General features: G+C 32.9%; 103 protein-coding genes and 7 pseudogenes (2 of these 110 running past the window's edge). 45 read left to right on the top strand and 65 right to left on the bottom strand.

Features of this window, described 5'->3' with window-relative positions:
* Window positions 1-164, bottom strand: the start of a protein-coding gene (locus AAGD42_RS06885) for a WH2 domain-containing protein (RefSeq protein ID WP_341752758.1). The gene continues 2,143 nt to the left of window position 1, outside the view; 164 of the gene's 2,307 nt are visible here — the first part of the coding sequence; the start codon lies at window positions 162-164; its stop codon lies off the left edge, out of view.
* Window positions 165-301: 137 nt separating this feature from the next.
* On the opposite strand from AAGD42_RS06885, the gene AAGD42_RS06880 reads away from it, so the two are divergent.
* The 6 genes from AAGD42_RS06880 to AAGD42_RS06855 all read left to right on the top strand — a co-directional run bounded on the left by AAGD42_RS06880 (window position 302) and on the right by AAGD42_RS06855 (window position 4,753).
* On the top strand, window positions 302-913 hold the full coding sequence (locus AAGD42_RS06880; RefSeq protein ID WP_341752757.1) for a 50S ribosomal protein L25/general stress protein Ctc: 612 nt from the start codon (window positions 302-304) through the stop codon (window positions 911-913).
* 317 nt (window positions 914-1,230) lie between these two features.
* Window positions 1,231-1,875 carry an aminoacyl-tRNA hydrolase gene (pth, locus tag AAGD42_RS06875; protein WP_341752756.1) on the top strand — a complete coding sequence of 215 codons (645 nt, stop codon included), beginning with the start codon at window positions 1,231-1,233 and terminating at the stop codon, window positions 1,873-1,875.
* Between the two features lie 3 nt (window positions 1,876-1,878).
* The gene (locus AAGD42_RS06870; RefSeq protein WP_341752755.1) at window positions 1,879-2,313 is read left to right on the top strand and encodes a GNAT family N-acetyltransferase; all 435 of its coding nucleotides are present in this window, start codon (window positions 1,879-1,881) and stop codon (window positions 2,311-2,313) included.
* On the top strand, window positions 2,310-3,407 hold the full coding sequence (gene ychF, locus AAGD42_RS06865) for a redox-regulated ATPase YchF (protein WP_341752754.1): 1,098 nt from the start codon (window positions 2,310-2,312) through the stop codon (window positions 3,405-3,407). Before AAGD42_RS06870 ends, ychF begins: the two co-directional genes overlap by 4 nt.
* A gap of 15 nt (window positions 3,408-3,422) precedes the next feature.
* Window positions 3,423-4,091, top strand: a complete 669-nt coding sequence (locus tag AAGD42_RS06860) for a glutathione S-transferase family protein (RefSeq protein ID WP_341749723.1) — start codon at window positions 3,423-3,425, stop codon at window positions 4,089-4,091.
* An 83-nt stretch (window positions 4,092-4,174) separates the two neighbouring features.
* Entirely contained in the window at window positions 4,175-4,753 is a 579-nt protein-coding gene (locus tag AAGD42_RS06855; protein WP_341752753.1) for a hypothetical protein, read from the top strand.
* A 199-nt stretch (window positions 4,754-4,952) separates the two neighbouring features.
* On the opposite strand, the gene AAGD42_RS06850 is transcribed toward AAGD42_RS06855, so the two are convergent.
* Together AAGD42_RS06850 and AAGD42_RS06845 are read right to left on the bottom strand one after the other, a co-directional pair.
* Entirely contained in the window at window positions 4,953-7,361 is a 2,409-nt protein-coding gene (locus AAGD42_RS06850) for a glycosyltransferase (RefSeq protein ID WP_341752752.1), read from the bottom strand.
* Window positions 7,358-8,272: an NAD-dependent epimerase/dehydratase family protein gene (locus tag AAGD42_RS06845; protein WP_341752751.1), complete on the bottom strand. Its 915-nt coding sequence runs from the start codon at window positions 8,270-8,272 to the stop codon at window positions 7,358-7,360. Before AAGD42_RS06845 ends, AAGD42_RS06850 begins: the two co-directional genes overlap by 4 nt.
* 161 nt (window positions 8,273-8,433) lie before the next feature.
* Between AAGD42_RS06845 and AAGD42_RS06840 the strand changes: the two genes are divergently transcribed.
* On the top strand, window positions 8,434-9,546 hold the full coding sequence (locus tag AAGD42_RS06840) for a glycosyltransferase family 4 protein (protein WP_341752750.1): 1,113 nt from the start codon (window positions 8,434-8,436) through the stop codon (window positions 9,544-9,546).
* Window positions 9,547-9,637: 91 nt separating this feature from the next.
* On the opposite strand, the gene AAGD42_RS06835 is transcribed toward AAGD42_RS06840, so the two are convergent.
* The 4 genes from AAGD42_RS06835 to AAGD42_RS06820 form a co-directional block, all read right to left on the bottom strand.
* Window positions 9,638-10,159 (bottom strand): IS630 family transposase, encoded by a 522-nt coding sequence (locus AAGD42_RS06835; protein ID WP_341749620.1) that lies wholly within the window; start codon window positions 10,157-10,159, stop codon window positions 9,638-9,640.
* The gene (locus AAGD42_RS06830) at window positions 10,123-10,494 is read right to left on the bottom strand and encodes a helix-turn-helix domain-containing protein (protein WP_341749594.1); all 372 of its coding nucleotides are present in this window, start codon (window positions 10,492-10,494) and stop codon (window positions 10,123-10,125) included. The genes AAGD42_RS06835 and AAGD42_RS06830 overlap by 37 nt, the downstream gene beginning before the upstream one ends.
* A gap of 25 nt (window positions 10,495-10,519) precedes the next feature.
* On the bottom strand, window positions 10,520-11,053 hold the full coding sequence (locus AAGD42_RS06825) for a MepB family protein (protein WP_341752749.1): 534 nt from the start codon (window positions 11,051-11,053) through the stop codon (window positions 10,520-10,522).
* Window positions 11,054-11,149: 96 nt separating this feature from the next.
* Window positions 11,150-13,012 (bottom strand): patatin-like phospholipase family protein, encoded by a 1,863-nt coding sequence (locus tag AAGD42_RS06820; RefSeq protein WP_341752748.1) that lies wholly within the window; start codon window positions 13,010-13,012, stop codon window positions 11,150-11,152.
* A 330-nt stretch (window positions 13,013-13,342) separates the two neighbouring features.
* Here AAGD42_RS06820 and AAGD42_RS06815 point away from each other — a divergent pair, with 330 nt between their 5' ends.
* On the top strand, window positions 13,343-13,504 hold the full coding sequence (locus tag AAGD42_RS06815) for a palindromic element RPE2 domain-containing protein (protein ID WP_341752747.1): 162 nt from the start codon (window positions 13,343-13,345) through the stop codon (window positions 13,502-13,504).
* A 134-nt stretch (window positions 13,505-13,638) separates the two neighbouring features.
* Here AAGD42_RS06815 and AAGD42_RS06810 read toward each other — a convergent pair whose 3' ends face one another.
* The 8 genes and pseudogenes from AAGD42_RS06810 to AAGD42_RS06775 form a co-directional block, all read right to left on the bottom strand.
* Complete coding sequence (locus AAGD42_RS06810; protein ID WP_410520934.1) at window positions 13,639-14,085, bottom strand: DUF2335 domain-containing protein; 447 nt, start codon at window positions 14,083-14,085, stop codon at window positions 13,639-13,641.
* Entirely contained in the window at window positions 14,072-14,245 is a 174-nt protein-coding gene (locus AAGD42_RS06805) for a hypothetical protein (RefSeq protein WP_250310584.1), read from the bottom strand. The genes AAGD42_RS06810 and AAGD42_RS06805 overlap by 14 nt, the downstream gene beginning before the upstream one ends.
* Before the next feature lie 78 nt (window positions 14,246-14,323).
* Window positions 14,324-15,100, bottom strand: coding sequence for a DUF2163 domain-containing protein (locus AAGD42_RS06800; RefSeq protein WP_341752746.1), 777 nt, complete (start codon window positions 15,098-15,100; stop codon window positions 14,324-14,326).
* An 80-nt stretch (window positions 15,101-15,180) separates the two neighbouring features.
* Window positions 15,181-15,665: pseudogene (locus AAGD42_RS06795) on the bottom strand (DUF2460 domain-containing protein).
* Between the two features lie 40 nt (window positions 15,666-15,705).
* Window positions 15,706-16,155: a hypothetical protein gene (locus tag AAGD42_RS06790; protein ID WP_341752745.1), complete on the bottom strand. Its 450-nt coding sequence runs from the start codon at window positions 16,153-16,155 to the stop codon at window positions 15,706-15,708.
* Entirely contained in the window at window positions 16,145-16,483 is a 339-nt protein-coding gene (locus AAGD42_RS06785; protein ID WP_341752744.1) for a phage head closure protein, read from the bottom strand. Before AAGD42_RS06785 ends, AAGD42_RS06790 begins: the two co-directional genes overlap by 11 nt.
* A 19-nt stretch (window positions 16,484-16,502) precedes the next feature.
* A complete protein-coding gene (locus AAGD42_RS06780) occupies window positions 16,503-17,039 on the bottom strand; it encodes a head-tail connector protein (protein ID WP_341752743.1) in 537 nt (178 codons plus the stop codon).
* An 18-nt stretch (window positions 17,040-17,057) separates the two neighbouring features.
* Complete coding sequence (locus AAGD42_RS06775) at window positions 17,058-18,728, bottom strand: phage major capsid protein (protein WP_341752742.1); 1,671 nt, start codon at window positions 18,726-18,728, stop codon at window positions 17,058-17,060.
* A 457-nt stretch (window positions 18,729-19,185) separates the two neighbouring features.
* On the opposite strand from AAGD42_RS06775, the gene nuoF reads away from it, so the two are divergent.
* Together nuoF and AAGD42_RS06765 are read left to right on the top strand one after the other, a co-directional pair.
* A complete protein-coding gene (nuoF, locus tag AAGD42_RS06770; protein WP_341752741.1) occupies window positions 19,186-20,460 on the top strand; it encodes an NADH-quinone oxidoreductase subunit NuoF in 1,275 nt (424 codons plus the stop codon).
* A 184-nt stretch (window positions 20,461-20,644) separates the two neighbouring features.
* The gene (locus AAGD42_RS06765) at window positions 20,645-24,421 is read left to right on the top strand and encodes a hypothetical protein (protein WP_341752740.1); all 3,777 of its coding nucleotides are present in this window, start codon (window positions 20,645-20,647) and stop codon (window positions 24,419-24,421) included.
* Between the two features lie 125 nt (window positions 24,422-24,546).
* Here the strand turns inward: AAGD42_RS06765 and AAGD42_RS06760 are convergent, their stop codons facing one another.
* The 5 genes from AAGD42_RS06760 to AAGD42_RS06740 all read right to left on the bottom strand — a co-directional run bounded on the left by AAGD42_RS06760 (window position 24,547) and on the right by AAGD42_RS06740 (window position 29,877).
* Window positions 24,547-26,022 carry a sensor histidine kinase gene (locus AAGD42_RS06760; RefSeq protein ID WP_341752739.1) on the bottom strand — a complete coding sequence of 492 codons (1,476 nt, stop codon included), beginning with the start codon at window positions 26,020-26,022 and terminating at the stop codon, window positions 24,547-24,549.
* Window positions 26,023-26,055: 33 nt separating this feature from the next.
* The gene (locus AAGD42_RS06755) at window positions 26,056-27,027 is read right to left on the bottom strand and encodes an SPFH domain-containing protein (RefSeq protein ID WP_341752738.1); all 972 of its coding nucleotides are present in this window, start codon (window positions 27,025-27,027) and stop codon (window positions 26,056-26,058) included.
* A 315-nt stretch (window positions 27,028-27,342) separates the two neighbouring features.
* On the bottom strand, window positions 27,343-28,344 hold the full coding sequence (locus AAGD42_RS06750; RefSeq protein WP_341752737.1) for an efflux RND transporter periplasmic adaptor subunit: 1,002 nt from the start codon (window positions 28,342-28,344) through the stop codon (window positions 27,343-27,345).
* A 13-nt stretch (window positions 28,345-28,357) separates the two neighbouring features.
* Window positions 28,358-29,119: a DUF2608 domain-containing protein gene (locus AAGD42_RS06745; protein WP_341752736.1), complete on the bottom strand. Its 762-nt coding sequence runs from the start codon at window positions 29,117-29,119 to the stop codon at window positions 28,358-28,360.
* Window positions 29,119-29,877 carry an alpha/beta hydrolase gene (locus tag AAGD42_RS06740; RefSeq protein WP_341752735.1) on the bottom strand — a complete coding sequence of 253 codons (759 nt, stop codon included), beginning with the start codon at window positions 29,875-29,877 and terminating at the stop codon, window positions 29,119-29,121. The genes AAGD42_RS06745 and AAGD42_RS06740 overlap by 1 nt, the downstream gene beginning before the upstream one ends.
* Window positions 29,878-29,893: 16 nt before the next feature.
* Between AAGD42_RS06740 and AAGD42_RS06735 the strand changes: the two genes are divergently transcribed.
* Window positions 29,894-31,060 carry a glycosyltransferase family 4 protein gene (locus AAGD42_RS06735; protein WP_341752734.1) on the top strand — a complete coding sequence of 389 codons (1,167 nt, stop codon included), beginning with the start codon at window positions 29,894-29,896 and terminating at the stop codon, window positions 31,058-31,060.
* 50 nt (window positions 31,061-31,110) lie between these two features.
* Here AAGD42_RS06735 and AAGD42_RS06730 read toward each other — a convergent pair whose 3' ends face one another.
* The 4 genes from AAGD42_RS06730 to AAGD42_RS06715 form a co-directional block, all read right to left on the bottom strand.
* On the bottom strand, window positions 31,111-33,003 hold the full coding sequence (locus tag AAGD42_RS06730; protein ID WP_341752733.1) for a tetratricopeptide repeat protein: 1,893 nt from the start codon (window positions 33,001-33,003) through the stop codon (window positions 31,111-31,113).
* A 35-nt stretch (window positions 33,004-33,038) separates the two neighbouring features.
* The gene (locus tag AAGD42_RS06725; RefSeq protein WP_341752732.1) at window positions 33,039-33,347 is read right to left on the bottom strand and encodes a hypothetical protein; all 309 of its coding nucleotides are present in this window, start codon (window positions 33,345-33,347) and stop codon (window positions 33,039-33,041) included.
* A 196-nt stretch (window positions 33,348-33,543) separates the two neighbouring features.
* On the bottom strand, window positions 33,544-34,896 hold the full coding sequence (gene ffh / locus AAGD42_RS06720) for a signal recognition particle protein (RefSeq protein ID WP_341752731.1): 1,353 nt from the start codon (window positions 34,894-34,896) through the stop codon (window positions 33,544-33,546).
* A gap of 273 nt (window positions 34,897-35,169) precedes the next feature.
* A complete protein-coding gene (locus AAGD42_RS06715; protein ID WP_341752730.1) occupies window positions 35,170-35,877 on the bottom strand; it encodes a hypothetical protein in 708 nt (235 codons plus the stop codon).
* Between the two features lie 221 nt (window positions 35,878-36,098).
* On the opposite strand from AAGD42_RS06715, the gene AAGD42_RS06710 reads away from it, so the two are divergent.
* Entirely contained in the window at window positions 36,099-36,221 is a 123-nt protein-coding gene (locus AAGD42_RS06710; protein WP_341760734.1) for a hypothetical protein, read from the top strand.
* 377 nt (window positions 36,222-36,598) lie between these two features.
* Window positions 36,599-38,113: a peptide MFS transporter gene (locus tag AAGD42_RS06705; protein WP_341752729.1), complete on the top strand. Its 1,515-nt coding sequence runs from the start codon at window positions 36,599-36,601 to the stop codon at window positions 38,111-38,113.
* Between the two features lie 200 nt (window positions 38,114-38,313).
* Here AAGD42_RS06705 and AAGD42_RS06700 read toward each other — a convergent pair whose 3' ends face one another.
* On the bottom strand, window positions 38,314-38,994 hold the full coding sequence (locus tag AAGD42_RS06700; RefSeq protein ID WP_341752728.1) for a hypothetical protein: 681 nt from the start codon (window positions 38,992-38,994) through the stop codon (window positions 38,314-38,316).
* Between the two features lie 247 nt (window positions 38,995-39,241).
* Between AAGD42_RS06700 and AAGD42_RS06695 the strand changes: the two genes are divergently transcribed.
* From AAGD42_RS06695 to AAGD42_RS06685, 3 genes are all read left to right on the top strand, one after another.
* Window positions 39,242-39,613 (top strand): helix-turn-helix domain-containing protein, encoded by a 372-nt coding sequence (locus tag AAGD42_RS06695; protein ID WP_341749594.1) that lies wholly within the window; start codon window positions 39,242-39,244, stop codon window positions 39,611-39,613.
* Entirely contained in the window at window positions 39,577-40,098 is a 522-nt protein-coding gene (locus tag AAGD42_RS06690) for an IS630 family transposase (protein WP_341749620.1), read from the top strand. The genes AAGD42_RS06695 and AAGD42_RS06690 overlap by 37 nt, the downstream gene beginning before the upstream one ends.
* A gap of 66 nt (window positions 40,099-40,164) precedes the next feature.
* Window positions 40,165-40,899 carry a hypothetical protein gene (locus AAGD42_RS06685; protein ID WP_341760733.1) on the top strand — a complete coding sequence of 245 codons (735 nt, stop codon included), beginning with the start codon at window positions 40,165-40,167 and terminating at the stop codon, window positions 40,897-40,899.
* 97 nt (window positions 40,900-40,996) lie between these two features.
* Here AAGD42_RS06685 and murG read toward each other — a convergent pair whose 3' ends face one another.
* The 9 genes from murG to AAGD42_RS06640 all read right to left on the bottom strand — a co-directional run bounded on the left by murG (window position 40,997) and on the right by AAGD42_RS06640 (window position 49,017).
* Window positions 40,997-42,073, bottom strand: a complete 1,077-nt coding sequence (murG, locus tag AAGD42_RS06680) for an undecaprenyldiphospho-muramoylpentapeptide beta-N-acetylglucosaminyltransferase (RefSeq protein ID WP_341752726.1) — start codon at window positions 42,071-42,073, stop codon at window positions 40,997-40,999.
* The gene (gene ftsW / locus AAGD42_RS06675) at window positions 42,070-43,218 is read right to left on the bottom strand and encodes a putative lipid II flippase FtsW (protein ID WP_341752725.1); all 1,149 of its coding nucleotides are present in this window, start codon (window positions 43,216-43,218) and stop codon (window positions 42,070-42,072) included. Before ftsW ends, murG begins: the two co-directional genes overlap by 4 nt.
* Complete coding sequence (gene murD / locus AAGD42_RS06670; RefSeq protein WP_341752724.1) at window positions 43,205-44,602, bottom strand: UDP-N-acetylmuramoyl-L-alanine--D-glutamate ligase; 1,398 nt, start codon at window positions 44,600-44,602, stop codon at window positions 43,205-43,207. The genes ftsW and murD overlap by 14 nt, the downstream gene beginning before the upstream one ends.
* 90 nt (window positions 44,603-44,692) lie before the next feature.
* On the bottom strand, window positions 44,693-45,655 hold the full coding sequence (locus tag AAGD42_RS06665) for an Rpn family recombination-promoting nuclease/putative transposase (RefSeq protein WP_341752723.1): 963 nt from the start codon (window positions 45,653-45,655) through the stop codon (window positions 44,693-44,695).
* 12 nt (window positions 45,656-45,667) lie between these two features.
* Window positions 45,668-46,282 (bottom strand): NADH-quinone oxidoreductase subunit C, encoded by a 615-nt coding sequence (locus AAGD42_RS06660; protein ID WP_410520933.1) that lies wholly within the window; start codon window positions 46,280-46,282, stop codon window positions 45,668-45,670.
* A 1-nt stretch (window position 46,283) separates the two neighbouring features.
* Window positions 46,284-46,805, bottom strand: coding sequence for a NuoB/complex I 20 kDa subunit family protein (locus tag AAGD42_RS06655; protein WP_410520932.1), 522 nt, complete (start codon window positions 46,803-46,805; stop codon window positions 46,284-46,286).
* A gap of 3 nt (window positions 46,806-46,808) precedes the next feature.
* Window positions 46,809-47,183 carry an NADH-quinone oxidoreductase subunit A gene (locus tag AAGD42_RS06650; RefSeq protein WP_341752722.1) on the bottom strand — a complete coding sequence of 125 codons (375 nt, stop codon included), beginning with the start codon at window positions 47,181-47,183 and terminating at the stop codon, window positions 46,809-46,811.
* Window positions 47,184-47,202: 19 nt separating this feature from the next.
* A complete protein-coding gene (locus AAGD42_RS06645; RefSeq protein ID WP_341752721.1) occupies window positions 47,203-48,495 on the bottom strand; it encodes an O-antigen ligase family protein in 1,293 nt (430 codons plus the stop codon).
* A 12-nt stretch (window positions 48,496-48,507) separates the two neighbouring features.
* Window positions 48,508-49,017 (bottom strand): DUF2155 domain-containing protein, encoded by a 510-nt coding sequence (locus AAGD42_RS06640; RefSeq protein WP_341760732.1) that lies wholly within the window; start codon window positions 49,015-49,017, stop codon window positions 48,508-48,510.
* Window positions 49,018-49,325: 308 nt separating this feature from the next.
* Between AAGD42_RS06640 and AAGD42_RS06635 the strand changes: the two genes are divergently transcribed.
* The 9 genes from AAGD42_RS06635 (at window position 49,326) to nuoE (ending at window position 57,000) form a co-directional block, all read left to right on the top strand.
* Entirely contained in the window at window positions 49,326-50,690 is a 1,365-nt protein-coding gene (locus AAGD42_RS06635; protein ID WP_341752719.1) for a M23 family metallopeptidase, read from the top strand.
* Window positions 50,691-50,725: 35 nt separating this feature from the next.
* Window positions 50,726-51,727, top strand: coding sequence for an Rpn family recombination-promoting nuclease/putative transposase (locus AAGD42_RS06630; RefSeq protein WP_341752718.1), 1,002 nt, complete (start codon window positions 50,726-50,728; stop codon window positions 51,725-51,727).
* A 43-nt stretch (window positions 51,728-51,770) separates the two neighbouring features.
* Window positions 51,771-52,751, top strand: coding sequence for an Rpn family recombination-promoting nuclease/putative transposase (locus tag AAGD42_RS06625; RefSeq protein ID WP_341752717.1), 981 nt, complete (start codon window positions 51,771-51,773; stop codon window positions 52,749-52,751).
* A gap of 40 nt (window positions 52,752-52,791) precedes the next feature.
* Window positions 52,792-53,712, top strand: a complete 921-nt coding sequence (locus AAGD42_RS06620; protein WP_341752716.1) for an Rpn family recombination-promoting nuclease/putative transposase — start codon at window positions 52,792-52,794, stop codon at window positions 53,710-53,712.
* Between the two features lie 195 nt (window positions 53,713-53,907).
* Window positions 53,908-54,387 carry a hypothetical protein gene (locus tag AAGD42_RS06615; RefSeq protein ID WP_341752715.1) on the top strand — a complete coding sequence of 160 codons (480 nt, stop codon included), beginning with the start codon at window positions 53,908-53,910 and terminating at the stop codon, window positions 54,385-54,387.
* Window positions 54,378-54,977 carry a signal peptidase II gene (gene lspA, locus AAGD42_RS06610; protein WP_341751068.1) on the top strand — a complete coding sequence of 200 codons (600 nt, stop codon included), beginning with the start codon at window positions 54,378-54,380 and terminating at the stop codon, window positions 54,975-54,977. The genes AAGD42_RS06615 and lspA overlap by 10 nt, the downstream gene beginning before the upstream one ends.
* Entirely contained in the window at window positions 54,978-55,229 is a 252-nt protein-coding gene (locus AAGD42_RS06605) for a DUF3035 domain-containing protein (protein ID WP_341752714.1), read from the top strand.
* 101 nt (window positions 55,230-55,330) lie between these two features.
* Window positions 55,331-56,506 (top strand): NADH dehydrogenase (quinone) subunit D, encoded by a 1,176-nt coding sequence (nuoD, locus tag AAGD42_RS06600; protein WP_341752713.1) that lies wholly within the window; start codon window positions 55,331-55,333, stop codon window positions 56,504-56,506.
* Complete coding sequence (gene nuoE / locus AAGD42_RS06595) at window positions 56,503-57,000, top strand: NADH-quinone oxidoreductase subunit NuoE (RefSeq protein WP_341749785.1); 498 nt, start codon at window positions 56,503-56,505, stop codon at window positions 56,998-57,000. Before nuoD ends, nuoE begins: the two co-directional genes overlap by 4 nt.
* Before the next feature lie 108 nt (window positions 57,001-57,108).
* Here nuoE and AAGD42_RS06590 read toward each other — a convergent pair.
* From AAGD42_RS06590 to AAGD42_RS06575, 4 genes and pseudogenes are all read right to left on the bottom strand, one after another.
* Window positions 57,109-57,489: pseudogene (locus tag AAGD42_RS06590) on the bottom strand (integrase core domain-containing protein); the annotation flags it as partial.
* A gap of 16 nt (window positions 57,490-57,505) precedes the next feature.
* Window positions 57,506-58,027 (bottom strand): IS630 family transposase, encoded by a 522-nt coding sequence (locus AAGD42_RS06585; protein ID WP_341749620.1) that lies wholly within the window; start codon window positions 58,025-58,027, stop codon window positions 57,506-57,508.
* Window positions 57,991-58,362 (bottom strand): helix-turn-helix domain-containing protein, encoded by a 372-nt coding sequence (locus tag AAGD42_RS06580; protein WP_341749594.1) that lies wholly within the window; start codon window positions 58,360-58,362, stop codon window positions 57,991-57,993. The genes AAGD42_RS06585 and AAGD42_RS06580 overlap by 37 nt, the downstream gene beginning before the upstream one ends.
* Window positions 58,363-58,413: 51 nt before the next feature.
* Window positions 58,414-59,106 (bottom strand): annotated as a pseudogene (locus AAGD42_RS06575) (helix-turn-helix domain-containing protein); the annotation flags it as partial.
* Window positions 59,107-59,852: 746 nt separating this feature from the next.
* Between AAGD42_RS06575 and AAGD42_RS06570 the strand changes: the two are divergent.
* From AAGD42_RS06570 to AAGD42_RS06555, 4 genes and pseudogenes are all read left to right on the top strand, one after another.
* Window positions 59,853-60,596: pseudogene (locus AAGD42_RS06570) on the top strand (MFS transporter); the annotation flags it as partial.
* A 550-nt stretch (window positions 60,597-61,146) separates the two neighbouring features.
* Window positions 61,147-61,590, top strand: a complete 444-nt coding sequence (locus AAGD42_RS06565) for a hypothetical protein (protein ID WP_341760731.1) — start codon at window positions 61,147-61,149, stop codon at window positions 61,588-61,590.
* A 225-nt stretch (window positions 61,591-61,815) separates the two neighbouring features.
* Window positions 61,816-62,172 (top strand): hypothetical protein, encoded by a 357-nt coding sequence (locus AAGD42_RS06560; RefSeq protein WP_341752711.1) that lies wholly within the window; start codon window positions 61,816-61,818, stop codon window positions 62,170-62,172.
* A gap of 1,349 nt (window positions 62,173-63,521) precedes the next feature.
* A pseudogene (locus AAGD42_RS06555) lies at window positions 63,522-65,000 on the top strand (tyrosine-type recombinase/integrase).
* A gap of 57 nt (window positions 65,001-65,057) precedes the next feature.
* Here the strand turns inward: AAGD42_RS06555 and AAGD42_RS06550 are convergent.
* A complete protein-coding gene (locus AAGD42_RS06550) occupies window positions 65,058-65,855 on the bottom strand; it encodes a Dam family site-specific DNA-(adenine-N6)-methyltransferase (protein WP_341760792.1) in 798 nt (265 codons plus the stop codon).
* 551 nt (window positions 65,856-66,406) lie between these two features.
* On the opposite strand from AAGD42_RS06550, the gene AAGD42_RS06545 reads away from it, so the two are divergent.
* The 3 genes from AAGD42_RS06545 to AAGD42_RS06535 all read left to right on the top strand — a co-directional run bounded on the left by AAGD42_RS06545 (window position 66,407) and on the right by AAGD42_RS06535 (window position 69,177).
* A complete protein-coding gene (locus AAGD42_RS06545) occupies window positions 66,407-67,330 on the top strand; it encodes a HAMP domain-containing sensor histidine kinase (RefSeq protein ID WP_341752709.1) in 924 nt (307 codons plus the stop codon).
* A 510-nt stretch (window positions 67,331-67,840) separates the two neighbouring features.
* A complete protein-coding gene (locus tag AAGD42_RS06540; protein WP_341752708.1) occupies window positions 67,841-68,437 on the top strand; it encodes a bifunctional (p)ppGpp synthetase/guanosine-3',5'-bis(diphosphate) 3'-pyrophosphohydrolase in 597 nt (198 codons plus the stop codon).
* Between the two features lie 71 nt (window positions 68,438-68,508).
* Window positions 68,509-69,177, top strand: a complete 669-nt coding sequence (locus tag AAGD42_RS06535) for an HD domain-containing protein (protein ID WP_341752707.1) — start codon at window positions 68,509-68,511, stop codon at window positions 69,175-69,177.
* Here AAGD42_RS06535 and AAGD42_RS06530 read toward each other — a convergent pair.
* The 6 genes and pseudogenes from AAGD42_RS06530 to AAGD42_RS06500 form a co-directional block, all read right to left on the bottom strand.
* The gene (locus tag AAGD42_RS06530; RefSeq protein WP_341752706.1) at window positions 69,130-70,047 is read right to left on the bottom strand and encodes an MFS transporter; all 918 of its coding nucleotides are present in this window, start codon (window positions 70,045-70,047) and stop codon (window positions 69,130-69,132) included. The two genes, AAGD42_RS06535 and AAGD42_RS06530, sit on opposite strands and share 48 nt — an antisense overlap.
* Before the next feature lie 21 nt (window positions 70,048-70,068).
* On the bottom strand, window positions 70,069-70,485 hold the full coding sequence (locus AAGD42_RS06525) for an MFS transporter (protein WP_341752705.1): 417 nt from the start codon (window positions 70,483-70,485) through the stop codon (window positions 70,069-70,071).
* A gap of 96 nt (window positions 70,486-70,581) precedes the next feature.
* Window positions 70,582-71,091 carry a hypothetical protein gene (locus AAGD42_RS06520; RefSeq protein WP_341752704.1) on the bottom strand — a complete coding sequence of 170 codons (510 nt, stop codon included), beginning with the start codon at window positions 71,089-71,091 and terminating at the stop codon, window positions 70,582-70,584.
* Between the two features lie 104 nt (window positions 71,092-71,195).
* Window positions 71,196-71,642: pseudogene (locus AAGD42_RS07190) on the bottom strand (lysozyme).
* A complete protein-coding gene (locus AAGD42_RS06505; RefSeq protein ID WP_341752702.1) occupies window positions 71,626-72,168 on the bottom strand; it encodes a hypothetical protein in 543 nt (180 codons plus the stop codon). Before AAGD42_RS06505 ends, AAGD42_RS07190 begins: the two are co-directional and overlap by 17 nt.
* A gap of 40 nt (window positions 72,169-72,208) precedes the next feature.
* Window positions 72,209-73,042 carry a hypothetical protein gene (locus AAGD42_RS06500; RefSeq protein ID WP_341752701.1) on the bottom strand — a complete coding sequence of 278 codons (834 nt, stop codon included), beginning with the start codon at window positions 73,040-73,042 and terminating at the stop codon, window positions 72,209-72,211.
* A 400-nt stretch (window positions 73,043-73,442) separates the two neighbouring features.
* Here AAGD42_RS06500 and AAGD42_RS06495 point away from each other — a divergent pair, with 400 nt between their 5' ends.
* Together AAGD42_RS06495 and AAGD42_RS06490 are read left to right on the top strand one after the other, a co-directional pair.
* Complete coding sequence (locus AAGD42_RS06495) at window positions 73,443-74,087, top strand: Panacea domain-containing protein (RefSeq protein WP_341752700.1); 645 nt, start codon at window positions 73,443-73,445, stop codon at window positions 74,085-74,087.
* Window positions 74,059-74,337, top strand: a complete 279-nt coding sequence (locus tag AAGD42_RS06490) for a Txe/YoeB family addiction module toxin (RefSeq protein ID WP_341752699.1) — start codon at window positions 74,059-74,061, stop codon at window positions 74,335-74,337. The genes AAGD42_RS06495 and AAGD42_RS06490 overlap by 29 nt, the downstream gene beginning before the upstream one ends.
* Before the next feature lie 61 nt (window positions 74,338-74,398).
* Here AAGD42_RS06490 and AAGD42_RS06485 read toward each other — a convergent pair whose 3' ends face one another.
* The 18 genes from AAGD42_RS06485 to AAGD42_RS06400 form a co-directional block, all read right to left on the bottom strand.
* Entirely contained in the window at window positions 74,399-76,378 is a 1,980-nt protein-coding gene (locus tag AAGD42_RS06485) for a hypothetical protein (RefSeq protein WP_341752698.1), read from the bottom strand.
* Window positions 76,379-76,552: 174 nt separating this feature from the next.
* Window positions 76,553-77,986, bottom strand: coding sequence for a hypothetical protein (locus tag AAGD42_RS06480; RefSeq protein WP_341752697.1), 1,434 nt, complete (start codon window positions 77,984-77,986; stop codon window positions 76,553-76,555).
* Window positions 77,987-78,361: 375 nt separating this feature from the next.
* Window positions 78,362-78,514, bottom strand: coding sequence for a hypothetical protein (locus AAGD42_RS06475; RefSeq protein ID WP_341752696.1), 153 nt, complete (start codon window positions 78,512-78,514; stop codon window positions 78,362-78,364).
* 4 nt (window positions 78,515-78,518) lie between these two features.
* Complete coding sequence (locus AAGD42_RS06470) at window positions 78,519-80,657, bottom strand: hypothetical protein (protein WP_341752695.1); 2,139 nt, start codon at window positions 80,655-80,657, stop codon at window positions 78,519-78,521.
* 106 nt (window positions 80,658-80,763) lie between these two features.
* Window positions 80,764-81,330 (bottom strand): hypothetical protein, encoded by a 567-nt coding sequence (locus tag AAGD42_RS06465; RefSeq protein WP_341752694.1) that lies wholly within the window; start codon window positions 81,328-81,330, stop codon window positions 80,764-80,766.
* Between the two features lie 224 nt (window positions 81,331-81,554).
* Window positions 81,555-83,873 (bottom strand): hypothetical protein, encoded by a 2,319-nt coding sequence (locus tag AAGD42_RS06460; protein WP_341752693.1) that lies wholly within the window; start codon window positions 83,871-83,873, stop codon window positions 81,555-81,557.
* Window positions 83,874-83,930: 57 nt separating this feature from the next.
* On the bottom strand, window positions 83,931-84,731 hold the full coding sequence (locus tag AAGD42_RS06455; protein ID WP_341752692.1) for a hypothetical protein: 801 nt from the start codon (window positions 84,729-84,731) through the stop codon (window positions 83,931-83,933).
* A gap of 148 nt (window positions 84,732-84,879) precedes the next feature.
* Window positions 84,880-85,416, bottom strand: coding sequence for a hypothetical protein (locus tag AAGD42_RS06450; RefSeq protein ID WP_341752691.1), 537 nt, complete (start codon window positions 85,414-85,416; stop codon window positions 84,880-84,882).
* Window positions 85,417-85,529: 113 nt separating this feature from the next.
* Entirely contained in the window at window positions 85,530-86,090 is a 561-nt protein-coding gene (locus tag AAGD42_RS06445) for a hypothetical protein (RefSeq protein ID WP_341752690.1), read from the bottom strand.
* Between the two features lie 39 nt (window positions 86,091-86,129).
* Entirely contained in the window at window positions 86,130-87,473 is a 1,344-nt protein-coding gene (locus tag AAGD42_RS06440; RefSeq protein ID WP_341752689.1) for a phage capsid protein, read from the bottom strand.
* A 425-nt stretch (window positions 87,474-87,898) separates the two neighbouring features.
* Window positions 87,899-88,690 (bottom strand): hypothetical protein, encoded by a 792-nt coding sequence (locus AAGD42_RS06435; protein WP_341752688.1) that lies wholly within the window; start codon window positions 88,688-88,690, stop codon window positions 87,899-87,901.
* Between the two features lie 4 nt (window positions 88,691-88,694).
* A complete protein-coding gene (locus tag AAGD42_RS06430; RefSeq protein WP_341752687.1) occupies window positions 88,695-89,654 on the bottom strand; it encodes an Rpn family recombination-promoting nuclease/putative transposase in 960 nt (319 codons plus the stop codon).
* A 23-nt stretch (window positions 89,655-89,677) separates the two neighbouring features.
* Window positions 89,678-89,971, bottom strand: coding sequence for a hypothetical protein (locus tag AAGD42_RS06425; RefSeq protein ID WP_341749863.1), 294 nt, complete (start codon window positions 89,969-89,971; stop codon window positions 89,678-89,680).
* Window positions 89,972-89,975: 4 nt separating this feature from the next.
* On the bottom strand, window positions 89,976-91,526 hold the full coding sequence (locus AAGD42_RS06420) for a portal protein (RefSeq protein ID WP_341752686.1): 1,551 nt from the start codon (window positions 91,524-91,526) through the stop codon (window positions 89,976-89,978).
* Window positions 91,519-93,054 carry a hypothetical protein gene (locus AAGD42_RS06415; protein ID WP_341752685.1) on the bottom strand — a complete coding sequence of 512 codons (1,536 nt, stop codon included), beginning with the start codon at window positions 93,052-93,054 and terminating at the stop codon, window positions 91,519-91,521. Before AAGD42_RS06415 ends, AAGD42_RS06420 begins: the two co-directional genes overlap by 8 nt.
* A 58-nt stretch (window positions 93,055-93,112) precedes the next feature.
* Window positions 93,113-94,498, bottom strand: a complete 1,386-nt coding sequence (locus AAGD42_RS06410) for a hypothetical protein (protein ID WP_341752684.1) — start codon at window positions 94,496-94,498, stop codon at window positions 93,113-93,115.
* Window positions 94,499-94,502: 4 nt separating this feature from the next.
* On the bottom strand, window positions 94,503-95,024 hold the full coding sequence (locus tag AAGD42_RS06405) for a hypothetical protein (RefSeq protein ID WP_341752683.1): 522 nt from the start codon (window positions 95,022-95,024) through the stop codon (window positions 94,503-94,505).
* Between the two features lie 535 nt (window positions 95,025-95,559).
* Window positions 95,560-97,365, bottom strand: a complete 1,806-nt coding sequence (locus tag AAGD42_RS06400; protein WP_341760730.1) for a DnaA N-terminal domain-containing protein — start codon at window positions 97,363-97,365, stop codon at window positions 95,560-95,562.
* 254 nt (window positions 97,366-97,619) lie between these two features.
* Here AAGD42_RS06400 and AAGD42_RS06395 point away from each other — a divergent pair, with 254 nt between their 5' ends.
* From AAGD42_RS06395 to AAGD42_RS06375, 5 genes are all read left to right on the top strand, one after another.
* Window positions 97,620-97,940: a transposase gene (locus AAGD42_RS06395; RefSeq protein WP_341753413.1), complete on the top strand. Its 321-nt coding sequence runs from the start codon at window positions 97,620-97,622 to the stop codon at window positions 97,938-97,940.
* Between the two features lie 201 nt (window positions 97,941-98,141).
* Window positions 98,142-99,251 (top strand): efflux RND transporter periplasmic adaptor subunit, encoded by a 1,110-nt coding sequence (locus tag AAGD42_RS06390; protein ID WP_341752681.1) that lies wholly within the window; start codon window positions 98,142-98,144, stop codon window positions 99,249-99,251.
* Complete coding sequence (locus AAGD42_RS06385; protein WP_341752680.1) at window positions 99,251-100,477, top strand: ABC transporter permease; 1,227 nt, start codon at window positions 99,251-99,253, stop codon at window positions 100,475-100,477. The genes AAGD42_RS06390 and AAGD42_RS06385 overlap by 1 nt, the downstream gene beginning before the upstream one ends.
* Window positions 100,474-101,145 carry an ABC transporter ATP-binding protein gene (locus tag AAGD42_RS06380; RefSeq protein WP_341750104.1) on the top strand — a complete coding sequence of 224 codons (672 nt, stop codon included), beginning with the start codon at window positions 100,474-100,476 and terminating at the stop codon, window positions 101,143-101,145. Before AAGD42_RS06385 ends, AAGD42_RS06380 begins: the two co-directional genes overlap by 4 nt.
* Window positions 101,146-101,288: 143 nt before the next feature.
* Window positions 101,289-102,074 (top strand): 4'-phosphopantetheinyl transferase family protein, encoded by a 786-nt coding sequence (locus tag AAGD42_RS06375; protein WP_341752679.1) that lies wholly within the window; start codon window positions 101,289-101,291, stop codon window positions 102,072-102,074.
* Here the strand turns inward: AAGD42_RS06375 and AAGD42_RS06370 are convergent.
* Window positions 102,012-102,209: a hypothetical protein gene (locus tag AAGD42_RS06370; RefSeq protein ID WP_341752678.1), complete on the bottom strand. Its 198-nt coding sequence runs from the start codon at window positions 102,207-102,209 to the stop codon at window positions 102,012-102,014. The two genes, AAGD42_RS06375 and AAGD42_RS06370, sit on opposite strands and share 63 nt — an antisense overlap.
* An 89-nt stretch (window positions 102,210-102,298) precedes the next feature.
* On the opposite strand from AAGD42_RS06370, the gene AAGD42_RS06365 reads away from it, so the two are divergent.
* Window positions 102,299-103,369: an IS481 family transposase gene (locus AAGD42_RS06365; RefSeq protein WP_341752677.1), complete on the top strand. Its 1,071-nt coding sequence runs from the start codon at window positions 102,299-102,301 to the stop codon at window positions 103,367-103,369.
* 18 nt (window positions 103,370-103,387) lie between these two features.
* Here AAGD42_RS06365 and AAGD42_RS06360 read toward each other — a convergent pair whose 3' ends face one another.
* Complete coding sequence (locus tag AAGD42_RS06360) at window positions 103,388-103,735, bottom strand: transposase (protein ID WP_341752676.1); 348 nt, start codon at window positions 103,733-103,735, stop codon at window positions 103,388-103,390.
* Between the two features lie 16 nt (window positions 103,736-103,751).
* On the opposite strand from AAGD42_RS06360, the gene AAGD42_RS06355 reads away from it, so the two are divergent.
* From AAGD42_RS06355 to AAGD42_RS06335, 5 genes and pseudogenes are all read left to right on the top strand, one after another.
* A protein-coding gene (locus tag AAGD42_RS06355) for an IS3 family transposase (RefSeq protein ID WP_410520931.1) occupies window positions 103,752-104,862 on the top strand; the annotation gives its coding sequence in 2 pieces (ribosomal slippage) (window positions 103,752-104,009 and window positions 104,011-104,862; 1,110 coding nt in all).
* Window positions 104,863-105,221: 359 nt separating this feature from the next.
* Window positions 105,222-105,515, top strand: a pseudogene (locus tag AAGD42_RS06350) (inorganic diphosphatase).
* 98 nt (window positions 105,516-105,613) lie between these two features.
* Complete coding sequence (locus AAGD42_RS06345) at window positions 105,614-105,967, top strand: hypothetical protein (RefSeq protein ID WP_341752675.1); 354 nt, start codon at window positions 105,614-105,616, stop codon at window positions 105,965-105,967.
* 31 nt (window positions 105,968-105,998) lie between these two features.
* Window positions 105,999-106,211 carry an MbtH family protein gene (locus AAGD42_RS06340; protein ID WP_341750096.1) on the top strand — a complete coding sequence of 71 codons (213 nt, stop codon included), beginning with the start codon at window positions 105,999-106,001 and terminating at the stop codon, window positions 106,209-106,211.
* A 556-nt stretch (window positions 106,212-106,767) separates the two neighbouring features.
* Window positions 106,768-115,343 carry the start of a non-ribosomal peptide synthase/polyketide synthase gene (locus tag AAGD42_RS06335; protein WP_341752674.1) on the top strand. Its footprint extends 31,249 nt past the window's final position, so only the first 8,576 of its 39,825 coding nucleotides appear in the window; it begins with the start codon at window positions 106,768-106,770; its stop codon lies beyond the right edge, outside the window.

The following is a 115,343-nucleotide window of genomic DNA, read 5'->3' as shown; positions in this document are numbered from 1 at the left end:
GCTTCCTTCTTTAACGCATCTACTTTCTGTTTTAGTTCTATGCTACCTTTTAATTGTTGATTAGCATCTAGGAGTTCACCTATAGCATTCTGCATCTTTGTTAATGAATTTGCTTCACTTGATAATACAGCGTCTATGTTTTTTTGATCTTGAACTTTCGACATATGATAACCTCTTAATAACTTTACTATGAACGTCTATAGTAAACAATAGTCAAACGTCTTGTCAAATTAATACTTGAATTTTTTAGCATTTAGTACTATCATTACCCAATATTATTAAAAGCTCTTGGGAGAAAAAGATGAGTGAACTATTAGAACTTGCAGCGGAAATGCGGGAGAAATTTGGGACAGGAGCTGCAAGAGACCTACGCAGAAGAGGTATGGTTCCTGCTGTGGTTTATGGAGCAAATAAACAGCCACTTGCCGTTTCTATTGAAGAAAAAGAAATAACTAAACACTATAGAAAGCCTGGTTTTATATCATCCATTGTTCAAATTAAAGTGGGGAACAAAACTCATAAAGTATTACCAAAAGCTGTAGAATTGCACCCTATTACTGACATAGTTAGGCATGTTGATTTTGTCCATTTAGAAGAAAAAACCCAAACAATGGAAGTTCCAGTAGTTTACGAAGGTAAAGAAAGAGCTTTAGGAGTTAAAAGGGGTGGATTCTTTAATATCATCAAAAGAACTATGACTCTTTTATGTGATGTCAATAATATACCTAAAAATGTTAATATTGATGTTAGCAATATGCTAATAGGTCAGTCTTTAAAAGCTAAAGGCATTAAATTACCTGAAGGAACTCAGCTAGCTAGTAAAAGTGATTTTATTATTGCTACTATCATTGGGCGTAAGGGTAGTAAGGCAGAAAGTGAAGAAACTGCAACTGACGAAGTGAAAGCAAAATAATTATATAACCGTCATTGCGAGGAGTGTGTAAGCTTTAGCCGTCATTGCGAGGAAGACCGTAGGTCGACGAAGCAATCCATATGACAATTTATGGATTGCCACGCTCACATACGTTCGCTCGCAATGACGTGTATGCATCTCAAACGTCGTTGCGAGGAGTCGTTTTATGACGACGAAGCAATCCATTTTTGTGTCATACCTGCTTCGGTGCGGGGTCTAGATTCCCGCCTACGCGGGAATAACAAATTCACTCGTCCATATATGACAATAGTGGGTGGAAATGATGAAGTGGTGTGAAATGACAAAAGGTCGTAATAATGACATTATCAAAAACGCGTGAATATCCCTCAATTATTGGCGAAGCCAATTCTTCAAAGCCTTCAAATATATACTCAAATCAGAAGAGTGTACTCGTTGTAGGTTTGGGGAATATAGGCAAGGAGTATCAAAATACTCGTCATAACGTTGGCTTCATAGCTGTCGATTATTTATCAGAATACTATAAAATTTCTTGGAATACAAAATCCAAACTTCATGCAGAACTGGCACAAGGGATAGTGGACGGACAGAAATTACTATTGGCAAAACCTGTAACTTATATGAATCTGTCCGGTAAAGCAGTACAAGCCATATGTTCTTACTATAATATCAACCCACCAAATATTTTCGTTTTACATGATGATATAGATTTAGAAATTGGTCGAATAAAATATAAATTAGCTGGTGGTAGCGGAGGGCATAATGGTTTAAAATCATTGGATCAGTGTGTAGGGAATGATTATCACCGTATCAGAATTGGGGTAGGAAGACCAGCGGCATATGATGATGTATCGGATTACGTCTTAGCTTCTTTTTCTAAAGAAGAATATAAAATTATTATCAGTTCCATTGAAGTAATAACCAATAATTTCCATTTATTACTTTCAGGTAAAGTAGAAGAATTTAGCAGGAGTATAATTTAAATTATGGAGAAACCATTAAATTTACAGATAATCTATGCAGATAATAGCATAGATGCACAATATATGAAGATAATGGAAGATGGTTTAAATGAGCAGGCTAAAGTCAAGAAGGGGCTTGATGTTATAAAATCATTTTCCTTCACCTGTTTTGATAATGATAAAAATTTTGTTGCTGGTGTAGATGGCAAGATCTTCTATGGTTGTTTATATGTTGACATGTTATGGGTTTCCGAAAATTTTCGTGGTCAGAATTATGGCACTTTACTGATGGCAAAGGTGGAAGATGTAGCACGAGAGCGTAATTGTAAATTTATGACTGTATGCACTACCGATTGGCAGACCAAACCATTTTATGAAAAATTAGGCTTTAAATTAGAGTTTGTAAGAAGTGGCTATGATAAAGATTCGGAAGTATATTATTTAAGGAAAGATTTATGACATTAAGATGTGGTATTGTTGGTTTGCCAAATGTAGGAAAATCAACTTTGTTTAATGCTTTAACTTCCAGTATTGCAGCAGAAGCGGCTAATTATCCTTTCTGCACTATAGAGCCAAATTCGGCTATAGTATCAGTACCGGATATTAGGCTAAATGAGTTGGCAGTTGTTGCTAATTCTACTAAAATTATTCCTACTTATATAGAAGTCGTCGATATTGCTGGCTTGGTACAAGGGGCTAGTAAAGGTGAGGGGCTTGGTAATAAGTTTTTATCTCATATACGAGAGGTCGATGCTATTTTGCACGTATTACGTTGTTTTGAGGATATAGATATTACTCATGTACATAATAAAATTGATCCAATATATGATGCTGAAATAATAGAAACAGAATTAATTTTAGCCGATCTTGAATCGGTAGAAAAACGTTTAACGAATGCTGAGAAACGTTTAAAAACAGGTGATAAAGCTTTAAAAGATCAAGTAGAGTTATTAAAAGAAATTCAAGCAACTCTAGCGATAGATAAGCCAGTACGCAGCATCAGCAAGGCTTATAGCAAAGAAATGTTAGATCAATTGCAATTATTGACTTCTAAGCCAGTTTTATATGCTTGCAATGTCTTGGAAAATGAGGCGATTACTGGTAATAAATTTACCGAGCTTGTAGCAAAAAAAGCTGAAGAAGAAGGGGCAAAACATGTCCTCATTTCATCGAAAATTGAAGCGGATATTGCAGTTTTGGAAAGTAAAGAGGAAAAAATTGAGTTCTTAAATAGTATAGGGCTTGCGGAAACAGGTCTGAGTAAAATTATAAGAGAAATGTATAATTTATTAGATCTAAAAAGCTTTTTTACTGTTGGGCCTAAAGAAACACATGCCTGGACTTTTAGTAATGGTACACTGGCTCCTAAAGCAGCTGGTATTATTCATACTGATTTCGAGAAAGGTTTTATTCGGGCTGAAGTCATTAGCTATCAGGATTATATAAAGTTTAATGGGGAAGTAAAAGCCAAAGAAATGGGTAAAATGCGTTTAGAAGGTAAAGAGTATAAAATGCAAGATGGAGATGTAGTGCATTTTAGGTTTAATGTTTAAATCAAGGGTAGTTAATTGAGAAAATTATACCATCATCCTATTTGTCCATTATCACGTCAGGTTCGGGTGTTGCTAAAAGAACTAGATGCTCAATTTACTATGGTTAAAGAGGATTATTGGCAGAGGAATCAGGAATTTTTGTCTTTAAATCAGGCGGGTACTTTACCGGTCTTACAAGAGGCATCCAATTTAATTATAGCAGGAATTTATCCGATCACTGAGTATTTTCATGAAAAATATCCAAATTTTAATTTTATGGACGAAGATTTTGATATTAGATGCGAAATCCGTCGATTACTCAGTTGGTTTAATGAAAAATTTTACCGCGAAGTAACAAAAATTATTATCGATGAAAAAGTAGTAAGACCATCCTGCCAATTAGGGGGACCTAGAACCGATTTTCTTAGAGCAGCAAAGACTAATTTGTCACATCACTTGAACTATATGTCCAATTTATTGGAGTTACGTAGCTTTATTGCATCAAATTCCTTAAGCTGTGCAGATATAGCTGCCGCCTGTCATATCTCCGTTCTAGATTATTTCGGTGAAGTTAACTGGGATAAATGGTCATCTATTCGTCATTGGTATGCAATAGTCAAATCCAGACCTAGCTTTCGCTCCCTACTACAAGACAAAATACCAGGTTTTACTCCACCCACATGCTACGCCGATTTAGATTTTTAATGGTTGAGATAATGGGAATTTTCTGCTACAATTTCTAGTGAAGTCCATGGATAAAAAATTTAATTAAATAATCAGAGGAAATTATGGGTAAAAAACTAGATGAAGTTCAAGAGAGTTTGCCTGCAAAAGAACTAAAGAGTCATATAGGAGAAATGCCTGGTACTTTTCTAGCCTTGCAACAACTAGAAGAAGTAAAAAAGAATCTGGAGGAAGCACGGAAATGTTTTTCTGGTACTGCTAGTAAGGCTTTTTCTGGGGTAAAGAAATTAGAATTTGAGAAAGCAGGAAAGGTGTTTGAGGAATTTATGAGTTCATTTGAAAAACTCAAGGAATTCGCTGATAATGTAGATCATAAAAAACCTCTAGATAAATTAAGCTCTTCACTAACTCTTACAGGTCGCTTAAAAGATTTTGCTACAGAACAATTAAAAAAAGTTGAAAAAATATTTGAGGCACCCATTAATGCCATCAAAGATAATAAGATTTTAAATGCGGTGGTGAATGTAATAAAATGTTCATGTAAGGCAGTTAGCGCTATAGTTAAAAGTAGTTTAAACAATGCTATAGCCATGGGAGACGTTGCCAAGAGTGTTGTTAATCTAGGTTCGGCAATAAAAGAGGCTGCTATGGGTAAAGGGACACAAGCATCAATGAGTAAGTAACTATAGCTAACCCGATTAGCTTAGCATTTATCAATGTAAACTAACGTCATTGCGAGGAGCCGCTTTACGGCGACACGGCAATCCGAAAATGGATTGCTTCGTCGGCTTACGCCTCCTCGCAATGACAAGCGAGCTATATGCCTACGTCATTGCGAGCGAACGCACGTGAGCGTGGCAATCCATAAGCCTATCACTCCCCTCACCTATTATGATCATTATTTATGACTGTTAGCAAATAGTTTTTTAAAGCAAGAGCATTTTTATTATATTTTATAATAAACTCCGGTAGTTTAGAACGTATTATATCAATATTTTGTTGAACCTTTTCTATTGCTTTAAATATGGTCAGCGGACAATCAACGCGATTAACAGTTAACATATCACGTAAAAATTGATCATCATAAATATCTGCTGTAGGACCAACTAAGCAAGGCACTCCTAAACTTAGACTCTCTAAAACTATCATAGGTGAACATTCTGAATTAGTAACGTATAAAGTTAAATTAGTATTGGCAATAAGTTTTATTAGTTCTTGATGTGGTAATTGCTCAGGAAAAACTTTAAGCTCTACATCCTGCATCATCCAACAAGCATGTTTATTGTCATTAAAATGGCAATTAGTATAACAAGAAACCTTATCTTTCAACATACTTATTGCGGCAAATTGAGGATAGAGATTTTTTATCCATATGCTAGAAGCACTCCATATACCAATTGTAAATTTACTATTCTCTATAGCTATCACCTTTTTTTCAGGCATTGATGGTATGAAGTTTTGTAATAAATAAGATTGAATACCATTAGCTATCAAAAATTGTTCTAGACCTTTCTTCAGGGTGATAATAGCCTTAATCTTATTTTGTTTATATAAATTTAACCATTTATAAAAATCTTGGCAATGATGAGAATCTACCCATTGGGCAGGAGAACCATGCCATAAAAAGTAAATATCTAAATAATTATCAGCCTTAAGCTGATGCAACTTTTCTACTAATTGAGCATGAACATCAAGCCCACCCGATATAACTAATTTTTTAATGCCTGTTTTGATAATTAACTGAGCTATTTTAGTGATAATTTTGTTAGGTAAATATGCATTAATATAACTTAGCAAAATAATTCCTTTGCCTATAGGAAAAGGAATTATTTGGTCAAATAATTCTTTAGTGGAGTTAGCGACTCCAGGAAAAGTACTAGAATATATTACGTAAATATCGTTATAGTCAATTGATGGGAAGTTGGTGACGTTGTCGCTCAATGCTCGCCTATTACTTATAGGCGTCGCTCCATCGTTCCTGCTACCTAATTCCCCTGAATTGACTATATCCTTTTGCTGTCCTTGGTATTTGATTATAAAATTTTTAAAATTATCATAATCATTTTCTGAAGAACAAGAATAAAGCATTGTAATTATTCGTCTAGCAAGCAATCTAACCCAATAATATCTTAGAAGAGGTTGTGCTATCTTTTTTAACAAACGAATAGAACGGATTTTATCAATTATCGATGGAGCTTCGCCCTTACTAACAAGATTAATATCTCTTAAAATTTGTTGCTTTATTTGTAAATTTTGTTTTTTGTTATGATTTTTTACTGAAATATCTATAAACGAAAGCCATAAATTTTGCAAATTGGTTTTATCGGCAAAGATTTTTTGATAAGCAAGAAAATTTTGCTGTTTAATTTTTGTTAGTAAATCTCGGTCAACATCTAATTTTTTTATTACCTCCGTAAGATACAGATGATTCCTGTTGATTATAAACTGATGTTGTATATCAGGTAGCACCTCCCGGACAATCCCCACGTCAGTAGTAATAATTGCACAACCAAATGCCATCGCTTCAATAAGCGTCAACGGTGTTCCTTCTTGCACGGAGGCTATTAGCAAAATGTCTGTTTCTTTTAGAGTATCCCAAACTTCTTGTTTTGAGTGTAATCGCTTATTTTTATCTATTATACATTTTTTGATATAAATTTTCTCATGCTCAAGATGTTCTAGGGCTGGTATAATTACTGTTTTTAGACCTTTGTAATCGTCAATAGTACTATACCAACTTTCCCAAGCACTATTACCGATCCATGTGATAACTAGCTGACTAGAGGCTAAACCAATTTTAGGATCAGGGGGAATTTGTGAATCTGGAATTAATACATTATCATAAATTACTTGCCACGGTTTTGGATATTCTGGGATATTTGCATAAATATCATACAATCTTTTAGAGCTAGTGTAGTAGTTGTCAATAAATCGGAAAGTTGGTAGATTTTTTAGTATGTCAGATTCATTTTCAATAAATAAATGATCAGGTATGCTAATGGTAATGGCAATATTTAATAATTTTTCAATATTACTATTAGTGTTAATACTGTTATCTGCTATAATTTGCAGTAAGTGCGTTAAATACCCGCGATGAAAAAAATGTATTAATTTAATAGAATTATATTGGTTTAAATTAATTAAAAACTCCTCCGATGTTTTATAATCACCGCTATAAATTATATGACAATCATATTGATCATTTAACAAAGATTGAACAAACGAAGCAACGCTATCAAAAGCCCACCCCCTAATATCTGCTACTAAAATCAGGGTTTCTTTGGAATTCATAAATTTACGCTAAATAACTCTAATAATCCAGTTGCTAACTCATATGTTGCTTTATAATTTAAAATCTGCTGAGCCAATTCTGGGCTGCCAACAGAAGTATTTATACTACCAACTTGAGGTGGTAGATATTTCATTCCTTTGATAACAGCGATTTTATCAATTAATTGAATAAGTTCATTTATAGAATAGGCACGTCCTGTGCAAACATTTAGTACTGGTGCCGATGATGCCGCCATAGATAAGGCTCTAACACACATATTTGTTACATCTGAAACATGTATAAAGTCCCGACTTTGATTTCCATCACCAAAAATCACCAACTCTTTACCATCTTTCACTTGTTCTCTAAATATTGATATTACACCAGAATAATCAGAATTTTTAGGTTGTCCTGTACCATAAACATTAAAAAAGCGTAAACCACAGCTTTTAAGAGATTTAACCTCGCCAAAAGCCTTAGCTTGTAGCTCGCAGGCATATTTATCCGCCGCATAAGGAGAAAGTGGACTCACTTTGCCATTTTCTTGTAGAGGAAAATCACTGATCTTCCCGTAAACAGCAGCAGATGACGCATATACCACAGGAATATTTTGTTTACTTGCCTGAAGGAAGATATTAATGGTTCCTGTTAAATTTACTTGATGGCTATAGTGCCAATTATTAATTGATTCCTGCACGCTTGCCACTGCTGCAAGATGAAAACAACCCTCGATATTTCTAAATACTTTCTTCACAATATCTTGATCTAAAATATTTCCTTGAATAAATTCAATATTTTTATCAGGTGAATTATTAAAGGTACCAGTTGAAAGATCATCCAATATGACAACTTGATGCCCTTCTTTTGTTAATAATTTAACAAGGTGCGAACCAATGAAACCAGCCCCACCAGTGACTAAATATCTTGACATATACTATATAATAAGTTTAATTCAATTATACTCAAATGATTTGAAGAGTTTGCTCCGCAAGACTGTAGGTAATTCGCGTGTTCACCCTTTGCTTATTGTCCCCATTTCCCAAATCATTTGAGTATGATTTTATGTTATAGAGTTATTATAAAGAAAAATAAATGAAAAAAATCATTATTTTTACAAATACAGATGGGCACTTTTATAACCATCTTCTGCCAATCGCTTTGACTGGTAAAATGAAAGGATATGAAGTTAAAGTACTAACAGATATTGGTGAATTTAAAGATAAAATAGAACAGCATAATTTACCAATAATTCCAATTTCAATAAAGCGTGGGAGTATTAACCTTTTTGCTGATTTACTATTATTATTCAAGTTAATCAGAATATTAAATAAGGAAAAACCTGATATATTACATAATTTCACTATAAAACCAATTTTTTATGGAAGTATCAGTGCTTTTCTGTGCAATATACCACAAATCATTAACACTTTTGTTGGTATGGGCTTATTGTTTATCAGCAATAAATTTTTACTAAAATGCCTTAGGAAGATCATAGTTAAAATATTATCCCTAATAAGCTATTATAAAAGCATGTTATTTGTTGTACAAAATGATGATGATTTAGCTTTAGTAGTGAAATTAGGTATTGCTCCACCAAATTTAGTCATTAAACAATGTAGTGTTGGTATAGAAACCAAGAAATTCCCTCTCCTACCAGAACCGTTAGGTAATAAAATAGTAGTTGCCTTAGTAGCTAGAATGCTTATTGATAAAGGTGTATATGAATTTATATATGCCGCAAAAATATTAAAACAGAAAAATATCGATGCTGAATTCTGGTTAGTTGGTCAGCCTGAGCAAAATAATAAACAATCAATAGCACAATCCATATTGAAAGACTACCAAAATCTAGGATATATCAAATATCTTGGATATCAGAAAGATATAGAAGAAATATGGAAAAAAGCCCACATCGCCGTATTGCCCTCCTATCGTGAAGGACTAAGCCGCTCCCTTTTAGAGGCTGGGGCATATGGTAGAGCGATTATTACTACTGACGCTCCAGGTGGCAGAGAATTAATACAAGACAAAATAAATGGGTTATTAGTCAAACCTCAAAATATAGAAGATTTAGCAATAGCTATGGAGCTGCTAATCACTATGCCTTCGTTACGAAAACATCTTGGTGCGCAAATTCGACAAGATATTTTAGAAAAATATGACAACCAATTAATCTCTGAGAAGATGGTTAACTTTTACGATTAGTGGTATTGATGCAATCCAAAATTTATTTAACTTGATTATAAAGCATTTGTACTCTCTCGTAGTTAATTGGTTTATAGTAAAAGCAGTTAAGTTATGTTACAGCAAAGAATGCACAAATGGTGTTATACAATTCTTGTGAAAGCCCGATTTTTTGTTTAATCCACCTTTTCATATTAGCCCAAAATTTCTCTATTGGATTTAGGTCAGGAGAGTAAGGTGGTAAAAATATTACCCTACATCCTACTGATTCTATTAAATCTTTAGTCTTCTTAGACTTATGAAAAGCAGCATTGTCTAAAATCACAACTTGACCAGCTATAAGCTCTTTTATCAAAAATTGCTCTACCCAATTATTAAATAGTTCGGTATTACAGGTGCCATTGAATACAAAAGGGGCTATAGATTTATTACCTACCAAACCTGCTATAATATTCGTCCTTTGGTAATACTTCCCACTCTTCTTTGCTTGTAGTGTTTGACCTTTCTTTCCCCAACCTCTATCTTGGGTAATGTTCATCTCTATTCCGCTCTCATCTATATACACAAGCGCATCTGTAGCTAGATCTTTGATATCTTCTAAATACTTACATCGCTTTTCAGCATTAGCTTCCACATAGGTAAAGGCTTTTTTTTATAACTAAATCCCAATTGTCTTAGCCAATATCTTGCCCCACTAGCGCTTATCCCAAATTTCTTACCAATATCTTCCGTTTTGCTATTAGGATTTTCTTCTACATACTTGATAAAATCATCCATTTCTATACTAGGCTTTGCTCCTTTATACTTCCTTGCTTGATAATGACCTTCTTTCTTATACCTTACATGCCATGTATTTACTGTTGTAGGGCTCAATTGAAAAACTCTAGATGCTGACCTTTGACTATTTCCTGCTTCTAGATATTTTATTACTTTTTCTCTTAAATCTATACTGTATGGGCTAGTTGACATTTTTCATTTTATATTATCACAATCACTAACATAACTCAACTGCCTTTACTATATTTCCTGGAATCTCTAAAAAATATTCTAATTGCCATGCTTGAGTTTTTTTAGCCTGCTTGTTTATAACAATATCCCAAGGTGGGTATACCCTTATCGCTCTCTTACCACCTTGGTTATTGTGCGAGACTATATCATATTTATACAAAACAGATTGTGGAAATATAAATTGACCAAAATTATCTCCTTTACGTGTTGTCACAATAAAAAGATCAATTGAATCTGCAGTATCATATGGCTGAATTGCTCCATTCCCAATTCTCTTCCATAGTGTTACAAATTGACCAATCTTTGTAGGAGTAATCTTAGCAACACGAAATATAACATTCATAGAATTTAGTTTGAATATGTAGGCTCCATATTCAGCACTTTCCTTTTCTATTACTGGTTCAGAGCATATAAACTGACATGGATTATATATTAAATCTCTCGATGCAATAAGTTCTGAGTGAATTAAATCATTAGTACTCCAAGAATTGTTGGTACGGTTACAAATAAGATTATTCACAAATACCCCACAGATTTGTTATAGTCAATTAAGGAGAATTGGGTAGTAGCAGGAGCAATAGAACAACACCTATAATAAGTAATTCTATGTTTAGCGTCATCCACCCTTAGCAGCTCCTACTCCTTTCCCTTGACTACTAATACGAAAAGCTTCACTTTTGTTTTTGCTTAAAAAGCCACTAAAATCTTCTTTTGTAAATTTAAACTCCGCAATATTCTTTGCTGGACTTTTTTCTGTATCCAATCTTTTATCTTGTTTTTTATCAATAGATAGTAATTGTATAAAATCTTCTTTAATTTTACTTGATGTTGTTGGATAGTTTAAAGTCTTAATCAGCGATTCTAATGCCTTGGTATCATTTCTGACTTCTTTATTTCGGTTAGTTGCTGCAAGTATTACATACTCTTTTAAGGTACTCTTATTATCTTTACCTTCCCAACGTTCTGCCGTACAAAAAGATAAAAGTGTATCAGCTTTTTCTTCATGATTTCGCATATTATCACGATCTTGCCAACTTCTCTCAGTTTTAGGTTTTGACGGAATTATATGACCTAACAATTTCTGAGAAAATGTTTTATTCAAATTTTCATTATCATAAGCCTCATAGACACTTAGAAGGAATTTTTGCCGTTCAAAGTTTTTATCTACATTTTCACCTAGGTCGTAATTATCTAAATATTCCAACGTCTGAAAACGTCCTTTAATATGCAAGTAACCTGCATATTTCTGAGCATCATCAAAATCAAGAGTGGATATACCTTGAGTATCTAGCGTCACCGTGTTTAATGCATTCTCACGTAAATTAGTAAGAGCAGCTTTATCAGTTTCCGTATATTTAAAATGTCCCCCAACTTGAGCCAGAGTTTTATATATTACATCCATTAAAAATTTTATTATAGCACCTGGACTGTCAAAAAGCTTGGCACTATATATTGCCACATTTGTTGAAGCATCCATACCACTACCAAAAGCAAGAGCCAGTACCCTACCCTGTTTTTTTGCTAGAGCAACATTCTCAAAACCCTCTAACTCTTCGACAGAATCCACTTTGTTCTCATTGTCAGGAAAATATCCAATAGGTACATTGTCCCTATATCCCCCATCAACATATTCAACCCCATCAATTGTTACCGGTTGAAAAACTATAGGAATTGAAGCAGAGGCACGGCAAGCTAAAGCAATTTCAACATCAGGGCTATTTTCCGCACTAAAAATTTGCAACGTACCATTATCTCGCCTTACTGCAGTAATTAATAAATCTTTAAATTGCTCTGAATCAACAAGTCTTAAAAGAGCTAAATCCTTAAAAAGGATTTTCCCACCAACTTGGCATTTTTCCATTAATTCACTGAACTCTTTACCATTAGAGTCTATGATAGTTTGAATTTTGTCAAATTGCTTATTTAACTGTTGTTTTTGAAAATCCAACCCTTGAATATTTTCATTTATATCACTAATCTGTTGACTATTATCACCATCTTGTTGTTTTAATTGTTCAATCGAGTTTAAAAGCTCTTGCTTTTTTCGCTCTAACTTTTCTTGCTGTTGTACAATCCTATCACGACCTGACTGACAAAGCTCTCCAAAATTCTTGTCCTCCAAAAAATTTAATACCCCTTTTCTGATTGTAGTATCTAAAAGACCATATAATGGGGTACCATCCTTGCCAATCTGCACCGGACCAGCTGAAAATCCTTGCGTACCAAGTAAACCTTTAAGATTAGTCTCTTTTGAAATTTTCTCAAATTCTTCAGGTGGAATACCACAGGCAACCATCGCCGCACTTATCGCCCCAGCAGATGAACCTGCAACCGCCTTGACCATTCCAACTGCTCCAGATTCTGCCAAGGCTGAATAAACGCCGGAATATATTGCCCCCTTGGCTCCTCCCCCACTAAATACCAAATACTCAAAAGGAGTTTCCTGCCTTTCCTGCATTTCTTTTTGTAATTTACTCATAAATTTTACTCAACATTTAAATTTTACCACCTTACGCATGGCATTTACAGGTCATCGTTATTGCGAAGAAGCCTTATGGCAACAAAACAACCCATTTTTGATTACTTTTATGGATTGCCACGACCTACTTGCGTGGTCTCGCTAATGAACCTATGCGTCGTCACTCATAAACGTCAGTTTAAGAAAATAAAGTAGAAAAGTCGTCTATTAGCGAGGCACCGTAGGTGGCGTGGCAATCCATTTCTAATCACTTTTCTGGATTGCTTCGTCGACCTTACGGTCTCCTCGCAATGACGATTTCTCAATTATTGTTTTCTTAAACTGACGCTTATGCGTCGTCACTCGCCTATTACTTATAGGCATCGCTTCATCATTCCTGCTATAGTCAATTCAGGGGAATTTGGGGCTAGGAACGATGGAGCGACGCCTATAAGTAATAGGCGAGCGACGAGTGACGACGTCACCAACTTCCCATCAATTGACTATACCTAATTCCCCTGAATTGACTATAACAATAGGCTTTAAACCTGAATTCTAGGATTTATGCCCACTTTAAACCTTGTGTCAAAATTTTATCCAAAAATGACAAACATTATCCGGTTAAATATTTTTCAGGGTAGCTATTGTCATCTTCTATGATAATCTTTCTGCCTGGTAAATTTAGTAGAAGATAGGAATAATCCGGCTCCTATAACTAAAAATACTGAAACAGTAAAAATACTAGCTATCATAAAATGCCCGAACATTGCTAAAATTAGCGTAGTAATACAGACCATTATCATAAATATAACCGCACTAACTCTCCCTTTTTTTGTTATGTTTTCATAAACCTCAATACTTTTAATATCCATTTGCTGTCTATGCGTTTGTTCTTTCTCTGCCATAGCAATTAATTTTGCCAAGGTTCCAGGATGAAGATTTTCATATTCTTCCATTAAATCTATAGGCGGCATAACATGCTCAAACTTCTTACGATAGAAGCTATTATCTTTTTCTCTAGGATTATTGTTAATTTTTGAATATCCTTTATTCAATCTATTATTACTAGCAAAGAAGCTTTTACTCTCTTTCATATTCTTTTTTTATTTCTTGAAATGTTGAATTAATATATTTTTCTATTTTAACAAAATACTCAGACAAATCTGTCTCCGGCTTCTTTCTTATTGTTGTTTTAGATATTTTAAATATACTAAAAAAGCCAGTTAGGAAATGTCTTACAAAATCTTTACTCATTTAGTTTTCATATTTTATTTTTCATATTTATTATCGATTACCACGACCACTACGTGACCTAAGAGGTTGCCATACATTCTAAATCACTTTTATAAAATTATCATCAGGAATCAATGGCTCTCCTCTGAAATTTACTGCATTGTTGAATTTATTGCAACAAGTTATAAAGTTTTTATCACAACCTATAGTAAGATCAACCGTTTTATTACACTTCATACTATCAGGAATTAATTGATCCAATATAATTACATTTCCAGAATGACTAATTATCTTACTATAAAATTGACCATTAGCTAAAATAGCATCCCCATAATTAAAATAACCACTTTCTTTATCAATATCTGAAATGACTATAGTTCTGCCAAATATTTCCTGAATATTATATATCTGACTATAAACTGTTTTATCTATTTTGCATTTCAAATCTCCAAAACTAGCACGACATTTCTTACTAAAAGATTGCAGTAACGACTGATTATATAGCTCTATATTTGGCTCTAAACGTAAAGTAAAATCTAAATCCCTTTTAGTATAAGTACTGCAGCGATAAGTAACAAAATGCCTACAAGAATTAGTAAAACAAGCATATATTTTGACCATAGCTTGTGTTAAATCGTAATGTTGCTCTACTCCATTATTCTCAAAAATTCCTTCTAAGATAATGTAATTCTGTGCAGAATCATTAAAAACTCCTTCCTTTAAAGTTATTCCAGAATTTGGCATAAATCTTATACCATCAATTGATAAAGATTTATCAGATTCAGTAAGATACAACTCAAAACCGTCTTGTAACGTGATATGGAAACAATAAGTAAAATTATGTACCGCTATGGAATTATCCATATATTCTGTCATATAACCTCCAATAATTCTATTTGCGATAATTCTATTGACCCATCAGGAGAATAAGAATATTCAAAGCTATCATTAGTAAATCATACAGCTACATCAAAAATAAAATTACCTGTCAAAATTTGCTCTTTATCTAATGGTCTTGGTAAGGTTAGAACTCCAGTATTATAATCAAGCTGAACATCCAAATTTACACCATTAACATAGAATTCTTCACTACCAGCTACCGGTTTATTAATTGTTCTAGCATAGGGTAAAATTGGGTCATCATATAATTTAATCAGTTGACATTGGGTTAATTTTCCATCGCCTTCAGCAATGAATTGCCCTGATACTTGATGATCAACATTATCTCTGAAGCGAAAAGAAAAACTCCCCCCCTTCTTGCTCTGAAGAAAGAGCTAAATTGCTCAAATTCAAAACTACTCAGACGACAATTTTTAATCAAATATCTTTGTCTAGCATATTCTCTATCTAAATTTCTTACTTCCCTACCTGATAATGTCATAGCACAAGAAGTAGCAAATTCCGGTTTACCAACAGCAAAAGTTTCAATAAATTCCGGCATACGTATATCATGAAAATTCATAATCACTCCTATTAAACTGTTAATCAATATCTTTACCCCCCTTTACTGCAGACTTTTTGCTAATTCTGTTCTCCTTTAATAAGGCTTTGTAATCTATAGTAAGCTTAGTAGTAATAAGGTCAGAACTACGCTGAAAATTTATATTACAGGCTTTCATACCAGCAACAATGTAATCTTGAAGAATACACGAATTAGCTGTTAATTTATTAGTAATTTTCTCCGCCAGTAAAGTTAAAAGCCCCTGATTTTTATCCCTAGCAAAAGCACTTATCTCAAATTCCACTTGGTAAATATCCTGCCCTAATCTTGAAATATTTTCAACTTTCAAAATATTTACTAGTAAGAACGGATATTTTGCATCCTGGACTACCGATATGTAAATCCGGTCAACACTAAGCCTAATATCTGGCTCCCTAGATAATAAGTTATATATGGTCATGTGAAAATCATGAATAAAATTAACAGACATATATTTCTAACCCTATAATATTCAAGAATTTACTTCTTTCTTCAACGTTAATAATCCGCTTAATTTCAAATTGCCTATCTCTAAATGATATACGCATTTTGGTGGTAATACCGGTGATAAATCTCATTTTAAACACATAAAACCCTTCGGTCATAATATGACCAAAATTCAAATGTTCTATCGAGGTAAATCGATTATCAGAAATAGGTTTTATTTCAGCATAAGTAGAAAATCTTTCTTGCCATTTTTCTTGCTCTATCTCACTTGTAGAAAAATTCTCTAGAATTTTCACCTGATGTTGTAGAGTACGTGCTATTGATTTCTTCATTTTTACCTTTCCAAAAGCCTTATATTCTTAATTGTCTATATGGTAGATATAGATTCTTAATTTCTGTCGACAGAGAAGTGGCATTTTGCCTTTCTCTGTCATACATTTCTGCTATATGCATTAATATGCCATGCTTTATTGAAGCTGGAATATTAATTTTATCATAACCCACAATATATTCAACTATTAATTGACAATTTTCTAACTTTTTATTCAAACATAACAATGATCGATCGTGATCTAGGTGATATTGATCAGATCGCAGCTCAATAGATTGACTGTTATTTGTTAGAGTAATCTTCACCAATTCCTTTATCGGCTGGTATTTTAACTGAAAATTTTGTTGATTTTTAATATTACAAACAAACTCTACCCGCCTTGTTATTATTGCAAGTTTAGTAAAATTCTCAGCAGCCATAATTGCAGCATCTATCAAGCTGTTAATTAAATCATCATCATAATTTCCTTCTATCCTCATATAATTTTTGACTTCTACTAGAGTCCAAATAGTCTGAGGTATTAATTCAATAATCCTAAAAGTATTTTTTTTATGCATATAGCTACTTCACATAGGTTAACTAAACATAGCCAGCTTAATAGCACTATGATTCACTACGTCACCCCCTACCCTTTTAACTGCGTAAAATTTGACAAATGGCTTATCAGTATAAGGATCTCTCATTATACTAATACCACCACGATCTATGATTTTATAGGCTGATTTAAAATCACCTATAGCAATTGCCATATTACCTTCCTTGATAGGTGGCATCTCAGAACAGCACAGCACCGATATACCAAATATTGTTTGCTTTAAAGAATCAGAGAGCGATTGTTGCCAAATAAATCGACCATTATTATCTTGAAGTTTTTGAACTTCTGATAAAGTGGTACGGTTCATCAAAAAACTAGCATTTGCCAAATATTCTTCATCAAGTAAATTAATGAAATCTAATAATTTTTCGGCAGTAACTTGTCCCCCCATCTCAAATAGCTCTATTTTATCACGAGCTCTTGATAAGATACCCCTTGGCTTTTTCTTACCGTCACCATTAATAAACGCATCATTTTCTGCTTTAACAAAACTATCTCTTAAACGTTCTATCAACCAATTCTCTATCCGAATGGCTGAGTCATCTATCAAAGTTTGGCTGGCTTTTGGCTGAGCATAAAGCTCATGTACAAAAATTCTCTGTTGCTTTAGTTTAGAAGTAGCTGTTTCTTCTCTTGCCTGTAAATCACCAACCCAGCCACTAGCAAAATTCCCCTCTTCAATTACTATATCAAGGGCATTACTAGAAATTGTTTCGATTGATGCTAATTGCCGCATAGGTGATCTAGCGTTAATCTCAGTGATGATACTATTATACAGAGCTGGTACTAATAACACCCCTCCTTCCTCAGACCCGCTATTTAAAGATTTTTCGATTAATTCACTTTGGTTACCTTTACGAATATAATTATTAAAGGCAGTTTTATGCTCAATATCTTGCATCCCCCCTATTTCTGGACGAGATAGAAAATTTTCTAAATTATAAACTTTTTCTTGTAACTCATTGATTTTTACTTCATTGTTATTTTGTTTTGTTATTAGTTCTGTATGCATTTTATTCTCCATTAAAATTGAATGTTTTACATTTTTTTGTTTTAAAGAAAAGCTATCGCAAATCTGCTGATTACTAGCCCGTTGCTTATTGCCTAAATTATAAATTGATGAAAAATCGCTCCTGCTACCCAATTCCCCTGAATTGACTATATTCAAATCATTTAAGTATCTTTGTTTAGTGATATGCGAAATTTTGGCATGGTAATTGGTCGGGAAAGTTACGATACTCACCTCAATTAATTCCGCTTCAGTGATAATTCTTTGGTTTAAGTTATTGTAATTTGCTAATTTTATATTAAAACCAATGGAAAGACCATCAACGGCTCCTTGGCGAACAAGCTCTATAGCTTCTTTACCTTTGTCGATTTTATTATTAATTATAGCTTCAACTTTTAAGCCGTAATCATCTTCCTCCAAAGACTTAATCACCCCTATTGGCTGTTGCCAATCATGCTGCCAAAGAAATTTGATGCACGAATGATCTGCTGAAGCAAAAGCCCCTTTAGCAATCAGGTCATTATGCTGATCAGAAATATTATAAACACTAGCATAACCTGAAATGACTACACTATTATCTGTAACAGATTTTATGATTAAATTTTGAATCGCTTGATTTTGATATAAGCTTTTAGTACACATATTACCTCATAATTGCAATAATTATAGGTAATATATACTAAAAATCTCTAGCACTAAGTAGTTTAGGAAAAAAATATTGATTTTTATCAAATATTTTTAGGTTCTGTGAATAAAATTTTAATTGCCTAGATTTTGAGTATTTTTAAGTATACCATATACTAGATATGACTTTTAAACTCACCTTACGCATGGTATTTAAAAGTCATATAGAAAATAGCTTGGCGTCATTGCGAGAAGCTACTTTAGTAGCGACGAAGCAATCTAATGAATGTGGATTGCTTCGAGCACGTAGTGGTCTCGCTAATAGCGTTTTGTACTTTTCCGGAATTTTTAAATTGTCATGGGGTTTATGCGTAAGGTGAGTTTTAAACCATCCTGATAAAAACCCCTAAATTTATTCTTCACAATTATTTACCTTCATCTATACTCTCATTTGTAGATATTCTAAGAGTAAATTATGTTACAAACTAGCAATAAAATTTTTTCTAATCTTAGTGGGCAGAAAAAATATGATATAATAAGTAGCAAGCAACGTGGAGATTGGGATAATACAAAAGATTTTATTATTAGAGGTAGAGAATGGATAATTGATGAAATAAAAAAATCAGGTTTGCGAGGACGGAGCGGTGCTGGATTTCCAACTGGTCTCAAATGGTCGTTTATGCCTAAAGAACACCCGAAACCTAGCTATTTAGTGGTTAATGCTGATGAATCAGAGCCTGGTACATGCAAGGATCGTGATATTCTAAGACATGAGCCGCACAAATTGCTTGAAGGCTGTTTGCTTGCCAGTTTTGCTATTAACGCACATACTTGCTATATATATATTCGTGGTGAATTTTATAACGAAGCATCCAATGTGCAACGGGCTATAGATGAAGCTTATGATGCTGGTTTTATAGGTGATAATGCTTGTGGTACTGGGTATAAACTTGACATTCATTTGCATAGAGGGGCTGGGGCATATATTTGCGGTGAGGAAACAGCTCTGCTCGAAAGTTTAGAGGGGAATAAAGGATTTCCTAGACTGAAGCCACCATTTCCAGCTAATTTCGGCTTATATGGTTGTCCAACAACTATTAATAATGTTGAGTCAATTGCCGTTGTACCTACTATACTTAGACGTGGGGGGGATTGGTTTGCTTCAATCGGGAAGCCTAACAGTACCGGCACGAAAATTTTCTGTATTTCTGGTCACGTAAATAGACCATGTAATGTTGAAGAATCTATGGGCATACCTTTAAAGGAATTGATAGAAAAATATGCTGGAGGTGTACGTGGTGGTTGGGATAATCTGAAAGCTATTATTCCAGGTGGTTCGTCAGTACCATTGTTACCAAAATCACTATGTGAAGATTTGGCAATGGATTTTGATAGTGTGAAATTAGCTGGCTCGGCTCTTGGGACTGGTGGAATTATTGTTATGGATAATTCTACGGATATTATTTACGCTATTGCCAGGCTTAGTAAATTCTACATGCATGAATCTTGTGGTCAGTGTAGCCCATGCAGAGAAGGTACAGGGTGGATGTGGCGAGTTATGATGAGATTAGTACGAGGTCAGGCAAAAATAGAAGAAATAGATCAATTGTTAGACGTGACTAAAATGATCGAGGGGCATACTATTTGCGGTCTTGGAGATGCCTCTGCTTGGCCTATTCAAGGTTTAATTCGTCATTTTCGTCACGAGATTGAAGAGAGGATTTATTCAAAAAACTGTGAAAGTTTTTAGATTTAGATGGGTTATATTCTAAAAAAAATAAGCAATACCGCAAAAATAATGAAAACAGCTATTAGTGGAGCAAAAAAATCTGTTATATTTATAGATATAACAGATTTTTGAATAGCTTGTTATATCGAATTCAGGTTAATATATTAGCTGATAAGAAAAACAATTTGAAAGAAGGGTAAAGGTTATGGGTAAGGATAAAGAGCAATCTCGGCTTAGCAAATTACGAGCAAAAATTCAAAAGGTAGTAAAGCCGGACGATTCTACTTTGGGAGAACTGCAAAAAGATATTTATAAGAAAGAGAAAGATATATTAAAATTACAACAAAAAACAACTACCTTAGAAAACGAAAATCAAATTGCAGAAAAAAGAAAAGAGATAGCACAATATCAAAATCTATTAAATGGTAGGTTAGGAGAATTATTGAAAAAAAATCAAGATTATTCTGAACTTATTAACCAAGGAAATCAGAATCATAAAGACAAAGCTGCTAAAAAGCAATTAGACTCATGGAACCAAGAGTTACAGAAAATTAAGAATGAATTAAGTAATCATAAAAAGTTGGTTGATAGATATAAGAAAAAAGAACAGAAACAAATTGAGAAATTAATGATTGAAGAGAAGAAAGCTGAAGAGAAAACGGAAAGTTCATATCAAGAAGAAAAGGATAAAGCTTTTAGAATAGCTAAGGATATCTTAAAGGATAGAGATGGTATGGAGAAAATCCTGACTCCTTTACTATCGTCAAAAAAGCAGGAGGACACTATTAGTGCAGGTCAAAAGCTTCAAGCTGATATGAAAGGTATTGGGTTTGCAGCAAGTCATATATCTCAGGGTATTGCCATTGCTACCTCGGTATCATTTTACGCAGAAGAACTAGCCAAAATACAGAAAATATTCAATGGTGAAACGCCATATGATCCATCTCATCCTCCTTTCTTCATAAGATTATTAAAAGATCCTGACACTTCTCAATTTCTTACTGACAATACTGTAATTCTTAACTATTTAGTTCAGCATCTTGCCCCAATGCTAATTACTGTAATGCTAAAAGAGTTAGGAGAAATAAATAATATAAAAAAAGAATTTGATGATCACAAAAAGGATATAGATAGTCTGCCGACGTTGGAAAAAGAATTACAGATTCTAAAAGACAAGAAAGATGTATCTAAAATGCCCAAATTAGAAGAGAAAGTTAATTATCTAAAATCTCTACAAAAAAATTATGATCGAGCAATTTTATTCAACAACTTAAAAGAAGCTGGTCTTGATAAAGATTATATCAATAGTAAGTTACTGCCCATTGTCCAGGACATTACTATTTCGATGTTAGAAAAACCAGAAGATTTATTAAAAATAATTAACCTATCTGTAGATATGTTAATTATTAAAGATCCTGAAATCAAAAAAGACTATCAGAGTAAAATATTAGATACAATAGATATTAGTTCATTATTAAAAAGTGGTAAACTATCTAAATTTCTAATTGAGGAGAAAAAATATGTAGAAGCCGCAGCAGAAGTAATTATTTCATCAAATATGGCATTAGATAAAAGACTAGAAGATTCTGGTATAGGGAAAGAATTATTGCATGATGTAGTACCTATAGTTTCAGAATTTGCTGGTATAGCTTTGCAAGACCCTAAAAAGGTGGGTGCTTTATATGAAACATTAAAATCTGTTATATTAGATGATACTGATAGTAAAATACGAGAAGCTAACAGTTTGCAGGAAGTCACAGCTTTAGATAAAGCAGGAGGCATTAAAAAACTTGCCGTAGTACAACAACTACCAAAGATTCTGCTACAAAATGAAATGCTAGAATTACTACACGATCAATTACCGGCAACTCTGACAAAACATAAAGGGGAAATTGCAAAAATTGCTTCTACAACTATACCAAAATTGCTAGAAATGCTAGATAATAATGCCCGCACTTTAGCGAAAGAATGTAATAAGACTTTCCAAGAAGAAGATGTACACAAAATAATAGTATCTCCAATTGTACCAATGCTTAACGGAGTGGATCACAAATTTTATGAGTCAATTATACCTATATCTATTGATTTACTAAAAAATACTATGACTGTTTTAAATGTGGAGGATATAAAAGAGATATATAGTGATATGCAAACCTTAGCTAAAACCGAGGATGTAGAACAGAAAGACCAAGCGACAGAGCGATTAAACAAGCATGTTATCACATTACTTAAAAACGAAGATTTACAACAAAATATTGCTGTAAATCTACCTCAAATCATTAAGGATAATGAAGCGGCACTAGCAGTAATAGCAAATAATATAGTTAGTAATAACCAGGATTTTAAGAAATATGATTTATCAGCAGAGTTAATAAATGCTACAACATCATTAGCAATTAAAGTAGTTGATACTGGTCTAAGTAGGGTGCCAACGCTTATGAAAATTAATGATAATTGGCAAGAATACCAAAGAGCCGATATAGACGCTAATGCAAAAGAGAAGGTTTTAACTAAAATAATCGATGATGTTGGAGAAATAGTCCAGAGCCTTTCTCCTATATTAGAACACTCTGTGCCAGAATATCTGCAAACAAATAAGGATAGTCTTTTGGCCTTGACAGAAAATATGATTAAGCAGGAAGAACTTAAGAGGCAATTAGATAGTGCAGGAGTTTCCTCTGAGCTAGCTTTCAGAATGGTCGATACTGCTATCAATATCACCCCACATCTCCTACCTATAATTACCAAATTTGCTAATGCATCTTTAAAGGATAAAGATGGAGTTATTGTTATTGCGAACAAACTTCAGGAGCTTCTCAATACATCCGAGCAAGAAAAAGACTCTAAAGGTAGAGAACTGGCAGATTCTGTTGTACAATTTATAGAAAGAAATTCAGCAGTAAAAGACGTTATCATAAAAGATATTCCAAAACTCCTTAACGAAAATTCTGCGATCCTGGGACCTATAGTAGATGAATTCCTGAATAGCACTTTCATAGGGAGAAATTTGAAAATCAAAGGTCAAGAAATTATTGAAAAAATTAGCGAAAAAGTGCCTGCATTAACAGAGATAGCGATGCAGTATAATAAGGGTAATTATCTATCCGTAATTACTGGTACATTTAAGTTATTATCATCTGATCCAGTAGCAAGAGGAATGGTAACAAAATTATTAGTTGAAGGAGTTAGATATAAGGTACAAACAAGCTTTACCTCTTACAAGAAACGTAGACAAAGGTGGCATGAATATGCAGGTGAAATTATAGATAAAGTGCGTAAGCGCATTCCTACCATCAATGGGCAGAAAGCAGATTTAGGAGAGTTACTACAACAACAAACCGATAACACGCATGTTGCTAATAAGTCAAAAACATTGGAATATTCTTTAATTAGCAGGGATTTTAGCGGTCTTATCTTTAATAATGAAACGAACATGCCTCTTGAGAATGTCAAAATTAATGGTTTTAATTTCAATGATGCGACGTTTATGGACAATTCTTTTCAAAATAGTGAAATTAGTAATTGTTCATTTAAGGGGACAGATTTCAAAGAGAAAATAAGTTTTACTGGAGCTACTATTGATGCAAAATCCTTAGAAACTCTTTTACCAGCAATTAAGCAATATAATAAAAACCATAAAAAAGATCCTATTACTTTAGATAATGTACAACTCACCGGTGATATAAGTAAATTATCTTTCAAAGGTGTATCAGTGAACAATAGAGCAGATATAACAGTAGCTAAGTTGGCAATGGAAAGTAAGCTAAACCATACGGATCATGCAAAAAAAATAGGTAAAGATATAGCACATCATATGTCAAGAAGTGTGCAAGATGATAAAAATACTCCTCCAAACGTAGAAGCAATAAAAGAGAGTATATCGAAGCATATTAGCACAGACGTAGCTGGACAAACGAAGAGTCAGATGAAAAAAACAGACCCACACAACCCGAATTCTGGATTAACAAAGATAAGCAGGTAGGGGTATAATGGACTAATGGAATGTATCTACCCTATATACAAAATGAAGAGCAGATACTAATCTTCTATAGGAAATGAATCCTAAACAACAATAAGGAGATTCATTCTATTACTCCATTTATAATACTAATCAGAAGAAAAAGTTAATGTTACAGTAGTGCCTATGCCTATTTTACTTTGTAAATCAAATTTACCTTTCATTAATTCAACCAACTTGCGAGTAAGTGGTAAACCAAGACCGGTTCCTTGGTATTTTCTGCCAACAGTACTATCAATCTGCCCAAAGGTTGACAGTACTTTGGGAATATCTCTCTCATCAATTCCTATACCAGTATCTATAACCTGTATATAAACTAGCCCTTTAGAGTCATCTTTCTCAGCATAAATTGTTATAGTACCTGATGCTTTGGTGAACTTTATAGAATTAGATAAAAGGTTAAAAAATACTTGTTTAAGTCTTTTGGGATCTGCTTTTATAACAATATGATCTTTTGGTAATTTTTCAATTAATTGCACTGATGCCTGATCAGCTCTTGGGTTCATTATCCTTACAGTAGAAGTAATTAATTTATTTAGGTCTAACTCGACAAAATCAACTAATAGCTTGTCAGCCGATGCTTTTGATAAGTCTAATATATCAGTTATTATACTGAGCAAATGCTTGCCTGCGTCATTAATATCTTTTATATAATTACCATGCTCTTTATTGTAAGGCGTGGACATCATAATTTCTGAAAAACCTATAATAGCATTCAGAGGAGTACGCAGCTCATGGCTAACATTGGCAAAAAATTTAGTATGAGCAGAACTTTCATTTCTAACCTTAATTACCGCTTCCTCTAATGCTTTATTAGCATCAAATTGTTGGTCTATAATTTTCTGTGCATAATTTGTATTACTCGTAACTATAACTAAGAATATTACCAAAATAATAAAAAAGGTCAGTAATACTTTTTCTTCCAGCTCTATAACACTTGACCATAAACTAGTAATATTGGTATTAATCTCTAACACACCATCAACAGGATAGTCAGATAGGTCGCTGTTTATTATTGGAATGTAACTTGTTATACAAGATGCCTTCTCTACTTTCCCTGACATATGGAATATGGCTTTAGGAATTAATGCATGAGTTGTTACCCCTTTAAAGGCTTTGTTAAAGGCTTGTTCTACAACCAGTTCTTTTAGAAAATATTTATCAATTCTGCTAAGAATTTTTTGATACAGATTATCTTCAGGAGAGTTTTCTTGACTTGTTACTTGAATTGGAGAGCTGGTTATAATTTTATGACCTTGTAGATCATATAAAGAAATATAGGCATTGAGATTAACAAAAATATCAACTGAAGTAGTTGCGAACCTAATGAAATCCGCATCTCGCAATAAATTTATATAACCAAATTCATGTAACTTATTTACAACAATTTTATTCCTATTCCAAACATTTTTTGTATAAACATCAGCTATTTTAATATTTGCTTCTCCAACTTGCTTTAAAATCATTTCTTCAATAATGAAGTAACGATAGTAAATCATGTTGACAATGATATTTATAAATAACCCAAAGAATGCCAGTCTAACAATATACTTATTTTGAATCATTAGATTTGCACATATTATTTAGAGTATAGCAGATTATTCACTAGCACTAAGTTTTTTCTTTGTAGATGATTCCTTAGGCAATTTTTTATCGTTCACTGATTTCAGCTGATCAAAAATACTTAAAGCTTGAGTTATAAAGCTTCCTGGTTCAGAAAGATTTGCCGGTAGAATTACGGTATTACTATCCTTGGCTAACTCACCAAAAGCAGATATATATTGTTCAGCAATTTTTAAAGATACTGCATCGTTTCCTCCAGATTTCTGAATAGAGGCTGCTATAAGCTCAATACTTTTAGCAGTAGCCATGGCTACTAATCCTATTGCTTCAGCTTCACCCTTAGCCCTATTTACTTGATCAATATAGGAAGCTTCAGAATTTAATACAACTTGAGCCTTCTCGCCTTCCGCATGGTTTATTTTTGCTTGTCTATTGCCTTCTGAGTCTAAAATTTGAGCTCGTTTTTGACGTTCTGCTGCAACTTGTAACTCCATCGCTTTAAGTATTGTTTGTGGTGGCTGAATGTCTTTAATTTCATAACGCATACATTGTATCCCCCAATTGACTGCCGCTTGGTTAATAGCAGAAACAATAGCGATATTCAAGGTTTCTCGTTCTTCAAAAGTTCTGTCTAATGGTAACTTACCTATTTCTGAACGCATGGTGGTTTGTGCAAGCTGGGTGATAGCATAATATGGACTATTAACCCCATAAGATGCAGCAACTGGATCGACAATTTTTACATATAACACACCATCTATTAGTAACGTAACATTATCATTGGAAATGGCTGTTTGAGCAGTCACATCAATCGCTTCTTCCTTTAAAGTATGTTTGTAGGCTACTTTCTGAATCACTGGTATCAAAATACTCAAGCCAGGCTGCAAGATGCTATCAAATTTCCCAAATTTTTCAACAATCCATGCTTGTTGTTGTGGTACAACCTTAACCATCTGTATAATAATAAGGATCGCCACGATACTACAAACTAATAATATATATTCCATATTTTCTCCTTTTTAAATCTATAACTAACCCGATTAGTATTTACCCATACAAACCGTCATTGCGAGGAAGCCCGTAGGTCAACGAAGCAATCCAGGAAAGTGAATAGAAATGGATTGCTTCGACTACTACGTAGTCTCGCAATGACGTTTAAGATGCATACACGTCATTGCGAACGAACGTATGTGAGTGTGGCAATCCATTATTCTTGGATTGCTTCGTAGACCTACGACCTTCCTCGCAATGACGGCTGAAGCTTACGCAGTCCTCACGTGACGTCAGTTCACATGGCTAAAACCTTGTTTGGGTAGCTGTAGCTATAATAATTTCACTATGCTACCGTCATTAATCTTAGTAATTCCTTCCACTACTACCATATCTCCCTCTTTGATTTCGTCTGAAATAATCTCTGTTAGACCATTTAGACTAGTACCTAGCTTAACATAAAGTTGCTGCACTTTGTTATCATTAAGTTTATATACAAAATACTGACCTTTACTATTACTCTGCACTGATTGACTAGCTACTGCTAAATTCTGATGTTTGTTAAGAATTAAATCTATAGGTACATAGCTTCTATGTATCATATTACTATTAGAATCAACAATAACTTTAGCACTTATAGTACCATTATCTGAAACATATTGTGAGATTTCAGCAATTTTTCCATTAATCTTATCACCATTATTATCGGTTATCACTAAATCAGTAGATACTGACACCTGATTATAAAGCCCCTCAGGTAACTCCATTAGAATATTTTTAGTGGTAGAATTTTGAGCAATAATGCTAAAAAGATAATTTTTTTGTTCTACCTTATCCCCTTTTTTTAGCTTTATTATACCAATATTTCCATCAAATGGTGCTACGATAACCATATCGTTGTAACTATTCATTGCTTTGGAAAAAGCAAGCTTAGCTGTTTCTAAATCACTATTTGATTTTTCTAGTACATCACTACTAATATATTTTTTGGCAAATAATGCCTTATCACGTTCATAAGCAGTCATCGCAGTTTTTAAAGAGATTTCTGCTTGTGACTTAATTGACATAGCCAAATCTTGGTCAATAATAAGCAGGACATCCCCTTTGTCAACCTTGCCCCCTTGAGAAGTAGATACTACATCAACCGTACCAGAAACATTTGCATAATAATCCCGACTCGTATCATTTTTACATTGTCCGACAACGCTGAAAACATTATGCAAATCAGCCATTTGTACTTTACTGGCTTTTACCGTAATGCCCTCTTGTTTTTCAGCGATAGCACAGCAAGAAATAATGCATATACTTACAAAAACAATTAATTTATTCAACATTTCAAATACCATATTAAAGTTTTAAATCTGTTAGCCAACGATGTTCTTTCTCTAAAATCTCAAAACGAATTTTTTCACTTTTTTTATCAAGCTCTGGCTCCGGCACTAGTGAAGCTCCATTAAATTCAAAACCATGATAGTTAATCTGTAATTTAGCACATATTTTTTCCACTGACTCAATATTTTCTAAAACATCATCAACGAATATTATGGTTTTAGGGTAGTAACTTTTCTTGTGTAAAATATTCTCTAATACTATCCCTTTATCAATATCGGCAGTAAGAATCACCCCTTCTTCCATCATCGGCATACCATTCTCACTATGTAATTCATCAATTAATATTTCCTCTTTTATTGGAGTAGATTTCATAAAATCTATATTTATTCCTTTAAGCTCTTTTAAACGCCAATTGGTAAAATCTTCAATAACCCCGAATCTACCTGTATATAGCTTGGTTAAAGCAACAGTTGGAATTTGCCTCTCCCATAATTTACTCAATATATCATTTATATTGGGGTTCACTAAGCGAATAGTACGATTTTTTAGAATAATACTAAAAAAAAGTTGCCTTTCTTTTCTAGTAAAGCGTTTTTTGCTTTCAACACACCATTCAAGTCTATAAGGATGAGTTAAGCGATATTCATCTTGAGCCATGATCAGTACGTCATCCACATCAAAAAGTACCAAACTATCTTGATCTAGCTTATCTATCATTTCTGAAATTTTTAAAAAATCAGAAATTTTAGTTGTTTTAGTAAATTTATGGTTATTCATTAGTTTTTATATTTTATTATTTCTTCCAAAGAATTAGCAATTATAGCCAAATCTGATTCTCTTGAGAGATTGTGATGCCCATCTTTTATTAATTTCATTACTACTATATCACTAGTAATTTTTTCTACCAACTTACTTGAGATGGTATAAGGCACATCAGTATCTAGTATCCCATGAATTAAATGAACAAGTTTCTTAAGATTAATACTATTTGAGTTTAGTAACAAGTGATTTTTAGCTTCAAATATTAATTGATAACTTATTGGGTATTTACCATTACAATCACGCCCATTAAACTCAAGCCATTTTTGTTGTTGCATTTGTATTTTTTGAATTTCAGTTAAATTATTCCAAATAGTTTCTGTAAAATCTAGTGCTGGAGCAAGAGCAATAAGACCACAAATTTTACTAGGAAACTTTATAGCAGCAAGAATGGCAAGCCAGGCACCCATGCTGGAACCTATTATAATAGTTGGTTGTATGATAAGTTTATTTAACACCAGCTCAACCCCCGTAAGCCAAGAGCCAATAGTTTCATCTAGAAAATTACCTGACGACTTTCCATGACCAAAATTATCAAATGTGATAAAATTATAATCATGTTTTTTACAGTAATTTTCAAGAAATACAGCCTTTGTACCATTCATATTTGACATCAAGCCATGTAAGAACATTACGTGAGGCATATTTTTTTTGTTGCTTTTATAATGATTATAAGTGATAAATTTTTTCTTTTCTGTATTATATATTTTTTCCATTTAAATTATTTAATTAATGATTTCATCAGATTCACCCAAACGATACCATAAACCAACCATTTTGCAAGTAGTTCCAGCTTTATTCTCTGGTGGAGTAGAGAGAGGGACAGTTGAAGTGGCAAAAATGTTAAAAAAAGCTGATTATAATGTTATTGTAGTCTCATCTGGTGGTTCGTTAGTTGAAGAGTTAGCAGTTGCAGATATACCACATATTTCTATGAATAGTGCTACTAAGAATCCCTTTTCAATATGGAAAAATGCAAGGATTTTATCAGAAATAATTAAGGAATATGGCGTAGATATAGTACATGCAAGATCAAGAGCTCCAGCTTGGAGCTGTTATATGGCAGCAAAGGCTACTAATACTAAATTTTTAACAACGTTTCATGGCATTTACAACATCTCGAATTTGTTCAAACATTTCTATAATAGTGTGATGATTAAAGGCGAGAAAGTCATAGCTGTGTCTAATTTTGTAAAGCAGCATATATTAACTAATTATAAAATTCTAGAAAATCAAATTACTGTAATACGTCGAGGAGTAGATTATCGTTATTTTGATCCCAAAAATGTCACAGAAGAAAAATTAATAAAATATAAAAAGAAATATGGTATATCTGACAGCACTCCTATAATATTGTTACCATCAAGATTTTCTAGTTGGAAGGGACACATTAGTCTTGTTGAAGCACTTGGCAAATTAAAACATCTAGATTTTTACTGTCTCATGGTTGGGGATTTATCTAAACACCCAAATTTTACAGATCGAGTAAAATCTCTTATAAACGTATTGAAACTACAAAGTAAAATTCAAATTTTTGGTAATGAAATTGATATGCTCAGTCTTTATGGTGTTTCAGATATAGTATTATCTACTTCAATTGAGCCAGAAGCATTTGGTCGTACTATAACTGAAGGACAATCAATGGAAAAGCTAGTAATTGCTACAAATATTGGTGAAGCTATTGAAACAATATCAGATACAAAAACTGGATTTCATGTTAAACCAAACGATCCTATCGATTTGGCAGAAAAAATTGAACATTGCTTATCTATACTCAAAACCAATGAAGGTAAAAAAATACAACAAGCAGCAAGAAAAGCAGTAATCGATAATTCCTCCCTTGACTTAATGCTCAGTAAAACCTTAAATTTATATAAGGAAATGCTCAAAAAAACATAATATTTTCACAGAACCTAGATTCTTATATCTTGAAAATCTGATATAAAAGCCTAATCTATTTTTTTTTCCCATAAATTCATATTATGTTGTTTGCAATACTCGAACATAGATACAGTATTAGTGTGATTTACTCCAAACTCTTTTACTTGCTGTTTACCAAAAAACTTATAACTATGTAAGTCTCTTGCTTTACAGGCAGCTTTAGCTCCTTGACTATACAACTCACTAACTTGTGCCACATTTTTACGATTATCTCTATATAAATAATAATATATGGTATAAGCTTTATTATAGGATTTTATTGCTTCTTTTATGTTATCTTGAGCAAACAAAACATCACCTTGTACTACATAACTTGCTGCTAAGTTTATATCTTCGGAATAATCTGCACCTTTAGGATTCCTATGCTCATCGGCTAAAAATATGGTGATAGCCCTATTAACATACTCTAAGGCATGGTCTAACTTACCAAGCCCTAACTCACTTCTTGCCATTTGGGCAAAAATGCGACCAAATATTTCATGCTCTTCTTTTTTAGAGGATTTATGCATATCATATAATTGCTTGACTACAGCATGTGCTTCTTGGTATTTTTTAAGATAATTTAATATTTCTGCTTTAAGCATATAACGACTTGTAAGAAAAAAATCATCCGGTTTTAATCCCTGTTTTATACTTTCTGCTATGTCTTGATTAATTTGATCCAATGCCTTAGGATATTTTCCTTGTATAAAAAATAACTGTGATTTAACACAATATAGAAACCCTATATCACTGTTATCTACCAAGTTACTAGTAAACATTTGCTTCATAATTTGTATATTTTTTTTTGCTTCTTGAATTTGACCTAATGCAATATTAGATGTTGCCAACGCATAAAATACGTTACACTTAAAAGTTTCGTAATCTTTTACTTTGTCAAAAGCTTCTTTTGCTCTAATGTAATATTCAATTGCCACTTGATTGTTAGAACAGTTCTTATAATACCTTCCTATAAACTTTATATATCTTGCATATATATGTTTTTCATCATTATTCATTAACCATAATTTAAATTGCCCTTCTTGATCATTTTTATTAAACCAATCAACTAATTTCTTTGCATTATAGTTATCCCAAGAATTAAGATATTGTAGTATTACATATAACTTTAATCCCAGAATCTTATATATATTAACTTTATATTTTTCCGAGTTTTTTAAAATTATTTCAAGATTTTCAGACATAGTCTTAGCAGTTCTAAAAATACGACCTTTTATTCCACTTTTTGGGGTAGCATCAATTAATTTAACAACAATATCCTCTAAGTAAGGTTTATTAATTTTTACTCCATTCATTTCTATTATTTTCTGAACAATAACATCATGCATTTCAAAGACAGGGTTAGTGTCATGCGAGTCAATGTTAGATATTAAAGCAAATTTAGATAATTGATAGAGATCATCATCAAGAGTATTTTGATTATCCGTAATAATTTTTAAAAGTTCTTTCGAGAAACCTTGATTATTTATTAAGGCTATTTTATTTAAAAGTTTCTTAGCACTTGGCTTTAACTCATTGATAACTAATGTAATGTTTAATTGAATTTTATCTGTTGATTGCTGGATTTTATCCTTATATTCTTTTCTATCTAAATCTTTTACATTATTTAATAATTGTGCACCTTGTACTATCAGGATAGGATAACCAGCAAACTTTTCGCTCAAGAATTCTGCTAATTTAGCGTCATTATTTTCTATAATATTATTAGCCAGAGTAATCGCATTACTTTTTTCAAAGGCAGTCATTTTGACTATATTAGGTAATATTTCGCTATCTTGGGAGCAGAATATAACGCGCCCATTATGTTCCCAATCAACGAACTCTTGAACTTTTTTATTTTCACTTATCTTCAGATTATCGAATATCAGCAACCATTTATCTTGATTCGATAAATAGCTCATTAGTTCTTTTCGTACCAATCTCATATCTTCTGATATTAGATTAGATTTAGCGGTGCTATTAATAGCTTTAGCAACTCTTGATTAATATCTAAATTACAATCAATAAACCAAATAAGTTTATAATTATTTTGATTCTCATAACAATACATTCTAGCAAGCTGTGTTTTCACCATGCCACTAGTGCCTACTATGCTTATTTGTCTGTATTTAGTTAAGTTATTCTTGAGTAGATTTAGTTGTTTGACAAAATAAGTAACTGGTGTAACAAAATTAGATATTTGTTGTTGAGCAAATGAATTATGCGGCATTATCAATAATATTATTAATGTTAAATATTTATCCATTTTTGCTCCTAATAAACGGTTTCAGGAAAGTTACATTACTCTTTCTGTTTAATTCTAGTTTTATCTACTAATACGAATTTAAGACATTTTTTTAGCAGTTAGTACACTATTCTGTTTTATTAAAATATCAATTTGCTAAGCTATAGATTCTATTTATTCAAATATGACTTTTGATAGTTATCTTTAAAACGGAAAGTTATGGTTTGAATAAATTGCCTAGACCGCTACGCATTAGGCTTTTGGGATTCATATTGCTTGCCTTTTTCATAAAACCACTTATTTGCTTAAATTGTTTCAATAGATTATTGACTTTCTGAACTGATGTTCCCGAGCCTTCAGCAATACGCTTTCGACGTGAAGCATTTAGCAAATCTGGTTTTTTTCGTTCTTTTTTGGTCATTGACAAAATTATTGCTTCTTGGTGGTCTATTAATTTACCGCTTAATTTCGATTGATCAACTTTATCGATAATTTTATTAATGCCAGGTAACATATTTATCATACTAGCAAATCCACCTAATTTTTTTATACTCCTCATTTGCGTTAGGTAATCTTCCAAGTCAAATTTACCTTTTTTTAGTCTAGCAGCTGCTTTTTCCGCCTCTTCCTGATCTATTAGGCTACTTGCTTTTTCAACAAAGGAAATAATATCTCCCATATCTAATATTCTCGAGGCGATACGTTCTGGATCAAATAACTCTAAATCTGCCAATTTTTCACCAGTACTTAGGAACTTAATAGGCTTATTGGTAACATGCTTAATACTCAAAGCCGCTCCACCTTTAGCATCACCATCAATACGAGATAAAATCACCCCGGTAATTCCTAGTTGTTGGTCAAAATTGCTAGCTATAAGTACTGAATCTTGCCCTGTCATTGCATCAACCACCAGAATTATTTCCTTTGGCTCTACTAAATTTTTTATATTTACCGCTTCTTGCATCATTTGATCATCGATTTGCAACCTACCTGCCGTATCATAAATAACGACATCATAGGCGGCTAATTTTGATTCGTACAAGGCTCTTTTAGTAATATCGACAGGAGTATGGTTGGGGATAATAGTTAAACTATCTACCTCTATCGATTTACCAAGGATAGTTAATTGCTCCTGAGCAGCAGGACGATAAGTATCAAGAGAAACTAAAAGTACCTTTTTATTTTGGTTTTTTAGCCTAAGTGCTAATTTGGCACTAGCGCTAGTCTTACCACTACCTTGCAGCCCAACCATTAAAATATTTACCGGAGGGGCAGATTTAAGTTGTAATACACTCTCCTCTGGAGAAGAGGATAATATATTAATTAACTCATTATGGATAATTTTTACTATCATCTGCCCTGGAGAGACTGATTTTATCACCTCCTGCCCCATAGCTTTTAACTTTACTTCAGCAATAAAGTCCTTAACTACCGGTAGTGCCACATCTGCCTCAAGAAGGGCAATCCTAATATCACGCATAGTATCGTTTATTTGAGCTTCCGATAAAGTGCCGCTTCTTTTGATACGATCAAAGATTTTAGTCAGATTTTGAGTTAATGTTTGGAACATAAAAATGCAAATTTAATAAGTTATTTAATTTTATTATTCTAGCATATTTACTAAGAAGCACTAAGCATATTAGCAAAAAAATAACTAATTAATTCACCTTAAGCATAAAAAATAGCCTGGCATCTATTAGAATGAATGTGGATTACCGCGACCTACTTGCGTGGTTCTCGCAATAATAGACCTCTTCGGAAACTCTACTTCTGCTGGTAATTTGTGCGTCGAGCCGGTACTCAAATCCTCATAGTAGAACATTCTCAATATACCCGACAATAGCTATTCTACAGAATCAGGGTTTGTTGACGACAGCTCTAATCCGCCCATAACATCTATAGTATCTTCTACGAGACTATGACTATTACTACTTTCGTTAGTGTTATCTTCAACTACTTCTTGTTCAACTAGAGAAGACTCCTCAGAAGAATTATAATGCTTAGCTAATAATTCTAGACTATCTCCTGTCTCTTTATGATGCCATACAATATCTAAATCTTGATAAATGCTTTTAGCTACTTCTCTTAACTCTTCCCTATCTAAAGTATGTTCTTCAAAAGAAAGTGTATAGGTTATTTTTGGTGTCTTTTCTAGTAATGCAATTCGTTCACTAATATACTTATGCTGTAACTCATTAGTATCCCCTATAATATGTATCTTATAGCCCTCATGCTCTAACTGAAACTGATACAACTTACTCAATTTTTCTGAATTTACCGTACACATAGCATTCCAACAATCATCAAAAGCATTATCTGCTAATTGGATACCACCCTTATTTTTTATAAGTTCATTTAATTTAGTACGAAATTCAATAGTATCAATACCACCAGATTTGTATTGTGAAATTAATCCTCCTTTTTCTTCTTCTTTTGATGCTATACCCGCTATATCTCCTTCTGATAATCCAGTTGCTGTAGCAAATGCCTTTATTGTACGCATCCTATCTGTATCAATTAGTTGAGAATATCTAAAAATATGTATTGTCATAATATCCCTTATGTTTAATTAGTTAATTAGTTAAGATTTACTGACTCGTTGATAAGGTTCATTGCTCTTCCCTATACATCGTTTTACAGCACGACTTTTTCAGGCTACCATGATACCACAAAACTATAATTAATTCTAGACTATCTTATGAATTTATGCTACAATTTAAGACTCAGTATAATTATTATGTTGTTAACACTCAAAATTATAAAGGAGTTATTATGTTAAAAGACTTAAGATTATCGTTAGAACGACAATTACCGGCAATTTCCAAAAATTTAAATTTTTCTTATCCGACATCCTCATTTTATCATACCACCATGTTTTGGTGTCTTAGCCATTAATCCATATTTTTCTACTTTTTAAAATTTTTATTACTATTTGCTTTTAGCAAGCATTTGTTTGTTTTTTTTAATTGTTTTACCCTCTCGTCATTGCGGAAGTTTAACCATCCAACGTCATTGCGAGGAGCTACTTAGTAGCGACGAAGCAATCCATATAACAAGCTTCATGGATTGCCATGCTCACGTATGTTCGCTCGCAATGACGCCAAGGTATTGCCTACGCGTGGTCTCCGCTAATAGACACTTGGGGAAGATTGTAATCCTCATTTAAAAATAATAAATCTTAACTGTTCTGCTAAGAGTGACTTTTTTAAACTTAATATATCAGATTAAATCATTAACAATTGGTTTGATATAAAAATACATTGAGGTTCACGATGAGTAATTGTGTTGATTTACTAGATATAGATAATCTAGATATTGATAATATTAAAGAAACTAAAATATTTCCTAAACACCTAAAACTTCTATTTTTCGTTGAAATGTGGGAGCGTTTTAGCTATTATGGAATGAGAGCTTTGCTGGTGCTATTTCTTACATCACATTTAGGATTTAGTGATGCTAATGCTTATGCCACCTATTCTTTATTTGCCGCTATTGGCTATGCCGGTCCGGTACTCGGAGGCTTTTTAGCTGATAAATTAATGGGATTTCGTAATATGGTACTAATTGGCGGTATAATTATAACAATTGGTCATATTTGTATGACCTTAGTAGGATCAGAAACAAATTTTGTATATTTAGGCTTATCACTATTAGCATTAGGAACAGGTTTATTTAAAGGTAATATTACAAATTTGCTAAGTTGCTGTTATAAAGAAAATGATCCAGATAGAGAAAGAGGTTTTACCTTATTCTATGTTGGGGTAAATTTAGGATCATTCTTAGCTTCTATTTCCTGTGGTTATGTGGCAAGTACTATTGGTTGGGACTACGGATTTGGTTTAGCTGGTCTAGGTATGTTAATTGGACTTATTATATTTGTTAAATTTCAGAATTTACTAGGTAATAATGGTCTATCACCTTACCCACATCTCATGAAAAAAAGATTTTTCTTGAGGTTGAATCCTTTTACTATAATAATAGTAAGCACTATATTTCTAACATTTCTTGTGTCTGAAATGTTAATATTTGCTGAATTTTTTGCTAACATGCTTAGCATTATAGGTTTAGGGGTATTTGGGATATTTGGCTATATTATATTTAAGTCTCCAACAATTCAAAGACAAAATCTAATTGCCTTATCGATGATGATCTTTTTATTAATGTGCTTTTTTGCGTTGGAAATGCAACTTGGGTCTCTTATTAACCTATTTACCGAAAGAAATGTGGTCAAGGAAGTATTTGGTACAATAGTTCCTGCCTCAGTATCACAAGCAATAAATCCTTTCTCTATAATAATATTTGGTTCTTTATTAGGCACTTACATGAAGTTTAATAAGAAATATGCAACTTTAATGTTAATTTTAGGTCTTTTGACCTTAGTTGTGTGTTTCTTTATTCTTTATATCGGTTGCGTAAATGCTGATAGTAATGGTAAAGTAGGATATTTATATTTAGTAATTGCTATTTCTTTTATGAGTTTAGGAGAGCTTTGCATAGCACCATTAGTACAGTCTCAAACGACTTTACTTGCTCCAAAACACTTACGTGGATTTATAATGGGTATATTAATGCTATCACTAGCATTTTCAAATTTACTAGGCACTGTAATAGCAAAATTTATGTCGGTACCTTCTATTGGAGGAGAAGTAGATTTTATGGAGTCACTATCTATATATAAAGAAGGTTTTTTATATATAGCCTTCTTTAATTTAGGCATAGTTGTTATATTCACCATATTTTGCTCTATTTTCTTACATAGAGTTTTAACTAGACAAAGTTATAGCTAACCCGCCGTCATTGCGGGGAACTACTTTACTAGTAACGCGGCAATCTATAAGAATATGGATTGCCACGACCTACTTGCGTGGTCTCGCAATGACGTGTTTTAAATTTACCTACAGTGTAATTGCAAGGAGGCATAGCCGACGAAGCAATCCATTTTTTCTGCAATTTTTAAATTGCCACGAGGCTTATGCATAAAGACGAATTAATTAGTACCAGTTGCCTTTATATCATCATCTTCACTGAGAAATTTTTTCTGCATCTCTGACTTGCCAAGTGGCTTGTTAGTTTTATTATTCTTGCTGGCTTCGACTTCCTTAATTTTTTTACTACTACCTGTTTTAGCTTTATTTGGTAAAACTTTATCAACAGTTTGTTGGTTAGTAGTTTGTCGTGCAGGGCATTTATATTTTTCTAAATCTTTTTTAGTTTCACGTAACATAGCTTTAATCTGCTCTAGCTCTTTGTGCAAATCACTGTTTGCCTTATTGTTTTTATCACTATTTTGTCTCTTCAGCTTATCATTTGCCGAATTCAATGAAGGATATTCTTTTTCTTGATTTTGCTTGCGTTTTTCATTACGTTCCGCATCTTGTTTTACCATCTTAAGATACATTTGACGATTTCTTAAAGTTGGATTGATTGTTTCGGTATCATACTCACTAAGCAAATCGCCCTCCTCATCATCAAAATTTTCTTCCATAACGTTTCTCTTTGCCGTCGCTATATATTTTTTATTATAAAGCGGCGGACGTTTACCACCAGCAAAGCCTTTTCTATCTATAATTTTATTATTAGCAGATCTTTTGAAATACCCTCTAAAACCATCAGTACAACCTGAAAGTAAGGATAATCCCAAAAATGTAATAATAATTCTTTTAAACATAAACTAATCCGATAATTTTATAGTAACATAATTAATGACATAAAATCACCAAAGTTGCAAGAATCAATTAACCAGGAAGTAGTTGTAGGGAAAAAACAAGCTGATTGACCAAAATTTATCTTGTACTTTTTAATAAATATTATATAAAGCCTATTCATAAGTAAATAAAGGACTTTATGTATGCCAGAATCTACTATAGTAAAGGCAGTTGAGTTATGTTAGTGATTGTGATAATATAAAATGAAAAATGTCAACTAGCCCATACAGTATAGATTTAAGAGAAAAAGTAATAAAATATCTAGAAGCAGGAAATAGTCAAAGGTCAGCATCTAGAGTTTTTCAATTGAGCCCTACAACAGTAAATACATGGCATGTAAGGTATAAGAAAGAAGGTCATTATCAAGCAAGGAAGTATAAAGGAGCAAAGCCTAGTATAGAAATGGATGATTTTATCAAGTATGTAGAAGAAAATCCTAATAGCAAAACGGAAGATATTGGTAAGAAATTTGGGATAAGCGCTAGTGGGGCAAGATATTGGCTAAGACAATTGGGATTTAGTTATAAAAAAAAGCCTTTACCTATGTGGAAGCTAATGCTGAAAAGCGATGTAAGTATTTAGAAGATATCAAAGATCTAGCTACAGATGCGCTTGTGTATATAGATGAGAGCGGAATAGAGATGAACATTACCCAAGATAGAGGTTGGGGAAAGAAAGGTCAAACACTACAAGCAAAGAAGAGTGGGAAGTATTACCAAAGGACGAATATTATAGCAGGTTTGGTAGGTAATAAATCTATAGCCCCTTTTGTATTCAATGGCACCTGTAATACCGAACTATTTAATAATTGGGTAGAGCAATTTTTGATAAAAGAGCTTATAGCTGGTCAAGTTGTGATTTTAGACAATGCTGCTTTTCATAAGTCTAAGAAGACTAAAGATTTAATAGAATCAGTAGGATGTAGGGTAATATTTTTACCACCTTACTCTCCTGACCTAAATCCAATAGAGAAATTTTGGGCTAATATGAAAAGGTGGATTAAACAAAAAATCGGGCTTTCACAAGAATTGTATAACACCATTTGTGCATTCTTTGCTGTAACATAACTTAACTGCTTTTACTATAAAGATCACTTAGTTATTACCGAAAACAGAACCTTTTTTTGCAATAAAATGCCATATATTAGCAGACCTGAACGCTATTACTTCAAAGTACTCAAAAATATAACGCTAACTGTAAAATATCCAATTGATATAAAAGTTGTCGTGCATCCCACAGATACAGTTAAGTTACCTTTAGAGAAAAATTATTGTAGCTTTCAAAATCAAAGTACCCGTCAGTCTGTAGATATATTAAATAAAGATTCTATTACCTCACTTCTACTCCCTATAGACACTAAAATCAGCTTTACTAAAAACAATATTAGCTATCATTTTGAAAACACAACTTCAAAAGAACTAGTCGTAGTGAATCTAAATTTAATTATCAATATTTACGAATACCTAACTGGCAAATTACCAGGCACTCCTTCCATTTTTGAAATTAATAAAATAACTAAAATGGCACTTGAGTCTCATGATATAAGGTATCTAATATTTTATAAGATGAATCAAGAATTAATAGCTTTATTTGCTAAACAAAATAATGGGAATTTAGATTGCCAAAAAATAGATGCATTTATACAAGAGCATTTTTTAGAATTACCTGATATTATTCTTACAATATTACATGATTATCTTGGTTCAAAAAATCCCTATTACTTAAGTTCTCTCCCTCCAAAAATATTAAATGAAGATTTTTTGTACTTAAAGTCCTCCGATGTAAACTTTAGTAAGCATGTTGATATTAATGATAATCACACCATCCCCCCTCTAGGAACCGTAGAAATTCCTGGAGAAACACAATAAAATCCCGCTAGAAGGCAACTTCCTAGACGTCTTCTCCTCCCGCTAATAAGACGATTAGCTTGCGTTTTTCCTTAAGTTGACTATCAACCCAAAGAAATCAGTTTACTATTTGTTCTACTGTATCAGCTAAAACCATACTACCGTCATTTTTCCTTTTTAATAATTCACAAGATGCCCGCTCCAGTATATCACGATTTTTTATTAGCACTAAGAGTTTATCGGCTAATTTTTCTGCAGTAATTTTATTTTGTTCAAAACACCACCCTGCCCCACTATCTTCCAGAGCCTTAGCATTATAGAATTGATGGTTTTCAGTAGCAAAAGGTAGCGGAATAAAAATTGCCGGCAAGCCAATATAGCTAAGCTCAGAAATAGTTGATGCCCCAGCCCTTGATATTACTAGTTCTTGATTGGCATATTGCTGATCCATATCATAAAAAAAATCGGCTACTTTATGTGGGATGTTTAACGCACTATAAATTTTAGCAATATTGTCTAAATCTTCTGGAGGAGCTTGTTGGGTAATATGTAGTTTAATATCAGGATTTGATTGCACTAATATCTTAATCGCTTCCGGTATTAAAGTAGAAAAAACCTTTGCTCCCTGACTTCCACCAAAAATCAATATTCGAAAAATATCATTGCTAAAATTATCCTTAACTTTCAGCTTTTTAACATTATCCCGTACTATATTTCCTATAACTAATTTCTTATTATAGTCAACAATATTATAATTTTTAGTTTCCTCATAGGTAAGAGCAACCCTTCTGGCCCATTTTAAGAATAATCTATTGACCTTACCAATAAAGCAGTTTTGTTCATAAATTACAATAGGGATACGTAACAATACAGCTGCTATCAAAGGAGGGGCTGTTGGATAGCCACCAAACCCAATTATAACATAAGGTTTGACCTGCACTAATAGCAATAACATCTTAAAAGTCACAAATAATAAACAAATCAATAATTTAAACTTATTAAACAACCCTTTAGCTGGTAATCTAAAATTTATTATATGTGGAATGAGCGGTAAATCTTCAGTTAAATATTTTTGACATCTAACATCCGTAATAAGATGTAATTTATACCCGCGTTTCACCAATTCTTCAGCCAAAGCAATAGCGGGAAATAGATGACCTGCCGTACCACCACCAACAACAATTATATTCTTCATAGGTCAATATCTTGGATTTTATAGTTAGTAAGGGATGTTTTATGTTTGGTAAAACCAAGCACCATCCCTGTAGCAATAGCTATGGCAAAAGTTGAAGAACCACCATAGCTAATAAACGGTAAGGTCATCCCTTTGGTTGGTAATAAATTCAAGGTAACACCTATATTAATTAAAGCTTGTAAACCTATCTGTGCAACAATACCACTTGCTGCCAATTGAATAAATTTATCATCTTCATTAATCAGTTTTAGTAAACTACGAATCACTATAAAAGCAAATATCCCTACAATTATCAAGCAGATAATTGCTCCAAATTCTTCACCAGCAACGGCAAAAATAAAATCAGTATGAGAATCCGGCAATACTTGTTTTACTGCTCCCTCACCAGGACCACAACCATACAAACCACCATGCTCAAATGCTCTGATTGACTTACTAACTTGATAATTACTAATACTCTCCGGATCAAAAAAACTATTAATCCTTTGTGCTACATGAGGCAGCCAAAAATAAGCTGCTGTAACGCCAAATAGTAGCATAAAAGCAGCAAGCACAATCCAAAATATCGGCATACCAGCAATAAAAAGTTGAATACCAAAAACTGCAGTAACCATCACTAACATACCAAAATCTGGCTGGATAATTAATAATAAAGCAATGATACTATACAAAGCTATACAGATAGAAAAACTTGGAAATTCCCCTTCAAATTTCAGTGACAATATCCAACCAGCCACTACCGCAAAAAATGGTTTTATAAATTCTGAAGGCTGCATAGAAAAACCTAGAATATTAATCCAACGAATAGCCCCCTTAACTTCATAACCATAGAATTTAACTAAAATTAATAACAATATGCTGACAATAAATCCTAAAATTGACAATCTCTTTAACCATTTTTTGGAAAAAAAGGAAAAAAGAATAATCAATAGCGATGCACTAGCAAGATAAAATAATTGTCTAGAGGCAAAATAATGCTCATTGAGTCCTATTCTATTTGCTATTACTGGTCCGGCTGTAGTAACCAACATCATACTAAAAACAAACAGGATTACTAAAGCAATAATCATTTGCTGGTCGATACTACGCCACCACCATTTTAGGTAATTGTTAGATAATTCATTATTATGATTATCTTTGATCATGGTTAGCTATAATATTATATAATTCTATAAATAGATTTCCGCGTTCTTCAAAATTTTTAAATTGATCATAAGAGGCACAAGCCGGAGCTAATAAAATATTTTTTAGATAGCTTGTATCCTCCATTGCATCACTAACGGCAGCATTAAAAGCCTCCTGCAAATCTTGACAAATTTGGAAATCTACCCTGCCCTTAAGTGACGATGTAAAAAGCTCTTTATCTTGACCAAAAAGATAAGCCTTACGAATTTTATCAAACCATGGTTCTAAATTTGTTATTCCCCCTTCTTTTGCCACCCCTCCAGCTAACCAATATATATTATCAAGTGCTGTAATGGATTTAGAAGCAGCAATGCCATTGGTAGCTTTGCTATCGTTATAAAATTTTATCATATTCGAATGATCTGAGTATATTGTACCAACATATTGCATTCTGTGTGGTAACCCCTTAAATAACTCGATAGCAGCAATTATTTGTTCTGGTCTTACCCCTATAATCCGACAAGCCGCATAACTGACAGCAGCATTTTCTTGATTATGTATGCCTTGTAAAGAGCTATTATTTGGCAGATTAATAGTAATCGGTTCAAAAATATTATCATAAACAACATTATTATAAATTGACACTCCTTTATCAAGAATTTTACCAACAGAGATTGGTATTAAATTTGTGGTATTCTCCTTTTGTAACTCTAAGAAAATATTGTTGGTAATTTCATTATCAACACTAATTATGGCAAATGAATCTTTATCCATTCGATCAAAGATTTTCTTTTTAGCGACAATATAGCCTTGCATATTATTATGCCGATCTAAATGATCCTCGGTAATATTAAGTAGCACAGCAATTTTAGCTTTAAAACTGCTTAATAAATCTAACTGAAAGGAAGATAGCTCTAATACATACCCTTGACAATCTAATCCCATACTTAAGGCAGGAAAACCAATATTTCCGCCAACTGGATAATCAAAACCACAAAATTGTAAAATATGACCAGTTAGAGCAGTGGTAGTACTCTTACCATTAGTACCAGTTATACCGATAAAATTAGCTGTCTTACCCCTTCTGAACTTAACTTCCTCAAATAATAGATCTATATCTGAGGTTATTGGTATATTATGGGAATTAGCCATTGTAACAATGTCATGCGACAAGGGAACGCCTGGACTCAACAATATCTTATCAAGATCATGCCACCGCTGATCAGACAAGCTAACCAAATTATCGTTTCCATAAATTTTACTGAAACTATCCCGACTGCTATTTACTTGATCATAACAAATTATTCTAGCTACTTTATTTAGTGATTGATAAGCAGCCGTACCAGTCTTACCCAAACCAACTATACCTATATTCTTATGTTGTTGTGAAAGAAATGATGACATAATTTTTAGTTTTCTTTATTTTATATTCCTATTAAAACCCAGTATTGCTAGGCTCTGTGGAGCTAAAACTTGATATCTTAGTAGACTTACCTAGGTCAGTAATTCATTGATTTTAGTAATAGATAGTCTAGTAATTCTTGCTATTTCCTCAATAGAGGTACCATTTTTTATCATCATTTTTATTAATTTAGCTTCACCTCTAGCTTCACCTCTAGCTTCTCCGATTTTGATGCCATCTTGTACCCCGATTTTAATACCATCCTGTAGCCCGATTTGAATACCTTCTTCCTTAGATACTTGAATTATACTAGGCATAAGTTCTTCTCCCTTTTCTTTAGTTAAACTATTTTTTAATATTTTTTCTAACTCTATTTTATCACTTTGCTCAATAAAGGTCAAAGTATACTGTAATAGATTTCTTATGTGGTCATAGCCTATTGTTACTTTACTCAATTCAGGCAAGAGATGAGAGATTTCTTGCCATCTTTTTAGCAATTGACGCTCGTGGATGTGTTTGAGAAAAAATAACAAAATCCCAGACCATACTTTTTTCTTGAGTTCTTCATCGGAAATATCATGTACGTTAATAAGTTGACAATCATTTGTCCAAAAGCCTCTGGCTAAATCTGGATGGGTAAATAGCTCCCATATATTAAGCGGTGCGTCATATTTCTTTTTTCCATTGTATAGCACTAGGGGATAAATTAATGGAAGACATTTAGATTTAGGATTAGTAGTTAAATATCGATCACAAATATTCACCATATATTTAAATAGCCTAAATGCCATTAGCTGATCAACAGTACTTTGATGCTCCAATAATAAAAAAATATAGCCATCTGTATCATTAAATTTAACAGAAAATAATACATCCGAAATAGTTTCAGAAAGGTCTGGCTCAATAAAACTATCTTTTTCTAATTTTAGAGTTGTGCTATCGATTAAAGCCAGCACATCCTTAGGTAAGTAAGTTGCCAAAAACTCTTTAGCAACTATTGGATTCTCCATAGATTTGCGAAAGATTTTGTCGTGCTTAGGTTTGTCTGAAGTCATAGTAAAATTTACTTATATAGTATGTTTATTCACTTTCTCATCTCCAGGTAATACATAACTCGGTTCCTTCCAACTTGAGGAAAAATCAAATTCTCTATATGGTTGATCAAGTTTAACTGGCTCGTATACTACTTTCGCCAGAGTCTCATCATATTTAACTTGCACATAACCAGTTAATGGAAAATCCTTTCTAAGGGGGTGACCAACAAAATCATAATCTGTTAGAATACGACGAGTATCATGACTCCCAACAAAATTCACCCCAAACATATCATATGCTTCACGCTCATACCAACAAGCAGCACTAAAGATTTTGGTAATTGAAGGGATTACGTCACTTTCTCCAGCCTCAACTTTGACTAATATACGCTTATTTAATTTAAGACTTAGTAAATTATATACCACCTCAAACCGCTTAGAACGGTCTAAAAAATCGGCAGCAAACAAATCTGTCAGCACAGTAAAACGTAAATCCTCAGATTGCTTAATTGCAGATAAAAATGGTAACAAACTTTCTATAGTAGATTTATAGGCAGCAAAATATACATTTGAACCATTTGAGTATACAGGCAAAGCAGTTAGACTAAGCCCTTGATTCTTTATTAAGTTATCAATAATCTCTTCCATATTATACACTAGCACTCTTAAATCTAGTAGTTCTTTTAATTTTCTTTTGTAACTGCATTAAACCATAAATCAAAGCCTCAGCAGTCGGAGGACAACCTGGTACATATACGTCTACCGGAACGATTTGATCACAGCCACGTACTACCGAATAGGAATAGTGGTAATAGCCACCACCATTGGCACAGCTTCCCATTGACAGAACCCACTTAGGTTCAGTCATTTGGTCATAAACTTTTCTAAGAGCCGGAGCCATCTTATTGGTCAAGGTCCCTGCAACTATCATTAAATCAGATTGACGTGGACTCGGTCTAAATAACATACCGAAACGATCCATATCGTAACGGCTAGAAGCAGCTTGCATCATTTCTACTGCACAGCAGGCAAGACCAAAGCTCATCGGCCAAAGTGAATTAGATCTAGCCCAGCCTAGCAAATCATCGAGTTTAGTTATCAGGAACCCTCGATTTGAGATTTCCTCTGCAAGTAACTTATCTTGATCATACATATCTATCTTTGCTTTCATGCATCACTCCCAATCTAAAGCTCCTTTTTTCCATTCATATATAAAACCAACAGTAAGTACAAATAAGAAAAACATCATTGAAAAAAAACCAAATTTACCAATTTTCCCAAGCGTAATAGCCCATGGTATCAAAAAAGTTACTTCTAAATCAAAAATAATAAATAAAATAGCTACTAGATAAAAACGTACATCAAATTTGCTTCTAGCATCACTAAAAGGCTCAAATCCACATTCATAACTATCTAGTTTAGCCTTATTATATTTCCGAGGACTCAAAATCCTTGGTAATGTAACTATTATCAACGACAAAACTGATGCTATAGCAAAAAATACTGCTATAGGCAAATATTCCTGTAATATGTGCGATGTTTCCAACATTAGTAATTACCTTGAAAATTTAGTTAGAAATAGTCACTGATCGACGTAATAGTAATTTAAGCAAAATAATCGCCCCAAAGGCACTGCAAACCCACCATACTTGCCAAATATTAAATGAGATCATACCTATTATATAATAATTTATAAAGCAAGCATAGGCAACAGACTTATAATTTAACATATCTATATCTATTTCCTTACTTGCTAAATTCATCTTATCATATTTAGAGGGCTGCACTAAGCTTATATTACTAATTTTTTGAATATATTTATAAATTAAAGATAAAAATAGTATCAAACCTATTAAGCCCGTTTCAAATAAAATTTGCATTATATTATTATGTGGGTGTAGAGGGAATGGGGACCAAGTCCATTGATGATAGCTAACCATTTGTTCTTTATCAACTTTAAAATTTCTTGACGAAGCAAATCCATAGCCCAAAATTGGTTTCTTGATAATTTGTTCGGCAACAAAGTGCCAAATAAACACCCGATGCTTAGCAGTATCCGGTAGAAACTTAGCATAGTTCTCTAATGCATAATATGGTTGTATTTTATAGCTAATTATCGGCATCATTATTGAACCGGTAAGCATAGCCAAGGTAAATAATTTCAAAAAAATAGATTGCAGTGCTTTGGTTGCTAACAGCCTATTTGTTAAAAATACTAACCCACCTACGGTAAATGCTAAAAAGCTTGCCAAACTATCTGAGATAAATAATAAATAAAAAATTAACAGATAATATATTAGTGCCAATAGATATTTATGATATAGTATCAGTATAGCAATGAGTAACCAGGAAAGAACTGACAATAAAGAACAGCCCCGATCAAGAAGGAATAAAAAGAACTGACCGGAAGAATTTGGCTGAAAAATAGTACGGAAGGTTCTTGTTATAATACCATGAGATAGATATTCTATAAAGAATAGAGCAATTGCCAGCACTATTCCTATAATAAAATATATCTTTATTTTGGTTGCATTGATCGGTAATTTGTCAATATTGCTATTTACGATAAACCCTATTAGAACAATTAAAAAAACTTGTAGATAATTAACTAAAGAGGAAGGATAGTTATGTGAATAAAAATTTGTTACAAGACACCAAAGACAAAATAGTAATTCCAATTTCCAAGTGGATAGCAAAGTTTTTTTAACAGTAGCATATTGCAAATTAATAAAAATTTTACCTCTTAAAGCGGTTAATATAGTTAATAACCAAATAGGAACTATTACTGCTGCAGAGAAACCGGAAATTAATCCAATTGCTGGAAATAACATTACTAACACGTAAATCATGGATTGTATCATTCTTAAATATCCTTATAAACAATCTTTAGCAAAAATTTCATAAATTGGATGCTCAAAGGTGGAAACTGAAATGCTTGATGAGATAAGCCATCCTTGGAAAATTAACATAGGGTCTTCATCAATCTTATGTTCTGTAATGGTTAATAGCACGTAATGATCTCCATTGTAAGGATCAAGGTTTTTTATGCATTTATGCAATTTAATTTGAATATTACCAAAATATTGTGGCTCATTAGGCTTTAATAACATTTCCTTTGATGTTGCGGTAATTTTATTTAAAGCAATAATTTTGCCCTGCTGGCAAATTTTTAATTCTGAATTTTCAGCATTATTTGGTATATTGGATAAGTTATTGTCATTAACTTGGTAGCCTTTAATTTCTAAGGCTTTAATTTCTAACTCGTTACTATCTTCATCGGTAGTATCGAAGAATTCTATATCTTGAACGACGTCTTCGGCTTGTCCATAAGGAGAGAGAACGCATAAAAAACCGATTATACTAGTAAATATAAGACGTTTCATCAATTTTTGTAGCATTCGAAAATAATAATTCTTTGAGTTATATTGGAGTGGTAGTTATACTACCTTGTAATAAAATTGTATATGTAAAAATTTACATTTTTTTATTGTAATTTATTTTTCTATACTCCATATTGGTAGAGTAACTAATATATAATTTAGAGTCAATTGATGAGAAGTTGGCTATATCAAGACTTCTTTTAGAAGTCACTTATGTTGAGGAATTTGAAGGAAACTATCCATCCTAAGCTAGATTATGGATAAATTTTTCCTGAACCACCTAAGAATCTAATACATTTGAGTAAGACTTAATGCAAGCTATTATCCAACTTATATTAACCAATCCACAAATTAAATCTAAATTTAGGACTGGTTTTTCGTACTTGTCTATATTTATTTTTATGGGCTTTGCTACTTTTGTATCTTCATCGATCAATAAATTCGTTAATGATACTATGTCAATTACCATAGCGGAACCAGAAATAGTTGACCCCTTAAAAGAACTATCGGATGAAATATCCCAAATTGTTACAGTCAAAAAAGGCGATACATTAAAAGCAATACTTTTGCATCAACAAATTCCAAGTAAAGAAATAACCCAAATTATAAAAATAGCAAAAGACAAAAATATTGAATCATCTTTAAAGATAGGGCAACAACTGGTTTTTGATTATGAAATAAAATTTATCGAACAAGATGATCAAGACCTTGCTTCCGAGTCACGTACATTGAAAAAACTAACTATAGCGTATGATAAAGTCAAATCTTTAGAAATTATTAGAGAAGGTGAAGACCTTCTTGCGAAAGACGTAACCAAAGTTTTCAATAAGCTCTTAACCAAATCGTCGGTAGTTATTAATTCAAACTTTATGTCAGCTTTAAAATCTTTAGGATTATCAAGTAATAGTATAATTGAAATGATCAATTCGTATAATTATCAAATTGATTTTCAACGTCAAATTAAAAATGGTGACACTGTAACTGTGCTCACTGAAAAATTTGTTACCAAGGATGGTAAATTTTCCCATCATGGTAAGGTTATATATGTATCACTTAATTTATCCGGTAAGGAGTATAATATTTTTCGATATTCTCCAAATAATACAGAAAATAATCATGATTTCTTTTCCGAAGATGGTAAAAGTGTTAAAAGAAGTTTGCTTAGAACCCCTATCAAATTAGTTAGAGTTTCCTCACATTATGGTAATAGACATCATCCTACTTTAGGTTATACCAAAATGCATAAAGGAGTTGATTTTGCAGCTCCAACTGGTACGCCAATTTATGCGGCAGGTAATGGAGTGATAACTGAGATAGGCTGGAAATCTGGTTACGGAAAATTCATACAAATTAAACATAGTCAGAATTTATCAACTGCTTATGCTCACGCTTCTAATTTTGCTAAAAATCTTAAACCAGGAAGTATAGTGAAACAAGGGCAAGTAATTGCATATGTCGGTAGTACTGGTAGGACTACTGGAGCACATTTACATTATGAAGTTAAAATAAGTGGTAAGAACGTAAACCCTATGTATGTTAAATCTACCCCTGGTATAGAACTTAGCGGCAAGCAATTGGCACAATTTAAACAATTTAAAAATAATATAAGGTCTTTAAGTAGTGAACTTGATAGTAAATCAGAAATTACTGAAAATTCAGCAACGAAATTTCTTTAAAATTTTATCAAAGAAGCTCTATAATTTAAGTTATTATGACTTCAGATAAGCCAAAACATGACGAAATTTTTCGCAAATCTATGGAGAATCCAATAGTTGCTAAAGAGTTTTTGGCAACTCATTTGCCGAAGGATGTGCTGGCTTTAATCGATAGCACAACTATAAAATTAGAAAAAGATAGTTTTATTGAGCCAGACCTTTCTGAAACTATTTCTGATGTATTATTTTCTGTTAAGTTTAATGATCAGGATGGCTATATTTTTTTGCTATTGGAACATCAAAGTACTATTGATAAAATGATGGCATTTAGGTTATTTAAATATATGATTAATATTTGTGATCTATATTTAACTACTAATCCTAAAACTAAAAGCCTTCCATTAATTTATCCCCTAATAATTTATAATGGCAAGAAGAAATATAACGCATCGCTCAATATATGGAATTTATTTAGCCATCCAGATTTAGCCAGAGGCTTTTGGACAAATGATTGTCAGCTTATTAACGTACATGATATCCCCGATGAAGAACTCAAGGAAAAAGTATGGTCTGGGATTTTGTTATTTTTCCTCAAACACATCCACGAACGTCAATTACTGAAAAGATGGCAAGAAATCTCTCATCTCTTGCCTAAATTGAGTAAAATAACAATAGGCTATGACCATATAAGAAATCTATTACAGTATACTTTGATCTTTATTGAGCAAAATGATAAAATAGAGTTAGAAAAAATATTAAAAAATAGTTTAACTAAAGAAAAAGGAGAAGAACTTATGCCTAGTATAGCTCAAGTATGGAAAGAAGAAGGGATTCAAATCGGGCTACAGGATGGTATTAAAATCGGAGAAGCTAGAGGTGAAGCTAGAGGTGAAGCTAGAGGAGAAGTTAGAGGAGAAGCTAAAGGTAGAGCCGAGGGTAGAACCGAGGGCGAAGCTAAATTAATAAAAATGATGATAAACAATGGTAGCTCTATTGAAGAAGTAGCGAGAATTACTGGACTATCTATTACTAAAATCAATGAATTACTGAAAGTATAGTAAATAATGAATTATTAGATTAGCTATATAAGCAAATTTTATTATGACTCTAGACAAGCCAAAACATGACGAAATCTTTCGCAAATCTATGGAGAATCCAATAGTTGCTAAAGAGTTTTTGGCAACTCATTTGCCGAAGGATGTGCTGGCTTTAATCGATAGCACAACTGTAAAATTAGAAAAAGATAGTTTTATTGAGTCAGACCTTTCTGAAACTATTTCAGATGTATTATTTTCTGTTAAGTTTAATGATCAGGATGGCTATATTTTTTTGCTATTGGAACATCAAAGTACTATTGATAAAATGATGGCATTTAGGTTATTTAAATATATGATTAATATTTGTGATCTATATTTAACTACTAATCCTAAAACTAAAAGCCTTCCATTAATTTATCCCCTAATAATTTATAATGGCAAGAAGAAATATAACGCATCGCTCAATATATGGAATTTATTTAGCCATCCAGATTTAGCCAGAGGCTTTTGGACAAATGATTGTCAGCTTATTAACGTACATGATATCCCCGATGAAGAACTTAAGGAAAAAGTATGGTCTGGGATTTTGTTATTTTTCCTCAAACACATCCACGAGCGTCAATTACTGAAAAGATGGCAAGAAATCTCTCATCTCTTGCCTAAATTGAGTAAAATAACAATAGGCTATGACCATATAAGAAATCTATTACAGTATACTTTGATCTTTATTGAGCAAAATGATAAAATAGAGTTAGAAAAAATATTAAAAAATAGTTTAACTAAAGAAAAAGGAGAAGAACTTATGCCTAGTATAGCTCAAGTATGGAAAGAAGAAGGGATAGAGATAGGGCTACAAGATGGTATCAAAATCGGAGAGGCTAGAGGAGAGGCTAGGGGAGAAGCTAGAGGTGAAGCTAGAGGTGAAGCTAAAGGTGAAGCTAAATTAATAAAAATGATGATAAACAATGGTAGCTCTATTGAAGAAGTAGCGAGAATTACTGGACTATCTATTACTAAAATCAATGAATTACTGAAAGTACAGTAAGTAATGAATTATTAGATTAGTTATATAAGTAAATTTTATTATGACTCTAGACAAGCCAAAACATGACGAAATCTTTCGCAAATCTATGGAGAATCCAATAGTTGCTCAAGAATTCTTGGCAACTCATTTGCCGAAGGATGTGTTGGCTTTAATCGATAGCACATCTTTAAAATTAGAAAAAGATAGTTTTATTGAGTCAGACCTTTCTGAAACTATTTCAGATGTATTATTTTCTGTTAAGTTTAATGATCAGGATGGCTATATTTTTTTGCTATTGGAACATCAAAGTACTGTTGATAAAATGATGGCATTTAGGTTGTTTAAATATATGATTAATATTTGTGATCTATATTTAACTACTAATCCTAAAGCTAAAAGCCTTCCATTAATTTATCCCCTAATAATTTATAATGGCAAGAAGAAATATAACGCATCGCTCAATATATGGAATTTATTTAGCCATCCAGATTTAGCTAGAGGTTTCTGGATCAACGATTGTCAGCTTATTAACGTACATGATATCCCCGATGAAGAACTCAAGGAAAAAGTATGGTCTGGGATTTTGTTATTTTTCCTCAAACATATCCACGAGCGTCAATTACTGAAGAGATGGCAAGAAATCTCTCATCTCTTGCCTAAATTGAGTACAATAACAATAGGCTATGACCACATAAGAAATCTATTACAGTATACTTTGATCTTTATTGAGCAAAATGATAAAATAGAGTTAGAAAAAATATTAAAAAATAGTTTAACTAAAGAAAAAGGAGAAGAACTTATGCCTAGTATAGCTCAAGTATGGAAAGAAGAAGGGATTCAAATCGGAGAAGCTAGAGGTGAAGCTAGAGGTGAAGCTAAATTAATTAAAATGATGATAAAAAATGGTAACTCTATTGAGGAAGTAGCGAGAATGACTAGATTATCTATTGCAAGAATCAATGAATTATTGAAAGTACAGTAAACTGGCACTTATTAGCAAGGCGTTACTTTAGTAGCGACGAAGCAATTTAATGAATGTGGATTGCCACGACCTACTTGCGTGGTCTCGCTAATAGACCTCTTGTACTTTTCTGCAATTTTTAAATTGCCACGGGGTTTAATGCTAATCAAGTTAGCTATAATTTACAAACAACTAAGAATTCGAGGTATCAAAATTATGTTTAAGCAATTAACTAAATTAATCGTAGTAGTTTTATGGATTAATACAACAACAGCGTATGCAGAAGATAATCCAACTAAAGTTAATGAAGACGAAATGAACAAAACAATAAGAATACCTGCAAATCCTATTAAATTTCCTTTATTTAAGGAAGATAAAAAAGATATAGACAGACTTATAAAGAAGTTTAATAACAAGAAAAAACGAGAAATTGTTTTTTCAATATCTAGTAGGGAACCGTTAAAGAAATGGCGTCCAGATTTAACTCAAACTATTCGTGACACTCCGCGTGTTAACTGTTTTAGTCAAATTCCTAACACCCCATGTATTAACCCAGATTATATACCTATTGGCATTAGAATGCCTGAAGATGATGAATATTTTTATGTAAGAAAAAATGAAACTAGTCCGGTGAGACGTTATAAGAAAACCTTAAGGCAAAAGATGGAATCAAAAATTAAATGCATATACTATTAACATTAAAAAGAATATTACTAATTATTCGTCAGAATAGTCGTATAGTTATTAAATTGGTAATTATAGATCAATTAGTAAAATGGTGGTTTATAAATTATCTAAGGGGCAAGATTGGTCTAACCATGAAGGTAACAAGCTTTTTAGATATAGTTTATAGCTGGAACCATGGTATTAGTTTTGGAATGTTCCGAAATTATTATCAGTATAGCAATATGTTGTTTATAGTTATTAACTCTGTTGTTATAATATATTTATGGTATATCTTATTAAAATGTAAGACAATGACAGGCTTTGTTGGTTATAGCTTTGTCATTGGTGGGGCTATCGGTAATTTGATCGATCGTTTTGTTAATGGAGCGGTATTTGATTTTATTTATTTTCATTATCAAGATTTTGGTTTTCCAATATTTAATCTAGCTGATAGCTTTATTTCATTAGGTGTAATGTTCTTATTGCATGATTATTATAAGACTAAGAAAATTGTTGAACAACAACAAGATATTAAATATAATCATACTATGATACAAGCTGAAGCAGATAGGATCCGTGAGCTTGCTTTTAAGGAAAATATAAATTTAAAAGGAGATTGAGTGCGTATAATTCTTTGGTTATTTGCTACTGTAATAATGCTGTCTGCGTGCAGTAAAAAAGTAAAAGAAACAATAGGGATAGTAACGCCTGGTCCCAATGAGTACAGGGTTGAGCGTAATAAGACTTTAGAAATGCCCCCTCACTATGACTTACCTGCTATTGAAGGAAAGGATAAAGAAAGCCATAAAGCCTCTTCTCCAAAAACTCTTAACGATGGTGAACAAGCCCTCATAGAGGAAATAGATAGGTAAAACTAATTATATAATTTTTTTACTTTTTCACTTAGTGGACGAAAATTTTGGTATATACTCAAAGATATAGAGAAACAATAATTGCCGGGGTTTAAAACAAGGTGAGTGATAATAATAAAAGCGTTGTACTGAATTTCGGTCCACAACATCCAGCTACCCATGGGGTTTTAAGATTAATCTTAGAAATGGATGGTGAGGTAATCAATAAGGCAGACCCGCATATTGGTTTACTGCATCGTGGTACTGAAAAATTAATTGAGTATAAAACATATCTACAAGCTATACCATATTTTGATCGATTAGATTACGTATCGCCAATGTGTCAAGAACATGCCTTTGCTTTAACAGTTGAAGGATTGCTTGGCTGCGAAGTTCCAAGACGAGCTCAATTTATTCGAGTGATGTTTTCTGAACTTACCCGTATCCTTAATCACATACTTAATATCACAACCCAAGCTCTAGATGTTGGTGCTACTACACCTCTATTATGGTTATTTGAGGAACGTGAAAAAATTATGGAATTCTATGAGCGTGTATCTGGTTCTAGGATGCATGCAAATTATTTTAGACCTGGTGGCGTTGCCCAAGACTTACCAGATGGTATATTAGAAGATATTCATATTTTTATTCAACAATTTCCTAAAAAATTACAAGATGTTGAAACCTTGTTAAATGACAATAGGATTTGGAAACAACGCCTAGTAGATATCGGAGTAGTAAGCCAAAAAGAAGCTATGGATTGGGGGTTTTCTGGCCCAATACTGCGAGGCTCAGGTATCGCATGGGATCTTAGAAAAACCAATCCGTACGATGTGTATGATGAACTAGATTTTGACATACCAATTGGCAAAAATGGTGATTGTTATGATAGGTATTTGGTTCGCATTGAAGAAATGTACCAATCACTTAAAATTATACAACAATGTCTTGAAAAAATACCGAAAGGTAGTATTAAAACTGATGACCCCAAAATCGCCCCCCCATCAAGAAATAAAATGAAAGAATCGATGGAAGCAATGATTAATCATTTTAAACTTTATACTGAAGGATATAACGTACCACAAGGCGAGATATATCGGTTTGTTGAAGCCCCAAAAGGCGAGTTTGGGGTATATTTATACTCTGATGGAAGCAACAAACCTTATAGATGCCGTATTAAAGCCCCTGGATTTGCTCATCTGCAAGGTTTAGACTTTATGTCAAGAGGACATTTGATGGCAGATGTGGTAACTATTATTGCCAGTCTTGACATTGTTTTTGGAGAAATTGATCGATGAATGATGAACCACTAAATTTCAGTTTTAATGATGAAAATCTAAAAAAAGCTCAAGATATTATTAAGAAATATCCTGAAAATAGACAGAAAAGTGCGATCCTACCGTTACTTGACCTTGCCCAACGGCAAATGAATGGTTGGTTACCTAAAGCATCGATAGAGTATGTAGCAAATTTTCTAAATATACCTTTCATCAGAGCTTATGAAGTTGCAACATTCTATACCATGTTTAATTTACAACCAGTAGGACGATATCACATACAAATTTGTGGTACTACCCCCTGTTGGCTAAGGGGTAGCGATAAAATTGCTACTATCTGTAAGAATAAACTTGCTATTAATTTCGGTGAGCTAACCAGCGATAAAAAGTTTAGCCTTACAGAAGTTGAATGTTTGGGTGCTTGTGTTAATGCACCAGTTGTCCAAATCAACGATGATTTTTTTGAAGAGTTAGATGAAGAAGGCATGGCTAAGTTAATTGATAGCCTTGCTTAATATTTATTTTATATCTAACCCGTTCGTCATTGCGAGCTGATGTATCCCCACGAAATTAAGCACGACAAAGCTGTAGAAGTCAAGATTTGATCTTACAGACCCCATAAATTAACTTATTAGATTGTCAGATAAGTGTTCAAGATACAAGATCTCATTATTTTTTTCAAACGCTAATTTTTTACTATCTTTAAAGGTTTGCATTGGAGTTTTACCATAGCAATACTTGCCGGAATGAGGACGTTCGTTATTATAATAATGTAACCAGGTATCAAGATCTTTTTGCAATTCAAAAAGTGAATTGTAAATCTTTTTACTCATTGCAGTATCATAAAACTCATTTTTCATGGTTTTATGAAACCTCTCACATATCCCGTTAGTTTGAGGGGAATATGCTTTTGTAACGGTGGGTTCTATTCCTTCAATACTTAAAAACAATTCAAAGGCATGATGTTCTATATTTCCTTTATATTCAGTACCACGATCAGTTATAGTAAAAGCAGTTAAGTTATGTTACAGCAAAGAATGCACAAATGGTGTTATACAATTCTTGTGAAAGCCCGATTTTTTGTTTAATCCACCTTTTCATATTAGCCCAAAATTTCTCTATTGGATTTAGGTCAGGAGAGTAAGGTGGTAAAAATATTACCCTACATCCTACTGATTCTATTAAATCTTTAGTCTTCTTAGACTTATGAAAAGCAGCATTGTCTAAAATCACAACTTGACCAGCTATAAGCTCTTTTATCAAAAATTGCTCTACCCAATTATTAAATAGTTCGGTATTACAGGTGCCATTGAATACAAAAGGGGCTATAGATTTATTACCTACCAAACCTGCTATAATATTCGTCCTTTGGTAATACTTCCCACTCTTCTTTGCTTGTAGTGTTTGACCTTTCTTTCCCCAACCTCTATCTTGGGTAATGTTCATCTCTATTCCGCTCTCATCTATATACACAAGCGCATCTGTAGCTAGATCTTTGATATCTTCTAAATACTTACATCGCTTTTCAGCATTAGCTTCCACATAGGTAAAGGCTTTTTTTTATAACTAAATCCCAATTGTCTTAGCCAATATCTTGCCCCACTAGCGCTTATCCCAAATTTCTTACCAATATCTTCCGTTTTGCTATTAGGATTTTCTTCTACATACTTGATAAAATCATCCATTTCTATACTAGGCTTTGCTCCTTTATACTTCCTTGCTTGATAATGACCTTCTTTCTTATACCTTACATGCCATGTATTTACTGTTGTAGGGCTCAATTGAAAAACTCTAGATGCTGACCTTTGACTATTTCCTGCTTCTAGATATTTTATTACTTTTTCTCTTAAATCTATACTGTATGGGCTAGTTGACATTTTTCATTTTATATTATCACAATCACTAACATAACTCAACTGCCTTTACTATAATATACGTAGTATAGGAATACCTTGTTCTTCGTACCAAGGTAGAACTCTATCATTTAACATATCAGCAGAGGTTATAGCTGTTTTGTCTGTGTATAATTTGGCATCCGTCACCCTGGAATAGCTATCGATAAAAGTTTGACCATAAACCTTACCTATTCCTTTAAAGTTGCCAACATAGTAAACATCTTGACAACCAAGATAGCCTGGATGTTCTGTCTCTATTTCCCCATGTGCCTCTTTAAGATTCTTACGATTCTCCAAGACACGTAATTGAGCTTCCGTAAGTATAATGCCATCCTGAGCCATTTTAGTTTCTAAAGCTACTAGCCGTTTCTTAAGATTATTGAGATCGTTCCTAAGCCAGATAGATCTAATGCCACCGGGAGATACTAAAATCCCATCTTTTTTTAATTCGTTTGATACACGAAGTTGACCATAAACGGGGTACTCTATTGCCATGTCTAATACCGCTTTCTCTACAATAGGATCAACTCTATTAGCCAATATGGGTTTCTTACGGCTTATTTCATACAAGGCTTCATCGCCACCATTCTCATATAATTCCTTGAATCTATAATAACTATCTCTGCTATACCCCATTGTCTTACATGCACTAGATACATTTCCTAAGCTTTTTGCTAGTTCAAGTAATCCTATTTTTGGTCTTATTATTTTCTGATTTAAATTCATTTTAATCTCCATTTAATAATTTGTTTATTTTACTAAATGGTGGAGTAGACGTAATAGTCACCTATTACGCCCCTCGTTAGAACCGCATCGTGCCCTATTAAGGCAATGGGCTCAAGATATCATCATTTACACAGTATGTTCACTTAAAATAAATGCAAGAGATTATTAAATCTCTTGCCCTTATCCTGTGAAGATAACCATGCTATTCTTTTTAGTTTCGTTTCTGTATTTATTTGATACTCTGTTGTTATCATAACATTTCCCTAAAAAGACCGATTCTACCCAGGATCCTTCGCTCCACAGACTTTCCTCTGCTTCAACACTACTATGATCCATCCGACTTCCTATATCCCATCTCAGCTCCCTTGGGTTTTACTCTTGTCGGCTGATACTTCAAAAAAAACAATGGAAAGAGAATATAGGATATCCCACGTTCATAGATAAACTTTTATTACATGCCATGCTCTCCGACCCCGAAGACCTAAACCTATATCTGCCTAATTTACGATATAGATAATATTGCATTCCTTTATCTTAACAAAGTCTGCGATCTCGTATAACATTTTTAACGTGGCTCAATCACTACGGCCTGTAATATCTCTGCCTACGCTTAGCATAATTGTTACCAATTTTTGCCCAAGGCTCGATACTTAGTGTGCTAGGTCAACACTTCTAAGACTGTTCTTTCAACAGCTAGTTTATCTACGCTTCGTGGCGCACTAAGATTAAATCTCAACTACTTCAACACAGCTCATGCAATTGGTAGTTCTTTTATAGCTATTATATCTGGAACCTTACTTACTACGTTTGGTGTCCCATCCTTATTCTATTTTCCAGCTATAATTTCTATTGTAATTCTTATGAATTTAATATACCATCTTGATGAATATCCAGAAGAAACAATGATAAATAAAACTATTGATGGAAATTCAATTACACAACATGTTGATTTTACTGCTTATAGCAGAACAATTTTAGAACATCTATTTAAAAACTCTGTAGCTTGGAATATGGCACTTGGCACTATGTTTTTATACGTTATCAGAATAGGTTTGCTCAATTGATTGCCTACTTTTCTTGTAGAACAAAACAATAATGTAAATTCTATAGGTTGGCAATTTTCAAGCTTGGAATTTTTAGGCATATTTGGTGGCATTGTTGCTGGATATTTTTCGGACAAAGTTGGTTATGCACATCGCTCAAAAATTGCCATGATACTAATATTAGGCCTTATAATATGTATTGCGGCTTTTATATTTCTGCCTCTTAACTACTCTGTCTTAAAAAGCGTAGCAATTATACTTTGTGGTTTTTTTATTTATGGTCCTCAAGTATTAGCAGGTGTTATTGCTAATGATTCTGCTGCAAAATCTATATCCGCTACAGTTAGTGGTCTTGTTGGGACTTTTGGTTACATAGGTGCAACATTTTCTGGACTTGGTTTAGGAATCATTGTTGATAAATTTGAGGATAGAATTAATAAAATTTAATGACCTAATTTTGGAAATTTACACAGTTTTTTGGACAGAGCCTTTTTTATTGCAAATAATACAGCTAAAATAGAACAACTATAAAATGGAAAATTTAGTAACATTTATAATATTAACTTTTTTTGGTAAGTTAATTAATTATATAGGGTTAAGTATATCATTTTTATCTGGAATTTTATATTATGTACTTATCCCTCTGCTTTTGTTTGTTAAATTAACTCAGTTTGATTACGCAATTGACATAAATTACAATTACATATTCATTTATATCATTTCAGTAATCATTATATCACTATGCAGCATCTGCTTAACTAAATTCAATCAACTCTCTTCGTTTGCCATACTTCCTCTTATAAGCACTTTTATGAATACTTCTTTCCTAGGTCTACCTATTATCGAAGCATTATTTCAAAATCCTATTTCTGCAATTACTGTAAACATTATTCAAGTCACTATTGTATGTCCTATTTTTTTAGTCCTATTAGATTTTTTTTCTAGAAAAGATAAAAATTTTAGTATCTTATTTATCATCAAAATGATATTTAATCCAATGACGGTAGTTCCAATATTGACTATCATGTTAAATCATACCTATCTAAAAATTATTGTCCCTGCATGGCTAACAGAATTGGTATTTTTTATACCTTATATTGCTATTATATATTTCGGTTCTGAGCTACAATTCACATATATAAATATTAAAACTATTACATACAACTCACTTATTCTAATTTTGTTAAAACATATTCTATTCCCATTAGTAATATTGGTGTTAGAAAAAACACTCTTTCCTCTAGAGAAATATTGGTTATACTCTCTGTTGATACTTTCAGTTACTCCACCAGCCAATATAGTTGCCATAATTGCTAGGAATAGCAAGTCACACTTTATTGAAGCACAACAAGTGACAATTGTCTCTTCTGCAATACTTGTAATGGGCATGATAATATTGTTTATCAGTATAAGCTATCACTTAACAAACTATATTATGTGAATGAGACATATTAAATTGCATATTAGCTGTACCATTGGTTATAAACGGTTTACCATATTTATTATAAATAAATTCTAAATTTTGCGGTAGTAATCTAATATTATCAACCTTTTTCCTCACTCTTAGCAGTTGCCTAGCAGTAAAGCTAATAAAAATAACGATAGTGATAATATTACTAAATTATTGATACCAATAAATTTGTACAACAAGCACAGGGTTGGTCTAGTGATAGAACATAGCTTGGATCAAATTATAGCGTACTACATGGACTCCGAAGGAAAGTACATACCTGAAGTTTTAAAGAATAGCCTTGAAAATGAACTAGTTAAACTATATCCAGATTTACATATTGAGATTACTGAGCAACCGGTGGCAAGTCAGAAATATAATAATTGTGGTTCAGAAGTAATAGAGAACCTTGTTACTAGTTGTGGTATACCACGAATAACGGAAGATGATGTACTGGCTATCCATTCTTTGTTAGTGGAAGATAAGCAACTAAATGTTGATGACACTATTCGTGATACATTCAAAATTTTTGAACAATCTCTACTTGGTGAAAATTGGGAAGCTATTAATTAATATGTATTAGTTGGAATTTAATATTAAAATATACTCATAAAATTAAAGTCAAAAAGACATAATGAACTATGTAAATATAGGCTGCGATCAAAAAATTTTTATTGAGGTTTAGCCTGGATATTGTATGATGAATTATCAGTAAATCTTTCTATCCCTTGAGTAATAAAGGTTACGAGATTAAATTTGATAAAACTCAAAAATACAATTTGTATTTTTGTATAATTCCTCTGAACCCCTTATATTACAAGGGGTTCAGAGGTGAATTTTGCTACCTTCATGCAATATCCGGGTTAGACTCAAAATAAACCAATAAAAATTTTTTGATCGCAGCATAATATGTTGTCACTATGTTTCAGTTTGTTTTTTTTATAAAAAAAACAAAAAATTATAAAAATTTTGCTAATTACCTCTTAGTGGATAATAAAATAAGGAGTATAATGATATTATGGTTAGAAGGAACACGTGAAAACAATGATAGAAGAAAAAAATAAAAATAATGTTGATGATCAACCAACTATGTTAGTTGGCACTGATGACTTCAAGTCTTATGGCTAGAAATTTGAATTTTCTCGGACTCGCCATTTCCTCTAGTCTTTTTTGCCCTTGAATCCCTAGTACTCATAGGCTTTCCTCCTATAATTTGAATTGATATTTTAATACTATTTGAACCTAATATATTGGTCAATTTATGATAATAATTGTGGCAATTTCTTAAAAAAACAGCCATAGAAACTACATGAAAAACAATAGTTTTTAAACGCATTTTTAGTTGAATTGTTATTATAATATCCAACAAAAATAGGTTAATTTTTTTAAAAACACTCAGTTCTTATAAGTTAGTTTTTATTAAAGATAATTAATCTAAAATTACATCAATATTAAATCAAATATCTAATCAACTTTTATATATTTATTATAATTATGTAATAAATCTAGTTTAGCTAGATATATGGCACCAGGTCATTTCATCTTCCTAAAAATACAACAACCACAGCTCAGATTAGTAAAAATGTTAACCCTCAAAAAACTATAATAACAATTTTAGCGACTGTTACTAGATTAACACTATTCTAAAAAACTTAAAAAATCCCCTTTACTCTGGGGAAAAATGATAGTATTTGTAAAAGACGATACTACGTGGTGTAGTGTCAAGCACCGAGGTTAGAAGACAATCTACCAAATTACAATCTAACCTCAGTGTCCATTTTCCGAAAAACAAAAAACAGGACTTCACTTTATGCCCTCCTCTATTAAAAATCAATGAAAAACCACTTAATCTAAATAAAAAATACCAATAACATCATCAGTGACAACATTGCTGAAACTAACAATATAATTGAGGTAGATATATGCCAACTTTTAAGTCACATTTTACTCAAGAAGCTATTAGTAAAATTATTCTTCCTGAAACTAAACAAGATTTTTATAATGATACCAAAGAAAAGGGGCTGTTTCTTATTGCAAGAAAAAGCAAGACTTTTTACTTACGTAAAACAGTGGAGAAGAACGGTCGTAGTCGTACAATTAAATTAGGTGCATTCCCTTGTATGTCGGTAGTAGAAGCAAGGAATAAAGCTGCTGAGCTAAAAAATCAGATTAGCAAAGGTATTCCTCTTGAAAAATTAGCTATTGCAAATAATCAAATAGATAATAAACTAACCACACTAACAAATAATCCAATAGATGATAAACTAACCAAGTTAACCGTTAAAGAGTTCTTTTATAAGTATATTGAAGAACACAGTAAACGTAAAAATAAGGGCTGGAAGACTGATATTGCTAAAATGAAGCGATATGGTAAAGATTATTATGACATGAAAATATCTACTGTAACAAGGGATGATATTCAGAAAACGTTTAATAATCTTACCAATAATAATGGTCCTTATAGTGCTAACAACTTTCTTAAGTTATTTAGGGCAATGTTCAATAGGGGTATTAAATGGCAAATGTTAGAGAAAAATCCAGCAAAGGATATTGAAAAAAATCCGGAAAAGGTCAGAGAACGATATATTGCAACCCTAGAGGAAATGTCAAGGTTCATTGAGGCAGTTATTGCAACATCTACTAGGATAATTGCGGATTTTATCTTAATGCTATTACTTACTGGAGCAAGGAAAAGTAATGTTTTATCTATGAAATGGCAGGATATTAATTTTGAAAACACGACATGGACTATACCAGCTACCTCTGCTAAAAATAAAAAAACACAAAGAGTTCATTTAGTAAACTCTGCCCTAAGCATATTGACAAGAAGGAAAAATGAGAGCAATCCTGAAGCAATGTGGGTATTTTCTAGCGATCAGAGTTAAAGTGGTCACATATCCTCTCCTAGTGAAACTTGGAAGAAAATTTGTACATTGGCTGATATTAAAGATATGAGGATTCATGATTTGAGAAGAACACACGGTAGTTGGATGCGTAAAGTTGGAGCAGATAGAGAGATAATAGGGGCGGCTTTAGGTCATAAGGATCAAAGGTCAACAGAAGTATATGATATTATAGCGAAGGAACAAGTTAAAGAGTTTCAGGACAAAGCTGTGGTTCCGTTAGACAAAATTTTAAAAAACTTAGATTTTTTTATAGCAAGTGAGGTAACTATACCAAAGGAAACAAAAGAAATTGCTAATAATATTGAAAATAATACTATAATCAATCCAGGAGAATTGGGTAGCAGGAGCGATGGAGCGACGCCTATATATAATGGGCAAGCATTGAGCGATGACGTCACCAACTTCTCATCAATTGACTATATTGAAGCCCTGCAAAGTCAGATTAAAGCACAGCAAATAATGATTGAAGAATTGATGCAACAGATAAGACACTAAATATACTTAAACGCAAGAATAATGCTGAGTATGTTGAGTAATCAGCATATACTCAGCTTATTTATAATTAGTAATGATAAGCTCTTTAGTGATTTCTTTCTGTACGGCTACTTTCTGTCCGGTTATGGTGTATTTAATGTCAACGGTATTTATGGTAAAATCTTGGTATATTTCCCTGATAAAGTTGGTATTGCTATTGGATATCATTAATTTTACCCCTTTGCTAGTGAGTTCTTTGGCAAAATCTCTTAGCCTGATTTGTTCTTGTTCATTAAAAGGCAAGCGAGTATAAAACTTCTCTCCAGCCTTATGATAAGGTGGGTCAAAATAGACAAAATCATTTTCTTTAGGTTCGATAAACGAGAAATCAGTAACGTAAATTGAGGTGTCACTTAGAAAGCTACTACATTGTTGTAATTTCTTATCAATATTAGCACTATCATATTTCTTTGACGAAAAGGACAAACAAAGCTTGCCACTCTTATTAACTCGATACATACCCATGAAAGAATATTTGTTTAAATAGAGAAACCTAGCCGTAATACTAGTTGGGTCATTGCTATCATTACGTTTTTGTACGCGGTAATAATATTTTCTCGAGTGATGTTCTTTATGGGTGGCAAATAAATCGCTCACTGCTGTTGGATTCTTTTTTACAGCATTGTAGCTGGTAATTAACTCCAGGTTAATATCAGATAGAAAACATTTTTGACACCTATCTTTTATTTTGAAGAATAATGCCCCACCGCCAAGAAAAGGCTCATAATAATTATTAAAGGTAACAGGAACATATTGTATCAATTGATCGGTGAGTTTTCTTTTACCACCAACCCAGTTAAAAAATGGTAACGGTATTTTTAGTAGTAGTCATGATGATAAGTGTTCATTATTCAAGTACATAAATATCTCACTTATTGTATCATAAATATCACAAAGATTCTATAAGAATTATCGGTATATTGGTAAAAATGGCGTTTTAAAAGTCACAGTCAATGAAAGTACACCCTTGCTTTTGCTAAGTAATGGGTTTTGTTTGGTGCAAAAAAACCTGATACAATTTTAGGCTCATATTTGCCTTAAAATACAAGTAGCTAATTAGCTATTTATTCAATTAACCGCATTAGGCAGCTTGTTTAAATAGCTAATTTACGGCTTACTTGTCAGCTATTTAGCCGCCGACTATAAGAATAATCTTACTCACTGTCTCTGGTTTAACACTATTCTAAAAAATTTTATAAAAAAATTTACTAATAGTGAAAAACCGCTTTACTATGGGGAAAAACTAGGATATTTGTTAGTAGACGTTACGTAGTGTAAATGTCAAGCACTAAGGTTAGATACGAATCACCAAATTTTTCTCTAACCTCAGTGTCTATTTATCAATCACGAAAATAGGAGTTAATTCTATGCCTACCGATATTAAAAATCAACAACAAAATAAATCTACCTGTGAAAAAAATAATATCAGTAGTGATATTATTGTTGAGTTACAACAAGCTAGGAGGAATCTAGAACTAGCTAATTTTATCCACCAAGATTTTATAAGGACTGTATCCATTAGCATAAACAAACCTTGTAATGACATTTTTGCCCTTTCTACAATTCTACATGTAGGAGAGGAAGAGCCTAACAAAAGGAGTACTATAGCGGAGATTGTCACTTCTGCTGAAGACTTAATGTATTACTCTAGAAATATAGTAAATTTTGCCACCACAAGCGTAGTACCAGTACCCACAATCTCTGGAAAATTTAATCCTAAAACGTTAGTAAACAACGTTATTAATAAACTAATACCAAGCTCTAAGTGTAAAGGCATAGGGTTTGCAAATAATTTCACCAATGGTATTGCAGATATCATCATTGGTGATAGTTATCGACTTGAAGCGATATTAACTCAGTTAATTACTAATGCCATTAATTTCACTGAAAAAGGCAGTGTTATGGTAACCACCAATTTTTTTCCAGCAAGCCCCATACTCTCACAAGTTGATAAAGATTGTGGTGATGGAAAAAGTACAAGGGGCAAAGATATTTTACAATTCATCGTGCATGATACAGGTATTGGTATGTCTGAAGAGCAACAACAATATATCTATAAGCAATTAAATGCTCCTGATAGTTCTGCCTTTACTAGTGGCTCGACTAGCAAAGCTACAGGTGAGGAATTGGCTACGGACTCAAACTCAGAATCAACTTTAGAATTAGGGCTAGGTTTAAGTCTAGTCAAACAATTTATTAGCAATCTAAATGGTAAAGTTAATATTGCTAGCCAGCAAGGTAAAAGTACAACCTTTACTTTGCAAGTGCCAGTAGAATTACATTGTGATTAACAATAGACTTCCTGCATAAGTCAAAAAAGCCCTCGGGATTTTTAGGAGAAACGAAGCCTGGTACCTTCGCGTACATAGACGATTGTTACGGAGCGGAGGCAAGTTTCGACGACAAAATCACCAACTAGATTGACTTATGCAGGAAGTCTAATAATTGGCAATAGGAAGCTACGTAGTGTGGGGTCAAGCACCGAGGTTAGAAGACAATCGAGCAAATTTCACTCTAACCTCAGTGTCTATTTTTATGATAAAATAGGAGTTAATTGTATGTCTAGTAATGTTAAAATTTTTAAATAATACAAAAAATATTAGTATTTCTACTTTTAGTGTAGTATGATTTATATTTAAAGTATTTCTGTTCTCCAAATTATCTAATGGAAAGGCAGAATGATAGTTTATGAGTCTTTTATGACAAGTTTATATTGATTTTTTAACTAATTAATTTCTGATAATTGACAAACTAATTACTACTTGTTAACATTAAAGATTCCTTTTCGTGTAATATTAATTATGCAGTATACTACTAACGATTTACGTAACATTATATATAATATTAGTACTAACCTGCGTAACAATGGTGTAGCAGCTGCTATACACTACAGATTAAAAGACCCTTACTCTGCTTTAAAGAAGATGCTAAGAAAGAATATATCTGTGAAAGAATTAACTGACCTAATTGCTTTTAGAATTATAGTTAATAAACAATATGATTGTTATAAGGTTTTGGTTATTCTTTACAATATATATCCTGTTAATATAGCGAAGACTAAAAACTATATTGATAATCCCAAGAATAATGGTTACAGCTCCTTACATATCGTAATTATAGATTATATCTATGACTGTAACATAGAAATACAAATACGAACTAGAAAGATGCATGATATAGCAGAATCTGGTACCGCCAACCATGAGGAATATAAAAAGACGCAGGAAGAAAAACTAAAAAAATTATTCTCTGAGGAAAAACTTAACACAGTTGCTATTAATACTGAGATAAATAATGCCCATGATATTTTTAACCAATTTAATTGGACTATACTCGACCTCGTTGCTTATGAGCAGGCGATTGAAAATCTTTGGCATAAATTCCAAAAGAATTTTTAAAAGATATCCAAAATTATTGGCAGTATTTTTATTTAATCTAATGTACAATTAAACTAATGGAGAGGTATTTTATGGAAGATATTGGCAATTGGCAGGCAAAGTTTGAGTGTTGTGAATATTCTGCTAAGTTACTTAATAAATTGATTTTACTAAACAAACAAGTAGCTGATTCAGTAGATATCAACGAAATTACCAAAGCTATCTATTATGCTAAGAAATATCATGGTAGTCAAATGCGACAGTCTGGTGAACCATATTACTCTCATCCAATAGAAGTAGCTTACATGGTTGCTCAGTACACAGCCCAAGAAATTCACCAATTGTTTAAAACTGAGATGATCGTTACCAGTTTACTGCATGATACGATCGAAGATACAACACTTACCGAAGAGATGATAGCTCGAATTTTTGGCAGTAATGTTGCTAGCCAAGTGGAATCTCTAACAAGAATCAAGCCTTACGGTAAGATTAGCTCCAAAGAAACTTTGAATTTATTATATCAACAAAAAAGATTTGACGTGATATTGATTAAATTATTTGACCGCATTCATAACCTACAAACGCTAGGAGCTAAATCACCAGAAAAGGCACTGAAAATAGTTAAGGAGACTATAGGCTATTTTATAAAGCTTTGTTTCTACTTGGAAATACCAACAGCCGAGCAACAATTAATAGAGCTATGTTACAAAAATTTACCTATTGCCCCTAACCCACTTGTTATAGACTATAGATTTTTTTGAGTAAATGATTTCAGATGGTTTTACTAGATTTTCAAAATGAGATAACCCGTAGGCAAAACCGATAATTGTCGGAATCATAATAAACCATATTCCCCAATTGCCAAAACACTCAATAAGGTAGACAAAACCAAAAGCAGTAATAACATACATCAAAGCACGAGATACCGCAAATGTCATGCTAGCACAGGTAAAACGTTTAAATATAGGAAAGCGTTTTAAACAAATGGGAGTAGCGGGGTCTAAACATTTTTTCCATAGAACTATAAAGAATTGAATCAGAAATAACTGATCAGGACAATTAACATTATTCAATAAATACGGACAAAATATCATAAAAATAGAAAATATTAGCAGTATAATTTTCATGATTACTAATGGATACACTTCTAAACTTAAATAACATAATATTAATGTAATTAACACCTCCATTAGACAAACAATAAAATTATGATAAATAACTTCGGACAATGTATAACCAAAGCTAGTTTTTAAAATATTACCACAATATATATAAATAAAATAAACACATACCGGTAAGGCACATTGTAATAAAAAGAAAGCTATTGCTGTTTTTTTATTAACTTTTTCTTGCAAAAGAGGATAGTCTTGTAAAATATTTATATCGGTATTAGTTTTTCTTAAAACTTTTTTTATTCGACGCTTTGCATCAGCAAATTCTGGTGTCTCTCTTAATTTTGTACGAGCTACTGAACCAATTAAGGCAACTATTGCACCCGTCCAAAATGCCATACGCCAGTTAAAGATATGAGAAGCAACAAGTGAGGCAACCCCTAAAGCCCCTAATTTTCCTAAGGTAGCAAAAGCCCCTATCAATCCAACACTTGCATATTGTATTGGCGGATGAAGCATTTCAGTTAAATAAAGCTCTGTTCATACTATTTCGCCTAGAGAAGATAGACCTTGAATAGCCCGGCAGATGGTCACTATCCAAGCCGCTATGATTCCTATTTGTTCGTAAGTAGGCAGATTAGCCGTAACAACGCAAGCAGATGCCATCATGAAAGTTGTGATGATAACTGTTGCCTTACGCCCTATATTATCACCTATCCATCCAAATATTAAAGCTCCTAATGGTCTAAGTAAGTAAGTTGAGCAAAAAGTAGCTGCATAACACAAAGCAGTAGTGTGTGGATCAGTTTTGGGAAAAAATGCTCCATTAAGAAATACCGCCATGTGTACATAGATCATTAAATCAAAATATTCAAGGAAGGTTCCTATTGACAGTAACCCTATAGTTTCTTTTTGTGCTGTTGTTAAACTTATTTGTTCTTGAGGATACCCTATCATTTTTTTACCATCAATAGACCAACTATTAATGATAGCAAAAAGAAAATAATATTAAAAGTGGAAATAATAAAGTTTATTTAATAATATCCACAAAGATTAATAAAGCCTAAACAGTCTGGGGGAAATCTCTTTGACATATTCACTATATAGTTCAGGATAATCACCTTTAAACTTTGGTAGGTCAAATGTTCTGCGGGTGCAGTTTTTCCATGAGACAAGAACATTATCCCCCATTTTTAGGTAAATGTGGAACTGCATATAGTTCATTACTTCTAGCTTTATACTATCTTCCTTGCAGAGTAGATGTTGTTGCATCTCTTCCAACTGATGCAGTTCTTTCACTTTTTCAGCTATTGACTCATTTGCTTCAATGATATTTCGGCTATCAATATTATTACTAGAAATAGCATAATGTTTTCTTGCCTGCTCAACAGTTTGCGGCATAGTTTGGGACGTAGTTTGTGGCATCACCTCAGGGGCAAGGGGAGTCTGTTGTATAGTATCATTTACTATAACTTCTTGAGGCTTATTTTTCTTCTTGCTTAAATTGACAATATTTTGATACTGTTCTTGATTTTTTTCTATTTTTATCCTTGCGGCTTTCATTTCTTCATCCTCGTTGCATGATGCTGTTTGTTTATAAAATTCTTACATAAATAGCAGAACTAGATATGACAGAGGAATTTTAACGACAAAATTACCTGTCATATCTAGTTCTGTAAAAATATTTCTCTCTCTAATAATCGCCTTCTCACCAAGCCCTTAAGCTTAATACCGCGGGCATAAACCCATTTAGGAAATTCATCGGCAGCTGATAAATATTCACCTCTGAGCAGTTTTTGTCGTAAACTGGAAGCTTGAAAGGCACCAGCTCCACAGTTGAAAACGAATGATATCAAAGCTCCCTCTTGAGAGTAGTTTAATGGTATGCGGCAATGTCGATAAATGGCATATTTAGCTTGCTCTATGTCCTGCTCTAATAAATAATCAGCGTGTTCTCACGATATACCATTAGACATTTGTTGTTGCTCATACTCTTTGATCACATGCCCCCAACCTATAGTTTTTAAACCAGCTGGGCAGTAATATGGTTGTAATCTTAGTCCTTCAAAGCTCTTAATTATATATTCTGCTTTACTATTAATATTTGTAACCATTAATTTTACCATTACCACTACCATTGACATAGGGGTAACCACTACCATTCCCATAGAGATAACCTTTATTGTTATCGTAACCATTAATTCGGTGTCTGCCAAAAGCTCGATGACCAAACCAAAAACCAATAACCGCACAAAATATACCTTGATCCTCACTGCTCCATATGGTGTCGACTGATGCACCAAATTTTATGAAAATGGCTAATTTTAATGCTACATAGAGCAGAAAAAATATATAAGTGATCATTGGTCTAACGCTGGTAGCTAAAAAATCAAACCAATTATTATTGCTATTATTGGCTGTTTGCATACTCGCATATTGATACAAATACTTACTTTCATCATTATCAACCTTAATTTGGATTTCCTCAAGCCTAGCACTATGACCAGTTTTTAAAGCTTTTAATTGCAAATCAATTAATTTCAGCTCGTGTTCTTTGTCCTTCTTATCCTTAAGAAAATGCAAAATTTCTGGTAAAAAACTACTGAAGAACCCCATAAAGGCACTTAATATCGCTATCATACTAAATCTCAAAAATTATTAAATATTAGACCTATTGAGCTTAATAAACATTAATGCCACCACAACTACTGCCACCAATAGTTAGTTTTCTATTAACGACATCAAGAATGACATTACCGGCAACATTGTTAATGCTAGCATAAGAGTTCCACTCTAATAGATTTGTTGAAATACCACTTATTATCTGTAAATGTGAGTCTGCAAAATCGATACGACCATTTATGTTATTTGGTAAGATTAAAGTCCAATTTGGACTAGAACTGTTTCTTGTATAAGTTTGCAACTGAGTCTGCTGAGTTTGTGCCTGGGTTTGTAAATTTTTCAGCTGTTTTTCTAAATCATCTATTTTATTAAGCAAACCTTCAGTTTCATCTTCTGCCGCAATATCTGATAGGTGCAAACTAGCTAGTGAGGTTAGGCTTTGGCTTAAGTCTTTACTACTCTCAAGGCTAAGGTTGCTTAGGTTGTCATCACTCTTAACATAGATGATATATTTTAGTTCTCTAATATTGCTAGGAATCCGGTTTATTAGGTTTTTCAGATTATCTCTACCAACTCGACTATCTAAGTTCCAGGGTAGGACAATATAATTACCTTCATCCTCAGAGGTCATAGCTACTTTAGTGAAAGGATGTTGCGAGCCAAGATAAAAGCTTAGTGCAGCGTTAGAAAATGTTATAATTTCAGTGCCGTTGGCAGTTATTATGTGCAACTCTGCTTTATCCACCTGACTCGGTATAAAAATCTTTCCACCCAAATGAAATTTAGCAATATCTGGTAAATGATCGCTATTACTCGCGTAAACATTTTTCATGATTTTTTTAAGATTTTCGATCTCTTTTAATTTGTTAAATTTGACAGTAATTATTCTCATATAAATCCCCTGTAGTATCTGTATTTCAAGGGAATTATTATACCATAAAAAATCACAATTTGCATCAAGTTTTGTGATATTTTTACATCACAAATTGCCAAAGTAAATCAAGCCATACAAAAGCAGAATAGAAACAATAAAAAATGTTTCAGAGGAATATAAGCTACTTGGCAAGTAATCAATATCTGTTAAATTGAAACTAGAAAATTCAATTAGTAATTATACTAGTTCCCGAAATAAAATGCGTTAATAGATTCTTTAAAATTATAATATAAGCACATTACTTTTTCCTGGTCTATAATAAATTTCTTGCTAATAATTTATTGATAATAATAAAATTGTGTTATAACAATAAAGAAAGATGTTTTAAAAACACTGATTAACATTAGATAACAAAACTATGCAAACAAAAACAGAAAAAAGGATATTAAGTTGTTTTGATATAGCTAATTACTTTCTGGTCTTAGTAGATAGAGAGGCTGGAGATACCATAACTCAACTAAAATTGCAGAAGTTGATTTATTTTGCTCAAGGGATCAGCCTAGCCTTATTAGATAAACCCCTATTTAATGAAGAAATTGAAGCTTGGGAACATGGACCTGTAGCTAGGGAGTTACGTAGAACATTTGGTAATTTCAAAGATAGTGCTATCCCAGCCCCTGGTGAAATTGATTTTGACTTATATGACAGAGAAGAAAAAGCATTGATCTATAAAGTGTATGCTGTTTATGGAGAACACACAGCCTCTTACTTACGCCAGCTAACTCATGAACATTCAGTTTGGCGTGATGCTATGGCTATGGATAACAAGATTATTAGTAAACAAAAGATGAGTGAATTTTTTAAAAGATTAATTAACACTGACTTTTTATTAATGTCACAAGAAGACGAGTTAATAATTGAAACTGCAGAAGATCAATGGTGGATGAACTATGATAGTGGAGTTCCAGCGGAAGACGTGACTAATGAAATCTTACAATCAATAGAGGAGATTAAAGCAGGAAAAGGGATTAGGCATGGAAAAATTAACCATTATTTGGTCTAGTAACGCTTGGTCTCAGCTGCAATTTTGGAAACAACATAACCTTAAAATAACGAAACGAATTCAGGTATTAATTAACAATATTGAACAAACCCCTTATTATGGTATAGGGAAGCCTGAGGCATTAAAACATAAACTTAACGGTTCTTGGTCAAGAAGAATCGACCAAGAACACCGTTTAATCTATTCGTTCAATCAAGACATCAATACCATAGAAATAAAAAGTTGCAAAGGACATTATAAAAAAGAATAGTATTATTAATTACTAAAGCCTCAAAAAGCCTAATAAGTTTATCATCACCTATATCGTATTGCTAATAGTTTAGTGGGATCATACACAAAGCCGGTTGCAGGTAAAATAAGTTTCTGCCTGGGATGTTTCTTTGAAGGGATTTTTTAAGCAATTCTTCTGCTTTATCCAACTCACCATTTTTGATTAAAGTAACTATTGTGCCAAAATCGATAATGTCACTACCCATAGTGCCTGCTAAAGCTTTCAGCAAATTATTATAACTATCATACTCATTAAAGAAAAAATCCCCAAATAATCCAAGACCACCACCCTGTAACAAGGATGCCATAAATACTCCTTCTTCGTGTGGATCAAGCCGCTCTTCCCCTTGCACCAGCCTTTTTGCATTGATCGATAAGTAACCAAGTCCTATGGAACCTGCTAATAATTGAAACAACATTTTAATACTAGTTGGGTTTCTCATTGTTTTAGCAATATCTTGCCATGTCCCTAAATCAAACAAATTGCCACTACCCATTTGTTGATGAAGTGGTATTTGGTCGATAGTTACTGATTTTAAGGGTCTAGTAATGTAAGTATAAGCAAAAGTTTTGAACTGCATGATACACTGAATCACCGCAGCAGCTGGCGAACCTGGCTTAATGCCTAAATTGCCAAATAATATGGCATTTCTCTCGGCAGTATGGGGAGTGGCAATAGCTGTATCAACCCGGTCAAGCAAATATCTTCGTAAATTATTGGTCAAATCTTGTTTAAGTCTAGTCCTATTGAGAATACTTTGTTGTTGTAAATGTTGGTCTAGTAAATGATCAGGTAATAGTGCCATATCGGGTATTAAATATGGCTTATTGTCTATTTGCTGGACTAAATGCTGATAAAGATGCCAATTACTTTCATTAATCCCATATCTATTAAGCAAGGTCTGTAAATTATGATATAGCAAGTTAAAGGGCTGATTGACTTGTAACGCTAAATTATGCGATAACAAATTACCCATTGTCGATTTCCAACTATTATCCCACCATTCCATAAAATTTAATTTAAAAAATGCATTGGTAAGTTTAAATATGCTTCCAGATACTGGGTATTCTCCTGCAAAACGAGAATGACTATGACCAAGCAGTGAATCTACCGCCACACCAAGCAAATTAGCAAGTTCTTTTTTCTTTTCGCCATTAAAGCTTGTCGCCGCCACTTGTAAGATATTCTCATAAGATTGCAGTAGTGGTATGCCATTATTCTGTAACTCACTGACAAAACTTATCATATCAGGAATTGAAGAAAGTACCACTTTGCCAAGATTTGCCATACATTTCCAAGAGCGATAAGCTCCAAGGATGCGGTCAACTGACGGTATTTGTGGTTTAACTCCTAGCATTAGCTCTAACTGATTGATAAAACTATTTGGCTTACTAAGCACCGCCAATTGCTTTAAAATAGCTGGGTCTTTAGTCGATAACTCTTGTAGCTCCCTGGTAAAAGTACCTTTGATCGATTGTAACATTAACTCAGGATTACAACCCATATTCTCCATTACCCCAATGCTTCGACCTAGTATATTAAGGTTACTAACTATCGAATCAGCAATAAAAGAACGACTTTTTATTAGAGGGCTAATGATTTTGTCAACAAAGTCATTTTGTCTGTAATTACCAAACTGCTTCTGATATGCTAACCAAGCTTCTGACGATTTAAAATGTAGTTTCCTACTAGCCGATGCCACGTCAGCTAGGTTACTACCTCTAACGTGAGTGAATGCTATATTTAAATATTGGTCAGTATCTTTTAAATGAATGTTACTGGCAAGATTATTAAATATTGCCTTATAATCTATTTTATCATTTAGTTTAGCAATTTTTTGGTGATCAAGTAGTGGATAGATAAATTTCAGCCATTCATCATAACCAGCTTCTCGGATTTTAAAACTATCGTGACTTTGGTGAGTAATATAGCCTTCTAGCGGTATTATATAACCACCTGCTAGATTAGCTCTATTGATGGCAATTATTTGCCATTTATTGATTATTTGAGCGACTAACATTGCCCTTTCGCTACCAGTTGGCTTTTTATCGGGATGGCTAATATTCCATAATTCTTGTATTATGTCCTTTTCATAGGCAATATCTCCGAACTCGTGTACTACACCAGCTTTCTCTAAATCTCTTGTAAGACCATATAATAACTCTTTGGCAATAGTGTCTTGCCGTAAATCAGTTTATCGTAAATATTCTTTTATCGCAGCAACCTTATTCAGATGATTTCTAATAAATCTCTCTATGGCAGCCATCTTGATTAAATTTAGGGCGTTATTTCTTTTTTTTATAAAACATTCCTTCTTAAAATCATCAATGAACCTATCTATTTGTTTATCTCTTTCTAACAAATCTAATCTTTCCTGTCCGGCAAACTCTTTATGGATAGTTTTTAGCTCATCTACTAATTGTTGATCAACAACATCTAGAGTTTTAAATAACTCTTCTAATTCTGAAGGGGCTGCCCCTTGCTTAACTTTACGTAAAATTTCTTCGGTTCGTTGGTAAATAACATCTTGTTTGATGGCTTCTGCTTGATAAGTAACCTTTTGTTGTTCAGGTAGGTAGGCTATGTCAGCTTCTAAAGAAGCTAGATGTTCCTGCAGATTGGGGCTGGCATTATTAGTATCAAATTTCTCATCATCACCATGGTAAAAAGATTCAGCCTCTTGTGGATTCTCAAGATTTATATGTTTGCCTTCCTCTAGCTGCTTTCTTGCTATATATGAGTCCTCTGGCGATAAATCATAGCCTTTAGTTTCCCATTGTTGACGTTGTAAATTATTGATAATTTGCTGATCTAGTTGTTTTCCTGCTACCAAATATTCCTGAAACTCTGGATTATTAATATGTTGCTGATGTAATTGTTGTAATTTGCCTTTTTCTTCTAGCAGAATATCCAAGAACCATTTTGGTATATTCAAATGCTTTGAAGAATTGGCTTCGCAAAACTGCGGGGTATTCGCGTACTCACGTACTAGTTGTACGCTCCGTTCGCTCACCCCTTGTTTTACGTTCCAATTCTCCAGATCATTCGAATATATTTGCTCAATCTTGCCATTAGTACCAAACTGGTCTTGCATATGTTGTTGTAATTCTGCTATTTTCCGCAGTTGAGCAAAATATAAAGGATATTGTTGCTCGGCTGCCGTAATTAATTGTAACTTCTTTGCTTGTAACTCAGCTAAACTTAATAAAGAACTTTCAATATTGGTACTGTTACTTGTTGGTACCTGACTATCAACTTGCCCAGTTTCCATTGTCCTATCCATTGCTTGAGGAGATGACTCTGTTAGTACAGCATCAATATTCTCTTTTAACTGACCATCAACTATCGGGTGTAAAGTCTCAACTTCCGGACGTAACTTATTGGAATACACGTATAATCTGTCTCGCAAATATTTAGCCGAATAACCAACACCGTGCAAAGTTGCACCAAATAAACCACTTTCTATAATATTAACCAAACTATCTGACAAGTCATAAGGTCTTTGTTCAGTATGTCGTTCATTATAAAGAAATGGTTCGATAGCTGCCTGACCTACCGCACCACCGACCAAGCCCTTAGCTAAGGTTGTTGGAAGTTTGCCATATTTTAAAGCAGCTGCCGCCCACATTGCAGGTTTACCAATAGGCACGAAGCTAGCCGCAATATTAATTAGTGATAAATTACCAAATACTATCTCAGATCCAAATTTGCCAATAGCCTCAACTAATCCGCCTTTACCTGCCGCAATAATATAGTCATTAATTTCTCGCTGCTTTTTCCTCTCTAAAATATCTTCTACTAGTTGATTGGTAAAATTAGGGTCATACTTTAAACCTGAGTCAGCATATTTTTGCTCAAACTCTTCCCTGGTTAGTTTGTTATTATAATTTTTAAAATATTCAGCAATATCTTGTAACTCAGGATCAATAATATCTTGTGGGTTAAAAGCTCGCCCTAAAGTTGATAGGCTTGGACTATCTGCATAAGCTTGGCTACTAACTGCCTACCAAACATCCATTTTGCTGCTACCTAACAAATCAAAGACACTATTATAAGATATACGCTCCGGTAATAAGGTAGAATAGTAACGTTGGTGAATTGGTTTGCTATTTGCCTGATAATCTAAGTAATTATTTAAGCTGTCATTATTTTTCATCGTACTAATCTATTGAATATGATTCAGAGATACCTTGTAATAATCTTTGCTTTTGTCGCTCTAAAGCTTGAGGCTTGTTGAGTTCTATCAAATCAAATTTTAATATTTTACCATCTTCTGTCATAACTGGCATATACTGACCGTCTTTCGTCAGGAAAGTATAATAGACACTCTTTTTATCAGGCGTTAGTTTCCATCTGCCTTGTTGTAAAGATTCTCGTATTTTTACAGCAGCATATTGTCCTGTTGGGTCGTTGATATTATCGATAATATGGCTACCACTACCCTTAGCTACAATAGTACCATAATCACAAGCTATATTACCGCTAATAATAGCAAGTTGCAGCTCTGCTAGACTACTCTCTATGTAATCAGCATTCAAATCAATAATCATACGTTGTGCTACCACCTGACGGGGTATTATTATATTCTTACTATCTAGTCGCATATAGACCTTACTAATCAATTCTTGGGTTGCTTTTTTTACTGCTTTGTCAATTGGTAAATCTTCCGTACGTTGGTAGTATTTAGCTAAATATTTTATGGCTTGCCGTGTTTGGTTAATCTCTGTTTCATTTTGAATATCAGTTTTAGCTAAATTCTTACCCCATTGCTTTAATATATCATTTTTGTCAATTTCTTTGTTAAATTCTGTCATTTCATGATTGATAAATAATGGCTGACTTTTTAATGATAGCTCATTAACTAATGCGATCATCTGTATAAAGGCTGATGCAGTCTTACGGTCGTAAAGTCTACTTTCAGCATAGAATTGAGTCAAACACTCTAAATCTCCCTTACCCCTTAAGATTTCGTCCATTATCTCCAAGCCAAATTGTTCCCCGCCTTCTGTATCATCATCTCGCAGACTAATTATACTATCGGTGACTTGTTTAATTTGGTTAACATCTTTAGTATCAATCTTTTTTGAATACTCATCACATTCTTTGTTCATTAAATATCTCTGATCGTAACTAGGGATGCCTTTTTGTTCTTGCAATTGTTTCCTAAGCAAGAAACGTTGTGACCATGGTATGTTGTTAGGTATTTCACCGTTTTCCTCAACCAATCTAGCTGGGTCTGTTTGAGCCAATTTAAGCTGTTTGTTAAACTGCTCTAGTAAAATATGATATATTTGCTCTTTTTTGTCATAATCAACATCTCCGCTCTTTGGAGCAATTTGTTGTAATATTTCCTGACATTGGTTGAATGGTAGGTATTTTAATTGTTGCGAGACAATAAAAGCCTGCTTATACAAAGCTTCTTGGGTTCTGAATTGCAATAATCGTGGATCATCAATATTAAAGCTGGCTTGTAGTAGATTCTCAACACCATTAACACCTTTGCCAGTATTTAGGATACTGTGCAAATGGGCATTGGTAAGCGAACTAAGTTGATGTTGTCTCATTAATTGCTGATGATGTATTAGATTATTTGCTTGTCCCTCTAGCTTAACCCTTTGTTCAAGCGACAAATCTTCTTTCCATTCAGCAACTATATTGGGATTTAATATAGCATCCGGCGAATGCTTTAAAGTACCTTGTGCTGCAGCAAATGCTAAAGCATGTCTGACATTGACTAGCATTTGTTCTTTTTCTTGCGGCAATAATGATAAAGAGCTAATAGCTATTATGCTATCTTGTAAATTACTAGCATAAAGTTCAGGATTATCATAAGTAGCAATCTTAAACTTTTCGATAGCTTCAATTGCTAAATGGTTACGTTTACCATCAATCAGCTTGGCTTCTGTATGGCTTATATGTCCAGCTAAAGATATTTTATATTCATTAATCCTAGCTTGCAACATACGCTTAGTCAGTGGGTTCTTGGCTTGTTGCAGATAATCTACAGCCCGCTTATCATACTTGCCTAAAAAATACTCGATGAACGGTTTGTTATTTTCTAAAAAATCCGGATGAAATTCATCAAATTGCGTCAAGCAACCAAAACCACCAGTTTTGTTATCGCTAACTACCTCAATATTACTCTGTGATTGATGCAAATGCGTAGTGGTCTCTTTAATAAAATCTGCCCATAAATTTGGCATTTCTACGCTGGCATCTTTCTCCAGTTTACGTATCAAATAGCCTTTAGCTTCCTCATTAATTTTCTGACTTATTCCTGCTATAACTTGCCATTTCATCTTATTTAGTCACTTTTTTATTAAACTTTAGTTATATCTATAAATATAACAGATTTTTATAATCCACTAATAGCTATTGCCATTATTTTTGCGGTATTCTTATTTTTTACTTGTCTATTATACCTTCGTTAATTCTTGATATCCTAGCCAGATCAGATACTCCGCTTAAAACCGTACCAAGATTCTGCCAAGGTGAAGCTGACCTGATCGAAGCAATATTACGGTTAATTGCCTCCTTGTTTAAATCAATCATTGCCGTATTTAAGTTTGATCTTGGTCTTTGGTGAAAATGTTCAGCTTCTACACTTCTTGCCTTCATCTCATCCATATAAGCCATATGTCGTAGTAATAAACCAGCTGAATCAGTGCCAGTTATACCAATACCAGTTTTCAGGATATTATAGCCCAATTGTTGGCGATTATATAACTGCTCCTGCCTCAGCATATCGACATGATAACTTGATATTGCTCCATATTCCGCCGTTCTTTCGATTAGTTGTTGACGGTCAAACCTGACATTCTCCTGTTGCTGCCTCAACAAATGCTGCTGCTCATATAAGGCTTGCTTGGTTTTCTCTTTGTTACTCCTGAGTTGAGCATAAGTATTAAACAAAGAGGCTCCTGTAGCAAATATACTCTCTTTACTCGAGAAAAAATTTAGGAGATCAAACATTGCTATTTTTTACCGTTTAAAGATTTTTAGCTATTTAATTTATTGCAAAAATATGTTATACTATAACTAGTATTAGTTGTGTAATGTGCTGAAAAATCTGCCTAACGGGAGGTATTTTTAGCAGTCGATTCTTTCGAAGAATAGGGCATTATCCGATTGGTACTTGGACTGGGGAACTCGGTCGGCGTTATGACCCTTGTGGTTAGTGGGGGTCTCTCGCTTATTCATCCACTACCCTTATAATTTGGCAAGATTTTTGCCTTAGCATAGATTTTTAATATACTAACCGGATAAGGTTTATCGACCTTAAAAGTAACATCAATATCAGTTTTAATTTCCCCGTGCATAATGAAATTTATCCAACCTGATTGATAGGGAGTGGTAAATAAGTCACATGCTTGTTTAGTAGCTGTTGATGTTGTTAAATATTTCTTATCATTAACCAATCTAATCAATGCATCACTATCTACATATCTACTATTAATATGTTGCCTATCTATTTGCCCATTATCAAGCCTTTCTTCAATATAACCACCTTTACTATTAAAGACCTTCAAGCCAAGTTCCGCATCTTTTTTCGGAGTATGTTCTACTTCATCTGGGAATATCAGGGGAAAAGTCTGTAATATCGAAGAATAAGGAAAGCCTACCGACAAATGTCTTACTGGATGTTTTAGCTTAATCAGCTCATTATCGATAATTCGTAAATCATGTAATTCTTCATCACCAATAATAGACACGGCTATTTTCTGAAAGATTGGTAATATAGTGGCAATATTTATTTGCTGGAATGATGGCAGACAGTTGCGAGCTATACTACTTAATTCATAACCACCAATATCAGGAAATAGTTTTTTAAAAACAGGAAAATATCTTTTTGATAAAAGTAAATATTTCTCTAATTTTATGCTCTTCTCATCTTCAAGAATATCTTTCAGTAAAGCTGGATGAAAGCTCGGCATAATTAACTGACAATACTCAATAATGTTCCGCTGCAAATAAGCTAGCCCTTCTTTGAGTTCTTGCATTTGCTCAAATATTTTATCCGCTAGTGGTTCAGTATAATCTTCTTCACTATATACCGACGCTCTAGAGGACGATAATAGACTTCCTGGATAACTCAATCTAGTTGGTGATTTTGTCGTCGAAACTCGCCTTCGTTCCTCACGTACGTCTATGTACGCTGCGGTACTCGGCTTCGTTTTTCCTAAAAATCCCTCAACTATCTCTGACTTATCCAGGAAGTCTAATGAGGAGCCGCACTCTCTTACCATTGTTGTGGCAATTCTGTTAGCTACTTCATCTACAACATTATCGATAGTTTGACTAAAACTATCAGACAAAATATATTCTCGAACATCTTTACTTAATGGTTTATCGAGTATGATACTTCTTAGACAAACAACTATTTCTTCTCGCCTCTTAAAATTGGTTAGCTCATTAATCTTGTTGTCATTATGTATTTGTTGTAATTTATCGATTAATTGATTGGTAATAGTTGATAATTTATCATTTATTTGTTGCCTGTTAGTATGTTGGTCAAATTCAGTAATTTGCTGGCTAATTAATTGTTTGCTTTGCTCACCAAATATATATTTAGTAAGTTCTGGATGAGCGATATTTAGCAATTCTGGGTAAAAATCCACTCCAGTTTTGGCAAAAAACTTTTTTAAATTAACTAGCAGTCCACATTTTTTATCGCTATCATGCTGGGCATAATATAGCAATATTCTCTTATTGATATGGCTAACCGCTGATCGCATCTCTTGTATTTCTTTACTTATTTCAAATTGTGAATCGATATTTGACTTAGCATTTTTTAGAATATCTTGCACCGTACCAGCAATTAACCTAATTAGATCGGTATTTAGCTTTTTTATTTGCAAACAAATAGTTGGACGGAAAGAAAAAGCACTATTAGGCAGATATTCCATTAAGCCACCATCTCTTAAAATAGCTGGTACATCATCTTCATTTAGTCCTTCTACCGCTTCAATAATATCCCCACCAAGCCGCTCACCATCATATAATAATTGCTCGATTGTCACAAAGCTTTCAGGATTATTTAAAAATATATTGTCTAATTCCGCATAAATACGCGAAAATATTCGATGATAGGCAAAAGATATCGCCAAAATATTCATAATCTTAGGCAAATAATTTTGATAATATTTTTGTAAAAAACTCTCTATTTCGGGTCTATATTCATCATAATTAGCAATTAGCTTGTTTTTGTATTTAAAAGAATTACCAACATTATCTAACTTAAGTTTTAGGATAGTTTCTGCTTGAGCTTGTACAATATGCTCTAATTTGGTTATATCACCTCTAAACTCATAAGCACTATCGTCCTTTAATGCTTGTATCATTGACCGATAAGCGGCATTCTCTCCGGGCTGTTGGATATTAACGTGACAGTCAGCATAAACGGCTTTATCGGTAACGAAATGCTTAGCAGAAAAATAGCGAGTTTGCAGTACTTCTAGATATTCCTTACTGCTTATGCCAGTATCATCACTTCTCCTAACATGCAAATATAACATATCGGCACTTTCAGCATAGATTGGCGTAATGCCTAATACTTGACCATTACCACCTAGCTAATGTTGCAACCAACCCATAATTTTTAAATCATGTGAATAGATAAAACTAGCAAAAGAGCCATTTTTTAACACTGCCACTATCATTGAAAAGGGACTATTACAGCCGACAATTTGTCTAATGCCACCAGCAAATATATGCTCAGCATAGGCAGTGATGTCTGATATCTGAAAACCACCTTTTTCTTGTGAATAATACAAACTATTAATTTTACAACCATTACCTTCAACAAAAAAGATGGTCTTACCGATTATTACTGGTTTCAGTGGTGATATTGGTAGCTCAATCTCCTTATGGATTTTGACAAATTCTCCCTTAGCTCGATCTCCTTCTTTCACTAAATAAATACCATCACTAGTGCCTAATAATAATTCATCGGCAAAAGGCACTGACCATAGGACATTATCAAAAGTTGAAGAGGAGAAAGTTGCCGAAAAAGCACTTAAAGGATTACGAGCCTCTAGCAGGGTTCTATATGCCATCCTAAAATCACTAAAATCTCCCTTATAGCTTGCCCAAATTGAATGAATATTTTTATTAACTCCAAAGCACCATAATCGGTTTTCAAAAGTAACCACTGAAGTACAATATAATTTCTCTTGCTTGGCTTGGTAGATGGGAGATTCTTTAGTATATGATAAACTTGCTGCTTGCTGGTAAAGGGTTTTTAGTGTATCGTTAATTTTATCTACTTCTGCCCCATAGATTACCTCATTAAAAGGTTTTTGTATGGTATTATATCCGGTTTGCCCTACAGTAAAATAATTAACTTGGCATTTCAGTGGTTCGATAATAAACATCTTCTCTTTACCAGGAAAATTGCTGGCTAGCTCATAGCTACTACTAGAGGCTATCTCGGCTCTTTCACCATATTCTACCTATCTCTTTCTTGCCTGCTCTTCAATATGTTGGTAAAATTGCTCAACAACTTGTGGGTCAATGGAGAATTTAAAAGATTGGTCTCTTATCACCAAAGGAGATATAAGCAATTCCTTGAAATACTACATAAGAGAAATCCTTAGGACAAAAATGAAAATCTTGCCCATCATCTTTAATAATTTTATTGGTTAGCAATAACTCACCGCCAACAAAAAATAAGCAGTTAGTATGTAAATTATGGGATTCAAAAACTAGCAAGTAGGACAATTTCCTTGAAAACATCACGGCTGCCATCTTCTTTGGTACATTATTATCGAATAAATGAACAAATTGTGTACCATGTCTACGCATAATGCCACCTGACGGCAGTAGCATAAAGTTAATCAGCTTCTTAACGCCATTCTGATACAATGCCAGCTCAGTTCTACCTTCAATGGTCGGAGTTAGCTCACCACCTGAAAAGTTGTTTTTTTGCGAATAAACAAATTGTTCTTGTTGCATAATTTCTCCCACTCTTTTAAAAATTGTTAGCACAATTCTTAAAAGAGTGCATAAATAATGAACTGACAAAAATTCAAGGCGGCTTTCATTTTTGTCAGCAAACATTATGGTTCCTATTAATTATTAGTTATATTAATATTATATATTCTACCTATAGTTGCCTGTCAATCAATTATTTTCTATTTTTATGCAATATTATTAAAAAAGTTATGTTCTAATCATACTTCGCCGGAATTAATTAGGTTATAATCAGCTGAATAAATTCTTCTTGTTTCTTCTAATTTGATTAAATATTGTTTCTTTAGTCCATCAGCAAACACACTATCTGAATACATAGCAAATGATACTTGTGAGGCTAACGATAAAGCTGCTAATAACTTAAAGCTCTCAGGCACTTGTTGCCAAATAGTCGTATCGTTATTTAGTAAATTATCAACAATATTTCTGCTGTAGTAAAACAGCGAGGTAAGTTTACCTCCCTTAAAGTAAATCCTACCTGCTTCCGTATAAAATTGTAGATTAGATGGTACTATTACTGCACATTTAATACAATCATCAATATTCGGTATTTTAGTGAAGTTTTGTCTATTACCTTCAATATTATCAACTCTCCGTAAGGCAAACGACCATTTAACCATTAATATAGTATCTTCAATAGCAGGGTTAACAAATTCCTCACATAATTCCTCGGCTTTTGATACTCTACCGCCACCAATGCTACTAATACCAACATTTGACCCAAGTAGTACTACTGCCTTCTTGATAATTTCATATTTCACGGTAGTTACACCAGGAAGTTTATTGAATAAATTTTGTAGTTACCCATCTTCATGCTCACTCTCAACAACACCACCAACAAAGTCATCATCCTCAACAATATCAGCATCAATACCAACATCAACAGCAGCAACACCGGCTGCCGCTCTTCTCATGCCAAGCCCTCGTACCCTAGTAGCTAAATTGTCGTTGGCAATTACTGCTAGAGCATTATTATCAATATCCTCTGTATTATCTATATTCCGACATTGATTGCCAAACATCTGCCATGGCATTGTTATACTATGCACACCTCTCTTGTGATTTTCATTGGCTACTGCTTGCCACAATATACCATGATGGCTGCTACGATCGTAATTCTCTAAACATTTTATTACTACTACTGCTTGTTCATTATCGCGGCTAGCTCCAAAAGCTTCACTGTAATATAATACCTTGGCATAGTGGTATTGTACTAGCTCTTCAATACCCTTCTTATTAGAACCACTGACCGTGTTGAATCTTATAGCTCCTTCATTAAAGGCATAGCAATCTTTAACAGCATATCTAGATTGATTCGCATCCCCAGTATTATCAAATATACCACCCAACATCTCACTAGTAATAAAGGTAAATCCTAAGAAACTATTAACTTCACCGCTTACTAAAGCTCTAACGTTATTATAGTCATAATTGGTAATTTGCGGGTCACGTAGTAAGTCTGAGATTTGATTGCTTGAGCATAGTAAGTATAATTTTTCATACATGCCAAAAGAGCGTTTTTTTAAGATATGATGAGCTTTGATTAATTTATCAACTGTTAGCCCGGCTCTTTTCGAGTTAATGACAGCTCTGTTGGCAGCAACTGCAGCTTGAGCATTTAAGGTTAAATTGCTATCCGTAACCCTAATTCCTACTGGTACCACATTATTAGCTACGTCAAAGTTAATCACATTGTTGCCTGTCCGTCCTGCTCTGACAGGACTGGCAAAAGCACTAATAATTACCCGGTCTTGTTGCCTACCCATTGCCCAACCTGCCATTTTAGGAAAATGTGAGGTGGGATCGGTTAATAGGTTTAGCTTATCGTTCCTATCCATAGTAGCGTTCCAATGATAGGCGGAAGCTGTCAAAAACCGTCTTGAAATAGTTGGTATTTTAAATTCTATTTGTTCTAGTCTGTCACGGTCTCCATCATTAGCATAATGCCCATGCAAATCGTTATGATCAACGGGGTGTCTAGTTCTACTCTCCACCTCGTGGGTAGTCATTGACTCAAAGCTAATTACCTCAGTATCCTGCGTACCATTAGTAATGCATTTTCGTAGTTTAGAACCTTCTTGTTGAATAACTAGGTTGATATTTTTGGCAAATTGTTCTTTAAGACCATCTGTTATTTGTTCCATATTTCCTCCTCAAATAATCTATCAATATTTAAAGCACGATACAACTATACTCAAATGATTTGGAGAATTGGAGTGTAAAACAAGGGGTGAGCGAGCGGAGCGTACATTTAGTACGTGAGTACGCGAATTACCCGTAGTTTTACGAAGCCAATTCTTCAAAGCAGAAGAGTATTATGCTATTAGTGGCTCTTTTATGATTAGGTTATTGCGAAGTTGCAGCCTTAAATGAGTTGTCACCTACATCATAACTTTAATGATTGGTTGGTTACGTTATTTTTTATTAGACTTCCCTGCATAAGTCAAAGATAGTTGAGGGATTTTTAGGAGAAACGAAGCCGAGTACCGCAGCGTACATAAACGTACGTGAGGAACGGAGGCGAGTTTCGACGACAAAATCACCAACTAGATTGACTTATGCAGGAAGTCTATTGTTTTTTATCATAAGCGATTTTATATAATTGTTCCCTACGTTTAACAGCTTGCTCATGTCCCGTATGGTCTTTACTCCTTAATTTTACCACAAACTCAGGATCAGATTCAAGTTTTTCTATCTCTGCTAATGCCCCGTCTCGATTATTAATTGTTGGCAGCTCTTTACCAGTTACTAACGAGTCGGATTTTAAAGTTTCACCGACTCGTACTAATAAATCTACTAGAGCTGGTGCATAATGCGAATCTTCAATTAATCCAGCCAATTCCTTAGTACCAAACTTAGATAAGGCTGCCTGCATCACTGTCATTTTATTATCAAAGGCATTACCATAAGTATTTTTCAGCCAATCAATGTGAGAGTGACGTGTTTGCTCAATAGCATTTTGTTGCTGTTTCTGCAAATCCTGCGAAAAACCATACAGTGAATTAAGCAGCTTTGCCCCTTGCCTTTTAGATAATCCGCTTTGGTAAAACATGTCCTCATAACGAGTTAAATACTCCTCATCTTCCTTGGATCGTTTATCAGTATATTTCTTATCTTCAGGCAATCCAAGCCGACAGTAAAATTTATGCCACTCCTCATCAGAGCTGTCATCTTTTGGCACAGCAACTCGCTGATTCAAACTTTTCTCTGCTTCCAAATAGCTCTGAGCTAAAGATGATACATCCTTGAATTTACCCAATGACTCAGCTTTACGTATTTCCTCAGGCATATTAGCTAACCAGTCATTACCAGAGGAAGTAGGGCTAGTTTCATAGTTATTGGCAATTAGTTCTTTGCTCATCTGCTTATTCTTCTTTTAACGTTTCTATCTCTTCTTTTAACTTCTTTATTTTTTCAAGAGTTAGTTTTGTATACTTAACTATTCTCTCCATTGGTTCATTATCAATTAACATTTCTTTTGCCGTGGCTATTTTTTCTTCAGCTTTGCCTTCAGTTTTGCCTTCAGCTTTGCCTCTAGCTTCCCCTCTAGCTTCCCCTCTAACTTCAGCATCTTCAATTTTTTGCTGCTCTACCGCTAAATTATCAAGACGAGTTTTGGTTATTTTCTCATAGGTACGCAATTCTTCTTCACTCCAGCTAGCTTGGTCTACAGCCTCAAAGGCTCTCCTAATAATTTCATCCTTACCTATTAAATGCTCTATTTCTGTTAATGTTAATGCACTATCTCCTGCATGCTTAAAAAAATACATCCACTTTTCTTCAATAGTTTTTAGATTTTCTATACTTTTATTAAATTTCGTCAACTCAAAAAAAACAAAGTAAAAATCTTTTAAATCATTGGCATAGGTCTTTGTATCTAAAAGACGATGCTCTGATTTCCAATGTTTTTTATCGTCAAACATCATAAAATCCGCTATTGCTAAAAATATTACTCCTTTTAATTTGGCATATACTGCCATTTTCTTGTATTCCTCATCTTCCTCAAGTATTTGCTGAGAATATGCTTTAGCTGCATAATATTGGGCTCTTTTTTCAAATCCTTTATGTTTACTTACTTGCATCTCTACGATTATTTGATTACCGTTTTGATCTTGACATAGCACATCAACAATAGATTGCCTATATGCAGCAATATCTGGGTCTTGGTTAGTTGGTAAAAACGTTACATTAATTATTTTCTCATTTTCTTCAAGGCTGAGAACATCATTTAAAAAATGAACAAGTATATCTTTATTCTTTTCAGTACCAAATATTTGGCGAAAACAAAAATCATTTTTAGGATCAAGAAATTTTGATAAAAACATATAATATAACCTCTTAATTATTACTAAATGTTGCCTTTATTTATCTGGTTCATTTTAGCACCATCAATATTATTAACTCCATCATCTTCTGAAGCCTGTGAGCATATATATAGGAACAAAGCCCGGTGTCCTTCAAGAAAGGCAGTGTAATCACTTTCTTGCCGAACGAAATTGCTACGATATATGCCGCTCATCTGAGCTAAATCCTCTAATATTATTTTACCATCTTCTCCACTAAAAAGCTTCAAATAAATTGATTTTAATTGCTCTTTTGTTAGTAAATTTGGTGGGGATGATGAGTTAATTGATAGTTTCATTTGATCATTGCCCTTGTATCTGTTGCTGTTGTAACTGTTGCATTTGCATCATCTTACGTTGTTGCCTTATTTGTAATACTTCTTGCTCGTTCTTGAGGATTGAGTTTGGGGAGCCTCGCAGCTCAAAAAATAGTTTAAAACATTCATCCCAGTTGATATTATCATAAATCTCAGGAAAAAAGTTACTGATTCCACTTCTTTGGAAGAAACCTAATACTTGCTCAACGCTTGATATTGCTGATGTTTTCTGGGCCCTGGATAATGGCGAAACATATTCAATCTCTATCTCGGGCGGGCTATTTGCTCCTTCTAAAATTGGCACTCTATTATATTTGATTAGCGTTTGATATATTGCCATGATTAACGGATTTAATAACTCACTCTCAATTCTACCAACCATTGGGGACATTAAACGGTATTGTTCCTCCGTCCTAATTTGCACCTCGGTGGCAGTCATTTCTTTATTTTCCTTTTGCATCCTGAATATATCAATATAGAATGCTTTGTATATGGCATCGCGACATTGATTTTGTTCAATTTCTGTAGGTAGGATATTTTCCATACCAGTTAGCGGTATTATTTTATCTGCCATACCATTACGGTAGAAATTAACACTACCAGGCGTAGTATAGAGGGGTAAGTAATATCCATCTTTTGGCACTAATAATGGTGGGTCTAGCTGCTTCTGGGCTACTTTTAGGGTGATTTGTCTTAAACTATTGAGTAATTTAATATCAGGTAGTACATAATGAGCCGGAGCATAGCCATATACTTCACCTTCTTCTTTTACCCACCGTGTTACAAAAAACGGGAAATAAGAATAACCAGATTGACTAATAATTTTTTGCTCAGCTAGGTAGATATATTCCGAATTATATTCAAGTGTTGCCGTTGGTTTTCTGGCTTTATTCTTCTGATTTTGAGTTTGTGGGCTAACTATGTGCAATATTTCTACTATCTCATCAGGATTCCGGGCTAGTCTTTCCTTGAAAGGGGCAAAGTCCGCCCATTTAGCTGCTGCGGTTTTAATTGGCATACTAAAGAGTCGGTACATTGTTTTAACAAAACCAAACTTATCCTCTTCAAAATAACACTCTTGTAAATTAATATTACGGAAAAACAAAGTTTGGGGTAATTCTAAATCTTCTTCAACATAGAATATTGCAGTACCAAAGGCTGATAAATTCAAAAAAAACTGATGAATCTGATTATAAAAATTAGAAGCAGGATTGTTGAATATATCCATTAAAGTTTTTTCTAACATTTGGGCTAACATGTTGCGTTCAGCTGTGGTTAAATATTCTTGCTGTTCTTCATTTTCACCAACTATTGTAAGGTTAAACCAGTTCATTGCTGGATTTACTAGCAAGCTTTGTAAACCTGATGCTAATTGCTCTCTTGACCAAATAGAAGTTGAATCAAATATTACCTTATTACTCTCAGTTTGTGGACAAACATATTTCTTCAGCTCATCCCATATATGATGCCATTTCTCCCGCTTGCTTTTGAGATTGTCAAAATATTCAATCTTTTTGTTTAAATCATTATCAGCCATAAGCTGTTACCATATTACGGGTTGAATTTGAGTTTATAGTTGAGTTTGGGTTTAAATATGGCTCACCAAGCTTCTTTGATACTTTCTTGAGTTTCTTGATAAAATCGTTATCATATAACACCTCATAATTATATTGCTTACCGCTAGCGGCTGTCATGCTAGGCAAACCAAGGGTTAACCCTTCAATATCCTTAAGCGAGACTACCTTGCCAAGAGATTCAGATAATTGTGGCAAATCGTTTAATCGGGGTACTGACCGCATGTTAAAATGCTCCACTGCTTGTTTTAAACCACCAAGTTCAGCTATCGGCATTTTTTCTAGTCCTGATCTACCATATCTTGCCATTTGCTCTAAATTACCTGACATACCATCATATTGCTGGTTATTAGCAAGATTAATTTTTTCAAAGTTTCCCAATTTATTAACAATATTTGACTTGTTCATATAATGACCAATACCAACAAATGGAGAGAGACTTTGTAACCCTGAACCTATTCCACCAGCTATAGAAGAAAAAATTGAACTACCTCCCCCTAGTATTGATGAGATTCCGGCACCAAGTCCGTAGGTCGCGAGACTAAGAGCTATCCCCTGTACTAAACCTGTATTGCTGGCTGATGTCTGATATTTCCCAGCCCGCCACTCTAAATCGTGAGTATGGTAATCTATATCCTTTTGTGCAGATTCACTATAACTCCTTAACTTATTTTGTAGCTCCTCAACATGCGATTTCCGGCTAGCATAATCAGTCGCTATTTGTTCTTCTATGTTTTTGTGTTGTTTATATTGCTCAATGATGCTGGTTAATTGATGTCTTGCCTGATCAAAATTACTAGTATCTCGCAATAGACGATCTTGACTTGCTTGATAATTACCTAACTGACGCTCAAGCTCTGCTTTTTCGCTGCTTATATTTTTATGTTCCCTAGTAATATCATTCATAGAATGACGTATTTTCTCTTCTATTGCCTGACGTTGATTTTTTAACGATTCAACATCTTGCTGATGTTTGGCAATTGTGCTGCCCGCTTCTTCTGTTAACCCTCGTAAACTGTCTTTTTGCTGGGCTACTCGGTCGTAGAGATTTTGGAAGACACCCAGTAATTGCTCCACTTCTCTCATTCTTGCTTCGAGAGCTGGAGCCTTCTGTTTCAATCTTTCAAAAGATTGTTTAAGTTGTTCGGCTGAGGAAGATAGCCTAGCTCTTTGGGCTTCTATGTGCTTTAAACCACTATCATATTGGCTAGCATACTGATTTAATTGACTTTCCATCTCATAGCTTCTATTGCTATATTGGTATTGTTGATCCTCTAGAGAACGTAAACCCTGCATTGATTGTTGTATTTCGCGAGATAGATTATTGATAGTATTTGTTACTTCACTAGTACAATTCTCATAGCGATCGCGTGATTCATTATAGTTACGCTTGTGCCTTGATAGATCATCACCAGTAAGATATTTACCACCAGGAATATACTTATTAATAAAACTTTTAGTTGCTTTCCAAGGGTTAGTCCAAAATGACATTATACTACCTCATCTATATTATTGCTGTTTATATTTATAGTACTTCCACCCATCCTATTTACCTCTCCAAAGCATTATAATCATTCATTACTTGACGATATTTTAGTATATTATATTGCGATTGCTGTTGCTCATTACCAGTTTTAACATCCATCGCTAAATAACAAAAGCTCTCGGTTATATCAGTAGCTCTCGAGGAGCTAGAATGCACGCCTCTTTTAGTAGCATCAAACTCATAGAGACCGTTAATACCACGCTGACATTTCTTGTCATCTATTCGGCACTTACCTAGCAAATTTCTGGCTTTAGTTATCATCTCTTCTCGCAAATATTTCCTACCAATAGCAAAAGGTGAGAAGCCCACTTTTTCTGCTATCTCATTGGCTTGTTGTAACCTTGTATCCAAAGTCGGCATTTGTCTTCGACTCATATCATGCGGCAATACGTTACGTCCATATTGATAAGGTCTAGTTCTTAAATGATTAAGATAAAACTCTAAATCTTTGCCCCTGTTCATATAAAAATCGATAATATCGATATAGTCTTGTTTCTCTTGAACAAACCAAATAACTGTATAATCAACAATACCTATATCCCAGTAAGTATTAACCTGATATCCTGCATCAAATGGCACATAGCCAATACGCCCCTGACTTTCAGCTAACCGTAATTGTTCAACAAAGGTACCGCCTTGATCAGCTCTCTTGTAACGATAGGCAGCAAAATCACAATAAAACTCTCTTTGAATTTCTTCGTTAGTCATATCAACAGAATCCAACTTATTTTTATCGACTAATGGTTGTCCCTCATTATCCGTAGTATCTTCAATAGTTTTTATTTGGCAAAATACTTCCGAACTATCCTGATATTTCCGGTATAATTCTTCGCCATGGGTTAATTTTGGATTATCAGAAGGCGTATAAAGATAAAGCAACCAGGCATTATTACGAATTACCATCGGCTCTATAACGCAACTCATAGCTCGTGGATCATGGTAAGAATATTCTGAGATAACCGCTCCCTTAATACCACTGCCCCTAATAGTAGCATAACGATCACTACCAACAAATTGAATCACTGAACCATTTTTAAATAATATCCGTTGCTTATATTGTTGACTACGAGCAATAATGCTTTTAGGAATAAATGACATATAAGGACGCCCTGATAGTGTCATACCATCCCATATACTCATCTTGGCTTGATTATAGGTAGGATAGACATACCAATAAATGCCAACTTCTCGAATAGCACTAGCAGTGATCCAGTTAATACCCATAATATCCTTACCAGCCCTTCTATGCCAAACGGCAATAGCTTTCTTACCACCCGAGTATAAATATCTCCACAAAGGTAACTGGAATGGATATGGTGACCACTCCACCGGAAATTTAATGCTGCTAGAGTTAGCTAGCTCTTTGTTGGTTTTACTAGTAGTTTCCATCACATTATAAACTATCTGCCCCGTAAGATTCTATTTCAAAATTAGTTATATCAATCATCTTTGCCATTTCTTGGGCTTGTACCTTTTGCTCTGTTCCACAGCCACTTTTCCTAAAACTACTACCTTCATGCTTTCTTATTTGATATTTCTGCAAATTAGCTTTAAGATATTCCAGCAACGACTTAGAGCAATATTTTTTCTTAGTAGCAATTGCCTTATTATCTCTGTTATAGGTCACTTCCTCATAACCGTTAATTGCCCTATCATATAACACCCCTTCTGCTCTATCTACTGCAATGGCTAAAGCTAAATTGACACATTTGGCTAAATATTTATCGCTATTAATAATCCGGTGCAACCTAAGTGGTGAAATACAACCCGCCTTCTTAGCAGCGATAATGATGTTACCATGTTCACAAAGATATAAGAGGAAATTAGAAATATCCTCTATTGAGCCAAACTTACTGATGGTACTAGATGATATCTTTGCTAAATATTTTTCAAATAAACCATAATTTTTAATCATATAGATATCTTTAAAAACTCCTTGTAATTCCCTCTATTATACCTGATTCCCGGGTTTTTTACCAGCAATGTTTTTATATTAAAATTCTACTTATAGTTACCTGTCAATAGATTATTTTCTATTTCTATTAATTTTTTATTTTTTAATAATAACTGATTAATTACCTTAAAAAGATTTTCGCGAAACGCCCCCCTATACCCCATTTTGCGACGCGGGTACCCCCCGGGTGATTTCGCGGACAATTTTTGTCAAAAAATGTAAAAAAGTGACAAAAATTGCTAAAAATCTCAGCAAAATAGCTATAAATTAGTAGTTTAGAGTGTGCCTTATGATTCACAATCAAAGACTCGTACACTTATAAGACGCATTACTATCAAGTTTTCTAAGTCTTAATAATTTCCATGGCTAGTTTTATGGCTGTTTCAACCCTCATTAACTAACTCTTGATTATTATTAACTTCTTTGTAATCATTCTTTTTTCGCTTAATACAATTAGTCTTTTGTTCCATTTGCCATATTTTATATCGTTGCCATTCTATCGGACTTGCAGTAACTCAAAAGTAAAATTCTGGCTGCTGCAAGCCTCTCTTAAATCTCTCCAGTAATTATTCTTAATCCAATCCCCAATAAAGGCACTGGATGGTTTAAGAGTGATCTTCTTGCTACTCACATCTTCGTCTATTGCTTCTAATTGGCTAAACCAGGTTTTATCAATGAATTCACCACATAACTTTAACAAATATTCCCTTATTTTATACCATACTGACTTTGGGTCTAGTTGGCTTAGCCCTGAATAAATTGATGCTGATTTATTGCTAGTGGCAGTGGTGTTTTTGCTAATAATATGCAATAGATCAACCTGCTTGCCATATACCTCTTGCACTTGATTAAGCAATGTGTCTTTATCAGTTTCTGACAAAGAGATATCTGCTAAATCAATCTGGTATTTATCGTCACATACTCCAAAAAAACGACAACTAGTCAGTAATTTATCAGCAGTATCAGACTCAAAAGCTCCAACAATCTTGCGTTTCAACTGCCATAGTTCCGAAGTGTCTTGATTTGCTTCTACCGCCCTCAAACGAGCCTCACTTGCTCTGGTAGCAGCGTCCATGAAGTTAAAATTATCGTTATTTACCAAAGCTGGTTTACGCAGTTCATAAATCAAAGCTATTTTCATGTAATTCAGTACTGCTTGCTTGCAGGGAAAGCGACGATTAGGATATTTCTTGTTAAGGTGAATCAACAGCTTGTTAATGTAACTCAACTCGTAGTCAGTACCTGTTCTCATTCTTAACAAAGCCCCATCTTCTTTGGTCAATGGGTAAAACTCCTCTAGCTTCTTAGATGCATACAAGTTTTTAGCCTTGTTGGCAAGATTGCTAATCCAACTTGCAGCTTCCGGCTGTTGCTCAGCCTCATTGCTACCTGAAGAACCGCCTGTTAAGTCTGAATCTGACTCATCATCAGTTGGAGATGCGTCGCCGGAATTACTGTCTGGGGAATTGTAAGGTAACGTTTCACTTACTGAGCTTATCTTTACCTCCTGTGGCAAATTAAAGCTTGGTTCCTCAGTTGATTCAAGCTCTGACAAACTTTGTTCACCTGAACTTACCGTTACCTCAGGCGGCAAATTAAAGCTTGGCTCCTCAGCTGACTCAAGCTCTGACCAATTTTGTTCACCTGTTCTTACTGTTCCCTCAGACGGCAAATTAAAATTTTGCTCCTTAGCTGATTCAAGCTCTGGCAAAATTTGTCCACAATTTTGTCCACAATTTTTTTCATTTTTTTCACATCTAGATAAAGATATAGATATATTATTATCTATTATATTGTGTGGGGGAAATTTTTTGCCATTTGGATTAAATTTTTCTTCCTGTTGAGTTGAAATTTTTTGATGGCTAGATTGAATATTTGTACAATTAGAATGATAAGAATTATCATTAGCTTTACGAAAACTTATAAATTTCTTAAGGAGTTTGATACATAAAATATTGTGGCATTTTATGTTATATTTGATCGTAGTAATTAAAGTAAAATCAATGAACCCACTTATTTTTAATTCTCTTAGACATTGTCTAACTCGCCTTTGACAAACTCCTAGCTCTTTTTCGAAAAAGTGATAACCTTCTTGTAATTCTTCTGATAGTTTATCTTTTTGATAAATCTGTAGGCAAGAAACTATCAACGACAGAAGTTGACGAGAGGTTGTACTTAATCGTTTATCACAATTATTGGTAAGGTTTCGCCATTCAGGCGGGACAAAATTACCGACTATATTATAAAAGATAGTATCAGGATTTTCAACTAAAGCGTCGGGAAAAGTTAATGATTCTATCATACTTCCTCCCCGTGAAAAACGGTTAAAAATAAACCTTTTTGTAGGTCAATTTTGAGGAGTTTTAGAAAAAAACAGCCATAGAAATTCTTTTGAGAAATTATAAAAACCCTGAAACCCTAATATGTATCTGGTACACTCTAGTGGATGATTTACGAACCCAAATCGAGGTAAGAATTGTTATAAATCAGCATCTGTATAAGTATATCATGTCATGTTAAGTGAGCATACCGTGTAAATGATGATATCTTGAGTCCATTGCCTTAATAGGGTACGATGCGGTTCTAACGAAGAGCGTAATAGGTGACTATTACGTCTACTCCACTACTCAAACTTTTTCGAATTGGTTAAAAAAAGATTTAATGCCAAAATTACCTGATGGTAGTGTGATAGTTTTAGATAATTCTAGTTTTCATAAGAACAAAGATATGCAGGATGATGTAAGAAAAGCTTGCTATATCCTTGAATATTTACCAGCATATTGTCCTGATTTAAATCTAATCGAGCATAAATGGACTCAAGCAAAATCTATCCGTAGAAAATATCACTGTAATATAGATCGAGATTCCGGACAATAACTATTTCAGTAATAACTTTATTTTTAAACAAAATTACTGAAGCCAGAGAAAATTTAATAATTATAGACACAAACTATTTAAGGTTATGACAACTTAAAATTATGACTTTTAAACTACTTTGTGTTCTGTGCCACATAAAAAAACTTGATATATAAATAATAATTAATTAATATAATACTTACATAATTTAAGTTATCAGATATGAGTTCTAAATTTCTGATTCAAGCAAAAAAGATACGCTTATATTATAGTAAGCATTTTATACTTAAAATCATTCTTATACTTTTTTTTGTTTTTATCTTATCCTATGTAATTCTACTTAAGTTAATTACATCATCTTCAAGAGATGAATATATGATTGCAACTTCTAAACCTACTATATTAGCTATATCTGCTACCGGGAAAGTGCGTCCAGCAGAAGTCATTAATGTGCAGTCAACTATACCTGGGGTATTAATAAAAATACTAAAAAAAGAGGGAGATTTTGCTAGAGCAGGAGAAACACTAGCTATAATTGATAATACACAATCGCAAGAAATAATAAAGCAAGCTGAAGCAGATTTAACTTCAGCAAAATTACATCTTACTGAAAAAGAAAAGGAATTTTTAAGGAGTAAAAAATTATATAAAAGGAAAATAATCTCAGGTGTTAAGTTTGAACAAATAGAAACAGCATATAAACACTTAAAACAAAATGTTTTTAAACTTGAAGCATCCCTTAATGCAGTAATAAAAAAAAATAAAGAGTACACTATATATTCTCCTTTCGATGCAGTAATAACAAAACGCTTAGTCGACACTGGACAAGTTATTGATATACAAAAATTTATATTTGAGATTATGGATTTAAGAAAACTTGAAGTAGAAGTAGACATTGATGAGTTTTTTCTAGATAATTTAGCAATAGGACAGAAAGTATTTCTAAAAACAAATAATACTAACTTTATAATTTTTAGTGGTAAGATTAGTTTTATTTCACCTATTGTAGATAAAAATACAGGTTCAATTTCTGTCAGGATTATTTTCTCAACTCCAACACATTTAAAACCGGGTCAATCTATTAATACTAGCATTATTGTGGCAAAATTTGAAAAAGCTATATCTATACCAAGAAGTGCTATAATTAAACAAAATGGAAAGAACTATGTTAAATTGTTAACTAATAGTAGAAATTCCGAGTTGCAAGAAATAAATCTTATTGATTGGCCAGACCAAAAAGTTATTATCACAAGGGGACTTAATGAAGGTGATAAATTCTTTGTGGGAAAGGATAGTTTTTATAAAGAAATTGATAACTTAGAGGAATTCTAATGTTATTTGGACTTAAAGTAGCATTTAGGTATCTTTATAGTTCTAAAATACAAACAATGTTATTAATTTTATTAATAACATTAGGAGTAATGATTTTTGTTTTTATTACTTCTCTTGTAAGTGGTCTGCAGCAATATATTACTTCTCGAATCTTAGGAAATATCCCACACATAACTTTAGAAAAAAATAATATTGTTTACGATTCATTAATTAAGAATATAAAAGAGTATAAAAGTTTTGATATATATGAGTATAATATAGCTAATAATTTACCTCAAAAACAAATAAGCGATTGGGTTAAAATAGATAAAATAATTGGTACTCATGATGAAGTTTATGGCTTATCTCCGCAAATAAATGGTAATGCATTTATTAAACACAATAATAATATCCAACCCGTAATGGTCAATGGTATCTTGCCTGAAAGAATTTCTGCTATTAGTGGTATAGGTAGTAAGGTTATTTCCGGAAATGGGTATCTTGCTATTAATAGTATTATAATTGGCAAATTACTAGCAGATAAAATAGGTGTGAGAGTTGGTCAACTTATTTTACTACAATCTGCACAAGGAATTTCTAAGACATTTATATTACAAGGTATTTTTAGAACTGGTCTAAGTATTATAGATCAAGGAATAGTTTATGTTGATCTCAAAAATTCTCAAGGATTATTCAAGTTAACTAATGGAGTTTCACGTATTGAAGTAAAATTAAAAGATATGTGGAAAGCACAAATGATTGCTAAGGAAATAGAACTTTTATTTCAACTTAAAGCCACTTCATGGCAGAATACAGATTATGGAATTAATGAAGCATTAAGTAGTCAATCTAAAACTGGGAATGTAATCCAGGCATTTAGTCTTATAATTATAGTTGTTGGAGTATCAAGCACACTATTTTTAAGTGTTTATCGAAAAAAGTCCGATATTGGTATAATGAGAAGTTTTGGTATGAGTAAAAAATTTATAATTAGTATTTTTTTATTCCAAGGTCTATTAATAAGTGTTGTTGGGACACTTATGGGATGTACATTTGGTTACTTACTTTGTAGTGTCTTCTATAATATTAAGTCTCCTAATGGGCAGTCATCTATACCACTTATTCCTGAGGAAGGGGGATATTTAATTGTAAGTATTCTAACAATTATAGGAGGTGGTATCGCAGCACTTATACCAGCAAGGGCTGCAGCGAAAATAGAGCCTATTAAAGCAATAGTAGAGTTATGATTTTATTAGAAGTTAAAGAGCTGAACAAGTCTTATGTGGTAGGTGAGTTAATAGAAAAAGTTCTAAAGAATGTCTCCTTCCAAATTCCAGAAGGAAAGGTTGTGGCATTATTAGGACCGAGTGGAAGTGGAAAGAGTACTCTGCTTTCTATAATAGGTTCAATTATGAGTCCTACGTCTGGTAAGGTTATTTTAAGGGGACAAGAAATATCAACCTTATCAGAAAATCAATTGACTACCTTTAGAAATACAAACATTGGTTTTGTGTTTCAATTTCATCATTTATTATCAGAATTTTCAGTTTTAGAAAATGTTTATTTTCCAGCAGCAGGAGCTAAAGGATATGTTACAAAAGAAATTACTGACTATGCAAAATATTTAATTGAATACGTTGGTTTAAGAGATCATATACACAATAAAGCTAGCAAATTATCAGGCGGGCAGAAACAGCGTGTTGCAATTGCTCGTGCTCTCATTAATAAACCACAGTTAGTTCTTGCTGATGAACCAACTGGTAACCTAGATCATAATTCAACTTTGCAAGTAATGAAGTTAATTTTGGAAATAAACAAACACTATAATACTACCTTTATAATTAGTACACACAATAATGAAATAGCAAACTACTGTACTTCAAATATTCAAATGTTAGATGGTATGATAATATGATGTGGAAGATTATAGCAAAAAAAATTACAGCAGCAGTTTCAGGAGATTATCTAGGTGTTAAGAGTGATATAAGTAGAAGTGTATTGTGTATTGATTGTATATAAACCAGAGCTTCAAAAAGTTAATTAAGAACTAAATAGTATATGCAGTTATTTAATACCTTAGATTCCAATAATATAGATTTATTGGATGTGAATAATGGTTATGATAAGGTTTTTGTCTATATCGTAGATATGGATAAATGCACGAGCAACCTAGACCAATTTTGGAGTTTCCTTTCTATAGGGGAAAGGAAACAAGCAAGGAGGTATTATACCAAGTTACTTATCGATCGTTACGTTATTTCACATGGGATCCTTAGGTATATTTTAAGTTACTATACTAAACAGCCAGCTCATAGCTTAAAATTTATTAATAACAGGTATGGCAAACCTTTTTTAAAGGATAACAATATTCAATTTAATATGTCTCATTCGTATAATATGGTTTATTATATAGTAGCACATAACCATAAAGTTGGCATAGATATAGAATTTCATGATAATACTCTTGATGTAATGGAATTATCAAATTTGGTACTTACTCCAAAAGAAATTATATTACTTGAGTCTTTTAGTATCGAAGAAAGATATAAAACTTTTTATACTCTCTGGGCTAGAAAAGAAGCGTTGGTAAAAGCTATTGGTGAAGGATTATCCTACCCTATTAATACCATAGAAGCTATGTCTATTGCTTCATATGATAAGATTACTCTTACTAGCAACAACAATAATGCTAAGCAGGAACTATACAGCTATACATTAAAAACAACACCCAATTATTCTGGAGCTATTGCCACTGAAACTAAAATAAATGTGATAGTCTACTTAAAAGCAATTAATCAACAAGGTGTTTTTGAGAATCTCATACTTGATGTACTCTGTGCTTAAGTATGATATAAAAGATAAAAAAACTTCTGTAGAAGTCATAATATTGCTCTTCTTATGGCTCTGTCCAAAAAACTGTGTAAAATTCCATAATCGCTCAATTGGGTTTAAATTAGGACTACATGGCGGCAAGTACATTATTTCTATTTTTGAATCATTTAAATTGAAGTAGTTGAGATTTAATCTTACATTTAGTAAAATAAACAAATTATTAAATGGAGATTAAAATGAATTTAAATCAGAAAATAATAAGACCAAAAATAGGATTACTTGAACTAGCAAAAAGCTTAGGAAATGTATCTAGTGCATGTAAGACAATGGGGTATAGCAGAGATAGTTATTATAGATTCAAGGAATTATATGAGAATGGTGGCGATGAAGCCTTGTATGAAATAAGCCGTAAGAAACCCATATTGGCTAATAGAGTTGATCCTATTGTAGAGAAAGCGGTATTAGACATGGCAATAGAGTACCACGCTTATGGTCAACTTCGTGTATCGAACGAATTAAAAAAAGATGGGATTTTAGTATCTCCCGGCGGCATTAGATCTATCTGGCTTAGGAACGATCTCAATAATCTTAAGAAACGGCTAGTAGCTTTAGAAACTAAAATGGCTCAGGATGGCATTATACTTACGGAAGCTCAATTACGTGTCTTGGAGAATCGTAAGAATCTTAAAGAGGCACATGGGGAAATAGAGACAGAACATCCAGGCTATCTTGGTTGTCAAGATGTTTACTATGTTGGCAACTTTAAAGGAATAGGTAAGGTTTATGGTCAAACTTTTATCGATAGCTATTCCAGGGTGACGGATGCCAAATTATACACAGACAAAACAACTATAACCTCTGCTGATATGTTAAATGATAGAGTTCTACCTTGGTACGAAGAACAAGGTATTCCTATACTACGTATATTAACTGATCGTGGTACTGAATATAAAGGAAATATAGAACATCATGCCTTTGAATTGTTTTTAAGTATTGAAGGAATAGAACCCACCGTTACAAAAGCATATTCCCCTCAAACTAACGGGATATGTGAGAGGTTTCATAAAACCATGAAAAATGAGTTTTATGATACTGCAATGAGTAAAAAGATTTACAATTCACTTTTTGAATTGCAAAAAGATCTTGATACCTGGTTACATTATTATAATAACGAACGTCCTCATTCCGGCAAGTATTGCTATGGTAAAACTCCAATGCAAACCTTTAAAGATAGTAAAAAATTAGCGTTTGAAAAAAATAATGAGATCTTGTATCTTGAACACTTATCTGACAATCTAATAAGTTAATTTATGGGGTCTGTAAGATCAAATCTTGACTTCTACATTTAAATATTCCTTAACCAACTTCGATTTGTGATATCCTGCATTGTCACATATCAAATATATCTTCTCTTTTTTGACTATGCTTTCTTCTAATTTCTGTAAAAATTCTATTATATATTTACCATTTATTTTTGGCTTAGTTGCCCCTACTAAATGTAAATTATCAATGTTAATTGCTCCAACTATATGCATTCTTTTCCAACCGCTATTGGTTGGTAATGTTTTATCCTTCCCCTTTTTGATCCAGCCATATCTGCTTCTTGCCTGATTATAATGGTTCCAATATTTTGGACAGAAAAATAAGAAAAATGAGAGAGAATTCTTTAGCAAACAAGGAGAGCTAGAGATGAAAAAACAAGTAAGGCAATATAGTGCTGAGGAGAAAGCCAAAATTGTCATAGAAGCAATTAAGGGAGAGCTAACAATAGCCCAGATAACCAGTAAGTATGGTGTTCATGCAACACAGATAAGTAACTGGAAAAAACAAGGTCTTGAGTTGTTAGTACAAGGTTTTAAGAATAAAACACATCAGCAGGGGTTAATCAAGAATCTATATGAGCAAATTGGTCAGTTAAGCGTTGAGTGTGACTGGCTCAAAAAAAAATCTGCATTGTTTGGAATTAAAGGTTAGGTGTAATATGATAGAGCCTAATCATAATAAGTTAACAATTGTACAACAGTGTAAGTTATTGGATATTAGCAGGTCAACCTATTACTATCAACCTACTGGTATTAGTGAACAAGATATCAAGATTATGGCAATAATTGATGAGACCTATACTATGCATCCATATTATGGTATGCGGCGGATGGCTAAATATTTACAAGCCCAAGGTTTTTCGGTAGGTCGTAAAGCTGTTAGACGTTACTACAAGATAATGGGTCTTGAAGCTGTTTATCCTAAAATAAATTTAAGCAAGAGGAATCAGGCACATAAAATATATCCTTATTTACTAAAAGGATTAGAAATAGTATTGCCAAACCAGGTTTGGAGTGCAGATATAACGTATATAAGACTGAGCCAAGGGTTCGTATATTTAGTAGCTATTATTGACTGGTATAGTCGTTATATTCTAAGTTGGCGAATCTCCATTAGTTTGGAAAGTGAATTTTGTGTAACAGCCCTTGAAGACGCTATAGAAAAATATGGTATGCCAAAAATATTTAATACTGATCAAGGAGTACAATTTACCTCGGAGAATTTTATTAGTATGCTAAAGCTACATAATATCTTGATTAGTATGGATGGTAAGGGACGAGCCTTAGATAATATTTTTATTGAACGTTTTTGGCGATCATTAAAACAGGAAAAAATTTATCGGATTATTTTAACAACAGTAAAGGAGGCAAAGACAGCAATTAACGAATATATGGACTTTTATAATAGACAAAGGATGCATCAAGCTTTGGATTATAAAACTCCAGAATGTGTATATTTTGAAAAAAATATTGTATAAAAACAACAATTTAATTTTTGTGAATTATATCTCTATTTATCTAAATTTTTGTCTAGACAAAGGGGACCACCTTACCCCCAGTAAATTTTTTATAAAATTAGCTACTGTGACTATTTTGTTATTTTATAAAAAAATTAATAGTTTCTTTAATTTTTTATTGGTAAAAGTATTAATTTTCATTCATTATATTAAAATAACTAAATTAAATAGTTTATCATTTATTGAGTTAGTTATTTTTTCTGTTTTCTAGATATTTGGGCTTATATCCAAGGTTTATTTGTAAGGATTAAGGTTGTTTTACCAAATAGCTTTATAGATATTAAGATAAGCCTATTTCATTTTAAAATAGACTTAGTTTTATGGTAAATTATTCTGTTGTTCCTGAGGCTATAATAAAATGTAGACCCGTTGAAGTATTGATGATGGAAAATGAATCAGGAATGGATAAAAAAATTATTGCTGTACTGTTATAAGGTAGATATTTTTTTGGTGATATCAAAGATATTAGTGTTCTATTTAAACTAGTGGTACGACATTTCTTTGAGCGTTATAAATATCTTGAAAGAGGCAAATGGGTAAAAGTTTTGGGTTGGAAGGATGTAAAAACAACTAAAAAACTAATTGAAGAAGAGGTAATGAGATTAACCGAATAAGTAAAACCCTATCTTAAAGGTTTATACTCTTGGACAGTTTTTAGAATATAGATACTGTAACAAAAATAATTAATAAATAATAAATCGAGTAGGTAAATATGACCAATGAATTAGTACAAAGATTAAGTAAAAGTAAACATAAGGTGGTAATAGGTCATAGAGATGAACCATATGAAGAAATAAAACAAAGGATAGAAGATGGTTATATTCATGTAAAATTTACCCAAACTAGAGGTGGTACGGAATTGGGTATTAATGTTGATTTAAACAACACCAATGTAAAAGAATTAGATTTTAGCAATGGGAAAGGAATGCTGCATATTGAAGGTACTACAAACCTAAATTATGATCAGGTAAGATGCATAGCTGACATTGACCTTGAAACAAGAAAAGGAGTAGGATTTTTACAAGTTGTAGAAGAAGAATTAATAAATGATAATACTAAACTGTAAATTGATATTAATAAATAGGATAGGAGAAGATATGTCAGAAGAAGATAATGAAGAATATATATGCTTAGTAAATGAAGAAGAGCAATACTCAATATGGTTTGCTTGGAAGGAAATACCACTAGGTTGGAAACAAGTGGGGTCTAAGGGGAAGAAAGAGGAAGTTCTCAATTATGTAAAAGAAGTATGGACTGATATGAGGCCAAAAAGCCTTAGACAACAAATGGATAAAATTGTTGTGTCATAAATAATACCTGGATAATTCCTAAAACTTTCATTTTTTGAGTTTATAATAAATTGAAGAAATTATAAATAAAGTAAAAAAGGTATCTACTAATATACCATCAACTATATAGTAAAACTAATAAAAGTTTTTTGTGGGAAAGTATGGATTTTTTGCAAGAGGTCTCTAGAGTTCCATTGATAAGACGTTCAGAGGACGGATTGATTCTAAATTGTTGATTTATATCTAAATTAGTTCTGCTTTAAGTAAAAATGTTGTAGTAATTTGTCTTTGTTATAAGGAAATTAATTAGCAGCAATTTGAAATTGTAAAAACAGAAAATTTTGATAAGAAAACCAAGTTTTGTTCAACAAGTAATCTTTGGTACACGCTAATTTAAAAATTTAAACCATATTTTAAATTGCTGTTGTAGTGATTTTAAAAATAAAGGGTTCTCTTTTGTTTTGAAGATTTTTGGTTTAGCTCTCTGGGGTTATTTCAGAATTCTATCTTAAAAAGAAATTGATATTTTGATGGTTAAACATATCTGTTATATGAAAAACATTAAAGGTTTAAAATTATGTATAAGATACCATTAACTCCTTATTCTAAAATATTCTATAACGAATGGAAGTTAGATCAAAATAGAAGTGACTATAATATAGTTTTTGATCAAAATCTTTCTGGTTTATTGGAAATACAAAGATTAAACGATGCTATAAAAAGATTTATATCAGATTATATTATATTTAATAGCCATATAGACAATAAAGATAAAGATTTGTATTGGGTAGAAAATGATACAATCCATGAAATAGACTTTTTTGAGAAAAAAATACCAAATAGCAAGATTTTATCTTATATACAAAAACCGTTTGATTTAGAAACAGGTCCTTTGTATAGGTTTGGGTTAGTAAAAGTAAACAATAATAATTATAGATTAATAATTGTTTTGCATCACATTGTTATAGATGGACAAACAATGGATTATTTTATACAAGAATTATCGAATTATTATAATAATAAATTTTGTAAAAGTGATGCTTCTAAAGAAGAACAATTATCAAAGATAACAAAATTATCTATAGAGTTATCAGAGTATGTATATCTAAATAAAGAAAAAAGTAAGTCTTTTTGGAAAGAAAAATTAAAAGGAATAGAACCAATAGATTTAAGATTTTTAAAATTAAATAAGAATAAAATATTAAATGATAATCTAGAAATACAATCATTAAGTGAGGTTGGAGAAATAAGATTTAGTTTTGACAAAGAAATATTTTTTAAATTAAATAAGTTAAAGAAAAAATATGAAGTAACACCATATTTATATGGTAAAAGTATAATTGCAATATTGCTAAATAAATATAGTGGTAAAAATAGCTTTTGTATAAGTTATCCAATAGCTATAAATGAAGGAACGAATTTTATACATGGGGCTCACATTAACACTATAATGATTCCTTATGATTTTAGTACAATAAGTACTATTTCAGATATTTTTAATCAAACAAAAAAGTTTATAAAAGCACTAAGACCTAATGGTATAAATCATAGTTATTTACCCATTTTTAACATTATATCTGCATTGAATAAAGACGTATTAAATATTTCATTTTCTCAAACAAATTTAAAAGACAAAACTTTGGAATTTGTAAACGTAGAAAGTAAAGTAAATTATAGTACAAATATTGATTTAGTAAATGATGTGTTATTTGAACAAGAAGTTAGAAATGAAGAAATTAATTATAGAATAAAATATAAGTTAGATAGAATAGAAATAAGTTTATTAAAGGAATTTATAGAGAGCTATAAAAGGTTATTTACTGAAATACTAGAGGAATTAATAAACATAAAAAATATAAAAAATTTAAATTATATTAAGGGTTATAATCTATTATCCAATGAACAATACACCCAAATAGTATATACCTGGAACGATACAGGCAAAGAATATCCGTGTGATAAGACGATACATGGATTATTTGAGGAACAGGTAGAAAGGAGTCCAGACAGTATTGCACTGGTATGTGAAGGTATACATCTCAGCTACAGGGAAGTGAACGAAAGAGCAAACAAGCTAGCACATTATATAAGAAGCAGAGAGGAAATTGAGTCTGATACATTAATAGCACTTTGTTTGGATAGAAGTGAACACATGCTAATTAGTATACTTGCGGTACTTAAGGCAGGGGGGGCATATGTACCAATGGATCCAGGCTATCCTGATAGCAGAATAGAATATATAGTTAATGATACGAGGGCGAAGGTGTTATTAACTAACATTATATATCAAGAAAGGATTGATGGTATTGATAAGGGAGCTAATACAAGTGTGATTGCAGTAGATTCTGCAGAAGTGCAAGAAGCCTTGGTCACTGCATCTATATTCTCTCCTGTTACTAGAACAGAAAGTACAAATCTTGCCTATGTAATATATACTTCAGGTACTACAGGTAATCCTAAAGGTGTAATGATAGGGCATAGAGGGGTGGTAAATACCATCGCATCATTAAATGATGTATATGATTTGAAAAAAGGCAACAAGATAACAGCATTTACATCTTATATTTTTGATGTATCAGTTTCAGAGTTTTTTACAGCATTATTTCGTTGTGGAGAAATTCATTTATTAAATGATGCAATAAGATCTGATTCTTATTTAATTAGTTCTTATGTTAGAAAAAATAATATCAATTATGTATATTTACCTCCAATATTATTATCTAATTTACCAAAGGTTAAATATAAGGCACTTTGCGGAATAATATACGCAGGAGAGCCATGTGATATAAATACAGGTGAGTATTGGTCAAATCATTATAAGTTATATAATTATTATGGCCCAACGGAAGTAACAATATATGCATCAGGTAAAAAAATAAAAAATGGAGATACTAATTTAATAGGCAAGCCTATTTCAAACACTAATGTCTACATTTTAGATAATAACTTAACTCCTCTTCCTATTGGAGCTATAGGTGAGTTGTATGTAGGAGGAGTGGGACTTGCCAGAGGATATTTAAACAGAGTGGATTTAACGGCTGAGAAATTTATAGCAAATCCATTTAGAACAGAGGAAGAATTAAGGAAAGGTAAGAATGCAAGATTGTACAGAACAGGAGACCTGGCTCGTTTACTTCCTGATGGTAATTTGGAATATATAGGACGAAATGACTCTCAGGTTAAGATTAGGGGATATAGGATAGAGTTAGGAGAGATAGAGTCAGCTCTTCTGTCATATGAGGATATTAAGCAAAGTGTTGTAGTAACTCGAGAGTACGTAAGTGCTGATGATTCTACAGGTAACAAATATCTAGTGGGATATTACGTATCGGAACACAAACTCAAGGAATCAGATATTCTTACTTATCTAGAGTCTAAATTACCAGAATATATGGTACCGAGTACTTTAGTACATTTAGAGAAACTACCATTAACAATCAATGGCAAATTAGACAGAAAAGCATTACCAGATACTGAGTTTACTGATAAGGATAATTATCTTGCCCCACGCAATGAACTGGAAGCAAAGGTGTGTCAAATATGGGCTGAAGTATTGGGGATAGAAGTAGATAAAGTAGGAATTCATGATAATTTCTTTAGATTGGGAGGGAATAGTATTCTAGCAATTAGGCTAGTAAGTAAATTAGGTAAAGAGTTAAATATAAATGTAAGTATAGCCGGCATTTTTAAATCTCACAGCATAGAAAGATTAATAGAGTATTTAAAAGGCAATGCAGAATCTGGCACTAATATAAGTAAAGTTAGTATAAGTAATGCAGAAAAACAAAAGTTATCATTTGCACAAGAGCGTCTATGGTTTATTGAAAAGTATGAAGAAGGAACAAATGCATATAATATACCAATGTTATACAAGTTATCTGCTGATATCAATCTTGATACATTAGAAATGAGCCTTAAAGCTGTAGTAGCAAGACATGAGATTTTAAGAACATTAATTAAGGAAAATACAGAAGGACTAGGGTATCAACTAGTATTGGATAATACCAAAGACTTATTAGAGATAAATAAAATATCTATAACAAGCAAAATAGAATTAGAAACGGAATTACAAAAAGCAGTAAATTATGTATATGATTTATCAAATGAAATACCAATAAGAGTTTGTTTTTATTACTTACAACCTAACAAAGAGTACTATACAAGTATAGTAGTACATCATATAGCATTTGATGGATGGTCAACCAATATATTTTTTAATGAGCTACAAGAATATTATAACTATTATTTAGCCAAATTAAAAGGGCTTGAGGCTAAACTAAATCTTCCTGATATTACTATTCAATATAGAGACTTTGCATTATGGCAAAGGAATTACTTAAGTGGCGACAGGCTAGATAGTCAGTTAAACTATTGGAGAAGTAAACTAGAAAATTATGAGACATTAAATCTAGTTACAGATAAACAAAGACTAAAACAGGTAAATTATAGTGGAAAGAATATTTATTTTGAAATTGATAAAGGAGTATCAATAAGCTTAAGAGAGCTGGCAAAAGAATTAAAAGTAAGTCTATATAGTGTATTATTGTCAGCATATTATTTAATGCTAAGAGTTTATAGTAATCAGGATGATATAGTAATAGGGACAGCTGTATCTAACAGGCATTATAATCAAGTAGAGAGCTTGATAGGATTTTTTGTAAATACTATAGTTTTAAGAACTCAAATAAGGTCAACAAGCACAATTAAAGAGTTTATAGAAACTGTAAGCAAGGAGGTAATAGAAGCACAACTTCATCAAGATTTACCATTTGAGAAATTAGTAGAAGAGTTACAAGTAGAAAAGGATACAAGTAGGCACCCTATATTCCAGGTTATGTTTGGGTTGCAAAATTTTGGTTTTAATACAAAATCAGAGCTATTACAAGGATATGTATCAGATACAAATTTGTATAACGTAGCAAAATTTGATATAGAAACATTTATAGATGATAGTCAAGAGATTTTAAGAGGAGGTTTTAATTATGCAGTAAGTATATATACAGAAGAGACAATAAATAGATTAAAGGATACATATCTTGAAATAGTGAAGCAAATAAGTAATTGTCAAGTAGAAGAGAAGATATCAGATATAGGTTACTTAAATAAGGAAGAGTATGAACGGATAGTTTATGGTTGGAATGATACAGGTAAAGAATATCCATGTGATAAGACGATACATGGATTATTTGAAGAGCAGGTAGAAAGGAGTCCAGACAGTATTGCACTGGTATATGAAGATATACATCTTAGCTACAGGGAAGTGAACGAAAGAGCAAACAAGCTAGCACATTATATAAGAAGTAGAGAGGAGATTGAGCCTGATACATTAATAGCACTTTGTTTGGATAGAAGCGAACACATGCTAATTAGTATACTTGCGGTACTTAAGGCAGGGGGAGCATATGTACCAATGGATCCAGGCTATCCTGATAGCAGAATAGAGTATATAGTTAATGATACGAGAACGAAGGTATTATTAACTAACAGTGTATATCAGGAAAGACTTGATGCTATTGATAAGGGAGCTAATACAAATGTGATTGCAGTAGATTCTGCAGAAGTGCAAGAAGCCTTGGTCACTGCATCTATATTCTCTCCTGTTACTAGAACAGAAAGTACGAACCTTGCTTATGTAATATATACTTCAGGTACTACAGGGAATCCTAAAGGTGTGTTACAACTACATAGTAATATAATAAGGTTATTAACCGCTACACATGAATGGTATAAATTTAATCATAACGATGTTTGGACATTATTTCATTCATATATATTTGATTTTAGTGTATGGGAGATATGGGGTGCATTTAATTATGGTGGAAAATTAATAATTCTATCTAATGAAAAATCAAGAGACTTGAATATATTTTATGAACTTTGTCAGCAACAAAAAGTTACAGTACTAAATCATACACCTACAGCTTTTTATCAATTTGCTGATATAGTTATTAGTAATAATAAGCTAACAAGTTTTAGATATATAATATTTGGAGGAGAGACCTTAAATTTAGAACAACTAAAAGGTTGGTTTGAGTATTATAGTGATAATACTCAAAAATTAATAAATATGTATGGAATTACGGAAACTACGGTACATGTTACATATAAGCAGTTGAAAGAAAATGGTATAAACAACAATTCAGATATAGGAAAGCTTATACCTGATTTAAAAGCCTATGTTTTAGATAATAACCTAACTCCTCTTCCTATTGGAGCTATAGGTGAGTTGTATGTAGGAGGAGTAGGACTTGCCAGAGGATATTTAAACAGAGCGGATTTAACGGCCGAGAAATTTATAGCAAATCCGTTTAGAACAGAGGAAGAATTAAGGCAAGGTAAGAATGCAAGATTGTACAGAACAGGAGACCTGGCTCGTTTACTTCCTGATGGTAATTTGGAATATATAGGACGAAATGACTTTCAGGTTAAGATTAGGGGATATAGGATAGAGCTAGGAGAGATAGAGTCAGCTCTTCTGTTATATGAGGGTATTAAGCAAAGTGTTGTAGTAGCTCGAGAGCATGTAAGTGCTGATGATTCTACAGGTAACAAATATCTGGTGGGGTATTACGTATCGGATCACAAACTCAAGGAATCAGATATTCTTACTTATCTAGGGTTTAAATTACCAGAATATATGGTACCAAGTACTTTAGTACATTTAGAGAAACTACCATTAACAATCAATGGTAAATTAGACAGAAAAGCATTACCAGATCCTGAGTTTACTGATAAGGATAATTATCTTGCCCCACGCAATGAACTGGAAGCAAAGATGTGTCAGATATGGTCTGAGGTATTAGGGATAGAAGTAGAGAGAGTAGGAATCCGTGATGATTTCTTTAGATTGGGTGGAGATAGTATTTTAGCAATTAGGTTAGTAAGTAAGGTAAATATAGAATTTAAATCAGGTGTTAAAGTTAGAGATATATTTAAATTAAAATGTATATCTAACTTAGCAGAAACTATTTTTACTACTAACAATGACGGACAAGCTATATCATATGTACCGTTTAATCTAGTAAATATAGAAGATTATAAGGATATAATCTCTAATTTTGAATTGATAGAAGATGTTTATCCTGCAAGCTATTTACAAATTGGCATGTTGTTAGAATCTAATATGGATGATAAAAGTACATATCACAATATTTCTAATTATTTAATTAGTACTAAATATGATGAATACAAATTTTTATCTATCTGGAAATCTTTAGTCGATAAACATGAGTTATTGAGGGCAGCATTCGTCCTAAATGATAACGGTTGGAATGTTATTATACACAAAGATAGTAAACTAGATTATCAACTCTATAAAAATCGAAATATTGTAGATATAGTAACACAGGAAAAAAGGAATAGTTTTGATTATAATAAACCTGGTTTATTTAGATTAATAGTTAATGATTTAGGTAATAGCTTTGATTTTATACATTCATTCCATCATGTAATTGAAGATGGTTGGAGTGTAGCGTCTTTAATAAATGAGTTTATTCAAACTTATGTAAATGATAAGCCTATCATACCCATTCCAGATTTGCGATATGGCGAATTTGTTCAAAATGAAATATTGGCAATCGAGGATCAAGGGAATGCAACTTTCTGGAAAGAATATTTAGACAATTACAATGTTACAAAAGTTAATTGGAAATTTGATAAATTAACATCTGAAGATAGTCTATATAATAAATCTATTAATTTATCTACCGAACAAGTCACTTTGATACATAGGTTGGCAAAAGATTTAGTGATTAGCATTGATAGTATATTTTTATTAGCGTATCTAGAAACTTTATCATTTTTTACAAATAACACTGATATGATAGTTGGTCAAGTAGTAAATAATCGTTTGGAAAAAGAAGGAGGAGATAAGTTATTTGGTTTATTTTTAAATACTATTCCATTTAGATTTAATATAAATAATACATCAAACTATTCTAGTAAGCTATTAGAAGTATTTACAACTAAAGTTAGATTGCAACAATATAAACATTTACCTTATGGATATATAAAATCGTTATTTAAACAAGAATTGTATGATTTTGCATTTAATTTTATACATTTTCACATATTTAATGATAGTTATTCTAATCTGCAATCTTTGGGAGGATATGAAAGAACAAATATACCATTTGTTCTTAGTGTATCTCAGTATAAAGAATCCATGTTTTTAGTAAAATTTAGTGTGCATGATAATTATATTAGCCAAGATTTTCTGGATTATTTTACAGTATATTATCAAGAATCCTTACTTAATATATTAAATAATCCAGGTGGTACTAAATTACGTCTTACTGAACAGGATTATAAACAGATAGTTTATGATTGGAACAATACAGGTAAAGAATATCCATGTGATAAGACGATACATGGATTATTTGAAGAGCAGGTAGAAAGGAGTCCAGACAGTATTGCACTGGTATATGAAGATATACATCTTAGCTACAGGGAAGTGAACGAAAGAGCAAACAAGCTAGCACATTATATAAGAAGTAGAGAGGAGATTGAGCCTGATACATTAATAGCACTTTGTTTGGATAGAAGTGAACACATGCTAATTAGTATACTTGCGGTACTTAAGGCAGGGGGAGCATATGTACCAATGGATCCAGGCTATCCTGATAGCAGAATAGAGTATATAGTTAATGATACGAGGGCGAAGGTATTATTAACTAACAGTGTATATCAGGAAAGACTTGATGGTATTGATAAGGGAGCTAATACAAATGTGATTGCAGTAGATTCTGCAGAAGTGCAAGAAGCCTTGGTCACTGCATCTATATTCTCTCCTGTTACTAGAATAGAAAGTATGAACCTTGCCTATGTAATATATACTTCAGGTACTACAGGTAATCCTAAAGGTGTAATGATAGGGCATAAGGGAATAACAAACTTAGTAACACTACAAAGCGAAGAACTTGGGTTAAATGATGCTAAGAAAAGTAAAAATTGTTTGTGGTATGCAAATTATGTATTTGATGCTCACGTATGGGAAATTTATTCAACTATATGCAACGGAAATACTACATATGTAATAAATAATAATATTAGGCAAGATATAAGCTTATTAAGCGGATACATAGAAGATAATGCTATTGATATAGCACTTTTGCCACCTATATTATTAAATAATAATGATATTTTAAAATTAGA

The sequence above is a fragment of the Candidatus Tisiphia endosymbiont of Dioctria linearis genome, assembly GCF_964026545.1.
Taxonomy (GTDB): Bacteria; Pseudomonadota; Alphaproteobacteria; order Rickettsiales; family Rickettsiaceae; genus Tisiphia.
Note: the sequence above shows the minus strand (reverse complement) of the source record. Positions and strands in the feature narration are given on the sequence as shown.

What these genes read in the sequence shown, in the direction of transcription:
- AAGD42_RS06880 (WP_341752757.1), top strand. Translation starts at nt 302, where the DNA reads ATGAGTGAACTATTAGAACTTGCAGCGGAAATGCGGGAGAAATTTGGG.
- pth (WP_341752756.1), top strand. Translation starts at nt 1,231, where the DNA reads ATGACATTATCAAAAACGCGTGAATATCCCTCAATTATTGGCGAAGCC.
- AAGD42_RS06870 (WP_341752755.1), top strand. Translation starts at nt 1,879, where the DNA reads ATGGAGAAACCATTAAATTTACAGATAATCTATGCAGATAATAGCATA.
- ychF (WP_341752754.1), top strand. Translation starts at nt 2,310, where the DNA reads ATGACATTAAGATGTGGTATTGTTGGTTTGCCAAATGTAGGAAAATCA.
- AAGD42_RS06855 (WP_341752753.1), top strand. Translation starts at nt 4,175, where the DNA reads ATGGGTAAAAAACTAGATGAAGTTCAAGAGAGTTTGCCTGCAAAAGAA.
- AAGD42_RS06850 (WP_341752752.1), bottom strand. Translation starts at nt 7,361, where the DNA reads ATGAATTCCAAAGAAACCCTGATTTTAGTAGCAGATATTAGGGGGTGG.
- AAGD42_RS06845 (WP_341752751.1), bottom strand. Translation starts at nt 8,272, where the DNA reads ATGTCAAGATATTTAGTCACTGGTGGGGCTGGTTTCATTGGTTCGCAC.
- AAGD42_RS06840 (WP_341752750.1), top strand. Translation starts at nt 8,434, where the DNA reads ATGAAAAAAATCATTATTTTTACAAATACAGATGGGCACTTTTATAAC.
- AAGD42_RS06830 (WP_341749594.1), bottom strand. Translation starts at nt 10,494, where the DNA reads ATGTCAACTAGCCCATACAGTATAGATTTAAGAGAAAAAGTAATAAAA.
- AAGD42_RS06820 (WP_341752748.1), bottom strand. Translation starts at nt 13,012, where the DNA reads ATGAGTAAATTACAAAAAGAAATGCAGGAAAGGCAGGAAACTCCTTTT.
- AAGD42_RS06815 (WP_341752747.1), top strand. Translation starts at nt 13,343, where the DNA reads ATGCGTCGTCACTCGCCTATTACTTATAGGCATCGCTTCATCATTCCT.
- AAGD42_RS06810 (WP_410520934.1), bottom strand. Translation starts at nt 14,085, where the DNA reads ATGAAAGAGAGTAAAAGCTTCTTTGCTAGTAATAATAGATTGAATAAA.
- AAGD42_RS06805 (WP_250310584.1), bottom strand. Translation starts at nt 14,245, where the DNA reads ATGAGTAAAGATTTTGTAAGACATTTCCTAACTGGCTTTTTTAGTATA.
- AAGD42_RS06800 (WP_341752746.1), bottom strand. Translation starts at nt 15,100, where the DNA reads ATGACAGAATATATGGATAATTCCATAGCGGTACATAATTTTACTTAT.
- AAGD42_RS06790 (WP_341752745.1), bottom strand. Translation starts at nt 16,155, where the DNA reads ATGTCTGTTAATTTTATTCATGATTTTCACATGACCATATATAACTTA.
- AAGD42_RS06785 (WP_341752744.1), bottom strand. Translation starts at nt 16,483, where the DNA reads ATGAAGAAATCAATAGCACGTACTCTACAACATCAGGTGAAAATTCTA.
- AAGD42_RS06780 (WP_341752743.1), bottom strand. Translation starts at nt 17,039, where the DNA reads ATGCATAAAAAAAATACTTTTAGGATTATTGAATTAATACCTCAGACT.
- AAGD42_RS06775 (WP_341752742.1), bottom strand. Translation starts at nt 18,728, where the DNA reads ATGTGTACTAAAAGCTTATATCAAAATCAAGCGATTCAAAATTTAATC.
- nuoF (WP_341752741.1), top strand. Translation starts at nt 19,186, where the DNA reads ATGTTACAAACTAGCAATAAAATTTTTTCTAATCTTAGTGGGCAGAAA.
- AAGD42_RS06765 (WP_341752740.1), top strand. Translation starts at nt 20,645, where the DNA reads ATGGGTAAGGATAAAGAGCAATCTCGGCTTAGCAAATTACGAGCAAAA.
- AAGD42_RS06760 (WP_341752739.1), bottom strand. Translation starts at nt 26,022, where the DNA reads ATGATTCAAAATAAGTATATTGTTAGACTGGCATTCTTTGGGTTATTT.
- AAGD42_RS06755 (WP_341752738.1), bottom strand. Translation starts at nt 27,027, where the DNA reads ATGGAATATATATTATTAGTTTGTAGTATCGTGGCGATCCTTATTATT.
- AAGD42_RS06750 (WP_341752737.1), bottom strand. Translation starts at nt 28,344, where the DNA reads ATGTTGAATAAATTAATTGTTTTTGTAAGTATATGCATTATTTCTTGC.
- AAGD42_RS06745 (WP_341752736.1), bottom strand. Translation starts at nt 29,119, where the DNA reads ATGAATAACCATAAATTTACTAAAACAACTAAAATTTCTGATTTTTTA.
- AAGD42_RS06740 (WP_341752735.1), bottom strand. Translation starts at nt 29,877, where the DNA reads ATGGAAAAAATATATAATACAGAAAAGAAAAAATTTATCACTTATAAT.
- AAGD42_RS06735 (WP_341752734.1), top strand. Translation starts at nt 29,894, where the DNA reads ATGATTTCATCAGATTCACCCAAACGATACCATAAACCAACCATTTTG.
- AAGD42_RS06730 (WP_341752733.1), bottom strand. Translation starts at nt 33,003, where the DNA reads ATGAGCTATTTATCGAATCAAGATAAATGGTTGCTGATATTCGATAAT.
- AAGD42_RS06725 (WP_341752732.1), bottom strand. Translation starts at nt 33,347, where the DNA reads ATGGATAAATATTTAACATTAATAATATTATTGATAATGCCGCATAAT.
- ffh (WP_341752731.1), bottom strand. Translation starts at nt 34,896, where the DNA reads ATGTTCCAAACATTAACTCAAAATCTGACTAAAATCTTTGATCGTATC.
- AAGD42_RS06715 (WP_341752730.1), bottom strand. Translation starts at nt 35,877, where the DNA reads ATGACAATACATATTTTTAGATATTCTCAACTAATTGATACAGATAGG.
- AAGD42_RS06710 (WP_341760734.1), top strand. Translation starts at nt 36,099, where the DNA reads ATGTTAAAAGACTTAAGATTATCGTTAGAACGACAATTACCGGCAATT.
- AAGD42_RS06705 (WP_341752729.1), top strand. Translation starts at nt 36,599, where the DNA reads ATGAGTAATTGTGTTGATTTACTAGATATAGATAATCTAGATATTGAT.
- AAGD42_RS06700 (WP_341752728.1), bottom strand. Translation starts at nt 38,994, where the DNA reads ATGTTTAAAAGAATTATTATTACATTTTTGGGATTATCCTTACTTTCA.
- AAGD42_RS06695 (WP_341749594.1), top strand. Translation starts at nt 39,242, where the DNA reads ATGTCAACTAGCCCATACAGTATAGATTTAAGAGAAAAAGTAATAAAA.
- AAGD42_RS06685 (WP_341760733.1), top strand. Translation starts at nt 40,165, where the DNA reads ATGCCATATATTAGCAGACCTGAACGCTATTACTTCAAAGTACTCAAA.
- murG (WP_341752726.1), bottom strand. Translation starts at nt 42,073, where the DNA reads ATGAAGAATATAATTGTTGTTGGTGGTGGTACGGCAGGTCATCTATTT.
- ftsW (WP_341752725.1), bottom strand. Translation starts at nt 43,218, where the DNA reads ATGATCAAAGATAATCATAATAATGAATTATCTAACAATTACCTAAAA.
- murD (WP_341752724.1), bottom strand. Translation starts at nt 44,602, where the DNA reads ATGTCATCATTTCTTTCACAACAACATAAGAATATAGGTATAGTTGGT.
- AAGD42_RS06665 (WP_341752723.1), bottom strand. Translation starts at nt 45,655, where the DNA reads ATGACTTCAGACAAACCTAAGCACGACAAAATCTTTCGCAAATCTATG.
- AAGD42_RS06660 (WP_410520933.1), bottom strand. Translation starts at nt 46,282, where the DNA reads ATGGAAGAGATTATTGATAACTTAATAAAGAATCAAGGGCTTAGTCTA.
- AAGD42_RS06655 (WP_410520932.1), bottom strand. Translation starts at nt 46,805, where the DNA reads ATGAAAGCAAAGATAGATATGTATGATCAAGATAAGTTACTTGCAGAG.
- AAGD42_RS06650 (WP_341752722.1), bottom strand. Translation starts at nt 47,183, where the DNA reads ATGTTGGAAACATCGCACATATTACAGGAATATTTGCCTATAGCAGTA.
- AAGD42_RS06645 (WP_341752721.1), bottom strand. Translation starts at nt 48,495, where the DNA reads ATGATACAATCCATGATTTACGTGTTAGTAATGTTATTTCCAGCAATT.
- AAGD42_RS06640 (WP_341760732.1), bottom strand. Translation starts at nt 49,017, where the DNA reads ATGAAACGTCTTATATTTACTAGTATAATCGGTTTTTTATGCGTTCTC.
- AAGD42_RS06635 (WP_341752719.1), top strand. Translation starts at nt 49,326, where the DNA reads ATGCAAGCTATTATCCAACTTATATTAACCAATCCACAAATTAAATCT.
- AAGD42_RS06630 (WP_341752718.1), top strand. Translation starts at nt 50,726, where the DNA reads ATGACTTCAGATAAGCCAAAACATGACGAAATTTTTCGCAAATCTATG.
- AAGD42_RS06625 (WP_341752717.1), top strand. Translation starts at nt 51,771, where the DNA reads ATGACTCTAGACAAGCCAAAACATGACGAAATCTTTCGCAAATCTATG.
- AAGD42_RS06620 (WP_341752716.1), top strand. Translation starts at nt 52,792, where the DNA reads ATGACTCTAGACAAGCCAAAACATGACGAAATCTTTCGCAAATCTATG.
- AAGD42_RS06615 (WP_341752715.1), top strand. Translation starts at nt 53,908, where the DNA reads ATGTTTAAGCAATTAACTAAATTAATCGTAGTAGTTTTATGGATTAAT.
- nuoE (WP_341749785.1), top strand. Translation starts at nt 56,503, where the DNA reads ATGAATGATGAACCACTAAATTTCAGTTTTAATGATGAAAATCTAAAA.
- AAGD42_RS06580 (WP_341749594.1), bottom strand. Translation starts at nt 58,362, where the DNA reads ATGTCAACTAGCCCATACAGTATAGATTTAAGAGAAAAAGTAATAAAA.
- AAGD42_RS06565 (WP_341760731.1), top strand. Translation starts at nt 61,147, where the DNA reads ATGACGGTAGTTCCAATATTGACTATCATGTTAAATCATACCTATCTA.
- AAGD42_RS06545 (WP_341752709.1), top strand. Translation starts at nt 66,407, where the DNA reads ATGCCTACCGATATTAAAAATCAACAACAAAATAAATCTACCTGTGAA.
- AAGD42_RS06540 (WP_341752708.1), top strand. Translation starts at nt 67,841, where the DNA reads ATGCAGTATACTACTAACGATTTACGTAACATTATATATAATATTAGT.
- AAGD42_RS06535 (WP_341752707.1), top strand. Translation starts at nt 68,509, where the DNA reads ATGGAAGATATTGGCAATTGGCAGGCAAAGTTTGAGTGTTGTGAATAT.
- AAGD42_RS06530 (WP_341752706.1), bottom strand. Translation starts at nt 70,047, where the DNA reads ATGCTTCATCCGCCAATACAATATGCAAGTGTTGGATTGATAGGGGCT.
- AAGD42_RS06525 (WP_341752705.1), bottom strand. Translation starts at nt 70,485, where the DNA reads ATGATAGGGTATCCTCAAGAACAAATAAGTTTAACAACAGCACAAAAA.
- AAGD42_RS06520 (WP_341752704.1), bottom strand. Translation starts at nt 71,091, where the DNA reads ATGAAAGCCGCAAGGATAAAAATAGAAAAAAATCAAGAACAGTATCAA.
- AAGD42_RS06505 (WP_341752702.1), bottom strand. Translation starts at nt 72,168, where the DNA reads ATGATAGCGATATTAAGTGCCTTTATGGGGTTCTTCAGTAGTTTTTTA.
- AAGD42_RS06500 (WP_341752701.1), bottom strand. Translation starts at nt 73,042, where the DNA reads ATGAGAATAATTACTGTCAAATTTAACAAATTAAAAGAGATCGAAAAT.
- AAGD42_RS06495 (WP_341752700.1), top strand. Translation starts at nt 73,443, where the DNA reads ATGCAAACAAAAACAGAAAAAAGGATATTAAGTTGTTTTGATATAGCT.
- AAGD42_RS06490 (WP_341752699.1), top strand. Translation starts at nt 74,059, where the DNA reads ATGGAAAAATTAACCATTATTTGGTCTAGTAACGCTTGGTCTCAGCTG.
- AAGD42_RS06485 (WP_341752698.1), bottom strand. Translation starts at nt 76,378, where the DNA reads ATGTTAGTCGCTCAAATAATCAATAAATGGCAAATAATTGCCATCAAT.
- AAGD42_RS06480 (WP_341752697.1), bottom strand. Translation starts at nt 77,986, where the DNA reads ATGTGGGCGGCAGCTGCTTTAAAATATGGCAAACTTCCAACAACCTTA.
- AAGD42_RS06475 (WP_341752696.1), bottom strand. Translation starts at nt 78,514, where the DNA reads ATGAAAAATAATGACAGCTTAAATAATTACTTAGATTATCAGGCAAAT.
- AAGD42_RS06470 (WP_341752695.1), bottom strand. Translation starts at nt 80,657, where the DNA reads ATGAAATGGCAAGTTATAGCAGGAATAAGTCAGAAAATTAATGAGGAA.
- AAGD42_RS06465 (WP_341752694.1), bottom strand. Translation starts at nt 81,330, where the DNA reads ATGTTTGATCTCCTAAATTTTTTCTCGAGTAAAGAGAGTATATTTGCT.
- AAGD42_RS06460 (WP_341752693.1), bottom strand. Translation starts at nt 83,873, where the DNA reads ATGTTATATTTGCATGTTAGGAGAAGTGATGATACTGGCATAAGCAGT.
- AAGD42_RS06455 (WP_341752692.1), bottom strand. Translation starts at nt 84,731, where the DNA reads ATGTTTATTATCGAACCACTGAAATGCCAAGTTAATTATTTTACTGTA.
- AAGD42_RS06450 (WP_341752691.1), bottom strand. Translation starts at nt 85,416, where the DNA reads ATGTTTGCTGACAAAAATGAAAGCCGCCTTGAATTTTTGTCAGTTCAT.
- AAGD42_RS06440 (WP_341752689.1), bottom strand. Translation starts at nt 87,473, where the DNA reads ATGGAACAAATAACAGATGGTCTTAAAGAACAATTTGCCAAAAATATC.
- AAGD42_RS06435 (WP_341752688.1), bottom strand. Translation starts at nt 88,690, where the DNA reads ATGAGCAAAGAACTAATTGCCAATAACTATGAAACTAGCCCTACTTCC.
- AAGD42_RS06430 (WP_341752687.1), bottom strand. Translation starts at nt 89,654, where the DNA reads ATGTTTTTATCAAAATTTCTTGATCCTAAAAATGATTTTTGTTTTCGC.
- AAGD42_RS06425 (WP_341749863.1), bottom strand. Translation starts at nt 89,971, where the DNA reads ATGAAACTATCAATTAACTCATCATCCCCACCAAATTTACTAACAAAA.
- AAGD42_RS06420 (WP_341752686.1), bottom strand. Translation starts at nt 91,526, where the DNA reads ATGGCTGATAATGATTTAAACAAAAAGATTGAATATTTTGACAATCTC.
- AAGD42_RS06415 (WP_341752685.1), bottom strand. Translation starts at nt 93,054, where the DNA reads ATGTCATTTTGGACTAACCCTTGGAAAGCAACTAAAAGTTTTATTAAT.
- AAGD42_RS06410 (WP_341752684.1), bottom strand. Translation starts at nt 94,498, where the DNA reads ATGGAAACTACTAGTAAAACCAACAAAGAGCTAGCTAACTCTAGCAGC.
- AAGD42_RS06405 (WP_341752683.1), bottom strand. Translation starts at nt 95,024, where the DNA reads ATGATTAAAAATTATGGTTTATTTGAAAAATATTTAGCAAAGATATCA.
- AAGD42_RS06400 (WP_341760730.1), bottom strand. Translation starts at nt 97,365, where the DNA reads ATGATAGAATCATTAACTTTTCCCGACGCTTTAGTTGAAAATCCTGAT.
- AAGD42_RS06390 (WP_341752681.1), top strand. Translation starts at nt 98,142, where the DNA reads ATGAGTTCTAAATTTCTGATTCAAGCAAAAAAGATACGCTTATATTAT.
- AAGD42_RS06385 (WP_341752680.1), top strand. Translation starts at nt 99,251, where the DNA reads ATGTTATTTGGACTTAAAGTAGCATTTAGGTATCTTTATAGTTCTAAA.
- AAGD42_RS06380 (WP_341750104.1), top strand. Translation starts at nt 100,474, where the DNA reads ATGATTTTATTAGAAGTTAAAGAGCTGAACAAGTCTTATGTGGTAGGT.
- AAGD42_RS06375 (WP_341752679.1), top strand. Translation starts at nt 101,289, where the DNA reads ATGCAGTTATTTAATACCTTAGATTCCAATAATATAGATTTATTGGAT.
- AAGD42_RS06370 (WP_341752678.1), bottom strand. Translation starts at nt 102,209, where the DNA reads ATGTACTTGCCGCCATGTAGTCCTAATTTAAACCCAATTGAGCGATTA.
- AAGD42_RS06365 (WP_341752677.1), top strand. Translation starts at nt 102,299, where the DNA reads ATGAATTTAAATCAGAAAATAATAAGACCAAAAATAGGATTACTTGAA.
- AAGD42_RS06345 (WP_341752675.1), top strand. Translation starts at nt 105,614, where the DNA reads ATGACCAATGAATTAGTACAAAGATTAAGTAAAAGTAAACATAAGGTG.
- AAGD42_RS06340 (WP_341750096.1), top strand. Translation starts at nt 105,999, where the DNA reads ATGTCAGAAGAAGATAATGAAGAATATATATGCTTAGTAAATGAAGAA.